The organism is Brevundimonas subvibrioides (assembly GCF_027271155.1).
Classification (GTDB): Bacteria; Pseudomonadota; Alphaproteobacteria; order Caulobacterales; family Caulobacteraceae; genus Brevundimonas; species Brevundimonas subvibrioides_D.
Genome location: NZ_CP114542.1, coordinates 2,521,572 through 2,636,914 on the forward strand (window position 1 = coordinate 2,521,572; position 115,343 = coordinate 2,636,914).

At 65.0% G+C, this 115,343-nt stretch carries 105 protein-coding genes, 1 tRNA gene and 1 pseudogene (2 of these 107 cut by a window edge); 42 read left to right on the top strand and 65 right to left on the bottom strand.

What is annotated here, in order from left to right; translation table 11 throughout:
- Positions 1-20 carry the 3' portion of a hypothetical protein gene (locus O3139_RS12735; RefSeq protein WP_269514422.1) on the top strand. It extends 472 nt beyond the left edge of the window, so only the last 20 of its 492 coding nucleotides appear in the window; its start codon lies beyond the left edge, outside the window; the stop codon is at positions 18-20.
- Between the two features lie 63 nt (positions 21-83).
- Here the strand turns inward: O3139_RS12735 and O3139_RS12740 are convergent, their stop codons facing one another.
- From O3139_RS12740 to O3139_RS12760, 5 genes are all read right to left on the bottom strand, one after another.
- On the bottom strand, positions 84-272 hold the full coding sequence (locus tag O3139_RS12740) for a CsbD family protein (RefSeq protein ID WP_269514423.1): 189 nt from the start codon (positions 270-272) through the stop codon (positions 84-86).
- Positions 273-363: 91 nt separating this feature from the next.
- Positions 364-807: an NUDIX domain-containing protein gene (locus O3139_RS12745; protein ID WP_269514424.1), complete on the bottom strand. Its 444-nt coding sequence runs from the start codon at positions 805-807 to the stop codon at positions 364-366.
- Complete coding sequence (locus O3139_RS12750; RefSeq protein WP_269514425.1) at positions 804-1,844, bottom strand: sensor histidine kinase; 1,041 nt, start codon at positions 1,842-1,844, stop codon at positions 804-806. The genes O3139_RS12745 and O3139_RS12750 overlap by 4 nt, the downstream gene beginning before the upstream one ends.
- Positions 1,841-2,242, bottom strand: coding sequence for a response regulator (locus tag O3139_RS12755; protein WP_269516487.1), 402 nt, complete (start codon positions 2,240-2,242; stop codon positions 1,841-1,843). The genes O3139_RS12750 and O3139_RS12755 overlap by 4 nt, the downstream gene beginning before the upstream one ends.
- A gap of 26 nt (positions 2,243-2,268) precedes the next feature.
- Positions 2,269-3,798: a sensor histidine kinase gene (locus O3139_RS12760; RefSeq protein ID WP_269514426.1), complete on the bottom strand. Its 1,530-nt coding sequence runs from the start codon at positions 3,796-3,798 to the stop codon at positions 2,269-2,271.
- A 91-nt stretch (positions 3,799-3,889) separates the two neighbouring features.
- Here O3139_RS12760 and O3139_RS12765 point away from each other — a divergent pair, with 91 nt between their 5' ends.
- On the top strand, positions 3,890-4,630 hold the full coding sequence (locus O3139_RS12765; protein WP_269514427.1) for a hypothetical protein: 741 nt from the start codon (positions 3,890-3,892) through the stop codon (positions 4,628-4,630).
- Here the strand turns inward: O3139_RS12765 and flhA are convergent.
- From flhA to O3139_RS12815, 10 genes are all read right to left on the bottom strand, one after another.
- A complete protein-coding gene (gene flhA, locus O3139_RS12770; protein WP_269516488.1) occupies positions 4,627-6,714 on the bottom strand; it encodes a flagellar biosynthesis protein FlhA in 2,088 nt (695 codons plus the stop codon). The two genes, O3139_RS12765 and flhA, sit on opposite strands and share 4 nt — an antisense overlap.
- Positions 6,715-6,728: 14 nt before the next feature.
- Positions 6,729-7,628, bottom strand: coding sequence for a class A beta-lactamase (gene bla, locus O3139_RS12775; protein WP_269514428.1), 900 nt, complete (start codon positions 7,626-7,628; stop codon positions 6,729-6,731).
- Between the two features lies 1 nt (position 7,629).
- Complete coding sequence (locus tag O3139_RS12780) at positions 7,630-9,027, bottom strand: sigma-54 interaction domain-containing protein (RefSeq protein WP_269514429.1); 1,398 nt, start codon at positions 9,025-9,027, stop codon at positions 7,630-7,632.
- Positions 9,028-9,065: 38 nt separating this feature from the next.
- Positions 9,066-9,398: a flagellar motor switch protein FliN gene (gene fliN, locus O3139_RS12785; RefSeq protein ID WP_269516489.1), complete on the bottom strand. Its 333-nt coding sequence runs from the start codon at positions 9,396-9,398 to the stop codon at positions 9,066-9,068.
- Positions 9,395-10,057 (bottom strand): flagellar assembly protein FlbE, encoded by a 663-nt coding sequence (locus O3139_RS12790; RefSeq protein ID WP_269514430.1) that lies wholly within the window; start codon positions 10,055-10,057, stop codon positions 9,395-9,397. Before O3139_RS12790 ends, fliN begins: the two co-directional genes overlap by 4 nt.
- Before the next feature lies 1 nt (position 10,058).
- Positions 10,059-11,090 (bottom strand): flagellar motor switch protein FliG, encoded by a 1,032-nt coding sequence (gene fliG / locus O3139_RS12795; protein ID WP_269514431.1) that lies wholly within the window; start codon positions 11,088-11,090, stop codon positions 10,059-10,061.
- Complete coding sequence (fliF, locus tag O3139_RS12800; RefSeq protein WP_269514432.1) at positions 11,090-12,724, bottom strand: flagellar basal-body MS-ring/collar protein FliF; 1,635 nt, start codon at positions 12,722-12,724, stop codon at positions 11,090-11,092. The genes fliG and fliF overlap by 1 nt, the downstream gene beginning before the upstream one ends.
- 157 nt (positions 12,725-12,881) lie before the next feature.
- Positions 12,882-13,910 (bottom strand): alpha/beta fold hydrolase, encoded by a 1,029-nt coding sequence (locus O3139_RS12805; RefSeq protein WP_269514433.1) that lies wholly within the window; start codon positions 13,908-13,910, stop codon positions 12,882-12,884.
- Positions 13,907-14,503 (bottom strand): uracil-DNA glycosylase family protein, encoded by a 597-nt coding sequence (locus O3139_RS12810; protein WP_269514434.1) that lies wholly within the window; start codon positions 14,501-14,503, stop codon positions 13,907-13,909. Before O3139_RS12810 ends, O3139_RS12805 begins: the two co-directional genes overlap by 4 nt.
- Complete coding sequence (locus O3139_RS12815) at positions 14,487-14,807, bottom strand: DUF3253 domain-containing protein (RefSeq protein WP_269514435.1); 321 nt, start codon at positions 14,805-14,807, stop codon at positions 14,487-14,489. Before O3139_RS12815 ends, O3139_RS12810 begins: the two co-directional genes overlap by 17 nt.
- A 47-nt stretch (positions 14,808-14,854) precedes the next feature.
- Here O3139_RS12815 and O3139_RS12820 point away from each other — a divergent pair, with 47 nt between their 5' ends.
- Positions 14,855-15,286, top strand: coding sequence for a PaaI family thioesterase (locus O3139_RS12820; RefSeq protein ID WP_269514436.1), 432 nt, complete (start codon positions 14,855-14,857; stop codon positions 15,284-15,286).
- Here the strand turns inward: O3139_RS12820 and O3139_RS12825 are convergent, their stop codons facing one another.
- The 3 genes from O3139_RS12825 to O3139_RS12835 all read right to left on the bottom strand — a co-directional run bounded on the left by O3139_RS12825 (position 15,287) and on the right by O3139_RS12835 (position 18,299).
- Positions 15,287-15,907, bottom strand: coding sequence for a glutathione S-transferase family protein (locus O3139_RS12825; RefSeq protein ID WP_269514437.1), 621 nt, complete (start codon positions 15,905-15,907; stop codon positions 15,287-15,289).
- A gap of 18 nt (positions 15,908-15,925) precedes the next feature.
- A complete protein-coding gene (locus tag O3139_RS12830) occupies positions 15,926-17,197 on the bottom strand; it encodes a NupC/NupG family nucleoside CNT transporter (protein WP_269514438.1) in 1,272 nt (423 codons plus the stop codon).
- Between the two features lie 223 nt (positions 17,198-17,420).
- Complete coding sequence (locus O3139_RS12835; protein ID WP_269514439.1) at positions 17,421-18,299, bottom strand: branched-chain amino acid aminotransferase; 879 nt, start codon at positions 18,297-18,299, stop codon at positions 17,421-17,423.
- 82 nt (positions 18,300-18,381) lie between these two features.
- On the opposite strand from O3139_RS12835, the gene O3139_RS12840 reads away from it, so the two are divergent.
- The 3 genes from O3139_RS12840 to O3139_RS12850 all read left to right on the top strand — a co-directional run bounded on the left by O3139_RS12840 (position 18,382) and on the right by O3139_RS12850 (position 21,026).
- Entirely contained in the window at positions 18,382-19,101 is a 720-nt protein-coding gene (locus O3139_RS12840; protein ID WP_269514440.1) for a response regulator, read from the top strand.
- Between the two features lies 1 nt (position 19,102).
- Entirely contained in the window at positions 19,103-20,446 is a 1,344-nt protein-coding gene (locus O3139_RS12845; protein WP_269514441.1) for an ATP-binding protein, read from the top strand.
- Between the two features lie 85 nt (positions 20,447-20,531).
- The gene (locus O3139_RS12850) at positions 20,532-21,026 is read left to right on the top strand and encodes a hypothetical protein (RefSeq protein ID WP_269514442.1); all 495 of its coding nucleotides are present in this window, start codon (positions 20,532-20,534) and stop codon (positions 21,024-21,026) included.
- Here the strand turns inward: O3139_RS12850 and O3139_RS12855 are convergent.
- The 3 genes from O3139_RS12855 to O3139_RS12865 form a co-directional block, all read right to left on the bottom strand.
- The gene (locus tag O3139_RS12855; RefSeq protein ID WP_269514443.1) at positions 21,003-21,755 is read right to left on the bottom strand and encodes a pyrroline-5-carboxylate reductase family protein; all 753 of its coding nucleotides are present in this window, start codon (positions 21,753-21,755) and stop codon (positions 21,003-21,005) included. The two genes, O3139_RS12850 and O3139_RS12855, sit on opposite strands and share 24 nt — an antisense overlap.
- Before the next feature lies 1 nt (position 21,756).
- A complete protein-coding gene (locus O3139_RS12860; RefSeq protein WP_209322659.1) occupies positions 21,757-22,257 on the bottom strand; it encodes a YbjN domain-containing protein in 501 nt (166 codons plus the stop codon).
- A 79-nt stretch (positions 22,258-22,336) separates the two neighbouring features.
- The gene (locus O3139_RS12865; protein ID WP_269514444.1) at positions 22,337-22,627 is read right to left on the bottom strand and encodes an accessory factor UbiK family protein; all 291 of its coding nucleotides are present in this window, start codon (positions 22,625-22,627) and stop codon (positions 22,337-22,339) included.
- Between the two features lie 175 nt (positions 22,628-22,802).
- Between O3139_RS12865 and lgt the strand changes: the two genes are divergently transcribed.
- The 4 genes from lgt to O3139_RS12885 all read left to right on the top strand — a co-directional run bounded on the left by lgt (position 22,803) and on the right by O3139_RS12885 (position 26,598).
- Positions 22,803-23,717, top strand: a complete 915-nt coding sequence (lgt, locus tag O3139_RS12870; protein ID WP_269514445.1) for a prolipoprotein diacylglyceryl transferase — start codon at positions 22,803-22,805, stop codon at positions 23,715-23,717.
- Positions 23,718-23,721: 4 nt separating this feature from the next.
- Positions 23,722-24,795: a class I SAM-dependent methyltransferase gene (locus O3139_RS12875; RefSeq protein ID WP_269514446.1), complete on the top strand. Its 1,074-nt coding sequence runs from the start codon at positions 23,722-23,724 to the stop codon at positions 24,793-24,795.
- On the top strand, positions 24,792-25,565 hold the full coding sequence (gene pgeF, locus O3139_RS12880; RefSeq protein WP_269514447.1) for a peptidoglycan editing factor PgeF: 774 nt from the start codon (positions 24,792-24,794) through the stop codon (positions 25,563-25,565). Before O3139_RS12875 ends, pgeF begins: the two co-directional genes overlap by 4 nt.
- A gap of 409 nt (positions 25,566-25,974) precedes the next feature.
- Positions 25,975-26,598, top strand: a complete 624-nt coding sequence (locus O3139_RS12885) for a hypothetical protein (RefSeq protein ID WP_269514448.1) — start codon at positions 25,975-25,977, stop codon at positions 26,596-26,598.
- 161 nt (positions 26,599-26,759) lie between these two features.
- On the opposite strand, the pseudogene O3139_RS12890 reads toward O3139_RS12885, so the two are convergent.
- The 6 genes and pseudogenes from O3139_RS12890 to O3139_RS12915 all read right to left on the bottom strand — a co-directional run.
- A pseudogene (locus tag O3139_RS12890) lies at positions 26,760-26,993 on the bottom strand (transposase); the annotation flags it as partial.
- 129 nt (positions 26,994-27,122) lie between these two features.
- A complete protein-coding gene (locus tag O3139_RS12895) occupies positions 27,123-27,380 on the bottom strand; it encodes a DUF3297 family protein (RefSeq protein WP_269514449.1) in 258 nt (85 codons plus the stop codon).
- A gap of 80 nt (positions 27,381-27,460) precedes the next feature.
- Complete coding sequence (locus O3139_RS12900) at positions 27,461-28,429, bottom strand: MotE family protein (RefSeq protein WP_269514450.1); 969 nt, start codon at positions 28,427-28,429, stop codon at positions 27,461-27,463.
- Between the two features lie 71 nt (positions 28,430-28,500).
- On the bottom strand, positions 28,501-29,181 hold the full coding sequence (locus O3139_RS12905) for a DUF6468 domain-containing protein (protein ID WP_269514451.1): 681 nt from the start codon (positions 29,179-29,181) through the stop codon (positions 28,501-28,503).
- Between the two features lies 1 nt (position 29,182).
- On the bottom strand, positions 29,183-30,271 hold the full coding sequence (fliM, locus tag O3139_RS12910) for a flagellar motor switch protein FliM (protein ID WP_269514452.1): 1,089 nt from the start codon (positions 30,269-30,271) through the stop codon (positions 29,183-29,185).
- Positions 30,272-30,337: 66 nt separating this feature from the next.
- A complete protein-coding gene (locus tag O3139_RS12915) occupies positions 30,338-31,006 on the bottom strand; it encodes a flagellar basal body-associated FliL family protein (RefSeq protein WP_269514453.1) in 669 nt (222 codons plus the stop codon).
- A 179-nt stretch (positions 31,007-31,185) separates the two neighbouring features.
- On the opposite strand from O3139_RS12915, the gene flgF reads away from it, so the two are divergent.
- The 7 genes from flgF to O3139_RS12950 all read left to right on the top strand — a co-directional run bounded on the left by flgF (position 31,186) and on the right by O3139_RS12950 (position 35,632).
- Positions 31,186-31,923, top strand: coding sequence for a flagellar basal-body rod protein FlgF (gene flgF / locus O3139_RS12920; protein ID WP_269514454.1), 738 nt, complete (start codon positions 31,186-31,188; stop codon positions 31,921-31,923).
- 60 nt (positions 31,924-31,983) lie between these two features.
- The gene (gene flgG / locus O3139_RS12925; protein WP_269514455.1) at positions 31,984-32,772 is read left to right on the top strand and encodes a flagellar basal-body rod protein FlgG; all 789 of its coding nucleotides are present in this window, start codon (positions 31,984-31,986) and stop codon (positions 32,770-32,772) included.
- Between the two features lie 4 nt (positions 32,773-32,776).
- Positions 32,777-33,397 (top strand): flagella basal body P-ring formation protein FlgA, encoded by a 621-nt coding sequence (locus O3139_RS12930; RefSeq protein ID WP_269514456.1) that lies wholly within the window; start codon positions 32,777-32,779, stop codon positions 33,395-33,397.
- 12 nt (positions 33,398-33,409) lie between these two features.
- Positions 33,410-34,135: a flagellar basal body L-ring protein FlgH gene (gene flgH, locus O3139_RS12935; RefSeq protein WP_269514457.1), complete on the top strand. Its 726-nt coding sequence runs from the start codon at positions 33,410-33,412 to the stop codon at positions 34,133-34,135.
- Between the two features lie 278 nt (positions 34,136-34,413).
- Positions 34,414-34,677, top strand: a complete 264-nt coding sequence (locus O3139_RS12940) for a hypothetical protein (protein ID WP_269514458.1) — start codon at positions 34,414-34,416, stop codon at positions 34,675-34,677.
- Positions 34,678-34,700: 23 nt separating this feature from the next.
- Positions 34,701-35,114, top strand: coding sequence for a hypothetical protein (locus tag O3139_RS12945; RefSeq protein ID WP_269514459.1), 414 nt, complete (start codon positions 34,701-34,703; stop codon positions 35,112-35,114).
- A gap of 5 nt (positions 35,115-35,119) precedes the next feature.
- Positions 35,120-35,632 carry a hypothetical protein gene (locus tag O3139_RS12950; RefSeq protein WP_269514460.1) on the top strand — a complete coding sequence of 171 codons (513 nt, stop codon included), beginning with the start codon at positions 35,120-35,122 and terminating at the stop codon, positions 35,630-35,632.
- On the opposite strand, the gene msrA is transcribed toward O3139_RS12950, so the two are convergent.
- Positions 35,633-36,277, bottom strand: coding sequence for a peptide-methionine (S)-S-oxide reductase MsrA (gene msrA / locus O3139_RS12955; protein WP_269514461.1), 645 nt, complete (start codon positions 36,275-36,277; stop codon positions 35,633-35,635).
- A gap of 164 nt (positions 36,278-36,441) precedes the next feature.
- On the opposite strand from msrA, the gene O3139_RS12960 reads away from it, so the two are divergent.
- Positions 36,442-36,531: transfer RNA gene (locus O3139_RS12960), tRNA-Ser, on the top strand.
- A gap of 373 nt (positions 36,532-36,904) precedes the next feature.
- Here the strand turns inward: O3139_RS12960 and O3139_RS12965 are convergent.
- From O3139_RS12965 to O3139_RS12980, 4 genes are all read right to left on the bottom strand, one after another.
- Positions 36,905-38,482, bottom strand: a complete 1,578-nt coding sequence (locus O3139_RS12965) for a recombinase family protein (RefSeq protein ID WP_269514462.1) — start codon at positions 38,480-38,482, stop codon at positions 36,905-36,907.
- A 2-nt stretch (positions 38,483-38,484) separates the two neighbouring features.
- On the bottom strand, positions 38,485-38,874 hold the full coding sequence (locus tag O3139_RS12970; RefSeq protein ID WP_269514463.1) for a DUF2924 domain-containing protein: 390 nt from the start codon (positions 38,872-38,874) through the stop codon (positions 38,485-38,487).
- The gene (locus O3139_RS12975; protein ID WP_269514464.1) at positions 38,871-39,350 is read right to left on the bottom strand and encodes a DUF3489 domain-containing protein; all 480 of its coding nucleotides are present in this window, start codon (positions 39,348-39,350) and stop codon (positions 38,871-38,873) included. Before O3139_RS12975 ends, O3139_RS12970 begins: the two co-directional genes overlap by 4 nt.
- Before the next feature lie 150 nt (positions 39,351-39,500).
- Positions 39,501-39,713 (bottom strand): helix-turn-helix domain-containing protein, encoded by a 213-nt coding sequence (locus O3139_RS12980; RefSeq protein ID WP_269514465.1) that lies wholly within the window; start codon positions 39,711-39,713, stop codon positions 39,501-39,503.
- Here O3139_RS12980 and O3139_RS12985 point away from each other — a divergent pair.
- Entirely contained in the window at positions 39,682-40,689 is a 1,008-nt protein-coding gene (locus tag O3139_RS12985) for a hypothetical protein (protein WP_269514466.1), read from the top strand. The two genes, O3139_RS12980 and O3139_RS12985, sit on opposite strands and share 32 nt — an antisense overlap.
- Here O3139_RS12985 and O3139_RS12990 read toward each other — a convergent pair.
- From O3139_RS12990 to O3139_RS13000, 3 genes are all read right to left on the bottom strand, one after another.
- Complete coding sequence (locus O3139_RS12990) at positions 40,682-41,164, bottom strand: DUF5681 domain-containing protein (protein ID WP_332108841.1); 483 nt, start codon at positions 41,162-41,164, stop codon at positions 40,682-40,684. The genes O3139_RS12985 and O3139_RS12990 overlap by 8 nt on opposite strands.
- Positions 41,161-42,519, bottom strand: coding sequence for a site-specific DNA-methyltransferase (locus tag O3139_RS12995; protein ID WP_269514467.1), 1,359 nt, complete (start codon positions 42,517-42,519; stop codon positions 41,161-41,163). The genes O3139_RS12990 and O3139_RS12995 overlap by 4 nt, the downstream gene beginning before the upstream one ends.
- Before the next feature lie 188 nt (positions 42,520-42,707).
- The gene (locus O3139_RS13000) at positions 42,708-42,986 is read right to left on the bottom strand and encodes a hypothetical protein (protein WP_269514468.1); all 279 of its coding nucleotides are present in this window, start codon (positions 42,984-42,986) and stop codon (positions 42,708-42,710) included.
- Between the two features lie 313 nt (positions 42,987-43,299).
- On the opposite strand from O3139_RS13000, the gene O3139_RS13005 reads away from it, so the two are divergent.
- Entirely contained in the window at positions 43,300-43,962 is a 663-nt protein-coding gene (locus O3139_RS13005; protein ID WP_269514469.1) for a hypothetical protein, read from the top strand.
- Positions 43,959-44,444 carry a hypothetical protein gene (locus tag O3139_RS13010; protein ID WP_269514470.1) on the top strand — a complete coding sequence of 162 codons (486 nt, stop codon included), beginning with the start codon at positions 43,959-43,961 and terminating at the stop codon, positions 44,442-44,444. The genes O3139_RS13005 and O3139_RS13010 overlap by 4 nt, the downstream gene beginning before the upstream one ends.
- 495 nt (positions 44,445-44,939) lie before the next feature.
- Here the strand turns inward: O3139_RS13010 and O3139_RS13015 are convergent, their stop codons facing one another.
- The 18 genes from O3139_RS13015 to O3139_RS13100 all read right to left on the bottom strand — a co-directional run bounded on the left by O3139_RS13015 (position 44,940) and on the right by O3139_RS13100 (position 64,977).
- On the bottom strand, positions 44,940-46,298 hold the full coding sequence (locus O3139_RS13015) for a hypothetical protein (RefSeq protein ID WP_269514472.1): 1,359 nt from the start codon (positions 46,296-46,298) through the stop codon (positions 44,940-44,942).
- Position 46,299: 1 nt separating this feature from the next.
- Positions 46,300-46,821 carry a hypothetical protein gene (locus O3139_RS13020; RefSeq protein ID WP_269514473.1) on the bottom strand — a complete coding sequence of 174 codons (522 nt, stop codon included), beginning with the start codon at positions 46,819-46,821 and terminating at the stop codon, positions 46,300-46,302.
- Positions 46,775-47,260 (bottom strand): DUF7665 family protein, encoded by a 486-nt coding sequence (locus O3139_RS13025; protein WP_269514474.1) that lies wholly within the window; start codon positions 47,258-47,260, stop codon positions 46,775-46,777. The genes O3139_RS13020 and O3139_RS13025 overlap by 47 nt, the downstream gene beginning before the upstream one ends.
- The gene (locus O3139_RS13030) at positions 47,261-47,755 is read right to left on the bottom strand and encodes a hypothetical protein (RefSeq protein WP_269514475.1); all 495 of its coding nucleotides are present in this window, start codon (positions 47,753-47,755) and stop codon (positions 47,261-47,263) included.
- An 86-nt stretch (positions 47,756-47,841) separates the two neighbouring features.
- Positions 47,842-51,195: an ATP-dependent helicase gene (locus tag O3139_RS13035; RefSeq protein WP_269514476.1), complete on the bottom strand. Its 3,354-nt coding sequence runs from the start codon at positions 51,193-51,195 to the stop codon at positions 47,842-47,844.
- 3 nt (positions 51,196-51,198) lie between these two features.
- Complete coding sequence (locus O3139_RS13040; RefSeq protein ID WP_269514477.1) at positions 51,199-51,813, bottom strand: hypothetical protein; 615 nt, start codon at positions 51,811-51,813, stop codon at positions 51,199-51,201.
- Positions 51,810-52,367 (bottom strand): hypothetical protein, encoded by a 558-nt coding sequence (locus tag O3139_RS13045; RefSeq protein ID WP_269514478.1) that lies wholly within the window; start codon positions 52,365-52,367, stop codon positions 51,810-51,812. The genes O3139_RS13040 and O3139_RS13045 overlap by 4 nt, the downstream gene beginning before the upstream one ends.
- Positions 52,368-52,846: 479 nt before the next feature.
- A complete protein-coding gene (locus O3139_RS13050; protein ID WP_269514479.1) occupies positions 52,847-54,208 on the bottom strand; it encodes a type II restriction endonuclease in 1,362 nt (453 codons plus the stop codon).
- Between the two features lie 76 nt (positions 54,209-54,284).
- Positions 54,285-54,737, bottom strand: coding sequence for a very short patch repair endonuclease (locus O3139_RS13055; RefSeq protein WP_269514480.1), 453 nt, complete (start codon positions 54,735-54,737; stop codon positions 54,285-54,287).
- A complete protein-coding gene (gene dcm / locus O3139_RS13060; protein WP_269514481.1) occupies positions 54,730-55,971 on the bottom strand; it encodes a DNA (cytosine-5-)-methyltransferase in 1,242 nt (413 codons plus the stop codon). The genes O3139_RS13055 and dcm overlap by 8 nt, the downstream gene beginning before the upstream one ends.
- Positions 55,972-56,027: 56 nt before the next feature.
- Entirely contained in the window at positions 56,028-56,201 is a 174-nt protein-coding gene (locus tag O3139_RS13065) for a hypothetical protein (RefSeq protein WP_269514482.1), read from the bottom strand.
- Positions 56,198-56,377, bottom strand: coding sequence for a hypothetical protein (locus tag O3139_RS13070; RefSeq protein ID WP_269514484.1), 180 nt, complete (start codon positions 56,375-56,377; stop codon positions 56,198-56,200). The genes O3139_RS13065 and O3139_RS13070 overlap by 4 nt, the downstream gene beginning before the upstream one ends.
- Before the next feature lie 234 nt (positions 56,378-56,611).
- Entirely contained in the window at positions 56,612-57,367 is a 756-nt protein-coding gene (locus O3139_RS13075; protein WP_269514485.1) for a hypothetical protein, read from the bottom strand.
- 2 nt (positions 57,368-57,369) lie between these two features.
- Entirely contained in the window at positions 57,370-58,251 is an 882-nt protein-coding gene (locus O3139_RS13080; RefSeq protein ID WP_269514486.1) for a hypothetical protein, read from the bottom strand.
- Positions 58,248-60,035: a hypothetical protein gene (locus O3139_RS13085; protein WP_269514487.1), complete on the bottom strand. Its 1,788-nt coding sequence runs from the start codon at positions 60,033-60,035 to the stop codon at positions 58,248-58,250. The genes O3139_RS13080 and O3139_RS13085 overlap by 4 nt, the downstream gene beginning before the upstream one ends.
- A gap of 104 nt (positions 60,036-60,139) precedes the next feature.
- On the bottom strand, positions 60,140-61,147 hold the full coding sequence (locus tag O3139_RS13090; protein WP_269514488.1) for a PD-(D/E)XK motif protein: 1,008 nt from the start codon (positions 61,145-61,147) through the stop codon (positions 60,140-60,142).
- Positions 61,140-63,761: a Z1 domain-containing protein gene (locus O3139_RS13095; RefSeq protein ID WP_269514489.1), complete on the bottom strand. Its 2,622-nt coding sequence runs from the start codon at positions 63,759-63,761 to the stop codon at positions 61,140-61,142. The genes O3139_RS13090 and O3139_RS13095 overlap by 8 nt, the downstream gene beginning before the upstream one ends.
- Positions 63,762-64,023: 262 nt before the next feature.
- Positions 64,024-64,977 (bottom strand): hypothetical protein, encoded by a 954-nt coding sequence (locus O3139_RS13100; protein WP_269514491.1) that lies wholly within the window; start codon positions 64,975-64,977, stop codon positions 64,024-64,026.
- 594 nt (positions 64,978-65,571) lie between these two features.
- Here O3139_RS13100 and O3139_RS13105 point away from each other — a divergent pair.
- The 12 genes from O3139_RS13105 (at position 65,572) to O3139_RS13160 (ending at position 87,184) form a co-directional block, all read left to right on the top strand.
- Positions 65,572-66,159 (top strand): hypothetical protein, encoded by a 588-nt coding sequence (locus O3139_RS13105; protein WP_269514492.1) that lies wholly within the window; start codon positions 65,572-65,574, stop codon positions 66,157-66,159.
- Positions 66,160-66,266: 107 nt separating this feature from the next.
- On the top strand, positions 66,267-67,001 hold the full coding sequence (locus tag O3139_RS13110) for a hypothetical protein (RefSeq protein WP_269514493.1): 735 nt from the start codon (positions 66,267-66,269) through the stop codon (positions 66,999-67,001).
- 322 nt (positions 67,002-67,323) lie between these two features.
- Positions 67,324-70,566 (top strand): tetratricopeptide repeat protein, encoded by a 3,243-nt coding sequence (locus O3139_RS13115; protein WP_420022357.1) that lies wholly within the window; start codon positions 67,324-67,326, stop codon positions 70,564-70,566.
- Positions 70,567-70,609: 43 nt separating this feature from the next.
- Positions 70,610-72,904, top strand: coding sequence for a caspase family protein (locus tag O3139_RS13120; protein WP_269514494.1), 2,295 nt, complete (start codon positions 70,610-70,612; stop codon positions 72,902-72,904).
- The gene (locus tag O3139_RS13125; RefSeq protein ID WP_269514495.1) at positions 72,901-77,064 is read left to right on the top strand and encodes a CHAT domain-containing protein; all 4,164 of its coding nucleotides are present in this window, start codon (positions 72,901-72,903) and stop codon (positions 77,062-77,064) included. Before O3139_RS13120 ends, O3139_RS13125 begins: the two co-directional genes overlap by 4 nt.
- A complete protein-coding gene (locus O3139_RS13130) occupies positions 77,061-78,266 on the top strand; it encodes a CHASE2 domain-containing protein (RefSeq protein ID WP_269514496.1) in 1,206 nt (401 codons plus the stop codon). Before O3139_RS13125 ends, O3139_RS13130 begins: the two co-directional genes overlap by 4 nt.
- The gene (locus tag O3139_RS13135; RefSeq protein ID WP_269514497.1) at positions 78,263-79,060 is read left to right on the top strand and encodes a hypothetical protein; all 798 of its coding nucleotides are present in this window, start codon (positions 78,263-78,265) and stop codon (positions 79,058-79,060) included. The genes O3139_RS13130 and O3139_RS13135 overlap by 4 nt, the downstream gene beginning before the upstream one ends.
- A gap of 53 nt (positions 79,061-79,113) precedes the next feature.
- Entirely contained in the window at positions 79,114-79,707 is a 594-nt protein-coding gene (locus O3139_RS13140; RefSeq protein WP_269514499.1) for a hypothetical protein, read from the top strand.
- A gap of 229 nt (positions 79,708-79,936) precedes the next feature.
- Positions 79,937-80,977, top strand: a complete 1,041-nt coding sequence (locus O3139_RS13145; protein ID WP_269514500.1) for a response regulator transcription factor — start codon at positions 79,937-79,939, stop codon at positions 80,975-80,977.
- The gene (locus O3139_RS13150; RefSeq protein ID WP_269514501.1) at positions 80,970-82,370 is read left to right on the top strand and encodes a sensor histidine kinase; all 1,401 of its coding nucleotides are present in this window, start codon (positions 80,970-80,972) and stop codon (positions 82,368-82,370) included. The genes O3139_RS13145 and O3139_RS13150 overlap by 8 nt, the downstream gene beginning before the upstream one ends.
- Positions 82,371-82,408: 38 nt before the next feature.
- The gene (locus O3139_RS13155) at positions 82,409-86,014 is read left to right on the top strand and encodes a tetratricopeptide repeat protein (RefSeq protein WP_269514502.1); all 3,606 of its coding nucleotides are present in this window, start codon (positions 82,409-82,411) and stop codon (positions 86,012-86,014) included.
- Between the two features lie 117 nt (positions 86,015-86,131).
- Positions 86,132-87,184, top strand: a complete 1,053-nt coding sequence (locus tag O3139_RS13160; RefSeq protein ID WP_269514503.1) for a hypothetical protein — start codon at positions 86,132-86,134, stop codon at positions 87,182-87,184.
- A gap of 73 nt (positions 87,185-87,257) precedes the next feature.
- Here the strand turns inward: O3139_RS13160 and O3139_RS13165 are convergent, their stop codons facing one another.
- Together O3139_RS13165 and O3139_RS13170 are read right to left on the bottom strand one after the other, a co-directional pair.
- Entirely contained in the window at positions 87,258-87,950 is a 693-nt protein-coding gene (locus tag O3139_RS13165) for an IS6 family transposase (protein ID WP_269514505.1), read from the bottom strand.
- Between the two features lie 76 nt (positions 87,951-88,026).
- Positions 88,027-88,485 carry a hypothetical protein gene (locus O3139_RS13170; RefSeq protein WP_269514506.1) on the bottom strand — a complete coding sequence of 153 codons (459 nt, stop codon included), beginning with the start codon at positions 88,483-88,485 and terminating at the stop codon, positions 88,027-88,029.
- A gap of 346 nt (positions 88,486-88,831) precedes the next feature.
- On the opposite strand from O3139_RS13170, the gene O3139_RS13175 reads away from it, so the two are divergent.
- The 4 genes from O3139_RS13175 to O3139_RS13190 all read left to right on the top strand — a co-directional run bounded on the left by O3139_RS13175 (position 88,832) and on the right by O3139_RS13190 (position 91,164).
- Positions 88,832-89,284 carry an IS6 family transposase gene (locus tag O3139_RS13175; RefSeq protein ID WP_269514507.1) on the top strand — a complete coding sequence of 151 codons (453 nt, stop codon included), beginning with the start codon at positions 88,832-88,834 and terminating at the stop codon, positions 89,282-89,284.
- Positions 89,281-89,538 carry a DDE-type integrase/transposase/recombinase gene (locus O3139_RS13180; protein ID WP_269514508.1) on the top strand — a complete coding sequence of 86 codons (258 nt, stop codon included), beginning with the start codon at positions 89,281-89,283 and terminating at the stop codon, positions 89,536-89,538. The genes O3139_RS13175 and O3139_RS13180 overlap by 4 nt, the downstream gene beginning before the upstream one ends.
- 895 nt (positions 89,539-90,433) lie before the next feature.
- The gene (locus O3139_RS13185; protein ID WP_269514064.1) at positions 90,434-90,571 is read left to right on the top strand and encodes a hypothetical protein; all 138 of its coding nucleotides are present in this window, start codon (positions 90,434-90,436) and stop codon (positions 90,569-90,571) included.
- Positions 90,572-90,819: 248 nt separating this feature from the next.
- A complete protein-coding gene (locus tag O3139_RS13190) occupies positions 90,820-91,164 on the top strand; it encodes a DDE-type integrase/transposase/recombinase (protein ID WP_269516492.1) in 345 nt (114 codons plus the stop codon).
- Positions 91,165-91,256: 92 nt separating this feature from the next.
- On the opposite strand, the gene O3139_RS13195 is transcribed toward O3139_RS13190, so the two are convergent.
- From O3139_RS13195 to O3139_RS13210, 4 genes are all read right to left on the bottom strand, one after another.
- On the bottom strand, positions 91,257-91,688 hold the full coding sequence (locus O3139_RS13195; RefSeq protein WP_269514510.1) for a hypothetical protein: 432 nt from the start codon (positions 91,686-91,688) through the stop codon (positions 91,257-91,259).
- Positions 91,682-93,730 (bottom strand): RHS repeat-associated core domain-containing protein, encoded by a 2,049-nt coding sequence (locus O3139_RS13200; RefSeq protein WP_269514511.1) that lies wholly within the window; start codon positions 93,728-93,730, stop codon positions 91,682-91,684. The genes O3139_RS13195 and O3139_RS13200 overlap by 7 nt, the downstream gene beginning before the upstream one ends.
- A 566-nt stretch (positions 93,731-94,296) precedes the next feature.
- Complete coding sequence (locus O3139_RS13205) at positions 94,297-96,189, bottom strand: hypothetical protein (RefSeq protein ID WP_269514512.1); 1,893 nt, start codon at positions 96,187-96,189, stop codon at positions 94,297-94,299.
- Positions 96,186-97,139 (bottom strand): RHS repeat domain-containing protein, encoded by a 954-nt coding sequence (locus O3139_RS13210; RefSeq protein ID WP_269514514.1) that lies wholly within the window; start codon positions 97,137-97,139, stop codon positions 96,186-96,188. The genes O3139_RS13205 and O3139_RS13210 overlap by 4 nt, the downstream gene beginning before the upstream one ends.
- A 593-nt stretch (positions 97,140-97,732) precedes the next feature.
- On the opposite strand from O3139_RS13210, the gene O3139_RS13215 reads away from it, so the two are divergent.
- Entirely contained in the window at positions 97,733-98,458 is a 726-nt protein-coding gene (locus O3139_RS13215; protein ID WP_269514516.1) for a hypothetical protein, read from the top strand.
- Positions 98,459-98,658: 200 nt separating this feature from the next.
- Here O3139_RS13215 and O3139_RS13220 read toward each other — a convergent pair whose 3' ends face one another.
- Both O3139_RS13220 and O3139_RS13225 read right to left on the bottom strand, forming a co-directional pair.
- On the bottom strand, positions 98,659-99,114 hold the full coding sequence (locus tag O3139_RS13220) for a DDE-type integrase/transposase/recombinase (RefSeq protein ID WP_269514518.1): 456 nt from the start codon (positions 99,112-99,114) through the stop codon (positions 98,659-98,661).
- Between the two features lie 112 nt (positions 99,115-99,226).
- Positions 99,227-100,669, bottom strand: a complete 1,443-nt coding sequence (locus O3139_RS13225; protein WP_269514520.1) for an aldehyde dehydrogenase family protein — start codon at positions 100,667-100,669, stop codon at positions 99,227-99,229.
- Positions 100,670-100,921: 252 nt separating this feature from the next.
- Between O3139_RS13225 and kdgD the strand changes: the two genes are divergently transcribed.
- The 3 genes from kdgD (at position 100,922) to O3139_RS13240 (ending at position 104,424) form a co-directional block, all read left to right on the top strand.
- Entirely contained in the window at positions 100,922-101,866 is a 945-nt protein-coding gene (kdgD, locus tag O3139_RS13230; RefSeq protein WP_269514522.1) for a 5-dehydro-4-deoxyglucarate dehydratase, read from the top strand.
- 69 nt (positions 101,867-101,935) lie between these two features.
- On the top strand, positions 101,936-102,838 hold the full coding sequence (locus tag O3139_RS13235) for a LysR substrate-binding domain-containing protein (RefSeq protein WP_269514523.1): 903 nt from the start codon (positions 101,936-101,938) through the stop codon (positions 102,836-102,838).
- An 11-nt stretch (positions 102,839-102,849) separates the two neighbouring features.
- Entirely contained in the window at positions 102,850-104,424 is a 1,575-nt protein-coding gene (locus tag O3139_RS13240) for a carboxylesterase/lipase family protein (protein WP_269514525.1), read from the top strand.
- Between the two features lie 9 nt (positions 104,425-104,433).
- Here the strand turns inward: O3139_RS13240 and O3139_RS13245 are convergent, their stop codons facing one another.
- Together O3139_RS13245 and O3139_RS13250 are read right to left on the bottom strand one after the other, a co-directional pair.
- Positions 104,434-106,284 carry a hypothetical protein gene (locus O3139_RS13245; protein ID WP_269514526.1) on the bottom strand — a complete coding sequence of 617 codons (1,851 nt, stop codon included), beginning with the start codon at positions 106,282-106,284 and terminating at the stop codon, positions 104,434-104,436.
- The gene (locus tag O3139_RS13250; RefSeq protein WP_269514528.1) at positions 106,284-107,627 is read right to left on the bottom strand and encodes an MFS transporter; all 1,344 of its coding nucleotides are present in this window, start codon (positions 107,625-107,627) and stop codon (positions 106,284-106,286) included. The genes O3139_RS13245 and O3139_RS13250 overlap by 1 nt, the downstream gene beginning before the upstream one ends.
- A gap of 462 nt (positions 107,628-108,089) precedes the next feature.
- Between O3139_RS13250 and O3139_RS13255 the strand changes: the two genes are divergently transcribed.
- Positions 108,090-110,888: a TonB-dependent receptor gene (locus tag O3139_RS13255; RefSeq protein ID WP_269514529.1), complete on the top strand. Its 2,799-nt coding sequence runs from the start codon at positions 108,090-108,092 to the stop codon at positions 110,886-110,888.
- Between the two features lie 158 nt (positions 110,889-111,046).
- On the opposite strand, the gene O3139_RS13260 is transcribed toward O3139_RS13255, so the two are convergent.
- Positions 111,047-112,375 (bottom strand): alpha/beta hydrolase family protein, encoded by a 1,329-nt coding sequence (locus tag O3139_RS13260; protein ID WP_269514530.1) that lies wholly within the window; start codon positions 112,373-112,375, stop codon positions 111,047-111,049.
- A 25-nt stretch (positions 112,376-112,400) separates the two neighbouring features.
- Positions 112,401-115,343 carry the 3' portion of a TonB-dependent receptor domain-containing protein gene (locus O3139_RS13265; protein ID WP_269514532.1) on the bottom strand. It continues 192 nt past the right edge of the window, so the window shows 2,943 of its 3,135 coding nt (coding positions 193-3,135); its start codon lies off the right edge, out of view; the stop codon is at positions 112,401-112,403.

Sequence of the window (115,343 nt, forward strand, 5' to 3'; positions counted from 1 at the left end):
GGCTTGGCGACAGCGACTGAGCCGGAACGCAAAAGGGCCGCTCCGGCGGAGCGACCCTCTCGTTCATGCGGGAAACGAAAGCCCTAGTTGCGCTTGTCGTTTTCGCGCAGGCTGTCCTTGACGCCACCGACGGCATTCTGGACCTTGCCCTCGACCTGCTCGGCCTTGCCTTCGGCTTTCAGCTTCTCGTCACCCGTGAGATTGCCGAAGCCCTCCTTGATCTTGCCACCGACGTTTTTGGCGGCGCCTTCAACGCGATCATGATCGGCCATGGGGAGGCTCCTGTCGTTCGGCGTCAGCCACAGCGGCGACGCTTCGGCAGACAGAGCGAACGATCCGGAAAGCCGTTCCGTATGCTGGAGCTTAGCGCCTGAGCCATTTCACCACGGCCCAGGCGTGGGCGTCGTGGCGAAGTTCCGCCAGGGCGGTCCTGGGATGCAGCCAGACCAGTTCATGGTCCGTCTCCACCTTTCGCGTCGGATCGAGGGCCAGCATTTCGGCGATCCAGAACCCGCCGACATTGTTGACGGGAACACCGTCGGACTTGCGAAAGAACTGACCCGCTTCAGCCAGACGTTCCAGTGGCCGGACTGTCATCCCGGTCTCTTCGAGGAACTCGCGGATCAAGGCCTCTGGTTCCGTCTCGTCGCCATCGACGGCACCGCCGGGCAGGTCGAGATAGGGCGTGTCTCGCGACACGCGGACACAGGCGATCTTTTCGTCGTGGAAGACCAGTCCGAAGACGGCCGGACGGAGCAGAAAGGTCGCCCCCGCATCGGCCTCGCCGAACTGCAGCGCGGGAGTCAAAGGTCGAAGGCCAGGCGCGCGCGGACGCCCTTGTGCGCCCCATCGATTTCAACGGACGAACGCAGGCCCGAGGCCATGGCGGTGATGATCTTGCCGCCCAGACCGGTTCCCTTCGGCTTGCCGTCGCCCAGACCCGGACCATCGTCCTCGACCGTCAGGATGGCGCGCCCGGCCGAGTCGGGCTCCAGGATCACCCGGATTTCGCCGGTCTGGCCCGGCGCATAGGCGTATTTGACCGCATTGGTGACAAGCTCGGTCACCACGACCCCCAGCGACACGGCCTGATCGGTCGTGACCCTCATGGCGGTGGCCTGCAGGGTGATGCAGGGCGAGCAGTCGTCGGGACCCAGGGACTTGGACAGTTCGTCGACCAGGCCCTCCAGATAGGCCTGCATGTCCACCGTCTCCATATCGCCCGACGTGTAGAGACGCCGGTGCACATGAGCGACGGCCTCGATGCGCGCCTGCGCCTCCCTCAGCGCACTACGGGCTCCCTCGTCCGCGAGGTGACGCAGTTGCAGCGACATGAAGGTCGAGACCAGCTGCAGCGAGTTGCCGACCCGGTGATTGACCTCACGCAGCATGGCTTCGGCGCGATCGCGGGCCAGCCGCACCTGTTCCTGGGCCTCTTCGTTTTCCCGCTCCAGACGGCGGCGCAGCAGCGCATCCTCCAGCGCCGAACGCAGCAGGGCGGTGAAGTCCTCGGATACGTCCTTGATCACATAGTCGGCCGCCCCGGCCCGCAGGGCGGCGACCGCGATCCGGCCTTCCTGGGCCCCCGTGACATAAACGACCGGCGGGGGTGCCGGGCGGTGCAGCAACTCGGGCAGGACGTCCAGCCCGTCGCGGCCGGGCATGTAGTGATCCAGCGCACAGACATCATAGTCGTCGGCGTCCAGCGCCGCGACGCCGGCATCGCCGTCAGCGGCGAGGGTCACGTCATAGCCGTGGCGGCCGAGTTCCTTCTGAACGAGCCGCGACAGACCACGGTCGTCGTCTATGTAGAGCAGCCGAATGAGCGGCTTGTCAGGGGTCATTCGATGTCCGGGGCCTGCATGACCGACAGGAACAGGCCCAGCTGCCGGATAGCCCCCGCGAAGCTTTCGTAATCGACCGGCTTGGTGATGTAGACATTGCAGCCCAGGTCGTAGCACCGCTGGATCTCGGTCTTGTCGTCGGTGGTGGTCAGGACGACGACCGGTGCGCGCTTCAGGCGATCGTCCTTCTTCACCTCGGCCAGGATGTCGGTCCCGCTCATGTCCGGCAGATTCAGATCCAGCAGGATCAGCATGGGACCGTTGGCACGGATTTCGTCGCTGAACAGATAGTCGAGCGCGGGCTGGCCGTGATCGAAATGGACGATCTCGTTGGAGATATTGGCCCTGCGTATGTTCTTCTCGATCAGTTTGGCATGACCGTGATCGTCCTCGACCATCACGATCTTGACAGGATTGCTGCTGGTCAAAGGGCGTCTCCGGCGGCGTCGAGGATGAGGCGTTTGGGGAATTTCAGGCGGAATGTCGAGCCTTCGCCCGGGACGGACTCGACCCTGACGTCACCGCCCAGACGGCGAACGCTGTTGCGGACGAAGGCAAGGCCGAGGCCTTCGCCCTTCTGGTCCTGGCGGCCTGCACGACGGAACAGCTCAAAGACCCGTTCATGGTCTTTTTCAGCGATCCCGCGGCCGTTGTCGGCGATGGCGTACTCGACCCATCCGCCAGGCAGATCGCGGCCGGTGACCTCGATACGACCCGGTCGACCGGGCTGCAGGTATTTCACGGCATTATCGATCAGATTGCCGAGGATCTGTTCCATCGACAGGCGATCGCTCTCGATCGGCACCATTTCGCCGACGACAACCTCCGTTTCGGTGGCCTCAAGCTGGTGGCGCACGGTGTCTGCGATCCGTGCCGTCAAATCGCCGACGTCGAGTGTTTCCGGCACCAGATTGCGCCGTCCCTCACGCGACAGCTTCAGGATGGCGTTGATCAGCCGGTCCATCTTCTCGGTGGAGGCACGGATGAACCCGACCGCCTCGGGGATGTCCTCTCGCGCGGCGGTCAGCGCATCCCGTTCCAGCAGCTCGGGTGCCACCGTCTCGACCCTGGTCATCTGCAGATCGATGGTCCTGCCGGCCTGTTCCAGCTCGGCCGTGTAGCCCATCACATTGACCAGCGGGGAGCGCAGGTCGTGACTGACGATATAGGCAAAGCGCTGCACCTCTTCATTGGAGCGGAGCAGGGCAGCCGTGCGGGCCTTCACCGTTTCCTCCAGTCCCGCGTTCACACGGTCGATCGCGGCCTGGGCATCCTTCAGCTCGGCCAGATAGCGCCGGACCAGCAGGAAGACGACGACCCCCAGCAGCAGGATCAGCAGTCCGGCGAGTCCATTGACGACGGCCGTGAAGGCGGCCGAGCCCTCCGACTGAGCCCGCCTCTCGGCGAGGCGAGTGCCCATCCGCCTGTCGAGATCGCCGAGTTCGGACTCCAGCTGCTCCATCAGGGCCTTACCGTCCCCCTGCGCGATCCGCCGGGTTGCCTGCTGGCCCTGGCCACCCTCGCTCAACCCGATGACCGCCGACATTTCGAGAATCTTGTCTCGCGAAAGGCGCGTCACGGACTCGACCGTCGCGACATCGACCGGATCGTTTCCCAACCGCTCGGCCAGGGTGTCGATCAGATAGGCATTGGCCTGCACCGCCCGGTCATACTCCATGCGGAAGCTGTACAGCCCGGTCAGGACGTAGCCGCGCTGGGCCGTCTCGGCATCCTTGAGGTTGAGCAGCAGGAGCCGGCCAGAGCGTCGGGCCTGCCAGGCCGCCTCGACCTGGTCGTTGAACGCGGCCGTACGCTGGATCATCACGAAGGTGGTGGCGTTGACGATCAACAGGAGCAGGATCGCCACCGACAGCAGCAGGACGATCGAGCGTCCCAGCGTGCGCTGTCGCAGAAGCGCGCCGACGTTCGAGACGATGTCCGAGAACGAAACCATAACCCGGTGCTTTAGCGGAGCGGTATCGCCTGTCCAGAGAAGTCGTTCGCGGCACCAGACGTGCAAGGCTAAAGCATTCGGTCAAGAAGCTGTGCCGTTCAGGGAGGTCGATTTCATGGTGTCGTGGTGGTGGTTCATCCCGACGGCTGTCGCCGTCATCGGAGCCTTGATCCTGATCAGTGGCCTGGCCGGTCTTTTCAAAGGTCGCTTCTTCGGGGGACTGTTCGGCACCCTCGCCGGCGGCATGCTGCTTGCCGTGGCATTGGGTGCAGCCCTGCTGGGCCAGAACGTCCAGACCTATTCACGCCTGGCCTATGAGCGACCGGTCGCCGGCCTGGCGGTCCGCCAGCTCGCCCCGCAGTATTTCGAGGTCACGGTGACCCAGCCTGCCAACGGCGACCTGCCGGCACGAACCGCCGTCTATCCGGTGAACGGCGACGAATGGCGGATGGAGGCGCAGGTGTTGAAGTGGAAACCGTGGGCCAGTGTCCTCGGTCTGGACAGCCAGTATCGGCTCGATCGTCTGTCAGGCCGCTATCAGGACATCGACCAGGAACGCACCGGCGCGCGCAGCGTGCATGCCCTCCATGTCGAGGAGCCCGGAACGATCGCGGGCGTCCAGACGCCGTGGTCGCTGAGCGCCTGGGACATGGCGCGCAGGTATCGTGGCTATATCGATGCCGTCGACACGCTGTACGGTTCGGCGGCCTATATGCCGATGGCCGATGGCGGGACCTATGAGGTCTGGATCACCCAGTCCGGCCTGATCGCCCGGCCAACCAACGACGCGGCGCGTGCCGGGTCGGCGGGAGGGTTCGTGCGGGTGAACTAGACGCTGCCCAGGGTCCGCAGCCGCGCCCTGGGATGAACCTCGTTCTGGCTCATGACCACGGTCTGGCCCCGGAAGCGTTCGATGATCGAGCGGACATAGGGCCGGATCTGCGGGCCGGTCAGCAGGACGGCGCTTTCGCCAGACATGGCGGCGCGTTCGAACACGTCGCGGACGGCGCGGATGAAGTCCTGAAGCCGTGACGGGGCCATGGCCAGCTGCTTTTCCTCGCCGCCCCCGACGAGGGCCTCGGCAAAGGCGCTTTCCCATTCGGGCGACAGGGTGATGATCGGCAGGGCTCCGTCCTCGCCCTTGTATTGCCAGCACAGTTGACGGGCCAGGCGGGTGCGGACGTGCTCGACCAGGGTGGTGACGGACGAGGAATGCGGCGCGGCCTCGGCCAGACCTTCGAGGATGGCCCCGAGATCGCGGATCGACACCTTCTCGCGCAGCAGCGCCTGCAGCACGCGCTGCAGGGTGGTGACGGTGACGACCGACGGCACCAGTTCGTCGACCAGCTTCTTTTCCTCGACGCCCAGTTCCTTGATCAGCTTCTGCACCTCGGCATAGCTGAGCAGATCGGCCATGTTCTCCTTGAGGATTTCGGTCAGATGGGTGGTCAGCACAGTCGCGGGATCGACGATGGTGTAGCCGCGGAACGTCGCCTCTTCGCGCAGGCTCTCGTCGATCCAGGTCGCCGGCAGGCCGAAGGCGGGTTCCTTGGTGTGCTCGCCGGGCAGTTCGACCTGACGCCCCGCCGGGTCCATGGCCATCAGCGAGCCCAGCCGCACCTCGCCGGCGCCCGCCTCCATCTCCTTGATGCGGATGGCATAGCCCTGGTTCGGCAGACGCATGTTGTCGAGGATACGCACCGACGGCATGACGAAGCCGTATTCCTGGGCCAGGGCGCGGCGCAGGGCCCGCACCTGATCGGTCAGGCGGCGACCCTCCAGGTCGTTGATCAGCGTCAGCAGGGAATAGCCCAGCTCGATCTTGACCTCGTCGATGGTCAGGGCGGTGCCGATGGGCTCCTCGACGTCGTCCTTGGGCTTGGCATTGGCGGCGTCGGTCTCGGCGGGCGGGGGCTTCAGCTTCGCCCGGCCAAGGCGCCAGGCCATGAAGCCCGCGCCGATGGCCAGGGCCGCGAACGGGATGATCGGCATGCCGGGGATCAGGGCCAGCAGACCGGCTGCGGCCGACACCATGCCGAGGCTGACGGGATTGGTGGCCAGCTGCGCGACCAGAGCCTTGTCGGCCGAGCCCTCGACACCGGCCTTGGACACGAGGAAGCCCGCGGCGATGGAGATGATGATGGCCGGGACCTGGGTGACCAGACCATCGCCGATGGTCAGCTGGATATAGGTGTTGGCCGCCTCGGCGATCGGCAGGCCATGCTGGACCGTCCCGATCAGAATACCGCCGATGGCATTGATCGCCACGATGATCAGCCCTGCGACCGCGTCGCCGCGCACGAATTTGGACGCACCGTCCATGGCCCCGAAGAAGGTCGATTCCTGCTCCAGTTCCTTGCGACGCAGCTTGGCCTGGTCCTCGGTGATCAGGCCCGAGGACAGGTCGGCATCGATGGCCATCTGCTTGCCCGGCATGGAGTCGAGGGTGAAGCGGGCGCTGACCTCGGCGATGCGGGTCGAGCCCTTGGTGATGACCACGAAGTTCACCACCAGGATGATGGCGAAGATGATGATGCCGATGATGAAGCTGCCGCCCATCATCAACTGCCCGAAGGCGTTGATGACCTGACCGGCCGCGTCGTGGCCCTCGTGGCCGTGGCTGAGCACCAGCCGGGTCGAGGCCAGGTTCAGGCCCAGCCGGAACAGGGTCGAGACCAGCAGAACCGTCGGGAAGATGGCGAAGTCCAGCGGCCGCTTCATCATCAGCGCCGTCATCAGGATCAGCACGGACGAGACCAGGCTGATGGCCAGCAGCAGGTCCAGCAGGAACTTGGGCACCGGCAGGATCAGCAGCAGGATGACGCCGATCACCCCGACGGCCATCCCTACTTCGCCACGCAGCAGCCAGCCCCGGATGTCGCCCCCGGTCGGACGGGCCATGCCGTCCTTCATCATAACGGGCGTGTCGGTCACGCGCGACCCAGGCGGGTCAGGGCAAGGCGCGTCGCCTCGGCGATCACCGCGGCGTTCCGGGCATCCGAGGTGTCGCGGCCGGCGTGGTAGTAGGCGGCGACGATGACCGGATCACCGGTCGGTGGATACAGGATGCCGATGTCGTTGGTCGGTCCGTAGCCGCCGGTTCCGGTCTTGTGCGCGACCCGCCAGCCGTCCGGCACGCCGGCCTTGAGCCGGTCGACGCCGGTGGGGGATGAGACCATCCATCCCAGCAGCATGGTCTTCGACTCCGCCGACAGGGACGAGGTCGGGTCAACGAACAGGCGATGCAGGTTGGCGGCGGACTGGCCCGGGGTGATGGTGTCCTTGTCGCCGTCCAGCCGGTTCATCTCGGGCTCGAAGCGATCGACGCGGGTCGTCTCGTCGCCGATGCCGCGGTAGAAGGCGCGCATGGCGTCGAGGCCGCCCAGCGCCTTCAGCAGCAGATTGGCGGCCGGATTGTCGGAGACCTCGACCGTGCCCTTCATCAACTGTTCGACGGTCAGGCTCCCGCCGACGGCGGGTTCGGTCACCGGGGCGTGATCGAGCATGTCGGCACGGGTGATCGGAATGGCGCGGTCGAGCCGTTCCTGACCGGCCTGGACCCGCATCAGGATCGCGGCCGCCAGATACATCTTGAACGTCGAGCAATAGACAAACCGCTCGTCGCCGCGCGCGGTCAGCTGACGGCCCGAGCCGAGGTCGTGGGCGAAGACGCCGAGGCGGCCGCCGTGCTCTGCTTCAAGAGCGGACAGGTCGAACGCTTCGGGGACGGTCGGTGCCGGCGCAGCTGCGGGCGACGCCTTTGGCGCACAGCCCATCAGGCAGAGTGCACCGAGGCCACTCAGGACGCTTCTGCGGTCCGAGACGAACATCCTAGGCCGCGCTCACGCCGTAGCCGGCGGTGGCGATGCCGGTCTGGGGGGCCATGATCTGCGTGCCCTCGTCGGCGTATTCGTTCAACTTGTTGCGCAGGGTCCGGATCGAGATGCCCAGGATGTTGGCCGCATGGGTCCGGTTGCCGAGACAATGGGTCAGGGTGTCCAGGATCAACGTCTTTTCCATCTGGGCGACGGTCTGGCCGACATAGGCGCGAGACACCGCATCGGCGGTCTGGGCGGCGCGACCGGCCAGTCCATTGTCGACCGCCCCGCCCACTGCCCCCATCAGGGGTTGTCCGTCCGGCAGGCGGATGGCCTGCGCGTCGATCTCCGACCCGATGGCCAGCAGGACCGCACGGTGCATGGCGTTTTCCAGCTCCCGCACATTCCCGGGCCAGCGGTGGGCGGCCAGCGCACGGCGTGCATCCAGCGACAGCGGCCGCACCGGCACGCCATTGGCGGCGGCGTATTTCTTGACGAAGTGGTCGGCCAGGACTGCCACGTCGCCCGGCCGCTCGCGCAGGGCGGGCAGGCGCAGGTTCACGACGTTCAGGCGGTACAGCAGGTCCTCGCGGAACGTGCCCTCGGCCACGGCCTTGGCCAGATCGCGGTTGGAGGTGGCGATGATGCGGATGTTGACCGGCACGGGCCTGGTGCCGCCGACCCTGTCGATGATCCGCTCCTGGATCGCGCGCAGCAGCTTGGCCTGAAGCCGGGCGTCCATCTCAGAGATTTCGTCCAGCAGCAGGGTTCCGCCGTCGGCCTCCTCGAACTTCCCGATCCGGCGGGCAACCGCGCCGGTGAAGGCCCCCTTCTCGTGGCCGAACAGTTCGGATTCCAGCAGATTGTCGGGGATGGCGGCACAGTTGACACTGATGAAAGGGCGTTCGGCGCGTTTGGAATGGGTATGGAGATAACGGGCCATTACCTCCTTACCGACGCCGCTTTCGCCGGTGATGAGGATAGAGGCCTCGGAGCGCGCGACCTGGTCGGCCAGCTTGATCACGGCCTGCATCGAGGGATCCGCCGAGATCAGCGGACGCTCGTCGTCGGCGACGGCGGCCAGGACGGCGGCGATCAGGTCGGCCTCGGGCGGAAGGGGGATGAACTCCTTGGCCCCCGCCCGGATGGCGGCGGCCGCCTTGTCCGCATCATTGTCGACGCCGCAGGCGACCACCGGCACGAAAATCCGTTCGGCCTCGTTGGCGGCGATCAGGGCCCCGATGTCGAGGTTGTAGTCGACCATCAGCAGGTCGGCCCCCTGCCCGCGCCGGAGCTGTTCGGTCGCCTGATCGGTGCGCTCGACGTGATTCACCTTGGCGCCGTGCGCCATGGCCATCTTCACCGCCGCCGCGAGCTGGCCCGAGAGCCGTCCAACCACCAGAAGCCGCATAGGTCTTCTCCTCTACTTCTTACGCGCGATCCGAACGCCTAGGCGTTCGAATCCTCGGTCTTGACGATTTCCGTCATGGTCACGCCGAGACGATCCTCGACGACGACGACCTCCCCGCGGGCGACCAGACGGTTGTTGACGAAGATGTCGATGGCCTCGCCGACCTTGCGGTCGAGCTCGAGCACCGAGCCACGATTGAGCTTGAGCAGCTGGGCGACCGTCATGTGGGCCTTGCCCAGCACGGCCGAGATGTTGACCGGCACATCGAAGACCGTCACCAGGTCAGAAGCGGACTTGTCCCCGGTGTCGTCGATGGTCGCCAGGGCGGTGGAGTCCGGAAACTCCTCAAGGGCAAGATCGTCGGCCATCAGTGTTGACCTCCATGGTCAAGGGATTCTGCATGTCCGGCCTCAACGGCGAGGGCGGATCGGAGCGCGGTGGCAATGCGGTCGGCGGCGGCGGCAGGGTCGAAATCAGCGCGCCCGTCGGCCCACTCCAGCTGGAAGGCCGCGACCGGCCCGTCCGGGTCGTCGCGGAAGGCCACGAGGCCAGAGAAGCCTGCATCGACGCAGACCGCCTGGATCTTGGTGCGGGCAGCCTCGTCCAGGCCGGAGGCGCGCACGACCAGCCGGGGCGAGGCATCGATCTCCTGCCCCAAGGCTTCCAGCGCAGACTGCAAGGGACCCGTCGGTAGATGATCCAGGGCGATGGCGGCGATGACCCGGGCGGCGGCCATAGCCAGGTCGGCCGCCTGTTCGCGGTGCTGGTGGGCCACCTGGTTCAGGGCCGGCGCAGCCATGGCGACGGCCTGTCCGATCGAGGACAGGGCCATGGCCGTCAGGCTCGCGGCCTCGGCCAGGGCGGCCTCGCGGGCCTCCAGCCGGGCCTGGGCGACCAGGGCCTCGACCTCGGCCGGCAGATAGGCCCGCTTGGCAGGCCGGAAAGTTGAGGTCCGCACGACGCTGCCCGCCTCGTCGAACTCGGTGTCGAAGGCGAAGGGACGGCTGCTGAGGGGGGCTGTCTCGACCATGTCAGTAGATCAACTCGTCGTCGCCGGAGGCTCCGGCCAGCATGATCTCGCCGCGCGCCGCCAGATCCTTGGCGACCTGCACCATGGACATCTGGGCCGTGTCGACGTCCTTGAGCCTGACGGGGCCCATGGATTCCATGTCCTCGCGCATGATCTTGGACGCGCGCTCGGACATATTGGTGAAGAACATCTCCCGCAGCGGCTCGGACGCGCCCTTCAGGGCCAGGCCCAGCGAGTCCTTCTCTACCGCGCGCAGCAGGGTCTGGACGCCGCCGGGGTCGAGCTTGGACAGATCCTCGAACACGAACATCAGGGCGCGGATGCGCTCGGCCGAATCGCGGTTGCGTTCCTCCAGCGCGCCGATGAACCGGGCCTCGGTCTGGCGGTCGAAGCTGTTGAAGATGTCGGCCATCATTTCGTGACTGTCGCGCTTGGAGGTCCGGGCCAGGTTCGACATGAACTCGGTGCGCAGGGTCTGTTCGATCTTGTCCAGGATTTCGCGCTGCACGGGCTCCATACGAAGCATCCGTTGAACGCACTCCAGGGCGAAGTCCTCGGGCAGGCTGGTCAGGACGCGGGCGGCGTGCTCGGGCTTCACCTTGGACAGCACCACGGCCACGGTCTGGGGGTATTCGTTCTTCAGATAGTTGGCGAGGACCGCCTCGTTCACATTGCCCAGCTTGTCCCACATGGTGCGACCGGCGGGACCGCGGATTTCCTCCATCAGCCCGTCGACGCGATCAGCCGGCATGAAGGAGGCCAGCAGACGTTGGGTCTGCTCGAAACTGCCCATGACCGCGCCGGAACCGGCCATGGACACGAACTCGACCATCAGTTCCTCGACCACGGTCGAGGACACATTGCCCAGCGACGACATGGCCTGGGAGATTTCCTTGACCTCGTCGTCGTCCAGACCCTGCCACAGGCGGGTGTGCTCCTCGCCGAGCGCAAGCAGGATCACGGCCGCCTTTTCGGGACCGGTCAGCTTGTTGACGTCATCGACGGACGCCTTGCCGGATCCCCGCCCCGCCATCAGCCTTCGTGCACCCAGCTACGGAGGATCGCGATCGACTCGTCGGGATGCTTCTCGACGTAGTCGGCGAGCTTCTTGATCGAAGAGGCCTTAACCTGGCCCTCGATGCGGGCGATATCGATGCGCTGTTCCATCTCGGTCGGAGCAGCCAGCTGCCCCATCTCTCCGCCGATCACCGAGGCCTCAAGCGGGGTGATCGGAAACTGCCCTCCACCCGCCAGCGCCATCTGCTGGCCCCCGCCGCTGCCCGAAGCGCTCTTCAGCAGCGGGCGCAGGACGAAGAAGATCAGCAGCAGCGCTGTAACCAGCAGCACCAGCAACTCGACACCGCGCATGATGTCGTTCTTGGTGAAGTTCAGCAGGGGCGATCCAGCGTCGGTTCCGCCGGCTGTAACGAGAGCATCGCGGTTGAAGCGGACGTTCGTCACCCGGACCTGGTCGCCGCGCTCCTGGTTGTAGCCCATGGCGGCCTTCACCAGATCCTCGATCTGCGTGATCTCCTCGGCCGTGCGGGGGGCGTAGGTCGGCTGACCACCCGGCTGGGCCGCCGGGGTCAGCTTGCCGTCGACGGCGACCGCGACCGACAGCTTCTTGACCTCGCCGGGTTCCTTCACCGTGGTCGTCGTGGTGTTGGAAATCTCGTAGTTGGTCGTCTCGGTGTTGGCGGTCTCGGTCGAGCCCTGGGGGGTCGTGGTCGGGGGCGCACCACCGGGGATGTTGTTGGTCGCCGTGACCCCGCCGTCGGAGACGCCGGTCGTATCCTGGGACTGGCTGCCGTTGGACGAGGTCGAGCGGACGACCTGGCCGTCGGGATCGTATTTCTGCTCCTGGGTCGTGGAGCGCGTCATGTCGATGTCGGCGGTGACCTGGACACGCGCGGCCCCGGCCCCCACGACGCCCTCGACCAGATCCTTGATCCGTTGCTGCAATTGGGCCTCGGTCGCGCCCTTGGCCTCTTCGGCGGTGGAGGAGGTGAAACCCTCGTCATCGTCGGCTGCGGCCAGGGTCTGGTTCGTCTCGTCGACGACGGTGACCTTGGTGGGCTTCAGATTGGGGACCGAAGATGCGATCACGGCGCGGATGGCGCGGACCTGATCCGTCGACAGCTTGCGCCCGCCAAGGCCGACAACGACGGAGGCCGTCGGTTCGGCCGCATCCTGCTGGAACAGTTCGCGCCTGGGCAGGGCGATGGCGACGCGGGCAGACTGGACGCCACGCATGGACATGATGGTACGGGCCAGCTCGCCCTGCAGGGCGCGCTGCTCGCTGATCTGCTGCTGGAATTCGGTCTGGCCCAGCACCGACTGGGTGTCGAACAGCTCATAGCCGACCGAGCCGGACGTCACGAGCCCCTTGCCGGCCAGCATCAGTCGCGCTTCGCCCACCTGATCGCGGTTGACCATGATGGTCGAACCGTCACCGCGCGTCGTGTATTTGATGCCCGACTGTTCCAGCGAGGCCGTGATCTCACCCGCCTCACGCAGGTCCAGATTGGAATACAGAAGCGCGTCCGGGGCCTGGCCGACGCGCAGCATCACGGCGACCAGGACGGCAGCCACGCCCGCGCCGACGCCCAGCACCATGGCGAGGCGGCCGATCCCGAATCTCTGCAACGCCTCCGTAAAGCCGCCCACGCATCCCCGCCAAACACTGTCGCGGGAGCCCAGACCCCTCCGCTAGGCAGAAAGTGCCGCCCGTGTGGTTAACGGCGGTTTAAGTGGCGCGGTGAACGTCGAGAAAGTCCCCGGTTTCGTCACCCGGGTTTCGCCGCATCGACCGGATGACGACGATTCAGACCCGGCTCTTCCGACTCGACGCCATTCTGGCGTCCAGTTGCGCAAGGACGCCCGACGCCCGCGACGGCAAGGTCTTGCCCGGATCGCGCAGGATGGCCGCGACGTCCCGGAACACGACCTCGGCCTGGAGGTCGCGGTTCAACAGGTGCCAGCCATCGGGGTAGAAGGCCGTGCGCAGCTCGGGCCGATCCCCCGCCCGAATCAGGGCGCGCCGCATGGGGCCCGGCGCGATGATCTGGTCGTGGGCTCCATACATAAGCATCGTCGGGACGCGGACCTGGCCCAGCTCGCGCGACGCGCTCTCCATCAGATCGACGAGCCCGGACAGGGTGTCGAAGCGGGTGGCGCGGATGAACAGCGGGTCGGTGCCGTTCGCAACCAGTTCAGCCAGATTGTCCGTCGCCCGGATGTGACGCACGGCCCAGTCGGGGGCCTCCACGGCCCGCGAGCCCAGAAGGCGCGCGGCGGCCCACAGGCTGGCGCGGTTCATCACGTTCTGGCTGGACCAGCCCCAGACGGCAGGGGCGAGCAGGATCGCCTGATCGGAAGCGGGCGGACGCTCCGAGGCGAAGGCCGATATGGCGACGGCCCCACCCATGCTCTCGCCGACCACCGCGATCCGGGCGTTCGGATGCCGGGCGCGGACAAGGGCAACGACGGTGCGCAGGTCCTCGACCATCACCGCCTCCCCGGCCCAGGTCCCGCGCCCCGGTGCCCGGCCGAAGCCACGCTGGTCATAGGCATAGGTGGCGATGCCCCGTTCGGCCCACCACGGCCCGGCCAGGCGCCAGGCCGCGGAATGGTCGTTCATCCCGTGCAGGGCGACGAGCACCGCCCAGGGCTCGGCTTGAGCGGGCGTCCACAGGCGATACGGCAGGCGTGCGCCGTCCCGGACGATGAAGGCATCGGGTTCGATCAGGGGACCGGTGAAGTCCGGCCCGGGCGTGAGTGGCGGCTGGACATGGGGCAAGGCGCAGGCCCCGAGCCCCAGCATCAATCCTGTCAGCACCGTCCGGCGGATCATCGGCCCAGAATGCCTCGAACCCTTTGACGAAGATACGGCACGACCTCGAGCTCGAACCACGGATTGCGCCGCAGCCAGGCGGTGTTCCGCCACGAGGGATGCGGCAACGGCAGGATGGACGGACCATAGTCCCGCCAGGCGCCAACGGTCCCGGTCATGTTGGGCTTCACGCGGTCGCCCAGCGCCCAGACCTGGGCATAGCCGCCGACCAGCAGGGTCAGCTCGATCTGCGGCAGCGCCTCCAGCAGGCGGGGCCGCCACAGCTCGGCGCAGCGGCGTGGTGGAGGATAATCACCCCCCTTCGGCGCGGTGCCGGGATAGCAGAAGGCCTGGGCTGCTACGCCGATCCGGTGATCGGCATAGAAGGTCTCATAATCCACGCCCATCCAGTTGCGCAGCCGGTCGCCCGACGGATCGGTGAACGGCAGGCCGCTTTCGTGAACGCGCCGCCCGGGTGCCTGGCCGCAGATCAGCAGGCGGGTTGCGGGAAAGACGCGAACCACCGGGCGTGGCGTGTGCGGCAGTTCACCCAGGCAAGCACGGCAGGCGCGGATATCCGAAAGGACAGCGTCCAGATCAGGCGAAGTCGTCATCGACCTCGGGCTTGGGCGGCAGGGCGGCAAGCGCGGTGGCCGTCTCGGCCTCCGTCGGCAGGCGCAGACGGGTCACGCCCCGGAAGTTCGTGGGGTCCACGACCTTGCCCTTCTTGGTGATGGTCAGGCGGCCCTGACGCATCAGGTGCAGGGCCGTCGCCCGGACCTTGGGCAGGACGCGCTGCCACTGCTCGGTCTGGATGTGCTTGGCCACGTCCGCGGGCTCGACGGACTTGCCGCCGACGCCCTTGGGGTCCGCTTTCGCCAGGGTTTCAAAAATTGCCGCTTCGATTGGATCGCTCATCGGGCCTATATGCTGCACTGCAGAAACGAAAAGAAGGCAAACTTGGCATGGTCGCCAAAGTCACGGTCACCGAAGGCGAGTTCACGGGCTGGAAAACCTACGACCTGCACGGCACGTTCGACCAGGTCGTCGGACCATTCTACTTCAGGCCGGACCCCGACGGGCGCATGCGGTGCGCCTTCCGGGCCGAGCCCAAACACATGAACGCCGGTGACCGGATGCACGGCGGCTGTCTGATGACATTCGCCGATATCGCCCTGTTCCAGACCGCCTATCAGGAGATGGAAGGCAAGAACGGCGTCACGGTGCAGCTGGATTCGACGCTGATCGACGGGGCCTATGTCGGCGAACTGATCGAGGCGACGGGTGAGGTCGTGCGGGCAGGCGGGTCGCTGATCTTCGTTCGCGGTCAGATCACGACGGGCGAGCGTACGCTGATGACCTATTCCGGCATCATCCGGAAATTCACGCCGCGCTGATCAGATCCCTGCCTTGGCCGCCGGGCGGGCGCGACAGGCGTCGAGCCAGCGGGCCAGGTGGATGAATTCTTCGGGCGGGCGGTATTTGACCATGCGGGCAAAATCCAGCCCGACCGCCCCGACGACATCCGCGATCGTGAAACGGTCCAGAGCGATGAATTCACGCTCGGCCAGATGCCGGTCCAGGGTCTTCATGAAGCGCTCGGCCGACAGCCGGTTGTAGTCGGCGACCTGGGGTTGCGGGGTGGCCTCCAGCACCGCCAGCGCCGGATGGGTCAGGCGCACGTTCAGCATGATGGGGTTGGCCAGATAGAATTCGCAGCGGCGGGTCCACATCTCGACGATGGCCTGTTCGCGAGGGTCGTGACCGAAAAGATTGGGCTCAGGATAGAGCGCCTCCAGATAGCGGCAGATGGCGACGGACTCGGAGACCACCGTGCCGTCGTCCAGTTCCAGGGCGGGCACGTGTGGCACTCCCACCCGGGCGCGGTAATCCGGCGTCTTGTGATCCCCGGACATGATGTCGATCTGGACGATCTCGACGTCCTCGATGCCCTTTTCCGCCATGACCCAGCGGACGCGCCGGGGGTTGGGGGCGCGGAAGGAATCGTACAGCTTCATCGGATCAGCCTTTGCGGTTCAGCCGAATATGGAGGCGGGCATCGCGCCCACAACCGCCGCCGTCATCAGGGTGGCCAGGAAACCGGCGAACAGCGCCTTCCAGACCATCCCCAGCACCTCTTCCCGGCGCTCGGGGATCAGGACCGACAGGCCGGTGACCGTGATGCCGACCGATCCGATGTTGGCGAAGCCGCACAGGGCATAGGTCATCAGCATGCGGGTCCGCTCGCTCATGTCGCCGACCGGGATCTTGCCCAGTTCGATGAAGGCCACGAACTCTGTGAGCGTCAATTTGGTGCCGAGGAGCCAGCCCGCCTTGCCGGCCTCCGACCAGTCCACCCCGACCAGCCAGGCGACCGGCATGAACAGCCACCCCAGCAGGCGCTGGACCGTCACATGGTCGCCGAAGATCCAGAAACCGCCCAGCATCAGGTTGACCAGAGCCACCAGGGCCACAAACACGATCAGCACTGCCGAGATGTTCAGCACCACCATCAGCCCATCGGCCGTGCCCTTGACGATGGCGTCGATGGCCGAGTCGTACTTCAGGGCCGAGCCATAGTCGGCGACCTGTCCCCCCTCGCCCGGTTTTTCGGGGATGATGATGCGGGCGAGCAGAACGCCGGCCGGGGCCGAGACGATGGATGCTACCAGGACGTGCCCTGCCGCATTGGGCAGGGTCGCGGACAGGATCGAGGCATAGGCGACCATGGTCGAACCGGCCACGGTCGCCAGGCCGACCACCATCATCAGGAAGATCTCGGACCGGGTCAGCTTGTCCAGGTAGGCGCGGATGACGATCGGGCTCTCGATCATGCCAAGGAAGATGTTGGCCGCGACCGCCAGGGCCGAGGCGCCGCCCAGACCCATGGTCTTCTGGAACAGGAAGCCGAAGCCCAGCGTCAGCCACTTCAGGATTTTCCAGTGCCACAGCAGAGCGGACAGCGCCGAGATCACCAGGATCAGCGGCAGCACGTTGAACGCGAAGGTGAACAGACCGCCCGGGTTGGTCACCGCATAGGGCTGATCGCCCCCTGCCAGATAGCCGAACACGAACTTGGTCCCCTCGGCGGTCGCCACGGCCAGACCATCGACGGCGCTGGTCACCGCCGCCAGCACGCCCTGCGATCCGGGAATGGCGAACAGCGCAAGAACCAGCAGGGCCTGGACGCCGATCGCGCCCAATGTCAGCCGCCAGGGAAACCGGCTCTTGGTCTCCGACATCAGCCAGCAGGCGGCGACGATGGCCACGAGGCCGCCCAGGCTCTGGAGGTTCAGCGTGGTGAACATGGAAGGTTCCGTCCGGCCCCCTGCCGGCCCATTCCGTTGAACCGAACCCGGCCCCTCTGGCAAGGGTGAGAGTCGTGGAGAGAAGAAAAGTGACTCTTACTTCTCCAACGGACCCTCCGGGTCGAAGGTTCGGGGTCACCTTAAGGGCCGCTGGCGTCAAGATCGGTCGCACCCGGGATCGGCGATCACGACCGCCCGTCGGAGCGAGCGGCGGCTGTCGAGGTCAGGTCTGATGCCGCACCAGCTTGCCGTAGTCGTCCATCAAGGTCAGCGAGATATCACCCGGCGTGAACGTATATTCGCCGATCGACTGGACGGGGGTCACCTCGGCGGCCGAGCCGGTCAGAAAGCACTCGGAGAAGGTCGACAGTTCCTCGGGACGGATGTGGCGAACGACCACCTCGATGCCCTTCGATTTCGCGATATCGATGACGGTCTGGCGGGTGATGCCGTTCAGGATGTGGGTCACGTCGGGGGTGTGGATCACACCGTCCTGGACGAAGAAGACATTGGCACCGGTCGCCTCTGCGACGTAGCCGCGCCAGTCCAGCATCATGGCGTCGGAGAAGCCGCGCCGCTCGGCCGCGTTCTTGGACATGGTGCAGATCATGTAGAGCCCGGCGGCCTTCGCCGTGGTGGGGGCAGTCATCGGATCGGGGCGACGCCACTTGGCCCACTCCAGCCGGATGCCCTTCTTCTTCACTTCCGGGTCGAAATAGCTGGGCCAGTCCCAGACCGCGATGGCGACGTGGACCTTGTTATTCAGGGCCGAGACGGAGGTCTGTTCCGGCCCGAGGTAGGCGACGGGGCGGACATAGGCGTCCTCCATGCCCATGCGCGCGCAGGTTTCCTTGCAGGCCGCGTCGATCTCGGCCACGCTGTATGGCAGCGCAAAATCCAGAAGTTCAGCGGAGCGGGCCAGACGCTCGGAATGCTCTGTCAGCTTGAAGATTTCCCCGCCATACATACGCTCACCCTCGAACACCGACGAGCCGTAGTGCAGAGCATGGGTCAAAACGTGCGTTTTCGCTTCCCGCCAGGGCACGAAATCACCGTCCATCCAGATCCAGCCATCACGATCGTCGAAAGGAACCAAGGCCATTGAACAACGTCTCCTGCGCAGATTGCTCGCTTAGAACGCTCGAAACGCCCGAGGTCAACGCCACGCGCGCGGGAATGTTCGCATGAGCAGCAGCCGTTCAGGGCCTGTGGCGGGCGCCGGCGTCGGACGTCACCTGCTGATCGTCGACGACGACGACCGAATTCGCGAGCTGCTGAAGGAATATCTGGCGCGCGAGGGCTATCGCGTGACGGGGGCAGCGCACGCGGCCGCCGCCCGTCGCCTGATGGAGCTGATCGAGTTCGATCTGGTGGTTCTGGACGTCATGATGCCGGGCGAATCGGGACTGGAGCTGACGACCTGGGTTCGGTCCAAGGCGCAATTGTCCAGGACGCCCGTCCTGCTTCTGACCGCGCGCGGCGAGGCGGCGGACCGGATCGACGGCCTGTCGCGCGGAGCCGACGACTATATGTCCAAGCCCTTCGATCCCAGGGAACTGGCCCTGCGCATCGATGCGATCCTGAGGCGGACGGGGGTCAAGCCGATCATGCCGCGCGAGATCCGGCTGGGCACCGCCATGTTCGACCTCGAACGGCTGGAGCTGACACGCGACGGTGCGCCGATGCGGCTGACCGAGGCCGAGGCGCAGTTGCTGAAGACCCTGGCGCTTCACGCCCACGCCCCGGTCGAGCGCATGGACCTGTCACCGGACACCGCCGACATCACCGGCCGCGCCGTGGACGTGCAGGTCACCCGGCTGCGCAGGAAGCTGGAGGCGGATCCGAAGAACCCGCGCTATCTGCAGACCGTGCGGGGTGTGGGCTATATGCTGGCCCCGGACTGAGATGCGCCTGATCCCCTTCCCCGTCGTGGCGCGCGTTCTGAAGCGCCAGTTGCCGACGACGTTGTGGGGGCGGTCGCTGCTGATCATCGTGTTGCCGATCCTGATCATGCAGGGGGCGGTGACCTGGGCCTTCTTCGACATGCACTGGCAGACCGTCACGGCGCGCCTGTCCGAAGGCCTGGCGGGCGACGTGGCCTGGGCGGCCGAGAGCTATCGCGACGACCCGACGCCCTCCAACCTGGCCGCGATCGCCGACCGGGGCGAACGGTCCATGCAGCTGTCGATCGCGCTGCGACCGGATGCGAAATTGCCAGGGGAACAACGACGCGGGCCGATCGGCGTGGTGGACCGCACCCTGGAGGCCGCTCTGGCGTCGCGCCTGGACCAGCCCTTCTGGTTCGATACGACCCGTTATCCCGCCTATGTCGACATTCAGGTACAGCAGCGCGACGGGGTCTTGCGGATCATCGCGCCGCGCGAACGGGCCGTGGCCACCCAGGCCCACATCTTCGTCCTGTGGCTGATGCTGGCGACGGTCCTGCTGATGAGCGTGGCGATCCTGTTCATCCGCAACCAGGTCCGGGCCATCGAGAGGCTGGCCGAGGCGGCAGAGGCCTTCGGGCGGGGTGAGATGTCGCCCAAGTTCAAGCCGCACGGCGCGCGCGAGGTGCGTCAGGCCGCGGTCGCCTTCCTGGCCATGCGCGACCGGATCCAGCGTCATATCGAACAGCGGACGGCGCTGCTGGCTTCTGTCAGCCACGACCTGCGCACGCCCCTGACCCGGCTGCGGCTGGAGCTGGCCCTGGCTCCCCCGTTCAAGCGTCAGAGCGCCATGAAGGGCGACCTGGACGAGATGGAGCACATGATCGACGAATACCTGGCCTTCGCAAAAGGCGAGGCCGGTGAGGCCCCGCAGCCGGTGGATGTGGCGGCCCTGCTGAAGGCGACGGGCGAGGACGTGAAGCGCGCCGGAGCCGAAGTCGAGATCACCGCCCCGACCAGTCTGACGGCATCCCTGCGGCCCCTCGCCTTCAAGCGAGCGCTGGCCAATCTGGCGGGCAATGCGGCGGCGCACGGCGAGCATGTCCGGCTGACCGCGCGCGCCCTGTCGTCCGGCGGGTTCGAGATCGCGGTCGAGGACGACGGACCCGGCATTCCCGACGACCTGCACGAGGAGGCCTTTCGCCCCTTCAGCCGGCTGGACGAAAGCCGGAACCAGAACCGCAAGGGTGTCGGCCTGGGTCTGGCCATCGCGCGCGATGTGGCGCGCGGGCACGGTGGGGACATTACACTGGCGCGCAGCGATCTGGGCGGCCTGCGGGCCCTGATCCGGCTGCCCGGCTGAGGCCCGATCACATTTGCGGGCGCAGGACTGGCCAAGGGCCTGGCCGAAGCCCATCTTCGCCGGATCAGCATTGCAGGAGATCGTCATGCGTCGCTTCGCCTTCATCGCCCCCCTTGCCCTTGTCGTCGGTATGGCCGCATCGCCGGCTCTGGCCCAGGACCCTCAGGTCAACGTCACTGTGGGCGGCGATCTGATCGACAAGGTCGAGGAACTGGGCCAGCGGGACGTGGACCGGCAGGTGGAACGGCTGACCACCGTCGTCGCGCGTGAACTGGCGCGGAGCGGCAGCCTCGAAGGGGCCCAGATCAACCTTGTCCTGACCGATCTGAAACCCAATCGTCCCACCTTCCAGCAAGCCGTCGACAAGCCCGGCCTTTCGATCATCGACAGCATCTCGATCGGCGGGGCCACGATCGAGGGCGAGGTCGTAACCGCCGATGGTCAGCGTCTGCCGGTCAGCTATTCGCGCTATTCCACGACCCTGGCCGACGTCTATGGCTACAGCACCTGGCAGGATGCGGAGCAGGCCTATGGACGCCTGGCCTCGAACCTGGCGTCAGGCCGCCTGGTTACCCGCTAGGGCCTTCGCACGGGCGATCGCCGCGTCGACGGCGTCGCGTGCGGCGGCCGTGAAATCCGAGCGGTCGAGCGCATCCAGACCGGCGCGAGTCGTCCCGCCCGGTGAAGCGATCCGCGAGACAAGGTCGTCCAGGGAGACGCCGGTGCCGGCACCGGCACCGGCCGAGCGCAGGGCACCGCGAGCAAGGCGTTGAGCGGCCTCCAGCGGCAGTCCCGCCTGCTCACCCGCCGCCGACAGCGCCTGGGTAAGGGCATAGAAGAAGGCCGGCGCGGACCCGGCCACAGCCGTTGCAGCATCCATCAACGATTCGTCATCCAGATCGACCGTGTCGGCCACCGGATCGAACAGGCGGTGCGCGAGGGCCCGGGCTGGCGCATCATCGGACCAGATGGCGGCGACGCCCTGGCCCTGTGCGACGGCGGTTGTCGGCATGACGCGGACGACCGGATGTCCCGGCAGCATCGCCGCGATATCCGCCGCGCGAACGCCGGCCATGACGGACACCAGTGTGGTGCCAGACGGCAGGCTCGCCGACAGCGGGGCCAGGGCCTCGCGCCAGGCGGCGGGTTTCACCGCGATCACCAGCGCTCGCGTGTCGGGTGGACAGACCGCTGGCACGTCGCGGGTGAGGATGGCGGGATCCGCAACTGTGCCCGTCAGCCGCCATCCTTCGGTGATGGCCGACCCGAGCCGGCCGTGACCGAGAAGGGTGACCCCGCCGACGGCCATGTCAGGCCGTGCCGACGGTCTCGAACAGGCAGGAGTCGATCGCGTCCTGGGGCTTCTTGTTGCCGCGGATCATGAAGTCAAAGGCCGGATAGTAGCGGTCCGAGGCCTCCACCGCAGCATCGATCATGGACGCGGCCTGGGCGAGGGTCGGGCGTTCGCCGTGCGGCAGGGCCAGCGAGTGGCGGAAGACGATCTCGCCGTCCTCGGCCCAGACCTCGAAATGACCCATCCAGGTGCGCTGATTGACCATGGAAACCAGTTCATAGGCCGCGTTCCGACGGGACTTGGTCGCACGCAGGTCCAGCGCGCAGCACAGCTGAAGGCAGTCTCCCTCGGGCCGCCAGGCGAACCACAGCTCATAGTCCTTCCAGTCGCCGGCCAGGGCGAATGCCAGGTCGCCGTCGTCGGTCCGGTCGAACGGCAGATTTTCGGCGTTCAGGACATGCTCGACCACATCCAGCGGATCAAAGGGGGTGTCGGTTTCGTGGCCAACAGCATCCATCAGGTAAACTCGATCTCGCGGGAGGTCGGCCGCGACTCAGCGACCTTGGGAAGACGGTAGGCGTGTTCGCGGATTCGGCTCAACCGGCTGCGTCGGGAAGACGAGTTCCGTCTGTGGACGTTCCCGTTTTCGGCGCTTTAGGCTTGGCCGTAGCCGCCTTCTGAAGCTCGGCGACCTCGGCGCGCAGCGCGGTGATCTGGGCTTTCAGCACATCGAACTCGTCGCGGCGGACCAGATCCATCTCGGCCGCGATGCGATCGGACTGGGCGCGAAAGGCCGCCTTGGCCTCATCGCCGGCCGCCTGGGCCAGGCCCATCGCGCTGGTCGACAGCTTGGCGAACTCGTCGAGGAAAGGGTTGCGGGTCTGCATGATCGTCTCCGGCCCGGGGCGGCGGGCGTCGTTAAGGGAGGGTTGCCTGATATGGTGAACGAACCCTTACCCGGCCAGCCCTGCATAAGCCCAAACGGGGCCGAAACGTGTCACGCTCGCGTGACGCATCGACCCTTGCTAAAGGGCTGCGACAGCCGTTTCAGGAGCGCCGCGCTTGCCCTTTCCCGAGTTCGACCCGGTCCTGATCCACCTCGGCCCCCTGCCGATCCGCTGGTACGCCCTGGCCTATGTGATGGGCATCGTGCTGGGCTGGGTCTATGCGGCCAGGATCCTCAAGAGCCCGCGCGTCTGGCTTCCGGGCAGACCTCCCATCAACACGGTGCAGCTGGACGATCTGGTGCTGTGGATTACGCTGGGCATCATCCTGGGCGGCCGGTTCGGCTATGCGCTGTTCTACAAGCCGGTCATGTATGCCCAGCTTGTCGGTGAGTTGTTTCCCAAATTGTTCCCACACGGCGTCACCTGGGGTGAGCGGCTGGAGCTGTTCCAGCTATGGACGGGGGGCATGTCGTTCCACGGCGGCCTGATCGGCCCCACGATCGCAGTCCTGCTGTTTGCCAGGAAGCACAAGGTCAACCCTCTGAGCCTCGGGGACATGCTTCTTCCCGTCGGAACAATCGGCCTGTGCTTTGGCCGGTTGGCCAATTTCATCAATGGCGAACTGTGGGGCCGCGTTACCGACGTGCCCTGGGCCGTCCGGTTCTGCAATGCGCGGATCGAGCAGATTTACGGGTTTTGCCCTGCGGGCAACGAACCCCGCCATCCCAGCCAGCTGTACGAGGCGGGGCTGGAGGGTATCGTGCTGTTCGGCATTCTTTGGCTGGCGGTCTGGAAATGGCGGCTGCTCAGCAAGCCGGGCTACATCACCGGCCTGTTCCTGGTCGGCTACGGACTGATCCGCGCCCTGCTGGAAAACGTCCGACAGCCGGATGTGGGGCTGGACCATCTGCCCTTTGGCCTGACCATGGGCATGATCCTGTCCATCCCGATGATCCTGATCGGCGCCTGGCTGATCCGGCGGGCGTGGATGCGGCCGCCGGCGGTGACGGCGGAGTCGGTCGAGGCCTGAGACCATGGCGCTGAAGGACAGGCTGGCCCGCGAGATCGCCCTGACCGGGCCGATGACGGTGGCCGACTATGTCACCCGGTGCCTGCACGATCCGACCGACGGCTACTACGCCACGCGACCGGCGCTGGGCGAAAGCGGCGACTTCATCACCGCGCCGCTGATCAGCCAGATGTTCGGCGAACTGATCGGCCTGTGGGCGGTCGAGACCTGGCAGAGGCTCGGGGCACCCGAACGGTTCAGACTGGTCGAGGTGGGCCCCGGCGACGGCACCTTGATGGACGATGCCCTGCGGGCGGCGCGGGTGGTGCCCGGATTCCTGGAGGCCTGCGACCTGATCCTGATCGAGCCCAGTGGGCCGCTGCGGGACGTCCAGGCCCGCAGGCTGGCGCAGGCCGACGTATCGCCGCGCTGGATCAGGACGCTGGGCCAGATCGACACCGATGCACCGGTCATCCTGATCGCCAACGAGGTGCTGGACTGCCTGCCCGCGCGTCAGTTCGTCCGCACCGAAGGTGGCTGGGCCGAGCGGCGGGTGGGGGTCAGGGACGACGGCGCTCTGACGTTCGGACTGGTTGGGATCACGGGCGGCTTCGAGCGGCCGGAGTTCGCGGTGGAGCCCGGGCAGGTGATCGAGGCGTCGGAGCAGCAGGCCGCCTTCGGGCGGGACCTGGCGGTCCTGATGGCCGAGACCTCGGGCGCGGCCCTGCTGATCGACTATGGCCGCGACCGGCCGGGCGTGGGTGACACGCTTCAGGCCCTGCGGCGGCACACGAAGGTCGATGTTCTGTCGACGCCGGGCGAGGCGGACGTCACACAGTGGGCGGACTTCCCCGGCGTTCTGGAGGCGGCGATCCGGGCCGGGGCTGACGTCACCGGCTGCATCGGTCAGGGCGACTTCCTGCGGCGGCTGGGGATCGAGGCACGGGCCGAACGGTTGGCGGCGGGACGGCCCCATGCCGCACCGATGATCGGACGCCAGCTGGCCCGGCTGACGGCCCCGGACCAGATGGGCGAGCTGTTCAAGGCGGCGGCGATCTTCTCGCCCCGCAGCCTGGGCGTGCCGGGGTTCGGGACATGAGCGCACCTGAGCCGATCACCCATCCGTTGCTGACGCAAGGCGGCATCCGCCACGGGTTCTTCACGCGGCACGGCGGGGCCTCCACCGGCCTGTATGAAGGCCTGAACACCGGCCTGGGGTCGGCGGACGATCCGGCGGCGGTGGCGGAGAACCGCAGGCGGGTGGCCGAAGCGATGGGCGGTGGGTCGGACGATCTGGCGGGCTGCTACCAGATCCATTCTGCCATCACGCGTGTCGCCGACGGCCCCTGGCGCGGGGACCGGCCCGAGGGCGACGCGGTGGTGTCACGGACGCCCGGCGTGATCTGCGCCGTCCTGACCGCCGACTGCGCGCCCGTGCTGCTGGCCGATGCCGAAGCGGGCGTCGTGGGCGCGGTTCACGCGGGCTGGAAGGGGGCGCTGGGCGGCATCGTCCATTCCGCCGTGACGGCGATGGAGGCCCTGGGGGCGCGGCCGGACCGGATCGTCGCCGTGGTCGGCCCCTGCATCGCCCAGCCGTCCTATGAGGTCGGGGCCGATTTCCAGGACCGGTTCGAACACCACGATCCGGGGTCGGGCCGGTTCTTTGCGGCCGGTGTGGCTGCGGACCGCCGCATGTTCGACCTGCCGGGTTTCGTGCTGTGGCGGCTGGAACAGGCGGGCGTCGGCGCGGCGGCCTGGACGGGCCACGACACCTGCGCCGACGAGACCCTCTTCTATTCCAACCGCCGGGCCTTCCAGCGCGGCGAGCCGGATTTCGGGCGGCTGATGTCGGCGATCTGTCTGGGGTGAGGTCTTTCGGACCAGACCGGAGAGTGAGTCACCCCGGCTGAAATGCCGTGACTCACCGTGACTCACGGCGACCCGAGTTCTTTCAAATCAATGCGTTGGCACGTCAGGCCAGAGTCACCCTGCCAGATTATCGGAAATCTGGCGCACCCCATCAGCGGCAGGAGCAGTTGCGACCTGTCAAAGACCCGGCGATCCAGATGGGTGCCGGAGCAAAGAGAGCAAGCCCTCGATGGGAATTAATTCCTACCTGTGCACTTTGCATACCGGAAGGATTATCCTATGACAGCCGATGACAGGCCGGGCCTAGAACACAAAATCGCAGACATGATCGGTGTCCGGGAGTATGCGGAGGGACACACAGTGGAGCTGCGGCAAGATGCATCGGGAAGAATGTTGGTGCGCGCCTACAATGAGGGACGGCACAACTGCGTTGAAATCGATCTCGCTGATCTCTTACACTGGGTTCGAGTTTATAGAGCTCAACCTGATTTCCGAAACGTCACCGCTTGAAGTCGTCTTGGATGAGATTTTCAAGTGTATAGCGGCTGGTCTAGTTTATCCTGCACTTCATTTGGCGCTGTCAGTGCCGGACGTATGTTCGTCTCTTGAAACTGCACACGATGAAGATGCCCGTTTCCGCATTCAGAGACGTTATGTGGCGTGGTGTGAAACCTACCTCTCCCAAGAGTTTCTTGTGTTCACTGCAAGTGATTGTTGGGCGTTAAGGGGTGGTGTTTTGCACAATGGAATGTTCGCTTCCCATCCCGGATCGCAATACGATCGAATTCTGTTCACTCTCCCGAACCCTCGCATGACACTACACGAGAACATATCCAGGAATAACGGTGGAATTATTGAGAGCGCCCTACAACTAGACGCTAAGCTATTCTGTGAGGCTATGGCGACGGCGGCTCGACGCTGGTATCTGCTGAAAAAGGATGATCCAAAAGTTGTCCAAAACCTTCCCAATTTGGTCCGCGTTCGACCTAATGGCGTTTCTCCTCATATCGTTGGCGTGCCCCTCATCGCATAGGAGTTTTGGGTGTCCGAAGCAGCCGTAGAGAAGCGTCGCGACGAGGTAATCAAGCGAATGCTCGCCACCCCGCCGCAGCCGAAGATCAGTCCCAAGAAGCGGAAGGCCTCTTCCGACGCATCCTCGCCAGACGCCAAGCCTGAAACCCAAACATAGGCTTGGTCAGTCTGTCGGTACGTCAGGCGCTTGCCGATCGATCCGATGATCGCAAGGTCCGTCCGTTCCCCGTCATTGATGCCCAGCAGGGCGCGGGTGTTGTGGCGGAAGCCAAACTCGGTGACGTATCGGTTCAGGTGTTTCTCAGAGCAGTGTTGATAGACGCCCTTCATGCCCTTCTTGAAGACACCGACGAAGCCTTCCGCCGAGTTCGTGGTCACGTCGACACGGGCATAATCGCTATGATCACTTCTCGATGCTTTAGGCACAGCGACCGATCGGGGTCGGGAGCAGCCATCTAGATCATCCCCCCAAGCGGTCGCCCCGGCCGGCACGCGGGGGCGAGGGAGCCCGGGCCCTCGCGGATCCTAGCTTTCCGCCTCGACCACGCCGCTCTGGAAATACGGCTCCACCGGGCCCTGCAGCTTGACGGTCAGGGCATTGCCCTTGCGATCGACGCGCTTGCCGACGGCCAGGCGGACCCAGCCTTCGGACACGCAGTATTCGTCGACATTGGTCTTTTCCTCGCCCTTGAACCGGATGCCCACGCCCCGCGCCAGGATGTCGGCGTCATAGTATTTGCTGGCGGGGTTGACCGAGAGGCGGTCGGGAGGCGTGTCGGACATGGCGGGGCCTTCGAGCGGCGGAGCGGAGCGGAGGCGGGTGATACCCCTCCCCGCTCCCGGTGCCAACCGTGGGGCGGCGTTTACTGCACCGACTGGCGGGGCGCGGTCGGGTTCGACGGCGGAGAGGTTGGCGTCGTCGGGGCGTAAGGCTGCGGACCGGTCGTGGCCGAGGCCTGGTTTGCGGCAGGCGCACGGGGGCTGGACCGGGTCGGTGTCGTGGGCCGACGGGTCTGGCGGGGGGTCGGGCGCGTCTGGGGCGCACGGTTCGCGGCCGGCTGGGTCGTCGGCGGCGTGGCGGCCGTGGTGTTCGAGGCCGGCGTGGTGCCGGCCGTCGTGGGTGCGGGCGGGGTCGCGGCAGCGGTCTGGGTCGGACCCGTGGTCGGCGGCGTGGCAGCGGCAGCGGCGGCGGCGCGCGCGGCCAGCTGCTGGGCCTGGAAGCGGCGGGCCAGTTTCTCGGTCAGCTCGCGGGCGGCGGGGGCGGGCATCTGGGCCAGGATGGCCGACAGGCCGCGCGGGCGCATGGCGGCGGCGATGGGCAGGCGCACGCTGTCGTCCAGGGTTTCGAAGACGGCAGCGGCCTCACGCGGGCGCATGGCGGAATAGACGGCGACAAGCCGTTCGGTCTCGGCTCTCTGGCGCTCGTCGACCTGACCCAGCAGGCCCTGGACCTCGGCCTTGATGGCGTTCAGGGCCTGGACCTTGGCGTCCAGCTTGGCCTCGGCGGCGACCATCAGTGGCAGGGTTGTGGCGAAATCGGCGTCTCGGGCGTCCAGTTCGGTGCGGCGGGCAGACAGGGACTGGATGATGCGCAGCTCTGCCGGCGAGATCCCCGCCTGCTGGGCCAGCTGTTCCGGCGACAGGGCGCAAACCGCCGGAGCAGGGCGGTTGGCGGCGGGCGCAGCGGCGGCCTCGCCCACGGCGGTGGTCGCCTCCTCGGCCCAGGCCCTGGCCCCCTCGAACAGGCCGGGGCCCGCGCCGACGGCCCGCACGGCCACGACCCCGCCGATGGCGATGGCGATGAGGGGCAGGAGGCGGGGCAGCTTGGCCATTGTCGTCGATCCAGTGGTCTCGCCCCGCACGGCGTCCGCCACCAGGTGGCGAACATCGGGGCACTAAAAATTCAGGCGGCGAAGAGGTCGTCGTCGAGGCTAGCCTTGGCGCGGTTGAGGCTTTGCTTCGCGGTTTGGTTAGCGGTCAGGGCATGCAGGATGGCCTGGACGTTCCCGGCCCCGGCGGTAGCCTTGGCGGGGGCCGCCATGCCCTGGATGCGCTCGGCAAGCGCGGCCATGCGGAAGGCGCGGTCATCGGGATCGGGCGCGCGGGTCGGGGCAGCCTTGACGGTCGCCCCTGCCTTCAGGAGTGAGGGGGTAGCGGAGCGACCGGATGGGGACGACCCGGCGATGCGCGCGCGATCGGAGTCCGGCCCGCCTTGCCTTCCCCTGCCGGTCTCCGCTTCGCTTCGACCCGCTCCCCGATCCACAAGCGAGCCTTCGTCGACCCCGTCCCGGGGAGACAGAGGCGCGCTGCGTGCGCCACTGGCGATCAGCTGTTCCAGATCGGTCTTCAACTGCCGCGCCTTCATGATACGATCGTGCAGCAGGTCGGCGTCCTCGCCGGAGGCCCGCAGGGAGGCCAGGGCACTCTCGGCCCGGCCGCAGGCGGCGTTCAATTCGGTGACGGCACCGGCAAAGGCAAGCTGGCCGGCGCGGAGCTGGGTCAGCTTCTTCTCCAGCCGCACGCCATAGGCGATGGCGGCGACCAGCAAGAGCATAAGCACGCCGTCAAGGATCATGCCGGTCATGTCAGCGCCTTCCCCGGGTGAGGCTGTTGGCCGCCTCGATACTGATGGGCGCATCGACGCGCACGGCGATGTACTGACCCTTCCGGCCCATCTTGCCGGTGGTGACAGGGATCGAGCCGCAGCGGATGGAGACGTCGGACTCCGGCGTCGCGTTCAGCATGAAGGTGTCGCCGACCTGCAGGTTCAGGACGGTGGACAGGGACGCGGATTGCTCGTCCAGCACGACGCGGACCTCGGTTTCGGTCGTCCAGAGCTCGGTGGCCAGGTGACCTTCCCAGATGTTGTCGCGGCCGAACTTCTCGCCCATGAACTGCTGCAGCAGCAATTTGCGGATCGGCTCCAGCGTCGCATAGGGCAGCAGGAGCTCGACCCGCCCGCCGCGGTCTTCCATGTCGATGCGCAGCTTCACCAGGATGGCCGCGTTCGCAGGGCGCGCGATCGCGGCAAAGCGCGGATTGGTCTCCAGCCGGTCCAGGTTGAGGTGGACCGGGGTCAGGGGCTCGAACGCCGCCTGGGCATCGGCGAGGATGACCTCGACCATCCGCTGGACCAGCACGCGCTCGATCGTGGTGTAGGGCCGGCCCTCGATGCGAAGCGCCGCCGTACCGCGACGGCCTCCCAGCAGCACATCGACGATCGAATAGATCAGGTTGGAATCGACCGTCAGCAGGCCGAAATTGTCCAGCTCCTCAGCCCGGAACACCGCCAGGATGGCCGGCAAGGGGATCGAGTTCAGATAGTCGCCGAACCGGATCGAGGAGATGTTGTCGAGGCTGACCTCGACGTTGTCGGAGGTGAAGTTGCGAAGGCTGGTCGTCATCAACCGCACCAGGCGGTCGAAGACGATTTCCAGCATCGGCAGCCGCTCGTAGCTGACGAGGGCGGAGTTGATGATGGCGCGGATGCCGGTGCGTTCGGTCCCATCCTCGTCGCCCATATCGAAGCCGAGCAGGCTGTCGATCTCGTCCTGGTTCAGGACGCGTTCGGTCGCACCGCCCAGGCGGTCGTCCGCGAAGCTCTCGGAGTCGGCGAAGGGTTCGGCCGCAGCGACGGGACCCGGCTCGGTGTCGGCAACGCCCGTGTCAGACATCAGGCGCACCTGTGCCGGGTGGTGATGCGCTTATCCGGAAACTGCTGACACGTTTCGGCATCATGCCTATTGAACCAGCATTTCTTCGATCAGCACGGCGTCAACGCGCGACGGCGCGGCGATCAGATTCACCCGGCGCAGGATCTCGGCGCGCAGCTGATACGTCCCCTGCGAGCCCGCCAGATCTTCGGGTCGCAGTTCGCGCAGGAAGCCCTGGAACATGTCCTGCATGCGGGGCATCTGGCCCTGCAGGGTCTCGGCCAGTTCGGCGTCGTGCATCTCCAGCGTCAGGGTCAGCTTCAGGAAGGTCGGCTTGCCGTCCGGCGACTGAATGTTCACGACCATGTCGGGCAGGGTGTAGAAGGTGATGCCGTCCGGGCCCTCGGAGATCTTGCCCAGCGACGGATCGGCCTCGTCACCCTCGCCTTCCTTCTTCTCGCCGTGACCGCCCTTCTTTTCTTCCTTCTTCTCGGCCCCGTGGCCGCCCTTGGCCTCCTTTTCGCCGTGCTCTCCCCCGGCGGCCGCGGGCTTGGGCTGGAGCATGAAATACGCCCCCGCTCCGCCGCCACCCAGGACCAGCAGGGCCACGGGCGCGATGATGAAGAGCAGCGGCAGTTTCTTCTTCTTGGGCGCGTCGTCGCCGTCCTGCGCGTCGGCACCGTGGGCGACGGCCAGCTTGGTGGCATCATCGGCGTCGGCCGGTGCCTTGTCCTTCTTCTTGCCAAACTTGAACATCGGCGCGTCCCGGAAAATCCCAATGTCCGAGATGCGGCGCGTTTGGTTAACGCGAGGTGTAAATCCGGCAAGATTTGCCGGGTGCGGAACGACGCCCCCCCGCCGAAAGCCCCACGACCGCTGGATTAACCCTGTTGGCACGGTCGTTGCGAGGACCCGTTCGAAGGAGCCTCGCCGCCGTGGAAAATGCCGCCTACATCGGACTGTCCCGCCAGATGACGCTGCGCCGCGAGCTCGACATCGCGGCCAACAACATCGCCAATGCGGAGACGACGGGCTTCAAGGTCGAGCAGTTGCTGCTCGGTACCGAGATCGGCCAGCGGGCCCGCAACGACGCCGTGCGCCCGGGCGTCAGCTTCGTTCTGGACAAGGGCGTGGGCCGCGACTTCGGCCAGGGTGCCCTGAACGAGACCGGCCGGACGCTGGATTTCGCGATCGACGGCGAAGGGGCCTTCTTCAAGATCCAGGACGGGGCAGGCGAGGCCTATACCCGCGACGGGGCCTTCACGGTCGATCCGACGGGACAGCTGGTGACCAAGTCGGGCCTACCGGTGCTGGGCGACGGCGGGCCGATCGTCGTCGATCCGGCCAGGGGAGCCCTGACCGTGGCCGAGGACGGCACGATCAGCCAGGACGGCCAGCTCCTCGGCACGCTGACCCTGGCCCGGTTCGACGATCTGGCGGTGCTGTCCAAGGACGGCGACGGCCTCTACCGCAATGCCTCCAATGCCCCCGCGCTCGACGCGACGGGCGTGCAGGTGCGCCAGGGGATGCTGGAGGGATCCAACGTCAACACCCTGATCGAGATCACCAATCTGATCGAGATCAACCGCGCCTACGAACGCGCGACCAAGATGATCGAGAATGTCCAGGACCTGTCCCGCCGCTCGGTCGAGCGGCTGGGCCGGTCATCATGATGGCGTTCCTCAAGCCGCGAGGCGCCGCGCGCCAAGCGACCGGGACAATGGAGTAGAATAATGCGCGCTCTCAGAACCGCTGCCTCGGGCATGTCCGCCCAGCAGCTGAACGTGGAGGTCATCTCCAACAACATCGCCAACATGAACACGGTGGGCTACAAGCGTCAGCGCGCCGAGTTCCAGGACCTGATCTATCAGAACGTCGAACGGATGGGCGCGCAGTCGTCCAGCCAGGGCACGATCGTCCCCACGGGCATCCAGGTCGGTCTGGGCGTCAAGGCGGGCAGCGTCTACCGGATCACAGAGCAGGGCACGCCGACCCAGACCGGCAACGACTACGATATCGCGATCGACGGAAAAGGCTATTTCCAGGTCACCATGCCCTCGGGCGAGATCGGCTATACCCGCGCCGGCAATTTCTCGCTGAGCGCCGAAGGCCAGCTGGTGACCGAGGACGGATATGCCGTCGAACCGGCCATCTCCATCCCGCAGGACGCGATCGACGTCAGCATCTCCAAGAGCGGCCAGGTTCAGGTCACCACGGCCGGATCGCCGGAGCCCACCGTCGTCGGGCAGCTGGAGCTGGCCAACTTCTTCAACGAAGCCGGGCTTGAGGCGATCGGCGACAACCTGCTGCTGGAAACGGCCGCCTCCGGACCGGCGACCCCTGGCACACCGGGCGACGCCGGCTTCGGGCAACTTCTGCAGGGTTACACCGAGGCGTCGAACGTCGACGCCGTAACCGAGATCAGCGCCCTGATCGTCGCCCAGCGGGCCTATGAGATGAACTCCAAGGTCATCACCACCGCCGACGAGATGATGAGCGTCTCGGCCCAGGTGAAGAGCTAGGATCATGCGGGCTCTTTCCCTGATCGCCGCGCTCGGCCTGCTGGCCTCCCCTGCCCTCGCCGGGCCGGTCACCCTGAAGGCCAATCCGGTCGACGACGACGGCCGCGTCACCCTGGGCGACGTGTTCGACGGGGCCGGACCGGCCGCCAATTTCGTTCTGGCCAGCCGGGCGGGGCCGTCCGTCGTGTTCGAGGCGTCCCAGCTCCAGGCCATCGCCTCCCGCAACGGGCTGCAATGGGCCAATCCGAACGGCCTGCGTCGCGTGGTGGTCCGCCAGGCCTCGCTGGCCCCGGCCACGGGCGGCAATATCGTGACGGCTGCGACGGCCGGCCCTTCGGCCGTCACCCCGCCCGCGCCCACCGTCGCGGCCCCCCTGCAGCGCCAGGCCCGCGCGGCCCGCGTGATCGCCCGCAACGACATGGTCGAGGTCGCCTATGCCGTCGGCGGCGTGACGCTGACGGTCACCGGACGCGCCACCCGCGACGCCGCCCCCGGCGAGAGCGTGCCGATCCTGAACGTCGTTTCCGGCCGCACGATCGATGCCGTCGCCATCGGCCCGGGCCGCGCCATCACGGGCCCGGAGGCCCAGGCCGCCCGTGACCAGCTCCAGTTCGCCTCGCGCTAGAAAGATCCCGACATGCGTAAGTCCATCCTCGCCCTCGCCCTTGCCTCGCTGACCCTGGGAGCCTGCTCCACGGTGGTCGAGACGGTCCAGGGGCCGCAGCTGGCCCCCATCGGCTACCCGGCCCAGCTGGTGCCGGTGAGCCAGGCCTATACGACGGTCCCGGAACCGCGCTCGGCCAGCGCCAACTCGCTGTGGCGGGCCGGCGCGCGGGCCTTCTTCGGCGACCAGCGCGCGCGCCAGATCGGTGACATCCTGACTGTCAACATCGACATCGACGATCAGGCGCAGACATCGAACACCACGAGCCGCAGCCGGACCAACGATATCGCGGGCGGCGTGACCAACTTCCTCGGGCTGGAGAACAGCCTGGGCCGCGCCTTTCCCGGCGGTTTTACTCCACAGAATCTGGTCGGCCTCGAAGGGTCGTCGAACGCCAACGGCACCGGCTCGGTCAGCCGGTCGGAGAAGGTCAGCCTGACCATCGCCGCGGTGGTCACGGACATCCTTTCCAACGGCAACCTGGTGATCCAGGGTCGGCAGGAAGTGCGCACCAACCGCGAGGTCCGCGAACTGACCGTCGCCGGCATCGTCCGGCCCGAGGACATCTCCTCGGCCAACACCATCGCCCACACCCAGATCGCCGAAGCCCGCATCAGCTACGGCGGCCGCGGTGACATCAGCCGCGTCCAGGCGACACCGGCGGCGCAGGGCCTGGTCGAGCGGTTCAGTCCCTTTTGAGCGGGGGCGCTAACGCTCGCGACGCGGTCGCTCGCTGCATGAGCGCATTCTGGCTAGAGGCGCTAACGCTCGCGACGCGGTCGCTCGCTGCATGAGCGCATTCTGGCTAGAGGCGCTAACGCTCGCGACGCGGTCGCTCGCTGCATGAGCGCATTCTGGCTAGAGGCGCTAACGCTCGCGACGCGGTCGCTCGCTGCATGAGCGCGGGGTTGGCCAGATTTCGGGCGTGAACCGTTAACGGGGACCCGCGTTGGACGATCAGACGCAAGGTTCCCGCCATGTTCAAGATTCTGATCCCCGCAGTCTGCGCCCGAGGCCTCCTCGCCGTCGCGGCCCGGTCGCGATCGGCTGATGCCCGTTGGGAGGACGCTGTTCAGGCCGCACCGGTGATGAGCTGGAGCCTTCAGCATGAAGGCGATCTGGCCAGCAGAGGCCGGATGGCCGTGCTTGGCGACGCGGGATCTTTCCAGCTGATGGCCACGGCCGATGAACGTCGCGCAGTGGGTGATTTTCTGTCCTATTGTTCGATGGGTCGCGCCTGACGGCCCGTCGACGGGACGGATCCTTGACCCTTCTGGCCATCATCGCAGCGACCGCTGCCCTTCAGGGCGGCTGGACCTGGACGCTCTATGAGGGCGAGGGGCCTCTGGTGCTCGCGAACGAGGTTCCCGACACGGCGCAACTGCGGACGACCTTCCAGTGCGCGCCCGGGTCCGGCGTGGCCCGTGTCGATCTGTATGGCGGACCGGGCGGATCGGGGTTCGCCACCCTTACCTCCGGCGGTGCCTCCGCCACCGCCGAAACGACGCGCGTCAGCGATCGGCAATCTGTCGTGCTCCGAACGGACCATCCGGTGTTCGGCGCGTTCATGGTGACCGGCACGCTCGACGTGGCGGTCGGCGAGCGGCATCAGACCGTGGAGGTCCCGGCCACCCACCGGGGCAGGTTGAGACGGTTCGCGGAGCTTTGCGCAGGATGACCCCCATGCCCCTTCACCCGTTCGCCTGGCTATCGATACTGGGGACCCTCGTCCTGACCTCGGCCTGTGCCAGCGTCGAACCCGTCAGCAAGGCTCCAGCGCGTGCGGCCATTGCCGCGCCGCAACCGGTCGCAGGCTACGACTGGCACCTGACGACCGACGAAGGCTTCGCCCGGCTGGCCTATGGCATCGCCGAAAGCGACGATCTCAGGCTGGGACTGGACTGCGCGGCCGGGTCGTCGCGCGTCGATATCACGGCCACGGCGCCGATGGGCGCGCGGACGCTTTTGCTGGAATCCGGGGGCGAAACCGAACGGTTCGCTGCCGAGGGCGAGCCGTCGCAGCTTTCGGACGACGATCTTCTGACGGCCTCGGCCGCGGCCGAAATCCCTGTGTTCCAGAGCTTTCGCCGCCTGGGCTGGATCGCGCAGTGGACCGGCAGCGACAGCCGCGAGACCTATGTGGCCCACCCGGAATCCCGGGCGGACATCGAGCGGTTCTTCGCCCTCTGCGACTGATCAGGCCTCGACGCCGACCCCGATCGGACAGACGACGCCCGTGCCGCCGATGCCGCAATAGCCGTTCGGGTTCTTGGCCAGATAGCCCTGGTGATAGCCCTCGGCGAAATAGAAGGGCCCGGCCCGGGTGATCTCGGTCGTGATCGTGCCGCGACCGGCGTTCGTCAGGGCCGACTGATAGGCGTCGCGCGACGCCTCGGCCCGGGCCTTCTGCTCCTCGTCCAGATAGTAGATCGCCGAGCGGTAGGTCGAGCCGATGTCGTTGCCCTGGCGCATGCCCTGGGTCGGGTCGTGGCCTTCCCAGAAGGTCTTCAGCAGTTCGGCATAGGTGATTCTGGCCGGATCGAACACGACCTGGACGACCTCAGTCTGGCCGGTCAGGCCGGTGCAGGTTTCCTCATAGGTCGGATTGGGCGTGATGCCGCCGGAATAGCCCACCGCCGTCACCCAGACCCCCGGCAGCGTCCAGAACTTGCGCTCCACGCCCCAGAAGCAACCCATGCCGAAGATCGCGGTCTGGAACCCTTCCGGATGCGGCCCCTTCAGCGGGCGGCCCAGCACGAAATGGACCTCGTCGGTCGGCAGCGGCGTGGCACGGCCCGGCAGGGCGGTGTCGGGCGTCGGCAGGGTGGTCTTGGCGCTCATGGTCGAAAACATCCGCGAGAAAAAGGACATGGCAGCCATATGGGTACCCGGCCCGGTCTTGCCCAGAGGTCGGGGGCCAGACGACGCTTGCCGGACGCGTCCGCCTGTTCTATCAGCCTGCCCTCCCCGGGCGACCTCCGGGGAGGTTTGCCGTGTGGTCAAACGGACAGGTGGCGGAGTGGTCGATCGCGCACGCTTGGAAAGCGTGTGTAGGTGAAAGCCTACCGAGGGTTCGAATCCCTCTCTGTCCGCCACCGTCCCCGCCCAGCGGTCTCATCTTAGCCTTCAGCGCCAAAGCCTCCGGAATTCCGGGCCCTTTTCGGCCCGTTCCTGAACCGCTTTCGGTAGAAATCCCGCCTTCTTGCCTGTTTCGCCCTCAATCCTTTGGGCGCGACTCTGCGCGTCTACGGCCGTACACCGTTTGGGTGCCTGTTTTCCTGTTATCCCGCATTTCGAGGACGTTTCGGGGAGGCGGATTTGCGCCAAAGCTCGCAAACCCCGACGTGGCCCGGCTTCGCCCTCCGTTGATCGTCAACCCACCGCGATCAGGAACAGGCGATAACAGGCCCTGCCGCGCAGCTTATCAGGACCTACGAAGGCGAGGATCAGGGCCTGCAGACTGTCCGGTCAGACGGAGAAGCCGAGGGCCTTGCGCTGCGCATCCCATGAGACCGGGATGTCCACATCGCGCAGGGACTGCAGCGTCAGGCCCACGGGCTGACGTCCGTCCATGATCGCCTGCTGAATGTCGGGGGCGAGGAAGGCCAGCCGGACCAGATGGCGGATGTAGGGATCGTTGACGCCGGTCGCGTCACGCCAGAGCGGCGTACGACTTGCCGTATGGATTCCCGCCTTCGCCAGCTCGGCATGGGCGCGGCGTAGACCCGCGACGAGGGTGCGATCGACGCGCCGACGATCCTGATGGGCACCCCGCTCGAGCCAGGCGCGCCCGCCGCGACGTTGCAGCGCCACGGGCACGATCAGCCGTATGACGCCTGCGTCGTCGGGCGGCGGCAGATCGTGGATCGCCCGGGCCTGGGCCGACAGGCTGAGAATCAGCACGATCCGTTCCGGATGCAGCCGCACCTCCGTGACCAGATCTCGCAGCGCCGCCCAGTCCGCCAGCGGCTGACAGATCAGCTCACGCAGCGTGTTGGCGACCGCCTGCTCCACGGCCGGCGCGGCGACCCGTCGAAGGCTGTCGTCATTCGCGTCGGCGAGCTGTCCTTGCTGCACCTTCGCCTTCACGTAGTAGCGGTAGATGCCGTCGCCCTTTCGGGCGGTTACCGGGCTCATCGGCTGGCCCGCCGCATCGCGGATCAGGCCGGTGAGCAGCGCGGGCGAGCGCCGGACTCTCTGCTGGCGCGGGGTGGTGTTGGCGTCGAGCAGGGTCTGGACGCGATCAAACAGGTCGCGGTCGAGGATCGGCGGATGCAGGCCGGGCCAGACCTTCTCCTTGTGCACGATCTCGCCGACGTAGACCCGGTTGCGCAGCATGCCGAACACCGCGCCGCGCGGAAACGGCGTCCCGCCGGTCGTATTGCCCGCGCCCGAAGTGCGCCTGCGCGACAGGACGCCGGCCGCCTTCATCTCGCGGCACAGGACGTGGACCGAGCCCAGCTCGAGATAGCGTTCGAAAATCCAGCGGACGGTGCGGGCCTCCTCCGACTCGATCGTCAGGGTCCTCTCGTGCGGGAGGTAGCCAAAGGGGGCGTTGCCGCCCATCCACATTCCTTTGGCCTTTGAAGCCGCGATCTTGTCGCGGATACGCTCGCCGGTGACCTCGCGCTCGAACTGGGCGAAGGACAGGAGGACATTGAGCGTCAACCGGCCCATCGAGGTCGTGGTGTTGAAGGCCTGGGTCACCGAGACGAACGAGACGCTGGACCGGTCGAAGCGATCGACGATGCGGGCGAAGTCCGGCAGCGACCGGGTCAGGCGGTCGACCTTGTAGACCACCACCACATCCACCTTGCCCGCGTCGATGTCCGCCAGCAGGCGGACCAGACCGGGCCGCTCCATGTTGCCGCCGGAGAAGCCACCATCGTCGTAGCGGGCCGGCAGCAACTGCCACCCCTCCCCGGCCTGCGACTTCACATAGGCCTCGCAAGCCTCGCGCTGGGCGTCGAGCGAGTTGAAACTCTGGTCGAGCCCCTCCTCTGAGCTCTTCCGCGTATAGATCGCACAGCGTAGCCGGGGTGCCACGGTCAGTCCTGCCGCAGGCCGAAGAACTTCGGCCCGTTGCGCTGAGTGCCGCTGATGGCGGTGGCGATGCCCGACAGGCTCTTCCAGCGTCGGCCGGCGTAGAGGTAGCCGCCTTCCACCTTCTCCACCTCATGACGCTGACCCTGCCACTCCCGGACAATGCGGGCCCCGTCATCGACCTCGCCGCCCCGCGCCGCCTGTCCGCGAAGCTGGCGACGCAACGTCTGGTCGATGCCGCCGAAGGCCGAGGTCTGGATCAGCCACGCAAGGCTGCGGCGCACCAGTTCGACCGATCGCAGGCTCGGAGGCGCGCCAAAGCGCGTCCTCCATTCCTGCCGCAGCTCCTGCAGGCTCATCGTCTCCAGCGCCCCGGCCGCCTCGTCGGGGCTCACGAGGCGGCCCCGGTCAGGCGGTAGAGGCGACCGCCCTCGCCGGCCTCCGAGGTCGCGGCCAGGCCATGGGTCTTCTTCAGGGCCCCGGCCATGAAGCCCCGCACCGAGTGCGGTAGCCAGGCGGTGGCGTCCGAGATCTGCGCCACCGTCACGCCGTCGGGCCGGCCAAGCATCTCGATCACGGTCGCCGCCTTGGTGCCGGGCTTGGGTACTCGACCGCTAACGGGCGGCGACGCTTCCACCGAGACGTCCGGTGCCTGGGAGTCTCCGGGCGGCACCGGCTGCGGCGTCAGGCCAATGGCGGTGCGCCCCTCTTGCGTGAGGCTCCAGAGATCGCTCTCCCCGGTCAGGAGGCCTCGCCGGGCCAAGATGACGGCGGTCGCACGGGCGCGGGGCGCGATCTCGAAAGGCTCATCCCCGGTCTCGGCGATGCGGCGCAGAAGAATGCCCTGGGCGGTTGAGAGCTTGTCGGTCATTGGGTGGCTCCGATTAGCGGCGGGATGGCCGCACGACCCGAAGCCCCGGTCGCGAGACGCCGTGGGCGGGCCCGGCGTTCTCCGCCGGGCGCGTCCTCATCACGCTCTGGTCGCGAGCGAAGTCCAGTCCAAATCAGAGAGCCGGCGAGCCTAAGTCGGGGGATCGAGAAGATGTCCGGCTGGCGTATCCAAGGCCTGCGCAATCCGCTCAAGGACGGTGATGGTCGGGTTGCGAACAAGTCGCTCAATACCACTCACATAGGTACGGTCCACGCCTGCGGCGTCGGCTAGCACCTCCTGCGACCAGCCTTTGGCCTTCCGTAGGCGCTTCATGTTAGCGGCGAGCCGCCTGCGGACTTCCATCGCCGCAATCGTCGGCGAGGATGACCATCGGGCCACGGACTATGATACCCATTTTCCGCTGGACTTCATCGATGCCCAGAGCGACCACCCGGATATGTTCGACGCCTGGTCCAGTCACGCCTCGGTTCTCCGCGAGAAGGTCTTTGAGCACATCTTCCTCGGTGACCTGACGCGAGCCCTGCTTCGCTCGGGCCGCCGGTGCGAGGTGCTGCGGGCGGAGTTCGACGGCTCGGGCTTCGACCTTGCCCTGGAGGCGGACGGGGTCCTGCGCCACATCCAGCTCAAGGCGATGCGTGCGGACGGCAAGCGCGCCGACGTCGATATCCACACCGCCCTGGCGGCCAAGCCCAGCGGGTGTGTGATCTGGATGCTGGTTGATCCTGCCACTTTCACCACTACGGCTTGGCGCTGGTTCGGAGGAGCGCCGGGCGAGCCTCTCCCGTCACTAGGGGACAAGAACGTCCGGCACGCCAAGGCCAACAGTCAGGGCAAGAAGGCCGAACGGCCAGATCTGCGGAAGGTGGGTCGGGGCCGGTTCGAGACCGTCACAACAATGGACATGCTGATCGAGCGGCTGTTCGGCGATGCCCACGCCCGGGAAGTCCTGAGATTGAAAGCTCATCTGGCGCGACAGCCAGCGCTGCCCTCCTCGGCACCAGCATGGATGCGGCTGGTGCAGCAGGGGATGTTCGACGCCCTGCCCGAACAGGTCGATGCAGATGAATCGGTCGATCTGGCTCACCTGGTGGACGGCTATGCGCTCGCGGGGCTTGAGACGCCCGACGCCATCCAGATGGCTTTGGCCGGACGGCGGCCCGAGAGTTTCGACGACCTCGGGCCTGCAGCGCTCTGGGCGGCGATGTTTGTCGAACACCGCCGCCTCAGATTTGGCCAGGAGGAGAGCAAAGACGATCTGCGCTGGTTCGAAGACGCCTACGCCCGGCTACGACGCATTATGATCAACCCGATCAGGTGAAGTTGCGCACCTTCCGCTCCTCCCACAGCCTGTTCTTCTCGGCCATGCGACGGTCCCATTCTTCCTGGGAGACCACCAGAACGCCCGTCCTCTGCTTTTCGGCCTTCTTTTCATAGGCATCCACCAAGGCCTCAAGCCTGGCCATCTCGCGGAACTGGAACTGCACGAGTGCGTTCGTGTCGCCGTAGACGCCGGCTGCGCTGTCCACATGCTGCAGAAGCAGCTTCTGCGACGGCGCATGGCCGGCCAGAGCTTTCTGCGCCACCGCCATCAGGACGCCGCGATAAACGGTCGTCGTCTCCCTCTCGCCGTTCCGGTTGGTGATCGTGATCGGCGTCTCGGCGACCTCGAATGCAGCCAGTCGATTGACCATCGGCAGACGGTGTCGTTCGGGCTCCTTTCGCGGGCGGCCGAGCGGGTTACCGGACTGCCCCTTCCGGAACCGTCCGTCGCGCCTTTCCTCTTCTTCCATCATGCCGGCTCCATCTCGAGGGCAGCGTCGGCACGGGCTTCCATCTCTGCCGCACGGCGCGCGCCAAGCTCAGCGAAGGTCTCGCCCGTCTCCGCGAGCACCGCCGACTTTCCGGTCAGCGCTTCCCATCGGCCGATCGTCACCTCGCAGTACGTCGGCTCATATTCGATGAGCCTTGCCCTGCGGCGCGTCTTCTCCGCCGCGATCAGCGTCGAGCCAGAGCCGCCGAAACAGTCGAGCACCACCTCGCCCCGCTTCGAGGCATCCTTGATCGCGTCCATCACTAGCGACACGGGCTTCACCGTCGGGTGCAGCTCGAGCTCCGACCCCTTCCCGGTCTTCCTCACGCCGCGGCAGTTCCAGACGTTCGTCCTGAAACGGCCGTGCTTCCCCAGTTCGACGGTGTTCAGGTGCGCGGCCTGACCCACCTTCCACACGAAGACCAGCTCATGCTGGCTCCGGTAGAAGGACCCCATCCCGGCCGTATCCTTGGCCCAGACACATACGTTCAGCAGACCCGAATAGGCGGTCCGTCCGGCCGCCATCATCTCCTCGACATGGCGCCAGTCCATGCATTGATAGTGGACGGCCCCGTCGATGGAGACCCCGGCGGCGTTACGGAAGGCAGCGGCGAGGAATTCAGTGAACTGCGCCGGCGTCATTTCTCCCGACGCCATCGCGAACTCAGCGTGCTTCACCTTTCCCAGACCGCCGACGAAGCCGTCGATCGGGACATTGTAAGGCGGATCCGAGAACACCAACCTGGCCCGGTCATCGCTCATCACCCTGAAGAAGTCCTTCGGCTCACGAGCGTCGCCGCACAGCAGCCTGTGATCGCCGAGCGTCCACAAATCGCCCCGCTCCACCGTCGCCGTCGCGCGCTTCTTCTCCGGCGCGGCGTCGAGCGCGGTGTCCTTCGCCGATCCGCCGTCGAGCAGCACCTCCATCTCTCCCGTCGAGAAGCCCGTCACCTCCAGATCGAAGTCAACCAGCAGCTCCAGTTCGCCGAGTTCGAGCTTTAGTAGATCGTCGTCCCAGCCCGACTTCTCCGCCAGACGGTTATCGGCCAAGGCATAGGCGCGCAGATCGGCGTCCGAGAGGTGCGACAGCGCCAGCGTCGGCACCTCGGCCATCCCCAGCGACTTCGCAGCCTCAACCCGGCCATGGCCCGCGACGATCCGCCCGCTCGCGTCCGTCAGGACCGGGTTGGTGAACCCGAACTGACGGATCGAGGCGGCGATCTGCGCCAGTTGCTTCTGCGAGTGCCTCCGGGCGTTGCGCTGCGCCGGCTTCAGTTCGCCGGGCGGCCTCATCACCACCTGCGGCGCCCACGCGTGGATGTTCGGGTGTTCCGTCATCTCAGTCTCCCTGGTCTCGCCAGGGAACCGGATTGGCCCCTGCCGCAAGACGCACCTCGCCGTAAAAGCGAAGTGCTCCGGGGAGCCGGTGCCTGTGTGGGGACGCCAAGGCGGTTGTGGCCATATCTCGCGGACGGAATCAACCCTCGTTCGGCCGGACCGTCGGCCCGCCCGAACGAGGGTCGATCTCAGGCTCGCAGCATCCTGGCCGAGATGACATCCAGTCCGGTGCCACTGTCGGTGCCGATATACTCGACCATCCATGCCTGCTTTCCTGCGGCGGGCGGGCCGGCGAGCCAGAATGCGCCCTCCATCACCAGGCAGCCGACGCAGAGGGTAGTGCGTCCCTTCGTCTTTCCGGCCAGCCAGGCCAGCACCCTTTCCCTGATCATTTGCGACCTCTCTTCGGAGGGGGCACCCGAAAGGGACGGTACGGGCAGGAGATTGAAGTCGTCGATATTCAGCATGCGTGACCTTGAATCTGGCCCTCGGGCCATTGATGATCGCGAGTTCTCCTCGCGGCCCTGACCGCATCCCGCAGTCATTCCACGCTATCTGCAGGGTCTGCATCGCGCCGACGCCAAAGGCACCGCCCTGCCCTTCACATCAGGCAGCCGCCATACAGCACATCGAAATCGATCGGAGGACCAACGTTTCTCATGGCCGGTAAGCGCCAAGACCGGACGTTGATGCCCTGCCGAGAAGTCGACCTTCGCATTCAAGCGGCGTAATGTTCTGGGGCTTAGGTCGAAGGCCGATTGCAAAGCCTGAGAGGACGCAGTGCGCACACCATCGGATTGGATCGAACTTGGCCGGCGAGGGGCTTTTACCACAACGCAGGTTGCAGTGCTGCTGGACGTTGAGCCGACCAAAGTGGCGTCTTGGCTATCTGGACGTCCGCCGCTCATTGAGACTGATCTGCCGTCAGTCGCAGGCCGGATTGCCTTGTCATTCGACGGGCTGATCGAAGCGCGTGCCGTCAACTACCTCCTCTCTGAAGGCATTCCGCGTCGTCGACTTGGAAAGGCAATGGACGCGATGCGTCTGCGGTGGGCTGATCCACATCCGCTAGCGCGCGAGCGGACCCTCACTACAGACGGCTCTGCTGTGCTTGAACTGAACGGCGACCGCATCATCGATCTGCTCACTGACGCCTATCTACATCCGGAGATCCTTCGGCCGGCGCTGGCTGGACGTGTTGTTTTCAAGAGCGGGCGGGCTGCATGGCTTGAGCCCTTTCCGGACGAGATGCCTTTAGTTCGCATTGACCCGTCCCGGGCGTTCGGCCGGCCTGTTGTGGTGGAGGAGACCACATCGGTACCCACAGAGACGCTGGCCAACTCAGCGTTTGTGGACGGAACGGCCGAGGCTGCAGATTGGTTTGGCGTGACAGGCCAGGCGGTGGATCAAGCTGTCGCTTTTGAACGGCGTATCGCAGCTTGACGCTTATCCGCTTCGACGAATGCATAAATCCTCGCATCGTCGATGCAATACGAGCGATCCGAGTTCCGCCCGAAATCGAGTTAGAGACCCCGCAAGAACTGGCTCAACGGGGCCAGCCAGATGTCGGATGGATTGAAGAGTTTGGGGCCCGCGGCGGACGCTTGGTCGTTTCCGGCGACGGAAACATGCGCCGGGTCCAGCTTGAGCGAGCGGCACTTGAGGCCTCCGGGCTGATCGCGGTGTTCCCCCATATGAAATGGTACGGCGGCTTGGGTCGGTGGGGGCAAGCAGCATTCTTCATGGCTTGGTGCCCCAGCATTGTGCGGCTGGCGCAGGAGGCAGAACCCGGCGCTCATTTCCGCATTCCACCCTCGTTGTCGGGCGAGTTTGCTAGCTTGGAACGCCTCAAGTCACTCGCAGAAATCGAGTCGGATAGAGAAGAGAAGGCTGTCCGTCGCGCGGCAGCAAGACCGGACCGCTAAGCCTAGCGACTGAACAGCGCCAGTTGCAGACATTGACGTGGCGCCCGAACCCGGACGCTCCTACGTCCGATTGGCGGTAGCTTTGATATCGTCGGCCTTAGTGCGCGCGGATCGTATAGCGCAATCAATCGGGGATATCGGGCTCATCCCCCCACAGGCCAGAGCCACCTCGATTGCTCGCCCCACTACCCGCCTTATTGGCGGCGGCAAACGGTGACTTAGTGGAGGCGCTATGGGTCGAACGATAAACGAGCCTGTCGCTGACTATAGTCCCAACATAATGGCCATCGGGGCCGTAAACCCTGTCGCCGTGAATCCGTCCTACGACTTGGCCCGAACGGCTGTACACTTTGTCGCCAGACACCTGCAGCGGCCGGCCGTCCTTCGTGTGCAATCCCATTGATTTCTCCAACGGCCGAGTCCGGTCTTCAGCAGCCTCTTCGCTTGTCCGGCTAAGCCTTTCTATTGGTGTAAGGGGCCATCTACCCGCGCACCTTATTTCGAGACCACCACATATCCATGCTCGTAGGTTCCGCCGACCGCTACCCCTCCTTCAACATCATCGAGGCAAGTCAGGGCTCCTGCCAAAACGTCCATCGCAAGTCCGCCGTGCAGGCGACGCAAAAGCTCCGAAATCACCAGCACACCCGCAAAGATGCCCACGAAGGGGACGCCAACCGTCCTTGAGGCCAATTGCGCGAGGCCACACGCGTCTAGGCCTCTCTCCTTCAGCGCGGCATAGGCCGGCATGTGAGAGACATTCGGTCCGCCCGCCATCACCGTCGACGGCCAAATCGCCTTGGCGGTCCGCGCGCCGGGGAACACATGCATCGCAACATTGCGGAAGCTCTGCGGGCCCGCACCCAACCCCGATTCGACGACTAGACCGAACCCACCATCTTCGAGGGCCGCGCGGGCGATGGGGTTGTCCACCCCGCACAGGGCGACGCCCGGCTCATGCTGTTGGCGGCGAGTCCAGTGGCCGTAACGTCGCTCTTCAAGAAAGGTGGCGAAACCACGATCCTCCAACCAGGCCGCGACCATGCGCGTCTTCATCTGGCCCAGCATGTCCAGACGGGTTAGCACGGACGTGCTGTCATTCGATTCCACCAGCCGATCATCATCCTGCAGAACCAGCTCGAGCCCGCCGCGAGGATAAGGCAGCGTAGCGAGGAGCCAGGCATAGGCCTGTCCGAGATTGCCGAGGCCGATCAGCCAGAGCTTTGACGGCAGGAAGCTCAGGTCAGGCTCGCCAAGGTCGCCGATCGTCCAGTCCGAACCGGGTTGCCACAGCGAGAACCCCGCCGCTCGCTTGCCCGCCATCGGGTGGTCGCCCGCATGGTAGGCGAAGACTTCCGCGGCGCAGATCGCCGCCGCCAGCGCCGGGGCCAGCGGCACTTGCTCGTCATCGGCAAGGCGCCAACCTTCGTCAGACGGAACCACCCCTCCGCGCCATCCCTCCCAGGTCATGCACCACACCGGCGAGCCCGAGGCGGTCACGTCAGCCGTGCCGATCATCGCAACCGGGCAGCGTGGTTTGGCCATCTCGGAGACATGCCCTCCGAGGTCAAGCACGGCGTCAGCCAGCGAGGGTTGGAGCGACAGCGGCACGAGGACGGGCACGTCCAGCGGGCCGACTACATGAACGCCGCCAAGAAACGTCCGGCGGGCTAGGTTGACCAGGGTTAGCAGCGCGATCTGCGCGGCGGGGCTGCTGCGAATCTCCGGGCCGACGGCGATAGTCAGGCCGAAGCTTTCCAGCAGGCCCATCGCCTCCTCGGCGGTCTGCGCCCGGCCGTTGTCCATGAAGTATTTGGCAGTTCGGTTGAAGCGCGAGTGAAGCGGCTCGGTCATGTCAGCTCCAAGGGCCGGTGTAGAGGAAGCCGGGGCTGGTCTTGGGAGAGCGGTCGCTCCACCGGTGGCTGCCCTGGTATTCGTAGATGCCGACTTCGCCCCACGGGATCGGCGCGATGGCAAAGTTGGGCAGGATGATTCCGACGTGGCCGGCGCGGGCCACCATCGGATTGGTCCGGTCGGCCTCGCTTTGGAAGGCGCGGCCGCCATGGGTGTGGATGTCGGCCACCACGGTCAGCTGGTGTTCGCGGCAGAGCGCCCACAGTTTGGCGAAGGCGGGCGCATGCAGAATGCAGACCCCACTGTCGTAAGCTTCAGGTTCGAGCTCGTCATAGAAAACGACGCGGGTCACTTCGCGCCGCCCGCCCCGCAGCTGGCCGAGCAGGAACACCCCGGCTTCGTGCTGGCGTTCCCCCCGCCGGTCGAGTTCGGCGACGACCGCGTCCCACAGCACAGAGGGACAGCTGAGGCGGTGGTCAGGCGCGACGAGCGCCCGAATAGTCGCTTTGATGGAAGAGATCATAAAGCTGCTCCAGGTAGCAGATGATGCCGCGGCCGGGTTGCCAGAGGCGGCTCGGATGGTCGTTGCGCCAGGCGTCGTGGCCCTCGATCGAGAGCCGGTCGCAGGGCAGGTAGAGGCAGACACCGAGCTTCCAGTCGGGGCGGAAGATGGACGGGATGATCGTCTTCCCGGTGGGCCAGCGGTCGAACGCCAGCGGGCTGTTGGCCGCCACATCCCAGGGCTGGGCGGTGACGGGCGTCTGCCGATAGCCGGAGCACTCGTAGCGGAAGGCATATTCTTCCGGTCCGACTTCCCGGGCTTCGGCGGCGACCGCGATGAAGACGTAGGGCCAGTCGGTGGCCACGTGGCGCCAGCGCCCCTCCACCTCGCCGCACCGGAATTCTGGCGCGGCGAGGTCTTGGTCGAGGAGCAGCCGGTCGGGAGAGACCGCGATGTTCATCTAGCCCTCGACGCGCTTTTCGGGAACAAGGTCGAAGCAGACCGAGCAGACCGGTGCCGCGGTCAGCTGGCGCAGGGGCGTGTCCGTGGCCGGGCGGTCCGTCGAGCCGCAGAGCTGGAGCACGTGCTCGGCAGCGTCGTTGGCGTCGAGCCCGAACGTCTTGACCGCCCAGGCCTTCACCTTCTTGACGCGAGCGCCGGGCGCGAAGGTCTGGTCGGCCGTCTTTTCGAGGTAGTTCACCGTCACCTTGATCTTGCGGCACTTGGTGACGTGGATCCGGCAGCCCCGCTTGATCGGCAGGAGCAGCTCGCCCTTCTTAGGCTTGCGCTTCAGCGGCTCGTCTTCTTCATCGAGGAAGACGAAGCTGTCGTCGCCGAGCTCGACGCCGAGCTTGGCGAGGATCTCGAAGAGCTGCTCGTAGGTGGGTTCCGCCGGCAGGGTCGCCTCAACGAGGCTGTCCGAGCCCTGGACTTGGATGAAAACGATGGTGGTCATGTCGGTGTCCTTTCCGTCCGCCTGAATGGCGTTCTGAAAAGGAAGCGACGTCAGGCCGAGAAAACCGGAAGCCGGTCAGGCCGAGATCATGCCCCGCAGATGAAATAGCAGGGGCAACCGGGGCATCGTTGCGGATCGGGCTTCGGGTGGAATTCCCCCCGCTCGATCCCGGTAATGGCGTCGGTATATTCGCCAAGAAGCTTGTCGTCTTTCCCCGCCTCCATCGGCGCCGCTTCGTTGGTCGCGGGGTAGTAGGCTTCCACCGACACGCGACACCCGGGGTAACGCTGAGCGGCTCCGCGCCGAAGGAGCGCATAGATGCGGTTCTCCGCCTCTGACTTGGATTTGCGACCGGTACGGACCCGTTGAACACGCACACTTCCGTCGGCGACCAGCACCACCCGGTCCGGCTCGTATGTCACCACTCGTCCTTCGAGCTGAACGGACCAGGGCTCGCGGTCATACTCGCCCGCCTCGGTGGCAATGAGCCTTGCAATGGAGACCACCATGCTGTCCGCCGCGGACCGGTAGTAGCCATTGAAGCCATGATGCACTGGCCCGTGCATCTCCCATTGCCTTGCGAGTTCTGCGCGAGCCTGCTCCGGGCTTGCTGGCGCTCCGTCGCGTGCCTGTTGCTCAAGCCACGCCATGGTCCGGTAGACGCAGCGATGGAAACGCAGGTAAGGCGAGGCCTCGCGGCCACCCCGTAATCCATCGACCACTTCGTACTGGTAGCGGGCGGGGCATCGTAGATAAATGTCGAGTTCGCGCTCAGCGTAGCTATCTTGCCGTCCACGCGGCGCCCACACGGGAGCCGGTTGGACCTGGGGAGCGGGTCCAGCGAACCGCGTGACCATTACGTGGCGTGCGACCGTATCGAGGAACTTGGAAGCGCTGGCATTGACCTGTGTGTACCGTTGGGCGCGACTGAGGCAGAGATAGTCGCGTGCGCGCGACAAGCCGACGAAGAAAAGACATTCCTCTTCGGCGTCGTGATCCTCCTTCTGCATCACCAGTTTAGCCAGCGACGCCGGAGGCGGGCACCGCGCCCATTGGCGGTTGCTGGGCATATAGCGTGTAGCTAGCGCGGGAAGATGGACACCCCGGAATTCCAGCCCCTTGCTTCCGTGGATGGTCATGACGCGGACGGCGTCGAAGTCGGAGGCCTCCGAGACGACGGCCCGGTATCGGCTATCCTGGTTTAACGCCTCGATCCGGCGGATGCGCTCGAGAAAGGCTTTACGGCCAGGATCGCGCAGGGCGGACCCGCCGTGCAGGTCGCGTTGCTCGCTGCACACTTTTAGGAGCTGATAAATGGCGATCAGTTGTTGCTGCGCTTTCGGGTGGTTAGATTCGAGCAGCGGACGAAGGTAATCGCTCCGCTCGAACAACCAGCTCGTCACGAGTGTCCAAGGTGAGGTCGCCGAACCAAACCCGGCCAATTGCCCAGCGAGTTTTGACAACCCGGTTTTGCCCGCTTCGCTAATCCCTTCCATCTCGGTCAGCCGATGGAGGGCGTCGAAGATCGTGGCATCGTTTTCCTCGGCCCACTGAATAACAACGAGGGCGTCGGCTTTGCTCGCACCGTACTCAGGTAGCTGGGCGAGCCGCACCAAGCCAATCCCACCGAACTCGGCGTCGATGGCAACGAGCGAAAGAAGGTCGCGAATATCGTCGCGCTCGAACAAGTCGCCGAGATAGAGCAGCGGCACGTTCAGCTGTTCCAGCACGCCAGTGATGCGCGAGAGCGTGAGGTGGCTGCGGGCGAGGATGACCTGGTCCCGATAGGCGATGCCGGCGGCGCGTAAGGCTTCGATCTGATCGCGTATAGCTGCGGCTTCCTCGGCGACGGTGTCGGCGACGGTGAGCGTCACCTCGCCGAGTTCACCGCGATGCGCATTCCAATTTGCGGCTGCGCCGGGATCGGCCGCCATGTGCCTTGAGAATGCGGAGAAGGCGCGCACGACCGGCCCGCCTGAACGGTAGTTACTTGTGAGCGAGAGCTTGGCGCCGCGGAAATCGGTTTGGAAACGTCCGACGTTGGCGGGCTCCGCACCGCGGAACCGGTAAATCGACTGGCGTTGATCGCCGACCACCCAGACATCCTGGCAGGCACCCGCGAGTACCTGCAGGAGGCGCGCGCTGGCGAGGTTCACGTCTTGATACTCGTCGACCAGGATATGTTGGAAACGCTCACGATACTCGTTGCGAATATCGTCGTGGTCGGTAACGAGCTGCACCGCGAGCATCACGAGATCGCCGAAATCCATGGCGTCCGCTTCGCGCAGCAGCTCCTGATAGATTTTGTAGATGTGCCCGACTTCGACGGCTTTCTCGGCCGCTTCATCGCCGGGGTTCAATGCCAACGCAGCTTCCGCTTCCGCCAGATATTGCTCGGGCGAGAGTAGCTCGTCTTTGCAGCGCGAGATCGCGCCGAGCACGTGGACCAGCTCGAAGGCCGGCTCATAGAGGTTCTGGTAGTGCCGCAACGGCAGGCGCGTGAGATTGTCCTCGAGCAAGGCCAACTGGGTCGTCTGATCAAGGATTTTGACGTTCGCGGTGCGGCCGACGCGGCTCGGCCATTTCGTGACGAGCTCCAACCCGAACTGGTGGAACGTCCCGACCCACATCTCGATGGATTCATCGGGATGCGAGACTGACAGCCGCTCGCGCATTTCCTCCGCAGCCTTGTTGGAGAAGGTGAGTGCGAGGAATGTACCGGGGAGCGCGCCGGCCCGGAGTACGTGCCCGATCCGGTGTACCAGGGTGCGCGTTTTCCCGGTGCCTGGGCCTGCATCGAGCAAGAGCGGCCCGCCGGACCAAGTGGCAGCTTTCTGCTGGCTGTCATCCAACGCGACAGCTGGGCCCGGCTGTGCAGCTGGCGGAGCCATGAGCGGAGGAAGTAGTAGGGCGCGGATCGCCTGGTTCAGCACTAACCCATAGGGAAGGCCGAGCTCTTCAGCGATCTCTGAAGGACGGCGGCGCTGTCCGACCAGCCGGCTACGCAGCCAATCGGCCGGACAGAGAAATTCACCGGCGAACACATCCGCCTGAATTTCCTTCCGCTCGCGCGGCGAGTGACCTTCGACCACGCCAGCGCCGCTGTCGATGATGTCGCCGCCGAGCTGGGATTGAACGCTGCGAACTTCCGTTGTTGCGTCGTGGTGCAGTTGCGAGTGCCCGATCTCGTGCGCGATGACGACGACTTCGTCCTTAGGATCCTGACCGCGCACCACATAAACAAGTCCATCGTCTCGGATGAACATGCCGTAGACCCCGTCGCCAAAACGCTCGCCCGGATCGCAAGGCTTCAGCTCCAAGTCGCCTTCCTTGATCGCCGCATCAACGAGCGCCCGGCCGCGGCGATCGCCGTTCGCTCGCGCCAGGGCGAGTCCATGACAACGCCTGGCTTTCAGCCGGATGTCACGCCAGGCGTCCATCGCTTATGCGTCCTCAAGCCAGTACGATATCCGCTCGGGCGACATCGTACTTTTGCGAACGATTTCCGCGTAGCTCGACTGCACCACGGTCGGCGTTTTGGACGCCTTCGCATGTCCCACTTGGGGATGGTCGACAGCGTAGTTCACTGCCCAATCAAACTGCGCGGCGGTCACTCGGAGTTTGTCGAGCAGGGCTTGGGTAAGCCGCGATCCGACAGGCGGTTTCATCCATCCGTTGAAGAGTGCGGCAATCACATCGCGGCCGATATCCAGCGATTTGCTTAGCTCAGGCTTGGTAAGGCCCACGGCACCGAGGAGTTGATCGAAGGTCGCTTGCTTCCCGCCGCTCGACTGCGATGCCATCTCGGCACGATAAATCGCGTTGAGGGTCCGGCTGTGGGCGCGGCTCAGCATCTGCTCGCTGATTTCTTCTTCCACCGCATCGCCGGTGCCGGCTCCCCACTCGCGCATGAGACCCGCGTGATCGCGAATGTCGTCAGCGAATTCCGGATAGCGCTTGGTCCAACGGATGATGTCATCCACCGTCGGCGACGCGCAGTCGCGATAGAATGCGAAAAGGACCTCGTCTCGCCGCGTGGCTTTGGTTTGGTCCGTCATAGCTCAGCTCCCAAGATCGTTTTGAGTTCTTCCTTTGCTTCCTTCACCCAGGTCTCCGCCGTTTTTGTGGAGACCCCGAGTGCTCGGGCAATCGAGTGGCCGTTAGTCCCGCCACGCTGGGCACCATCCATGTACAGACGGATTGCGAGTGCCTTGCGCGGGTCCTTCATTTTTCTGAGGACGCTCTCGACATAGGCCTCGCCCTCCTGAACGGCGGGCACCGCGCAACGCGATAGGACGCCCTCATCCCCGCCGGCTGCGTCGTCGCGGCGCTTATCCTCTCGCATCTCACGCCTGATCTCGTCGTGCGCCCGAAATTTAAGGCGAGCGAAGAAGGCTTCCCGCATGCCGGCCCCGTCCGCCGATGTGGGATCCAGTACGGCTTCGATCAGCTGGCCGTGCACTTCCTCGATGATCTTCCACCCGCGGTCACGCCGGTTGGTTCCAACCACGCTCCTGAGGGTCCTGAGTATGCGACGGTTAAGCTCATCCATAAGTGCGCCAACCACATGTCGGTGCGCGGTGAGATCGATCTGTTGGACGGCTGCAACCATGCTCTCGCTCCGAATAGCCGGAAGCGATTGGTCTCGAATGGCCAGCCGCCAAGCCTCAAGGTCGTTGGGATCAGGTCCCTCGTCTTGTGTTTCCATTTCTCACCCTCAATCGATCGTCGACGCACTCCTTCAGCAGAGCGAAGCTGGTTGAAAAAAACCGGAAGCACTTCGATAGATTTTTGGCGAAGCCCCCACCGCAGCCAGAACTCTACAGTTACAGAGCGCACTTTGGGGGAGAATTCGTGGAGCGCGTCAACCCGCGGTCGCGCCAAGGCAGAATGGCACCCTTTGCCGGGCAACCTGCGGTGGGTTTTTGGATCCGGGATGCCGGTCTGACATCCAGCGTGGAATGCCGTTACGCCGCTAAGGAGGAATCACTCGTTTCGTGAACCTTCCGCTGAAGAGACATTCCGGAGGCCTGCTATGAGTCACGTCCAGAAGTTGGCTCGTGGAAACGACGTCAAACCATACCGGCAGCACTACGCCCAAGCGGGCATCCGGGCATCTCGCAATTCACCTCCGAAGAACGACGCAAAATCCACCACGTTGGCGTGGCGGACGTACTCGGTGGACTTCGACGACTTCAGGCTCTCGGGCACGACGAGGGTGATGTTCATCGAGGCCATGTCCTCGATGGCGTTGGCCGCGATCGTTTCATCGACGGTGGCCAAGAACAGGTCTCTGCCGCCCATTTCCCGCTCCACCTGCTTCCACCGTTCGCGCAGCGTCGTCTTGGCGCTGAGGATCAGTCCCCTCGCCGGCCCTTTCAGGTCGGCCCGAAGGTGTTTCAGCGATGGCAGCACGAAATCCGGGCGCTTTTTCGCGTCCATGACGACCTGTTTTGCGAACGGGATCTTGCCCGCAATCAGCATCGCCTCAATCTGGTGCTCGAACGAGTAGCCAGCTCGGGATTTCCGCTGCTGGCTGGCAGAAAGCATGATGCGGTCGATCTCGCCGACGCTGTCGACCATCCGCCGGACGACCGATCGCATGTCCATATCGGCGGGCTGATCCCCGAACACGGCCCGCACCAGTTCGACCGCGCGTTCCTTGCGCTGGTAGTCCCGAAACAGGTCCCATTCGATGACGCGGCTGATCTCGCGGATGGCGTCGCCGGGGGCGTCCAGCGCAAACGGATCGAGCGTGGCCATGCCGCGACCCTCCAAGAAGGCTGTGCGCGCGAGTTCGGCCAGCACCGCGGTGGTCGGCATGGCAGCACGGTCGCCGGCGAAGCGGGCGATATCACCAGCCAGCCAGGCCGTGGCAACCTCCTCGGCGAAGTCCATGATCAGGTCGCGCTCCTGCGCGACGACCGCAGCGGGCTCGAGGACGCCGACCGTAAAGTCGGCGCCGAGGCCCAGGGTCTCGGTCAGGACGCCGGCGGCGTCAGAGCCGGAGTCGATCGTCAGACACAGGTATGCCGGGTCCTCGACACCGGGCTTTGGCGCCATGACCAGCCATGACGCCGGGCCCAGATCGCCGAACGCGGCCTTTGGCACGCCGGTCATGTGGGTCTCGGCGCCCTTGCTCGTGTAGTTCACAAGCCGGGTTTTCCTCCGCTCATCGACCTGGGGCCACTCGGTCAGAAAGAAGACCTCGCGGATCTCGTCGGCCCCCTCTGCGTCCCGCGCCTTCACAGTCAGTGGCGGGAAGAAGCCGCCATCGCGCTGGGCGGGCGGGATATAGACGCCGGCCTGATGCTTGTTGGCCAGACGGGCCCAGTCCCGGTCGTTGTTCGACAGCTTCTTGACCAGAACCTGGGGGGCACGGGCCAGCAGGTCCGCCAGCATGGCGCCGGTCGCATCATCCCGGTCAAACAGGTCGGGCTGTGGCGGCATCATGTCTCCGGGTCGGTCGAGCAGTGATAAGCGTACGGCGAGACGCGCGCCAGCAGCATGGGCCTCCGGATCGACGCCGTCAGCCGCCCCGGATTTCCAAAGCGGGCTCGGTTCCCCGTAGCCACGCCTCGCACCCGTCCAGCACGGCTTCCAGCGGCAGCCTGGTCCGGCCCTTCAGGGCGCATTCCCAGACCACGCCGACCCGCCATCCGGCGGCCTCCAGCGCGGCCGTCGAGCGCGAGTCGACGACCTGGTTGCGGGCGATCTTGGCCCGCCAGAACTCCGGCCGTGTCGAGGGCATCCGGAACAGGTGACAGTCGTGGCCGTGCCAGAAGCAGCCGTGTGCGAACAGCACCGCACGCCGCGCCGGGAAGACCAGATCCGGCTTTCCGGGGAGATCTTTCGCGTGCAGCCGGTACCGCAGGCCGCGCGCATGCAGGCCGTGACGCAGGATCATTTCCGGCTTTGTGTTTTTGCCCCGGATGCCGGACATCATCCGGCTGCGGGTTGCGGCGTCGACGACGTCAGGCAACCTCGCGCTCAGGCTCCTGCCGGGCGAGGGCTGTCATCAGATGCGGCTCCATGTGTTTCGCGATCGCCTCGATGACCGGCACCACCACGGCGTTGCCGAACTGCCGATAGGCCTGGGTGTCGGAGACGCGGATTTTCATGGGCGGTCGGCCGGGCTGGTCGAAACCCATGAGACGAGCGCACTCCCGCGGTGTCAGCCGGCGCGGGATCTTTCCCTTGCCCTGATCGATCAGGATCTCCGAGCCGTCCTTGTGGTAGCGGGCCGACAGGGTGCGGGCGACGTCCTGTGGCCCCACCAGACCGAAGCCAAAGCCATTGCCCTTCAGGCGGTGTTTCTCAGCGTAGTTTTGCAGGTAGGTCCAGAGGTGCTGACTGAGGGTGTACTTCGCGGCCGCCGGTCCCTGTGAGCCCTCGCTGTAATCCTCCATAGGCGGCGTCTCGTAGCCGTTGGCGCCATGGAGGATCGAGGCGAGGGTCGGCTTCTCGTCAGGGATTGGCAAATCTAGCATCGAGAAGGTGGTCGGATCGCGGAAGCCCACGATGAAGATCCGCTCCCGGTGCTGCGGCGTCCAGGCGCGGCCGTCCACCGTGCGATAGCTGATGTGGTAGCCGAGCCGCTCCTGCAGGACCTCCTTGATGACCTCGAAGGTACGGCCCTTGTCGTGGCTGGTCAGGTTCTTCACGTTCTCCAGCAGGAAGGCCGCCGGACGGTGGTGGGCGATGATCCGCGCCACGTCGAAGAACAGGGTCCCTTGCGTCTCGTCGGCGAAGCCATGGGCCCGGTTCAGGGAGTTCTTCTTCGACACGCCGGCTAGGGAGAAGGGCTGACACGGAAAGCCTGCCAGCAGGACATCAAACTCGGGGATGTCGGCTTCGGCGACATTGCGGATGTCGCCGGCGATCGGATGCGGATCGTGAGGGAAGTTGGCCTGGTAGGTGATCTGGGAAAACTTGTCCCATTCGCTGGTGAACACACACCGGCCGCCGATGCTCTCGAACCCGCGGCGCAGGCCGCCGATGCCCGCGAACAGGTCGATGAACCGGAAGGCGGCGGGCTTGGAAAGGTCTTCGGGCGGCGTCGGGGTGTGGGCGCGCAGCACCTCCAGCACGGCCTTCCTCGGTTTCGCCTCCCCGCGCTCCCAGCGGTAGCCCGTGCGCTCGTCATACCCTGCCAGTTCAGCGGCCTCGGCGACTGAAAGACCGGCCTGGAGGCGGAGGGTGTGGAAGTCTGACAAGAATCACCTCTGGGTCGATTTCCGACACCGTGGCGTCATTCGACACAAAGAACAAGTCAAGAACCTTGAGGCCGCGCGACACGGCTGGAGAGCACCTCGTCGATCGCCCGGAGCCGGTCGCGGATCACAACCAAGCGGTCGTAGCTGACTTCGCGATCGTAGGTTTCCTGCGCCAGCCGGTAAGCCTCGCGGCGGAGCCGCGCGCGTGTTTTCTGGTCTTCGGTCCTCATGCCGCAAGCGCCTTACGGCCCTCGGCGGTGATGGAAATTCTATCGTTCTGGACGATCAGCAGCTCCCGTTCGATCAGCGTCGTGACCGCCAGCTCGATTTCCAGCGGCGGCGGCATGCTAGGGCCGACATCGGCACTGGCGGCCAGTTCGAGTATTTCCCGGTGAATGTGCAGCATGGGTGCCTCCGTTCAGGGGCATCAAGAGCCCCACCAAGGCGAGCCCGGACTGGCCGGGCGTAGTGACACTCACGCTCTGTCTCTCGGGGAAGTCCAGTCGAGCACTGCATTCACCCTGCAAAAGACTCTTATGCGATCCTGGGTTTGATCAGGAATTACGCACCTCGATCGTCCGTGGAGAAAGCTTCCCTACCCTGAAATTCCTCGGCCCTTCTGACCTCCGGTGCGAATCTTTCACCCTGAGCCCGTGCGCCGGACTGTTGCTTCTGCATCCACAAAGACAGCATCCACAACTTCGCGCAGATCCTCGGGCGTCAGCGCGCCGAGCGCGACGATCTCATTTCGCATGCGTATCCTGATGACCGCCGAACGCATGACTGGCTGCATAGCGGCGCGCCCGTAGCGTGAGGCGGCAGCCAGCCAGCCCTCCGCCAGCGCACAGGAGAGTGTCCGACTCGCCGCGATGGCGGGCCGCTCCAGTATTGCGACAAAGGCGTCTTCGGTCAGGCCCTCGACCAACCCCCACCGATCGCTATGACCGTCTCCCCGGTCAAGTACCGTGCCGCGCATCCACAAGCGCTGGAAGGTGTTTCGCACCCCGCCGTGATGACGATCTGGTGCCTCTCCATATCGCCACACGGTAATCGGCCGGAACAGATAGGCCGCTATAAAGGCCCAGACGTCATCGCGATGCGCTTCGCCTGACTGGAAGATCGGCAACTGCGCCAGATGCCGGGCGCAGGCAGCGTCGAACGTCGCTCGTGCCGCGACCGTCGTGGCGTTCGGGTAGCCCGCCTCGCGAGCGACCTTTTCCACACCCTCCTTGAGGGCGATGAGGTCTGCGCCGTGCAGCCGGCTTCCGCCTACCGCCCCGTAGGTGATGGCGTCAGGCAGGTCGATGACCCCCGCCGTGCTGGCGGGCCCGGGCGGGGCAGACAGCAGCTGGTCCACGGCGGCGGCGCTCAGGCGAGGAAGAAGCGTGATCGGCATCGTCAGAGCCTTACGCTGGCGAGTATGGCAGACCGGAACTCCCCGGGCCGGTTCTCGAGGGCGGCCTTCGCTGCGGCGACGTCCGGAAAGGCCTGCCCCAGCCAGTGCGCCACCCGTCCCGCAACGGAAGCCGGTTCAGCGCTGTGGAAATCATCGTCCCATCCTGCCCTCAGCGCGGCTTCGCACATCTGGGACACGACATCTCCCATGATGGCCTGAAGGGTCAATCCGTCCCCTTCCTGAACGCGGTCCACGAAATCTTCCTCGTCGATGTTCAGATAGAGGCGTGCAGCTCCGTGGAAGTCGCGCCCCGGACTGGCGGGGCTCCACGAGAGCATCCAGAGCGCGGCTTCGTGGGGGCGACCGGCGAAAACGGCGGAGAAACTGATGACTTCCATGGGGAAGCGTGGATCATCACCCTCGATCCGGGTGACGCATCGCTCATCCCACAGCCGGGACGCTGCTCGGCTGGGTGCGAGTGGATCGAGTGGCTCCACAGCGGAAACCAGCAGGACGGAGGTCCTCAGGCTAAGCTGAACCGAGAGGCGGGAGGGATCAACGCGGATGGCGATCGCGCAGGGCTCTCCGGGCTTTAGCGGCAGGCGGGTCTGCAGTACGACTTCCCGGGGGAGGTCACCCGGCCCTGTGCCGGCCTCGATGAGGACCTCCAGCGCGTAGGGCTCGTCACCGAGCCCTAATTCGGCTGAGGCCTTCAGGTGGTCGAACGTAATGACCCGTTCCACACTGACGGCGCTGGCGTAATCCCAATCAGGCGTGATTTCCCCGAGCGGGGCCGGCGACTGGTCACCCACGGTGATCATCCATGGCCGGGCGACGATCGCCGCATCCAGTCGGTTGAAGGGTGCCGCGGTCCGGCGGCTCATGCGGGGTCCGCAGCAAGAAGGGATGCCCTGAGACCGACGGCGCAGTCATCCGGCACGGAGACGCGAATTGTGAGTTCGCCTTCGAAGTCGCCTATGTCCATCAGCGGCTGGACCTGGAAGCTGGCATCGCCGTCCCCCTCGACCTCGATGACGGCAGGCGGGTTGACGACATCCAGCCCCGCAGCCGCAACGTCGCCGCCGTCCATCGATATGGTGGGGGTGAGATCAAGCAGGGTGTGGGCGCCGCGGCCCGACACGGTCAGGGTGAACAAGGCGGTGCGCTCGCCCTTGAACATCTCCAGCCGCTCAAACGTCGGCTGGCTGACGTGACGACGTCCTGGCGTGCCGCCGCCCCCGCCACCTCTCCCGCCGCCCCGGGACGGCCCGCCGGCGCCAACGCCTGCAAGGAAGGCGCCGAGCATGCCGGCGACGGCCGCGACCGACCCCGTCGATCCTTCGCTTCCTCCCGAGGCCGCCCCGGGAGCAGCGACCTCGGTAACCGCCTCCTTCAGTCGGACCAGCGCCATTTTCACCCAGGTTCGCGCCGGACCCTTGGGCAGGGCGGATGGGTCCCAGACGTCGTGGGCGGCGGGCTCGGAGCTTGCAAAAGCCTCCTCGACCTCCTTCTCGTCGCTGGTCACGAAGACTCCGGCCCATTCGGTCCGTTCGTCCGGAAGCACAGGCCCTTCCATGTAACAGACAACCATTTCCGCCGGACGCATGAGAGCGATGCACGACGACCGTTTCGGCAGGAGACCCTCGGCACGGAACGCTGGCAGGCGATCGGCGCGCACACCCCGGCTGATCGCCAGGCGTCCGAGGAAAGTCTGGGGCCGGTAGCTTCTGATCTCGCGGCCCTTCCCGGCCCGGATCTCGTTCATGGCCCGCGCGAACAGATCGAGCGGCGGGCAGTGTTCGGGGCGGGGCGTCTCAAGGGTAACACCCTCGATCTCCACGGTCAGGGTGACACGCCGGTCGTCCGGCGTTGTCTCGAGCATGCGCGGCCAGAAGTTCCAGAGGGCACGCTCAAGGATGTGAACGCCGATGTCCGACGCGTCAGACGACACAGTACTGCCATCCCCTCCGTCCTCGTCCACGGCATCGAGCCGTAGGTCGGGGTCGAGGATCAGGATCGAGGTCCCCGTTGCGCCTGGGTCGTCTCTCGGCGCGGCGCCCAGCGCCTGCGATAGCGCCCGAGCGGCGTCGCCGGTCGCCGGCTCGCCGACCTTTCCAGCGTCATCGCCCTCTCCACGAACACCCCACCAGTGTCGTCCTGTATAGCGGCTGATAAACCCGTCGCCCTCATCGCGGTCACCGGATTCACCGAGATGACACCCCATCAGTCGACGGGAGTCCGCCCCCGGCGCCGGATCATGGGCAAGGGTGTCGATGAGGATCGTGGAACACCGGCTCGTCCGGTAGAGAGACGCCTTGCCGAAGCCATAGGTGCCGCCACCGAGGTCGGTGTTCCTGCGGGTGCCGACATTGCGCATAAAGTCGATGAAGTCAGTGCGCTCAATGCCGGCCGGAATTCGGTCCGCGCGGGTGGGGCCGCCAAGGCCCGTCGTCCCGAAGTCGCAGATCTCCAGCACGCGCGGCGCATTTGAACCGAGGAAGGCCGTGAGCGCGGCTGCGGAACTGGCGATGAAGGGCAGCTCGGCGAGCACCTGATCACGCAGGACCGCGACCTGATCAGGCGTAAGAGTGCGCAGGCGGATCAGGATCCGCGGCCCCGTCCCGAGCTTGGCTGCGTCACAGCTGTTCTGGATAGCTTCGCGCAGCACCAGCTGCAGCCCGTCCAGACGGGGAGCTCCGAGAAGCCGTTCAAACCCCCCGTCACCCATATTGCCGGTCGGCGCGTATGGTTCGGAATACAGACCAAGACGCGTCACGGCAGGGAGGCCGCGAGCCGCGCTTCCTGCGCCTGCATCTCCGCTTCATCAGCCCTGAAGGCCTCCGCTACGGCCGGATCCAGCTCATACGACAGGCCTTGAATTCCAGCTGGCATGGCCCCCGCCTTAAACGCGGAGGCGACAATCCTCGGGAAGCCCGGCTCTACTGTCCAGGCGTCGATGCCTTCGCAGTTGAACGACATACGGTTCCAGTCTTTATCATCCGGATCATGGCACCCGAGGGCAGCGAGCCCGCTGCGCAGTCCAGCTGAACGTCCGGAGTGTTGTTCTATGTCGGCCACGAGCGAGGATACCGTTGCTCCGCCCTGTGTGCGCTCCAGCGCGACGCGCCAGAGCTGCAGGGTTCCGCCGGCCGGCGCCTCCAGTTGGTCGGCGGACGAAATCGTGACCCGGCCCGCAGAGCGGCTGGCGGATTTGACCTCGATGGCATGCGATCCGCCACGGAAGTCATGGCGCTCGGGAACAGGTCCGAACCAGAGGGCGGGCGCACCCGAATGACGCGCGGCGAGCCGTCGCATAACAACAAGCTCGGCGATGAGGCCGCGGATGATACGATCATCAACCGCCTCGGTATCGTGGCTGGCGAACAGGGCGCCCAGATCAGTGATCGCTGTGACCAGCGCATCTTTTGCGGGCTCCCCACTGATGACGCGGGTCAGAACGGCCTCCACCAGATCCGCGAAGGCCCGGTCGAGCCGCGGATCAAGGCAGGTCACGACCAGATACGCACGACGCTGTCCGTCGCCTGTCAGTAATGCGGCGCCGACCTCCAACGCAGGTGGCGTGTCAAGGGATGGCCGCCGCGTGCCCGCCGCCACGGGAAGGAGCAACTGGGACCGGCCCTGTTCATCGAGCGCAAGCGCTGCCGCGCCATGTCCGGTGTCGATGGTCAAGGTGCTTACGGGCAGCCCGTCTGGTGTGGCGACACCGCCGCTGCGCAGGGAGGTCCAGCGGGTATGGATTTCGGTGACCAGACTAGACAACGGCAGGCTCTTCCAGACCCGCGGCGTCGACGGCGTCCATATCTTCCTGCTCCATCGCCTCGAGTTCCTCGGCCGACGGCGGCGCCAGTTCGACGCTGACGAGGTCGCCGCCGTGATCTTTTGAGAGGGGCATCACAAGCCCCAGGCCGATGACGTCGTGAACGGCGTCCATGGCGACGCGCGCCTTGCTTCCCGCCTTCGCCGGAGAAGCCCGGTCGATCGGGTAGAGAAGGAGAAGCGGGCGCTCACCAAGCGCTTCGCGACGCTCCGTCTTGAGCTCCTCCCAGTCGCCGTCCCCGGTGTCCCCGGGAACATCGAAGGCAATGTCGGCGCGCGACATGAGGCCCTTGATGTCGGCCAAGGCGTCAAGGCCGGAGAGCCGGGAGCGCCTGACCATGCTCACCGGGCCCAGATCCCCGAGCGGCTCGGCCGACGAAGCTCCGTCGGGCGAGGTGACGACCCCGATATTCCAGTGTTGAAGAGCCGGATGATCCTGCTCCAGGAACTGAAGAAGAAGTCCGGTATCGAGGTCCTGATGGGTCGCATCGATGCTATAGTCCCGGATGAACCGGATCACGGCGCTGCGCGGAACGTCGCGGAACAGCGGGCGGGTAAAGCTCGTATCGCGGCTGCCTTCCGCGCCTGCGGCCTCGACCAGCCGGCTGGCGGCCTTCCAGTTGGCTTCGAGCAGCTCGGCGTTTTTGCGGGCAAAACGGATGGTCTGGAGATGCCTGCCCCAGTAGCCGATGCTGACACGACGCGCGTGTCGCATCTTGTTCCTCGCGACGATGGCCATTCCCGGAATTCTCCGGATGCGAACGGCAAAGTCCATCGGGGTCACCATGGGCTGGCGACTATAGCTGCCGATGTCCTCCCGGATCTCTGCCTCAACAGCAGCAAGAGACTGGAAGCGCACGCGCAGCGCTTCCGGCATCCAGAGGCGCGGCAGGTCCTCATAGCCGTTCCGGTAGCCAAACCACCGCCCCATCTGAAGCAGGGTGTCGTACTGGTTGGACGTACGCAGGAAATAACTGACGCAAAGGCCTTCAAGCGTCAGTCCCCGCGCCAGGATGCTGCCCCCGACCACGATGTAGGTGACGGGCCCGGAGTTGTAGTCGATACGGTCGTCGCTGGCGCCGTTTTCGACCGGCACGTGCAGGGCTTCCAGGACCGCGGGCACGAAACCGCTGATCTCGCTGAACATCTCGCTGCCGCTAGGCCGGGCTACGCGCCCGGCCTCCTCGTTCCATACCTGTTCCAGCGCCGTGCAGATCGCGCCCGTCCCGTTCACCAACGCCTTGCGGTTCTCATCCAGCCAGCCCTCGATCAGTGCGGCGACTCTTTCATGCATGATGATCGCCGACGATGTGTGGACCAGCATCGACATGTGTTCCTGCTCCTGGCCTCTCGCCCGTCGGGCGGCGCAGGACGCAATGAAGTACAGGATCGCCTTCTCGAGGCTTGCGGTCATCTCAACCACAAAGGTGGCCTGTGCCTTCTGGCTAGGCGCCTGCAGTTTGGCCTCTTCGTCGGCCGTCACCTCGCGGACGACATCCATGCCTTCCTCATCCGGCTGCGGGTTTTCGGGATCGGCAGGCGTGCGGCCGAACAGCTTTTGGGTCCCGAAATAACCTTCGGGCAGCGGCAGGGCAGTAATAAAATCTCTAGGATAGAGATCATCCAGTGTGTCGGTCTGGTCGGCGTAGGGATTGATCAGGACGTTGGCGAAGGGCGTGGCGGTGTAGCCGACGTAGGACACCGAGGGCAGCGCCTTCAGGATCAGGCGGATCTGTTCATTGATCCGCGACATGTCCATCTCCTTGGAGGCGGAGTTCACCGTGGCCTGGTCGCATTCGTCATCAATCAGAAGAACCTTCAGCCGGCGCATGTCGGAGGCCGGGGTTTTGTCAATCACCTTCAGCAGGCGTTCCAGCGGTGCGACGTTCTTCTTCATCACAGCGATCTGGGCCCGGTCCATACCCATCAGGTGGCCCTGCGCCGGGATCTGAAACTCGCCCTTGATGTCTGTGGTCGTCAGCAGATGCCAGAGCGAGGGATGGCGTTTGACAATGTCCGCTTCGAGCCGGCGCTGGGTCTGCTGGCGCAGTTTGTCGGTCAGGCCGGCGAAGACGAGGATCAGACTGTAGCCGCGATCGACGGCCTTCGAAATGACTGCCGTCATATTGGCCGTCTTGCCGGACTGAACGTAGCCGACGACCAGACCGCGCGACGAGAAAGTCTGCTGTCGAGGATTTTCCAACAGCGATACGACCTCGCTGGACGCCCCGTCGATGACATCGACCGTCTCCTCGTCCCAGCCCTTTGCGCCGGTCAGATAGGTCTTCAGCGCGCTCCAATGATGATCGCCCGGCTGGGGTCCGTGGTACCACTCCGGCCGCTCGCGCAGTATCGAGTTGCGGCGAAGAATAGTGATCCGGAATTCTTGCTTCAGCAGCTCTGCCGCTTCCGCGAGATCCGCCCATGCTGGCGAGTCAGGCGGCAGCAGCCCCTCTAGGCTTCGGCGCACTGATAGTGCGGCCGCGTCTATGTCTCCCGTTCCCGGCAAAGCGTCGCGGACAAGTTTCAGAAATTGAAGGGCTTGGGCAGACGGCAAGGCGACGTACTCCTTGGAAGCATGGTTCCGATTGAACCGATTCGGGACGCTGAAGAGAGGACGAGAAACCGACCGCGGTCAACGCGCACCGGTTGCGCGGTGCCCCAAGAGCCAGACCACCCTACGGCGTGCGGCCTCAGTAGATCCTGAATTCTGACCATTCCGGGCATTTCGGGTTCATATCCATCACTCTTGCCGGGGACCAATCTGACGTTGATCGCGCAATCAGGATGACACCCTTCTTTTCCCGCGGAACAAGCGTCTACAGATCCAGATCAGTCACGAAGCGACGAGACTTGATCGGATCGATCCGATCGGCTTCGCTCAGCCCCCATACTACCCATTGCTCCAATCCGTCCGGCACCGTGGCAGCGCCAGTTGCGTATGCGGCGGTCACAGCCGCCACATACCGCCTTATCCGAGCGGCGCGTTCCAGTGCGTCTGCCCCGTCGATCAGCGCATCGATGCGCGCGGCGGCGGCGGCCTCCTCGCGCTTGATCCGGTCGAGTTCTGCCTTTTCTGCAGCAAGCCGGGCTTCTTGAAGCCGGCGCTGGTAGTCTTCACAGTGCCACTTGTATGACATCAAGGCCAATGCCCGTTGATCCTCCTCGACCTGAAGAAGGATGCTCTGAACGATGTAAGTCGCTTGACGCTCCAGCGGCGCCTTGTCTTCTCGCCAAGAGCGTTTTGGCGCCTCGCGACCACCGTGATCGACAATGTCAAACCGCAGACGCTCGCGCTCCCCTTTTGGAGCTTGGTGCCTGCTTGAGAAGTAGCCGACGGGCGACGCACCTTCCACTGTCAGGTTGATGCAGGTCCACCTCCCTCCCACGCTCACACTGAACTGTTCTCCAGCATGCGCACTGCCGCTCACCTTGCAACCGAGGCGCTGGAGTTCATTGAGGATGCTGGAGAGAACACGCAATCGACGCTGCTGGATCGCGCTGACAAACTTCTGGCTGTCGTAAGGCGGGTATGGGCCCTTCGCTGCAGGTCGACTCTCATCCTGCTTCAGCAGCCTAGCGACGATCGGATGGGGGCGGTCAAGACTCACCGCGACTTTGACATGCTCGACGGCAGCGCGGATTTCTCCCTGGACCTGGGCCAGGTTGCGAAAAACGGGCGGACCAACAAGGGCGGGATCGGAGCGCTCGTCGATATCAGCGTCATCCGTAACGCGAGAAGTCAGATCAAGCGCTGGAAAATAGTTGGCCATAACAAACGGCAAGGCCGGAAGGGGAACTATCCGGGCGACTTTCCCGGCCTCCTTTTTGGCCCACCAGCCCCTCGGCGGTACCGGTACATGCGCGACCCGGCAGCGTTTTGCCAACGCAACATCGGAGATCCCCATCGACGCCGCCAAGGTGCGCATCGGCTGAGACCAGACCTGCTCGTAAAGCTCCTCCCGTATCATAGCCGCGTCCTTAGGCCCACCTCTGCTGCGCGGGATTGCATACGCTCAATACCGACACGGCGGGATAATCTTCAAAAGGCCGCGAGTACTCACTTAATGACCTTATCCCGGGTTAGGCGAACGGGCCAGCGGGCTTATTTGGCGTTTTTGTCAGGATAAGACATGGGCCCCCTGCCCCTCCGCGCCTAACGGCCATTCCCCGAAATGGTGCCCTGAGTTATCCGAATCCCTGCGTCCTCTCGGCCAGGTCGTGACGCCGGCGGGCGTCGAGACGCTGCAGAAGACGCAGCCTCACGCCGCAGCGTCATGACATTTTTTGTCACTGCCGATGGCGGGTCCGGGTGCTTCTCTCGCTGAGCAAGGCGGGTCGTCGCCCGAACCCTCAGGAGGCTTTCGATGAACAGGTTCATTCTCGCGGGGCTGTCTCTGGCCATCGCCGCTTCGCCGCCCCAGACGATGGCCCAGGCCCGACTGACGCCCGCAGCGGCCATGGAGGAAATCGTCTCGATCGACGCACGGAACTGGGTCTGGAACCGCTATGACCGGGGCAGTATGCGCGATGTGCAGATCGACCAGACCTCTCCCGACGGCCGGGTCCTCGTTTTTTACGGGAACTATACCTACAACGGTGGTTCCGGCGGCTGGGCGAGGGCCCGCTATGTGGATGGTCAGTTCTCCTGCATCGAGTTCTGGGATTATGCAGGCAGCTGCCGTGCCTTGGGCCAGACGCCCTCACAAGCGGTCGCAGCAGGCCTGTTTACCCTCGCCGTGGTCGGGGTCGCCGGCGCGGCGATCGCCGGATCGGGCTCCTCGGGGTCAGCAGCCCAGGACCGTGGCTATAGACCCGAAGACGATCCCCGAAATTACAACCGCCCCGACAACAACCGCCCGGCACCCTCCAGCCCCGCGTCCGCCCCGGCCCGGCAAACCCCGATTGGCGGCGAGGGCGGTCTGTATGGCTGCGCGTCTCCGCCCTGCTGGTAGAGCATCGGCGAACCGTCGGCCTGACGATGACGAACACTGTCATTTGATCGTCGCGCATGGGGGCTTAGGGTTGCACAGGGTCAAGCTTGACCATGGGGAGTTAAGGCATGCGGATGAAGCGGGTGGGTGCCATTCTGGCGGCGGGGGTTTCGACACTGGTACTGGCGACGGGCCCCGCCTTGGCCCAGGACCGATCGGGCCAGAATTCAGCGGCGGTCGAGGCTCAGGCCGTTGCGGGCGGATCGGGCGTCGCTCGCTTCGACGCCGCTATGCGCCTTGCCGAGATCGGCCGCGAAGCCCGCGATCCGGTCCTGCTGGTCGCCGCCGCCCGGGCCGTGGCCCTGGTCGGACGCACGCCGGGCACGGATGAGGGCCAGACGGGGGAGGCTCCCGCCGGGACCAAGCCTCGCCCGGCCCAGGGCGCGACCCGCGCCGAGACCCCGGCCCAGGACCTGGTCGCTCAACTGTTGGGTGAGGCCCGTCTGTTGGCCCCGGCCGGAGACGAGACCGTCGCGGCCCTGATCGCCGAGACCGAACAGAGCGCCAGCCGCGGCACGGTGGCCGGCCCCCACACCCACGACGTCCGGCTGCTGGCCAACCGCTACTACGACACGATCGAGACCTTCACGGCAGGCCGCCTGGCCGAGGCCGCGATCGCGGGCGACGGCGACACCGACGTGGACCTGGAGGTCTATGACCAGAACGGCAATCTGTTGTGCAGCTCGCTTTCGTCCGACGACACGGAATACTGCGGCTGGACGCCCGCCTGGACCGGTCAGTTCCGGATCCGCATCACCAATCTGGGCTGGGTCTATAACGACGTGCGCCTCGCCGTGAACTGAGGGCCTGAGGAAGGCACGATTGGGTGCCGTCGACGGGTCGTCCGCGCGGCGGGGCGGGGAGGCGTGGTATCATTTCCGCCGCCCGAGACGACCTGTCTTTCATGGTGTTCGCACAGCGAGGATTCTGCCGATGACATCGCAACCTTCATCTCGCGCTCGGTCATTCAGGCCCCTGATTATTGCGGCGGTGTCTGTATTCGCGTTGCAGACCGGGAGCGTCTGCGCCCAAGCCGGGCCAGAGCCTGCCGGCGCAGGCACTGAGGTGTCCCGGGCAGACCGGCAAATCTCGCCAGACCGGCCGATCCCGCCGCCAATCAGGGCGATGACGCCGGACGAAAAGGCGGAGTACGACACTTGGGTCGTTGAAGCAGATCAAGCTACTAACGACCGACGTTTCGACGATGCGCGGGTCATCTTTGAACGCGTCCTCGCGCGCGAGGAGCAGACATTCGGTCCCAACCACCCTAAGGTGGCCGAAACATTGAGTATTCTCGGTTTAGCGCTATACAACATGCAGCGCTATCCTGAGGCTGAACGTCTTGTTCGACGCGCGCTCACGATCAATGAAATCGTGTTCGGGGATTATAGTCGTATCGCGGCAATGAGTTCTAATAGTCTTGCGGTTATTGTTTCTCTTCAAAACCAGTACGACGAAGCCCAAATCTTATTCGAACGTGCTTTGATTATTCTCAATTCGGAGGCTGATCCTGACACTGCAAACATAGCGGTAATAATTAATAACTTGGGCCGAAATCTCCAAGCGATGGGAAGAAATGATGAAGCCCAAACCATGCTTGAACATGCACTGTTACTTAGACAGGGCACCCTTGATGAAAATGATCAAGAAATTGCTACCAGCTTCAACAACTTAGCCGGTATCCTAGAAACTCAGTATAAATATCGCGAAGCCCAATTACTGTATGAGCGCGCGCTAGAGATGCGCGTTTCTTTGCTGGGAACCAGTCATCCTGACACGATAATCAGCCTTCACAATCTCACTTCAAATCTCAATTCACAAGGAAAATATAGCGAGGCATTGAACGTCATTCTAGGAATTCAAGGCACAAACGACCTTACAAGCGCGTTGAACGATCCCGCAACTGCGGACAGGCTTAACGATTTCGGTTTCAGCTTGAACGCCTTGGGCCGCTACTACGAGGCCCAGCCATTTTACGAACGTGCCCTCATGATCAGGGAGGCCACACTCCCGCGAGACCATCCAGACATCGCCACCGGCCTCAACAACCTAGCAAGCAATCTATACGACCAAGGTCGATACGACGAGGCCCAGCCTCTCTATGAACGGGCCTTAGCGATACAGGAGGCTGTCCTCAGACCCAACCATCCCGACACCGCCACCAGCCTTAGCAACCTCGCCGTCAACCTCAACGCCCAGCACCTCTATACCGAGGCCCAACCCCTCCTCGAGCGAGCGCTCAGGATCAACGAAGCAGCCTTAGGACGAGACCATTTTACAACAGCAGCCCGCCTCGACAATCTGGCCTCAAACCTCGATGCCCAAGGTCGATACACCCAAGCCCAACCCCTCCACGAGCGCGCTCGAAGGATCGTTGAGGACACAGTTGGACCAGACCATCCAGAAGCCGCCCTCAGCCTAAACAACCAAGCCTACAATCAATACTTCCAAAGCCACTACGCCGAGGCCCGGCTCCTTTTCGAGCGAGCGCTCGTGATCAGGCAAGCCGCCCTCGGACCGCACCATCCCGACACCGCCTTTTCGGCGGAGAACACAGCGATCTCGGCTTTGGGGTCCGGTATGGCCTTGGCCGCGCTCACACCCGCCCGTCAGGCCCTGGAGATCCGACGAACCCTGGCGCTGCGGGAGGGTGGCAACCGAGATGAGGCCTCCCAGGTTCGTCTCGCCGATGCGACGGGTAACGCCGCCGTGGTCTTCACCCGCGCGGCCTGGTCGGTGGATCGGTCGGGCGCGGGCGATGACGCCCTGAGGGCCGAGGCCTTCCAGGCCGTGCAGTGGCAGGAGGGGTCCTCGGCCGGCCGCGCCCAGGTGCGGGCGGCGGCGCGCCGGGCGCTCAGCCCGGCAGGGCAGGCCTTGGCGCGGGAGTGGGAGACGGCACTCGAGGAGCGTGCCGGTCTGGACCGCCAGTTCTCCGCCGCCGCCGGCGGAACCGATGAAGCGGCCCGGACCCGGCAGGCCGATCTGGTCCGCCGGCGCGATACGCTGGACGCCCGGATCACAGATCTGACGACGCAGCTTGAGCGGGATTACCCGCAGTACCTCGAACTGCTCAACCCCTCGTCCCTGTCTGTGGCGGACCTCCAGCCCCTGCTGCATGAGAGCGAGGCCCTGGTGCTGGTCTCGCCGGGGGATGCACGCATGCCCGAGGGTCAGCGTCGGGGGATCGTGTTCGTGGTGACCCGCGAGGGCTTCGACTGGGCCGAGGTGGGCATGGAGCCGGATGACCTTGAGGCCCGCATCGGGGTTCTGCGGGACGAGCTCAAGCCAGACGGCGGGCGCGGGCCCGACAGCGGCGGCAGTGCGACCGTCGGCCAGGGCGGCCGGGGCTTCGACCGCAGCCGGGCCTATGAGCTCTATCAGGCCCTGTTCGGTGATGAACGGATCGCCGCCCTGCTGGCCGACAAGGAGGACTGGATCCTGAGCCCCCAGGGGTCCTTGCTGTCCCTGCCCTTCGCCGCCCTGCCCATGGCCGAGCCCGTGGGCGACGACGCCGATCCCCGGGCCCTGATCGACACCCCCTGGCTGGGCACTACCCGGGCCCTCAGCGTCCTGCCCAACCTGTCCACCCTGCGTCAGGTCCGGGGTGAGGACCGGCGGGAGGCCCCGAGCGCGCCCGACCCCTTCCGCGGCTTCGGCTTCGCCACCTACAATGCCGGCCGCACCATCCAGCCCGAGGAGGGCCGCTTCCTCACCCGGGCCCAGTTGCGCGCCAATAGGGTCCGCACCCTCGATCCCCTGGACAGCACAGGCGACGAACTGTTCGCCATCGCCGCGGCCCTGGACGCCGACCCGGCCACAACCCTCGACTTCACGACGGACGCCACCGAGGCCCGGGTCCAGGCCCTGAGCGCCGACGGTACCCTGGCCCGCGCCCGGGTCATTGTCTTCGCCACCCACGGCCTGATCCCGCCCGAGCTCGGCCTCGATCAGGCGGCCCTGGCCTTCAGCCCACCCGGTCAGCCCGAGGGTGACGACGACGGCCTGCTCACCGCCGCCGAGGCTGCGGGCCTTCGGCTCAATGCCGACTGGGTCATCCTCTCGGCCTGCAACACCGCCTCCAGCAATGCGCAGGCCGGGTCCGAAGCCCTCGCCGGCCTCGCCCGCGCCTTCTTCTTCGCCGGTGCCCGATCCCTGCTCGTCTCCCACTGGAAGGTCGGGGACACCGACGCCACCGCCCTCACCACCTCCACTGTCAGGCTGCAGCAGGGTCAGGGCCTCTCGCGCACCCGCGCCCTCCAGCGCTCCATGCAGGACCTCCTGAACACGCCAGGCACTGCGGATCGTCCATTCCCCAATGCGCATCCCACTCATTGGGCGCCATTCATCCTCGTGGGGGCAGAGCGATGACGGGGACGGTGGGCCGAGCGGTGGCCGTACGTCGTTCCAGCTCATGACGACCCTGCAGGCCCGCGCTCTGGCTTCAGCCGTGGTCGGCATTTGGGCGCTCATCATGGCGTCCATGCCCGCTGCGGCCCAGACCGCCGACCCAGCCAACCGACACGCCCTGCTGGTCGCCGTCAGCGGCTATCCCGGACTGAGATCGGACGGCCGCTCCAGGGCGCTGGCCGGTACGCCCAATGACGTCGCCCTGCTTTACCGCACCCTGATCGAGTCCGATGTCCCGGCAGGCAACATCCGCGTCCTCGCTGACATCATCGGGCCCGACGCCGGTCCCGCGCCGCCGGTTTCCGCAGGGGACCCCACCCGCGCGGCCATCCTGGCCGAGCTCGACGACCTGATCGACCGGGCCAAGCCCGGCGAAGAGGTCATGATCTATCTCGCCGGCCACGGCTCCTTTGTCCCCGAAACGGCCAAAACCGACGGGCCGGGCGAGCCGGACGGGAATGACGAAATCTTCCTGCCGCTGGACATCGGCGTCTGGAACACGGCCGGTGCCCAAGTGGACAACCAGATCCTGGACGACGAATTCGGCGAGCGGGTCTCCCGGCTGGTCGATCAAGGCACCTTCGTCTGGTTCGTGCTGGACGCCTGCCATTCCGGAACCGGCGTGCGGAGCGGTGATACCGACATCGTCACGCGCGACATTGCCCCCACAGATCTGGGCGTGCCGACGGTACCGGCCCCGGCCGGGACGCGGTCGCCTCGCGCCGACGATCGGCGGATCGCCGGGTTCGACCTGACGCGGTCGCGCCCGGGCGGCGGATTGGTCGCCTTCTATGCGGTCCAGCCGGAACAACTGGCCCTTGAGCGCCCCTTGCCGCTAGAGCTCCCCGCCGATGAACGCCGTCAGCACGGCCTGATGACCTGGTCGCTGGTCCAGGCCATCCGTTCGGGCCGCAGCGAGACCTATGGCGATCTGGCCCAGACCATCATGGCCGAATACTGGGAGAACGGCGGCGGCGTCCGGACGCCGCTGTTCGAAGGGGATCTGGGACGACGAACTTTCCTCGGCGGCGAGGGCGAGCGCAGCTGGCGGCTGGAAAACATCGACGGCGCGCTCAGCGTCCGCGCCGGTCTCCTCGACGATGTCGGAGAGGGCGCGATCTTCGCCGTCGGTCGCCGCACGGTCGGTTCGGGCGAGGCACCGATCTTCTACGGCCGGGTCACCCGATCCCGCCTGGAGCGGGCCGATCTGGAGATCCTGCGCGATCCGGCCTTTCCCGACCGGCTGGACGAGGTCCTGGCGGCCCGCGGGCTGCGGAGAGATCAGCTGGAGGCCTGGCTGGCGAACACGGCCCCGGCTCTGGAGGCGCGGCTGGTCCAGAGGGTGCCGTCCTTTGTCCTGCGTGTCGCAGTCTCTCCAGGCACCGCGTCGGGACGCCCGGGCGAGGCGGTGGCAGCGATCCGCGACACGGCGTCCGGAGATCTCCCCCTCGCAATCGACTGGGTTCAGGAGACAGGGCCCGCCGATCTTCGCCTGATGGTCGCGGAGGATCGCCTGTGGTTCGTCCCTGACACAACTGCCCTCCAGACGACCGGTCCCGCCCAGCCCTATTCCATGCCGGTGGAGGACGTGACGCCCGAGACCCTGATCCGCGCCTTGCGGGCCGTCGCCCGCACCCGCAACCTGATCGGCGTGGCCTCGGCCTATCGGGACTCCCCGATCTCGCGGGCGCTCGCGGTCACCGTGGCCATCGCCCCGGCCCTGCCCCGCATCGAAGAGCGATGCCAGCCGCACGTCCCCTCTCGCCAGATTCCCGCCGAGGCGGTCATAATGTCCGATGCTGCCGCGGCCTCCGCCACTCTGATCCGCCCGGCGGACTGTGAGCGGGTCTATCTGACCGTGCGCAACACCGGCGACCAGACGCTGGACATCACCCCTCTGTACCTGGACGCCTGGAACCAGACGACCTTCCTCAGCGGCTATCCGCGCGGTCGGTATGAGGGTCTGCGCCTGCCGGCAGGGGCCGAGGCGGTGGTGTCGTATACCGAGGTCGCGCCGCCTCCGGGTGCGCGAGGCGCGATCGGGACGGGCCGGATCGTTCTGCTCGCCGTGGAGGCCCGCCCCGGAGCATCGATCGCGGCCGACTTCCGGGATCTGGCCGGGGGACTTCCATCCGCGTCGCGCAACGCAGGACCGCGAACGGGCTTTGCAGCCCTGCTGGAGGCGGCTACGCTCGGTTACGGGACGGTGCGGAGCGGTCCGATGGACCTCACCGAGCGCGGCGGCGCGCGGGTGGTCCTCTTCGAGACGTTTGCGACGGTTGGGGGACCGGGGCGATGACCGACAGACGAACGAATGCACCGTCCGGCCACCCGCTGAGGGTGATCGCGGCCGCATCGGTATCGGCGATTGCTTTGGCGCTGCACGCTGGAGGCGCGCTCGCGCAGGTCGATCAAAGGTTCGCGGATCCCGTGGCACAAGCGACGCCCGCCCAGCCAGTGATCCCGCCGGCCATCCGGCCGATGACGGCCGAAGAGAAGACGCAATACGAAGCCTGGGTGGCGGAGGCACTGGCAGCGACGAACGAACGCCGCTTCGACGAGGCGCAACGTCTCTTGACCCTGATCCTCGACATCGAGCAGAGGACCTTAGGACCTGATCACCCGGAGGCTGCGGGAATCTTGGGCTGGATGGCCAACAACCTGAACGCCCAGGGCCAGTACCGTGAGGCATGGCCTCTCTACGAACGCGCCCTCAGGATCACCGAGGCCGCACTCGGACCCGACCATCCAACTACCGCGAACCGCCTCAACAACCTGGCACTCAACCTCAACGCCCAGGGCCGGTATGCCGAGGCTCGGCCCCTCCATGAGCGCGCCCTCAGGATCAGGGAGGCCGCACTCGGACCCGACCATCCCGATACCGCGCAAAGCCTCAACAACCTGGCCTTAAACCTTGGCGCCCAGGGCCAGTACGCCGAGGCCCGCCCCCTCTATGAGCGCGCTCTCAGGATCACCGAGGTCGCCTTGGGACCCGACCATCCCGACACCGCCGACGGCCTCAACAACCTGGCCGCAAACCTCAACGACCAGGGCCTCTATGCAGAGGCCCAGCCCCTCAATGAGCGCGCCCTCCGGATCAGGGAGGCCAGACTCGGCCCCGACCATCCCGACACCGCGCAAAGCCTCAATAACCTCGCCAATAACCTCAGCGCCCGGGGCCAGTACGGCGAGGCCCGGCCCCTCCTTGAGCGCGTCCTCAGTATCACCGAGGCCACACTCGGACCGGATCATCCCGACACCGCGACCAGCCTCAACAACCTGGCCGCAAACCTCAACGCCCAGGGCCAGTACGCCGAGGCCCGGCGCCTACTTGAGCGCGCCCTCAGGATCAACGAGGCAGCCTTCGGACCGGACCATCCAAGCACCGCGATAAGTCTCCACAACCTGGCCTCCAATCTCAACGCCCGGGGCCTCTATGCCGATGCCCAGCCCCTCTACGAACGCGCCCTTAGGATCCGGGAGGCCGCCCTCGGACCCGACCATCCAGACACAGCCGGCATCCTCGATAACCTCTCTCAAAACCTCAAAGCCCAGGGCCTCTATGCCGAGGCCCGGCCCCTCCTTGAGCGCGCTCTGAGGATCAAGGAGACCGCGCTGGGAGTCGACCATCCGGACACCGCCACCAGCCTCAACAACCTGGCCTTCAACCTCAACGCCCTGGGCCTTTATGTCGAGGCCCAGCCCCTCTTTGAGCGCGCCCTCAGGATCAGGGAGGCCGCACTCGGACCGGACCATCCCGACACCGCCGACGGCCTCAGCAACCTGGCCGCAAACCTCGACGACCGGGGCCTCTATGCAGACGCCCAGCCCCTCCATGAGCGCGCCCTCAGGATCCGGGAAGCCGCCCTCGGACCCGACCATCCAGACACAGCCGCCAGCCTCAGCAACCTGGCCCTCAATCTCGACGCCCAAGGCCTCTATACCGAGGCCCAGCCTCTCTATGAGCGCGCCCTCAGGATCGCAGCGTCCAGACTTGGACCAGACCATCCCGACATCGCCAGAGGCCTCAACAACCTGGCCTACAACCTCAACGCCCGGGGCCGGTACGGCGAGGCCCGGCCACTATTCGAGCGCGCCCTCAGGATCACCGAGGCCGCGCTGGGACCCGACCATCCCGACACCGCGACCAGCCTCAACAACCTGGCCGCAAACCTCAACGCCCAGGGCCAGTTCGCCGAGGCCCGGCGCCTACTTGAGCGCGCCCTCAGGATCAACGAGGCCGCGCTGGGTCCCGAACATCCGCGCACCGCACTTGGCCTGAACAACCTCGCCTTCAACCTCAACGCCCAGGGCCTCTATGCCGATGCCCAGCCCCTCTACGAGCGTGCCCTCACGATCAACGAGACCGCACTCGGACCCGACCATCCCGACACCGCGCGCAGCCTGAACAACCTGGCTGAAAACATCAGAGCTCAGGGCCGCTACACCGAGGCCCAGCCCCGCTTTAACCGCGCCATTGGCATCTGGGAGGCCGCGCTGGGACCCGACCATCCAACCACCGCCCTCGGCCTGAACAACCTGGCCGTCAACCTTATCGCCCAGGGCCTCTATGCAGAGGCTCGCCCCCTGAATGAGCGCGGCCTCAGGATCACCGAGGCCGCGCTGGGACCCAGCCATCCTACGACTGCCGGAACGGCGGAGAACACAGCCCTTGCTGCCTTGGGGTCCGGCGCGGCCTCCGACGCCCTGACCCCGGCGCGGCAGGCCCTGGAGATTCGCCGCACCGTGGCGCTGCGGGAGGGTGGCAACCGAGATGAGGCCTCCCAAGTCCGTCTCGCCGGTGCGACGGGAACCGCCGCCGTGATTTTCACCCGTGCGGCCTGGTCGGTGGATCGGTCGGGCGCGGGCGATGACGCCCTGAGGGCCGAGGCCTTCCAGGCCGTGCAGTGGCAGGAGGGGTCCTCGGCCGGCCGCGCCCAGGTGCGGGCGGCGGCGCGCCGGGCGCTCAGCCCGGCAGGGCAGGCCTTGGCGCGGGAGTGGGAGACGGCACTCGAGGAGCGTGCCGGTCTGGACCGCCAGTTCTCCGCCGCCGCCGGCGGAACCGATGAAGCGGCCCGGACCCGGCAGGCCGATCTGGTCCGCCGGCGCGATACGCTGGACGCCCGGATCACAGATCTGACGACGCAGCTTGAGCGGGATTACCCGCAGTACCTCGAACTGCTCAACCCCTCGTCCCTGTCTGTGGCGGACCTCCAGCCCCTGCTGCATGAGAGCGAGGCCCTGGTGCTGGTCTCGCCGGGGGATGCACGCATGCCCGAGGGTCAGCGTCGGGGGATCGTGTTCGTGGTGACCCGCGAGGGCTTCGACTGGGCCGAGGTGGGCATGGAGCCGGATGACCTTGAGGCCCGCATCGGGGTTCTGCGGGACGAGCTCAAGCCAGACGGCGGGCGCGGGCCCGACAGCGGCGGCAGTGCGACCGTCGGCCAGGGCGGCCGGGGCTTCGACCGCAGCCGGGCCTATGAGCTCTATCAGGCCCTGTTCGGTGATGAACGGATCGCCGCCCTGCTGGCCGACAAGGAGGACTGGATCCTGAGCCCCCAGGGGTCCTTGCTGTCCCTGCCCTTCGCCGCCCTGCCCATGGCCGAGCCCGTGGGCGACGACGCCGATCCCCGGGCCCTGATCGACACCCCCTGGCTGGGCACTACCCGGGCCCTCAGCGTCCTGCCCAACCTGTCCACCCTGCGTCAGGTCCGGGGTGAGGACCGGCGGGAGGCCCCGAGCGCGCCCGACCCCTTCCGCGGCTTCGGCTTCGCCACCTACAATGCCGGCCGCACCATCCAGCCCGAGGAGGGCCGCTTCCTCACCCGGGCCCAGTTGCGCGCCAATAGGGTCCGCACCCTCGATCCCCTGGACAGCACAGGCGACGAACTGTTCGCCATCGCTGCGGCATTGGGCGACGAGAAAGGCGAGACCCTCTCCTTCCAGACCGATGCCACGGAGGCCCGGGTCAAGGCCCTGAGCGACGACGGCACCCTGGCCCGCGCCCGGGTCATTGCCTTCGCCACCCACGGCCTGATCCCGCCCGAGCTCGGCCTCGATCAGGCGGCCCTGGCCTTCAGCCCGCCCGGTCGGCCCGAAGGCGACGACGACGGCCTGCTCACCGCCGCCGAGGCCGCAGGCCTTCGGCTCAATGCCGACTGGGTCATCCTCTCAGCCTGCAACACCGCCTCCAGCGACCAGGACGCCGGCTCCGAAGCCCTCGCCGGCCTCGCCCGCGCCTTCTTCTTCGCCGGTGCCCGCTCCCTGCTCGTCTCCCACTGGAAGGTCGGAGACACCGACGCCACCGCCCTCACCACCTCCGCCGTCAGGCTGCAGCAGCAGGACCCCGCCCTCTCCAGGGCCCGGGCCATGCAGCAGTCCATGCAGGACCTCATGCAGAACCCGAACACGGCTCACCCCACACACTGGGCTCCCTTCATCCTCGTCGGGGCAGAATGAAACTGCCGACTCCGAAAACCATGATTGAGGTCGCGAAGGTCGCGGCGACCGGGGTGCTCGCGGGTGGCTTCGCCATCCTTGCGATCAACTTGCTACCCCAATTTGTGAAGATCGAACATTCGATCACCGACCTGAGGACAGTCGCTTTCTCGGACAGGGCTCCCCAGACGAGCTTGGACGTGGCCATCGTCGGTATCGACGAGAAAAGCCTTGAAGGCGTGCCCTATCTGTCGCCGCTCGACCGGGGCTATCTCTCGGATGTGGTGACCGAAATCGCCGGGGCCGAACCCCGGGTCATTGTTCTGGACATCCTGTTCGACCGGACCACCGAGCCCAAAAAGGATGAGGCTCTCGAGCAGACGCTTCGGAACCTTCAGGTGCCCGTCGTTCTGATACGTTCGGGAGATCCTTTGGATCCGGCGTTCCAGAACCGCTTCCTCGCGTCCACATACAGACCGATCGGCGGTCCGCTGGTATCGGCTACTGTTGATGACGTGGTACGCCATATTCCGGTTTCGCCCGATGGAACCTGCAGCCTCTCAGAAGCAGCCAAGCTGGTACGTGACAATCCGGGCCTCAGGACGCTGCCCCACTGCGACCGCGAGCGGCCCATCCGGATAGACTGGCTGCTGGAGCCTCCGGGTCAGGAGACCTTTACCTATATTCGAAGCTCCGAGCTGACAGGACCGGACGTCATGCCGCTCCAGCTTGCCCGGCTTCGCGGCAAGGTCGTTATCATCGGGGGTGTGTTTGATCTCATTGATCGACACAAGACCCCGCTCTCGGTCCTGCATGGTGACACCGCCGGTGTTCCAGGCACGCAGTCGAGCCTGAGCAACGGTGCGACATCCCCCGGCGTCCTGGTCCATGCCCAGGCCATGCAGCAACTCTTCGATGGCCGGGTGCGCCATGAACTGGGTGTGATCGGTGAAGCGATCCTCCTGCTGTTCTGCGGGCTCTCGGGTGCGATCCTCGGATCATTCTCGGAGATGCGCAAACGCAGGGGGATCGTCTTGTTCGTTGTCACGATCTCGCTGATTGTGATTGATATAACCCTGTTCAAGTTCGCTCGCTTCGTCCTTCCAGGCGATGCGGCGGGGTTCGCCGTATTTCTGGGTTTCCTGTTCAACAGCATGCGTCTCAATTATCGCATCGGCGGCCTTCCCAGTGCCGGAAAGACGCTAGGAGAAACAATCCTATGAAGTCACCAAAACTGCTGATTACGGCGGCGTTGACGGTGGTCACGCTTGCAACCGCGACGGAAGCCTCGGCGCGCCAACAGACAAATCCCGATGGATCAATAACATGGGTCACAGACGGTCGAACGGTCCGGCCCATTCGCTTGATGGGGCCAAACGCAGTCATCACTCTGGGGTCCAACCAGACGCTTATGTTCATTGGCGCTGATCGCAGCGAAGCCGCGTACGCGGGACCGTTCAGAGGGACGTTGGCTCAGGCAAGAGCGCGCGAAGGCCAAAGCCAGAGCTTCGTGGGACGCGCCTTGGCCTTTCTGCAACAGACCCGAAACTCCTTCCGAAACGGCGGTGTTCGCAGCTTCTCGGATTCATCGGATGTGTCTGTGGAAGGCGCGACCATCACTTCGCTCGACCAGATCCCTCCCATCGTCGTGCTCGGATCTCAGGCCTTGGGTCCCCAGTGCGTTGCGAGAGGGCAACAGCCGCAGCTTTCGAGGGCTTCCAGTTCGCGACGGGAAACCATAGAGATCACGGTCGCCAACGAAAGCCACACCGTTGTGTTCGAGCCTGGCGAAGCACATGCGGTCTGGCCTCTCGCACGACCGGAGGCGGCTGGCGGACAAGCCGCGGTAGTGACGCCCGGCCGGCCATATTCAGCGACCAGTTTCGCTGTCGTGACCATAGACTCCATCTCGGGAGACGACCTGTTGCCGGTCCTGACCGATGCGGGCTGCCTCGAACAGGCGCAGTCGGTCATGGACTATATCTGGAAAACCCAGACCGAGATCCTGACCGAGTGATGTCGTCCGCCCTGCTCATCGTCTTGGCTCTGTTCGCTTCGAGTCCGGCTCCTGTGAGCATCCAGGACGGGCAGACGTCGATCCCCACAGCGGTCCAGCGGCTCGAGCGCGCCGAAGATGTCGCGGACTGGGCGCGTGCAGAGCGTGACCCCCTGGCCATGGTGGTGGCCGCCCGAATGAGCCGGGGGGTTGGGATCGATGACCCCCTCGCCCCCGAACGTCTGCTCGCCGAGGCTCGCCTGATGGCTCGGGGCGATGCCACTGTTCTGGCCGTCGTGGCCGAGGAGGAGGCGGCAGAGGACAGGGGAGTCTGCGTCGGCCCCACCCGCAGCGAGGGTCTCCTGTCCCCCGGACAAAGACAGTCCGTCCGGCTTCGGGTCGCAGGCGGCGAGATCGCGGACGCGGCCCTGCGGCTTCCGGCCGGGGCACCCGGCGGAGCCGACCTCGACCTGATTGTCACCGACATGCAGGGCCGGCGCATTGCCGCCCTGACAGGCCCAGATTCGGGGGTTGCGGGGCGGGCGGCCTATGTCCAGTGGAGGCCGGATTACCCGTCGGACGTCGACGTCTCTGTGCTGAACGTCAGCCGCGTCTCGACAACCTATCGACTGACGCTCGCCCCGTCCCAGGGCGGGCGGTGTCGCTAGGCCCGATCCGCGATCGGGGCCTCGCGCCGTCTGCGTCTCGATCCGAACCTGCACGCGCGGCTCCCCGTCATCCTTCCTGCAGGCGCGACGATGACAGACAATGTCACCCGCCCTCCAACAGGGGTTGATAGACAGCCCTCGTGAAACAGACGTCGCTCCACCGTGAACCTTGGCGAAGCCTTTGCGGCACGCGGGTGGATGTCGTCACCCTGACCAGGACATCCCGGCCTTGACCCCCGGTTCCAGGATCCGGCTGGTCTCGGCCCAGACTGCGATTATCGCCCTCGTCCGCAAGGCGCTGCAGGGATCGGCCTGTGAACTGGCCGTGGAACGCGATGAAGCGACGTCACAGCTGGCCGACGTCGATCTGGTGATTGCCGATGCCCGGGCATGGCCCGAGGCTCAGACGGTCGCCTGGATGACCGCAACGACCGGCCCGCGCCTCGTCATCGTCGACGATCTCAGCAGCCCCAACCGGGCGGTCCTGAGAACGCTTAGAGAGGCAGAAGTCGTCTTCTCCGACGTCCAGGCAACGGAGCTTCGCACACGGGTGGAAGCCCTGCTTCAGAGGACGTCCGGGCCAAGCCTTCTCCTGGTAGAGGACGAACCCCGGCTCGCCGATCAGATCGCCACCCTGATCGGGTCCGCCGGCTATGGTGTGTCCGTCGTCGGTACGATCGCGGCGGCGGCCGAGGCCGTAGCGGCTCGCCCCTTCGACATCCTCGTGCTCGATCGGGGGCTGCCGGACGGCGACGGGCTACTGTTCCTCAAGCGGCTGAGGGCAGAGGGGACATCGACGCCCGCGCTGATCCTGAGCGCCTGGGGCGAGACCGTCCAGCGGATCGACGGTCTGCGGGGCGGAGCCAACGATTACATGGTCAAACCCTTCGAGCCCGATGAGCTTCTGGCGAGGATCGAGGTCCTGGTCCGTCCGGTGCTGGAGAGCGACCTTCAGCGGATTGGAGCGCTGGAGCTGCAACGTAACGACCGGATCGCCCGCTGGAAGGGCCGGCGGATCGACCTTACGGACACCGAATTTCGCCTCCTGGCCTATATGGCCGGCCGGCCGGGGCTCGTCCTCCCGGCATCGATGCTTCGGTCCGACGTGTGGGACATCCGCCGCCAGCACACCGAGACCAATATCGTCGCGGCCGGCATCCGCCGCCTCCGACGCAAGCTGGAGGAGGCCGGCACGCCCGAGGCCATCTCGACGCACAGCCAGGGATACCGGTTCGACCTCCAACTCCTGCTGGCGGCCGGCGATGGCTGACTTCGTCGCTCATCGCATGACCCGCTGGCTCCGCGCGTTCGGCCTGCCGCTTCTGTTCGTGGCCGCCGCAGTGCCCGCAGCGGCGTTTTCCAACGGACTGCTGTCGGCAGCCCGGTCTGCGGCCATCGATTCCCTCGACGCCCGGCTGGACGGCCTGGTCGCAGTGCTTCGCTATGGGGATCTGCCCTTTCTGCGGCTGGAGATTGATCGTCAGGAACAATCCCTGCCAGCCGAAGGTCGTATCGCTGCCCTTGCCGACGGAGGCATGGTGCTCGGCGACTTTGGCTCCTTGCAGGACCGGGAGAGGCTCGGCCGGATTTCGGCGGATGGTCCTTCGATCATCGAACTCTCGACCGGACCAGTGCTCGCGCGCCGACTGGATCTCGGACAAACACCGATCGTCGGCCTTGAAGAGGTTCGCGACCTCTCGCTCTATGTGGCGGATCCCTTTCCCGGCCCGGCCGAACAGGCCACACGTCTGGCGGTCACGCTCGGCTGGTCCGGTTTCGCCGCAGCGGTTCTGGTCTCCATCGGCCTGCAACTCTGGTACCGGCGTCAGTACCGCACGCGCCTAGACCGTTTGAACCAAAGGCTGCGGACCATCGGCCAGGGTGACCTATCGGACCTCGAGCCCGAGCCCGACGCCCCCGGGGAACTGGCCGAACTCCGAACCCATATCAATCTGATGCTGGGCGACCTCAGGGACCTCGTCTTCGGTCTGAATGCCTTTGTGGAGACAGTGGCGCATGAGTTGCGTACCCCCCTGACCCGGATGCGGCTCTCGGCGGATCAACTCCTGAAGGACACGACGGCGGACAGACTGCAGGAGGTGGAAAGGCTGAAGGGCGACGTCATCGATCTGTCCCGCCTGTTCGAAAGCCTGGTCGATCTGGCCAAGGCCCGGGCCGGTCGGTTCGACCGGTCGGCCTTCGTTCCCGTCGATCTTTCGCGGCTGCTGAGTGAGATACGCGAGGATCAGGAGGAAGACCTGGCTCTGGTCGGCCATCCCCTGGTCACCGACATCGCAGCCGACATCCGGGTTCTGGGCGACGCCTCCCTGATCCGTCGACTGGTCGAAAACCTGCTGGACAACGCCCGGAAATTTTCCGACCCGGGCGGGTCCGTGTCCCTCCTGCTGGTTTCGGACGACGACCGGTTCCGGTTGGCGGTCCAGAACCCCGGGCCGCCGTTTCCCCAAACACTTGTCACAAAATCGGGGGAAGCTTTGCCGATCAAGAGGTCGGGCCAGGGGCTTGGTCTCGGTCTCGGTCTCGGCATCGTCCGCGCCATCGCCCTGAAGCACGGATGGGCGCTCCGGGTGTCATACGTAGATGGCATGGCTGTCGTCGAACTCCAAGGCAAACTCAAGACTGAGGTCATCGCAATCCCATGAATGAGAGAGGCGAAACTGCTAACAGAACAGCGAAAGCTATGGCGATCCTGAACCTCATGCTTGCCGCCCTTGCCCCAAGCGAGGGGTTGGCCCTGTCGGTTCGTGAAAATGAAATAGCTTCGTCTCTCCAGTCGTCGATTGTGCCGACGGTCCCCCCAGCGATCCGGGACATGACGACACCGGAACACGCGGAGTACGTCGCTTGGCTGGCAGAGGCTGATTCAGCCCTTGGCGAGAGTCGTTTCGAGGATGCCAAGGCCATTCTTGAACGGGTCCTCGACCGGGAGGAGCAGACGTTCGGTCCCGACCACCCGCTGGTCGCAGTCACTGTTAGCAAACTCGCCGCCAGCCTATACTTCGAAGGTCGCTACGGCGATGCCCTGCCCTACAATGAGCGCGCCCTCAAGATCTACGAAAGCTGGGAAAGGCCGGAAGGTGGTGCCACCGCCATTAGCCGCAGCAACCTTGCCATAAACCTCGACGCCCAGGGACGTTATGGCCAAGCCCAACCCCTGCATGAGAGCGCTCTCACGTTTTTCTCTGCGGTGTTGGGGCCAAACCATCCCCTGACCGCCAGCGGGCTTTTGGCTCTCGCCAACAATCTCAATGAGCAACGCCAATACGCCTTGGCCCAATCCCTTTATGAGCGCGCTCTCGGGATAATGGAGGCTGAGTTTGGGTCGGAAGCTTTAGTCACCGGCACCAGCCTCAACGTCCTCGCCAATAACCTCTACGACCAGCGCCAATATGACTTCGCACAATCCCTCTATGAGCGCGCTTTAAACATCGTTTCTGAGGTGACGGGACCAAATAGTCCAGAAACCGCGAATGTACTTTACAATTTGGCCCAAAATCTCGACGGCCTTGGTCGACATGTAGACGCTCAAACCTTCTATGAGCGCGCGCTCAGGATCAACGAGACCGTGTCAGGGCTGAACCATCCTAAAACAGCGAGTAGCCTAAACGGCCTCGCCCTCAACCTTTACGCCCAAGGCCGCTACGCCGAGGCCCAGCTCCTCTTGGAACGCGCACTCAGCATCAACAAGGCCACCCTCGGACCGGAGCATCCCGACACCACCGAGGTCACCTACAACCTCGCTGAAAACCTCAGAGTGCAGGGATTATATGTGCAGGCCCAGCCACTCTTTGAGCGCGCGCTCGAGATCAATGAGACCATGTTGGGGCTGAACCACCCCAAAACAGCAAGTAGCCTAAGCGGCCTCGCCCTCAACCTTTACGGCCAAGGCCTATATGGCGAGGCCCAGCCACTCTTCGAATGCGCACTCAGGATAGATGAAACAATATTGGGACCAGACGATCCGGACACCGCCAACAGCCTTAGCAACCTAGCAACCAACTTCCATGCCCAAGGTCAATACGACGAGGCCCAGCCCCTCTATGAACGGGCCTTAGCGATACGGGAGGCTGTCCTCAGACCCAACCATCCCGACACCGCCACCAGCCTTAGCAACCTGGCAGGCAACTTCTCCAGCCAAGGCCAATACGGCCTAGCACAACCCCTCTTTGAAAGAGCCCTCAGAATCAGAGAGGCCGCGCTGGGACCCAACCATCCCGACACCGCCGAAAGCCTCTCGCGTTTCGCCCTCAACCTCAGAGACCGAAGTCGACTTGCCGAGGCCCACCCCATCCTCGAGCGCGCTCTCCGGATCAACGAGACCGTGTTGGGCCGAGACCATCCCTATACCGTCGATAGCCTGAATAGCCTCGCTTTCAACCTCTACGGCCAAGGCCGCTACGCCGAGGCCCAACCGCTCTCCGAGCGCGCCCTCAGGATCAGCGAGACCTCCCTCGGGCCCGACCATCCGACGACTGCACTTTCGGCGGAGAACACAGCGATCTCGGCTTTGGGGTCCGGTATGGCCTTGGCCGCGCTCACACCCGCCCGTCAGGCCCTGGAGATCCGACGAACCCTGGCGCTGCGGGAGGGTGGCAACCGAGATGAGGCCTCCCAGGTTCGTCTCGCCGATGCGACGGGTAACGCCGCCGTGGTCTTCACCCGCGCGGCCTGGTCGGTGGATCGGTCGGGCGCGGGCGATGACGCCCTGAGGGCCGAGGCCTTCCAGGCCGTGCAGTGGCAGGAGGGGTCCTCGGCCGGCCGCGCCCAGGTGCGGGCGGCGGCGCGCCGGGCGCTCAGCCCGGCAGGGCAGGCCTTGGCGCGGGAGTGGGAGACGGCACTCGAGGAGCGTGCCGGTCTGGACCGCCAGTTCTCCGCCGCCGCCGGCGGAACCGATGAAGCGGCCCGGACCCGGCAGGCCGATCTGGTCCGCCGGCGCGATACGCTGGACGCCCGGATCACAGATCTGACGACGCAGCTTGAGCGGGATTACCCGCAGTACCTCGAACTGCTCAACCCCTCGTCCCTGTCTGTGGCGGACCTCCAGCCCCTGCTGCATGAGAGCGAGGCCCTGGTGCTGGTCTCGCCGGGGGATGCACGCATGCCCGAGGGTCAGCGTCGGGGGATCGTGTTCGTGGTGACCCGCGAGGGCTTCGACTGGGCCGAGGTGGGCATGGAGCCGGATGACCTTGAGGCCCGCATCGGGGTTCTGCGGGACGAGCTCAAGCCAGACGGCGGGCGCGGGCCCGACAGCGGCGGCAGTGCGACCGTCGGCCAGGGCGGCCGGGGCTTCGACCGCAGCCGGGCCTATGAGCTCTATCAGGCCCTGTTCGGTGATGAACGGATCGCCGCCCTGCTGGCCGACAAGGAGGACTGGATCCTGAGCCCCCAGGGGTCCTTGCTGTCCCTGCCCTTCGCCGCCCTGCCCATGGCCGAGCCCGTGGGCGACGACGCCGATCCCCGGGCCCTGATCGACACCCCCTGGCTGGGCACTACCCGGGCCCTCAGCGTCCTGCCCAACCTGTCCACCCTGCGTCAGGTCCGGGGTGAGGACCGGCGGGAGGCCCCGAGCGCGCCCGACCCCTTCCGCGGCTTCGGCTTCGCCACCTACAATGCCGGCCGCACCATCCAGCCCGAGGAGGGCCGCTTCCTCACCCGGGCCCAGTTGCGCGCCAATAGGGTCCGCACCCTCGATCCCCTGGACAGCACAGGCGACGAACTGTTCGCCATCGCCGCGGCCCTGGACGCCGACCCGGCCACAACCCTCGACTTCACGACGGACGCCACCGAGGCCCGGGTCCAGGCCCTGAGCGCCGACGGTACCCTGGCCCGCGCCCGGGTCATTGTCTTCGCCACCCACGGCCTGATCCCGCCCGAGCTCGGCCTCGATCAGGCGGCCCTGGCCTTCAGCCCACCCGGTCAGCCCGAGGGTGACGACGACGGCCTGCTCACCGCCGCCGAGGCTGCGGGCCTTCGGCTCAATGCCGACTGGGTCATCCTCTCGGCCTGCAACACCGCCTCCAGCAATGCGCAGGCCGGGTCCGAAGCCCTCGCCGGCCTCGCCCGCGCCTTCTTCTTCGCCGGTGCCCGATCCCTGCTCGTCTCCCACTGGAAGGTCGGGGACACCGACGCCACCGCCCTCACCACCTCCACTGTCAGGCTGCAGCAGCAAGACCCCGCCCTCTCCAGGGCCCGGGCCATGCAGCAGTCCATGCAGGGCCTCATGCAGAACCCGAACACGGCTCACCCCACACACTGGGCTCCCTTCATCCTCGTCGGGGCAGAATGATGAGAAGGATGACGGACACTGTCATCCTAACGCGATCCAGCATTGTTAGCTTGGACATCAACGGCCGTTCGCCGAGGCGGTAGCCGAGATCAGACGGTCTGGTTCAAGGGGTAAGACATGAAGGTGGTTGGCCGCGTTTTCGGATTCCTGTTCCAGGCCTTGATGTTCCTGGTCTCGCTCGGCATCCTGGCCGGCTTCGGCCTGGTCCTGCTGGGTGGGCTGGACGATCCCTTTCTGGAGATGAGACGCGGGTACTGGACCCTGGTCACGGCGGCGGGGGTAATCTTGGCGCTGGTCGTCAATCCGGTCATCTGGCGTTTGCTGAAGGGGCGCGTGCCGACCTTGTTGTTCCTGGCCCTCGGTCTCGGGCTGCCTGTCGGACTCTTCACCCTGGCTGCGTGGACGCCCTACGGCCTTTATCTGCGCTCGGGCTTGGACGGGAATGGGGAAGAAACTGATCTCGCGGTGGACGCCGAGGCGGGCTCATCCCAAGTGCCCGCGATCTCCTCAACGTTGCGACTGGCGGCAGAAAGGGGGGATCCTGAAGCTCAACTCGAGCTTGCCCAGCAGCTCGTCAAAACAGAAGGCGCTTCCACCGATGAAGGTCTCGCCAGTCTGCGCGACGCTGCATCCGCCGGCAGCGCGGATGCCCAGGCGCTCCTGGCGGTCCTGCAGATGGGACAATCGTTCGAGGGACGTGTCGTCTTGCAGCGCAACGACCCCGAAGCCTGCAACACCATGCTGGCCCTTCAGTCGCCCCCATTCACCGGACAGGAGATCGATGCTGGCTGGGAGCGCATTCTCGAGGATGCATCCCGCTATCGAGGCTGGCGCCGAGCCGATGAGCCTGGCGAGCCCCTGAGGTGCGAACGGGCCAGCTTGAATCCGAAAACCGATACCCTGATCTTCGTGGAAGAGAATACGAGTTCCATTCCGGCCCGGTTCAACGCCTTCACGAACCTGAAAGCTGAAATGTCATGCACTGTTACCGCCGACCTCAGGTTGGACAACTGCACGGTCTTGACTGCGTGGCCTGCGGGCCAAGGCGTCGATCGGTGGGGACTGGACGGAGCGTCGCGCGTTCGCCTGGCCCCCAAGGACATCTACGGGTACCCCGTTGCGGGACGTGAAATCATCTTCACGATCACACCAGAGGACGAGACTAGCTGACGCACAAGAGACGGGTCTGACGGGCCTGTCAGGTAACTTCCCCAAGTCGAAAAGCCCCCTACCCTGGGCTCGATCAGGCCACGGCGGCCGCCATAGCAGCATCGGCTTCGGCCTGGAAACGCCGAAGGGTTGGTCTGCTGATCAGGTGGCGCTGGACATTGAAGGTGATGTAGAACGCCGCGTGGGTGGTGAAAAATCTCTGGGCTGAAGCCTTGGACTTGAACCGCTGCTGCTGCCGCTCCCTTCGTCGGATCGGACGGTGGGAGTTCTCCGCCCGATTGTTCTCCCGAAGCCGACCCGGCCAGTGCAAATGCCTGAGATCCAGCTGATCCAGAGCCGCGCCGTATGAGGCCAGGTCGTCGGTCGTGATCGTCTGCGGCTCGGTCGGCTGGTTGTGTAGCAGGCGTCGGAGAAGCCTCAGCGCGGCCTCCGTATCCCCCCGGCGCTGGACCAGGAGGTCCAGGATCTCGCCTTCATCATCGACCGCGCGCCACGGATACATCCGCCTGCCGCCGATCCAGCAGACCATCTCGTCCAGGTACCAGCGTGGGGACGGCGGGCCGCGCCGCTTTTTAAATCGCCTGGCGATCAGCGGTCCGAACGTGATCGTCCAGCACCGGATCGTCTCGTAGCTCACGTCGATCCCGCGTTGCGCCAGGAGCGCCTCGACGTTACGAAAACAAAGACTGAAGCGGAAGGACAGCAAGACGGCGTGACGGATCACATCGGCCGGAAAACGGTGGCGCTTGAACGAAATCGGCTTCACGAAATATCATCCCCGTCAGTGGCTTATACCACACATACCGGAGACCTTTATCGTTCGCCTGACAGTACCCTCACGGCTATCTTTGTCCGTAACTTGGATCTTCCGGGAGCGGTGGCATTTCCCTAAGACAGCCAATACGGCCTCGTTCAGCATGAGAAAGCTGCGGAACCATTCTATAGTAGATTTCCACGAATGGCCTTATCTCTTCAAATGAATCTAATTCATGGAGCCGCTTGGAGCGCTCCGCCCAACTGGCATAGGCCATCACATATAATGTACTGAGGCCATCTTCGGTCGGATTTTTCATTGAATATTCGGTTGAATATGCCATTGCGGCAGCACATAAGTCGGAATACTCAATGGAGTCTATCGGTGGGAAAAGGCCGTCCTGTAGGTCTTCCAGCGACACCGAAGCCTGCGCCATCGCGCCAGTGGCGGAGACGAGAAGGGCGCCGGCTACCAAGCCGCCCGCAATGCGGACTTTTCGCGTAAAACGCTCAAGTACTCGCGTGGTCATCGTTTCAGCAACGGGCATGACAGACCTCCCGGTTCCGGAGCAAGACAGAATTCGGATTGGGCGTATTCAATAAGAACTCGCGCCTTATACGAGGTGGTGGAGAGTGTGGCAAGTTCGCCTGGGGCAACAGGTGCCAGCTCGGCGGGCTGTCACGTAGCAGCCAGAGCGCGCGACCGACTCGGTACGCCACGTTGAGCGGGTCCCCACCCGTCGGGTCTGTCAGGGCAACCGAGCAAAGTTGAAACGTCCCCTACCCCGCCCAGTTTCAGACAATCGCAGCCACCCAAGCGGCATCGGCTTCGGCCCGGAGGTCTTGTCAGGCCAAAGAGGTTGCGCCCGTGATCGGGTCGGATAGCGTGGCCAGATGGCCAAGTCCGACAACCCGTTTCGATGGTTCGATAGCTCATCCGAAGTGATCCGAACGGTCGTCATGATGTACGTCCGCTTCCCGCTATCGCTGCGTCAGGTCGAGGACCTTCTTGCGGAACGCGGCATCGACATCTGCGACGAGACGGTGCGGCTGTGGTGGAACCGGTTCGGCCCGATGTTCGCCGGCGAAATCCGCAGGAAGCGGGTTCAGGCGATGCGCTCCTTCACCCATTGGCGCTGGCATCTCGATGAAGTCTTCGTTCGGATTAACGGCGAGCGTCACTACCTCTGGCGCGCCGTCGATCACGAAGGGGAGATCCTGGAATCATTTGTCACCAAGACACGCGATAAGGCTTCAGCACTGAAATTCATCAGGAAAGCTATGCGTCGGCACGGCTCGCCGAAGGCCACCGTCACTGATGGCCTGAAGTCTTGTCGGGCCGCTTGAAGGATCTGAAGGCGACCCGAAAACAGGAAATGGGTCGCTGGCTCAACAACCGCGTCGAGAATTCACATCTCCCGTTTCGACGACGAGAACGTGCCATGCAGCGCTTTCGCCAGATGAAGACCTTGCAGAAATTCAGCGGCGTCCACGCCGCCTTCCACAACCACTTCAACCTGGAGCGCCACCTCATCAGCAGGCCCGATTTCAAAGCCCAACGCTCGGCGGCATTAGCCGAGTGGAAGTCGCTCGCCATCTGATGATCACCTCACCTGCCCTCGCTCCGCCCGCTGGAGACAAGTTCTCATTGGACTGACACCACCGCCACACACCCCCGGCACCGTGCTCTGATCTGACGCCGGTCATGCAAGGCCCCGTAACGCCGGGGCTATTCGCCGCCAAACGCCCGCACAGGTAGCCATTCGATGCGGACGGGAGCGGGGTCATGACCGGCCCGGGCCGCCCGGTGGCACTGACAGGTAACGAGGCGGCGTCGAGACGCCCCTCCCCCATCTCGATCCAGGCAGCGGCGCTTGCACCGTTGGCCCTGCCCGCCCCGGAGACTCCGCCGGCCCCGGACGATCCCTGTGCGGGGGCCCCGGTCAGGCGCTGAGAATCCGGTCCGCGTGGCGTCGGCGTGTCAATCGCTTCGTGGCGTTTCGATACCGGGAACAATGTACCCCAGGCCGCGACGGCTAAAACGTGCTGCCATGGCAACAGGTTATGACGACCTTTTGATCCCGGCCTCAACGAGTCCCGACCCGCACAGTTGGACTCGAAAAAACCGGGTCCACCGCGTGCAATCCGGCCTGAAGCCTTTGCCGTTCAACGGCTTGGGGTTGGACTCGAGACGGGCGCGAGTCTCACGGAGTCCACGCGCCAGGAACGGAACAGAGCCCGGCCGGGCCTTACCGGGCCCCGCCAACCTGCCCTCGATACAAGGGAAGGCCGGGCCGGGGATTCAAGGGGCCCGGGCGGGGATGCGCGATTTTTTCGGCGGCGCGAGGATGCGGGTGCTGTCCGCATCGGCACCGACGCCGTCGGCGGGGCTGGCGTCCGTCTGCGGGCCTGAGGGCCCTGTCATCCCCTCCAGGCGCTCGACCGAACCTCGCGCCGGGCGGCCGTTGGGGTCTCGTCAGCCGCATGGAGGCCCCCTTGTTCTACGCCCTGTCCCCCATCATCGCTCTTGTCTTCGTCGCCACCCTCGCGCCGGGTACCGGCATCGCAAGGTGGCTGGAGAAAACCCCGCGCGATCGCCACCGGGCGCAGCGACAGGTCGACCTCAAGCCCTGATCACGCCGGCCAGTGCCGACGACACCCGCTCGGGCCACCACGGCCAAGCCTGTCAGACAATGCCGGCGCAAAGCGTATCCTGCCCTCGTCCGTCACAGCCGTAAAACAGGCAACTCAGGGCAAGCCGTTGGGGGCGCAAAGATCGATGGCGAAGCAAGAGGTTACGGCACCCCTTTTGTCTTGCTCCAACCCTTACACCGTTCGCTATCTGCCTCAGTGTACCGCTCAGCGTTGGCAGAGAGCTACTGATCGAAAGCCCATTCCGATCCAACTACCGCGATCGAACCTCCGGCACTGAAGTCGAAACTGATGGCCTGAAGTCTTATCGGGCCGCCTTTAAGGATCTGACGGCGACCCGAAAACAGGAAATGGGTCGCCGGCTCAACAACCGCGTCGAGAATTCACACCTCCCGTTTCGACGACGAGAACGTGCCATGCAGCGCTTTCGCCAGATGAAGACCCTGCAGAAATTCAGCGGCGTCCACGCCGCCTCCCACAATCACTTCAACCTGGAGCGCCACCTCATCAGCAGGCCCGATTTCAAAGCCCAACGCTCGGCCGCATTGGCCGAGTGGAAGTCGCTCGCCATCTGATGATCACCTCACCTGCCCTCGCTCCGCCCGCTGGAGACAAGTTCTCATTGGACTGACACCACCCGGCGTGAATCCCTGAATTTCGATTGCTTCTAGTCCAATACAGCGAAGATTTGACCGGAAAGCACAAAAAAGCGGTCGGTGCTTGATTGTTCTAAATCATTAACTCCGGCCGAAATAAGAGTTCCCGGATCGGGATCTAAAGAGATATAATATCTTCCGTTCTTTAGATGCAGGAACTTTAGGTCCGATACATTGAGAAATACATCATCGCTATTATAATCTATACTAAAGCTCTCTACTTTAAGGAATAAGAGTTTTATTTTGTTAAAATCGGAGCCTGTTCTGGCTTGAAAGGAGAATTGTACGATAGGTAATCCATTTTCTGACGTCACTAAAACTTCAGTTAATGTAGAATCTCGGAGCGTGTTAATTGTTGACAGCAACTCGATAACATCATTGCCATCTATCGCGCGTTCTTGGTCGAACAAAACGTCGGCAGGGCTCGTAATCATCTTCACCATCTCCTGGTTCCGGTACCTGGTCTCATCGGTGTCGGTTCCTCGACAGAATTCTGACCCGTGAGATCACCGGGCCTATCCGGTGCGCGCGCACCACCACGCCGTGGCGGCGTACCCGGTGGGGCTTGGGGTCGCGGCTCCCAATCGTGAACATGGGGCTCGTCTCCTGGCGAAGGATGGCCTGGGTGCCCGTCATTCCATTCCTGTTCCACCCAACCATCCTCACCATACTTCTTCTGTGTAGTACCTGGCCCATTGGTCGCTATGGTTCCTGGCTCACCTCTATCTGGCACATGATTTGGACGCGCTTCATTCCGCGATATCGTTGGCTGACTGACCCAGATGATTGGTGCACCAGGGCCCCCAGTTAGCCAACGCCACCCTTCTCCGATCGCATGGCCTAGATTTCGCACACAGTCGGTCTGGCGGCAGGTTTCGACAGCGGCGACGGACCCTGCGTAAGCAGCAAGAAGTACGGTTCCCTCGACCACGCAACCGTCCCAGAAACACTTCCCGCTCGGATCGGTGTGGTTCACCGGATCGTTTGCGACATAGGCATACAGATTGATCTGATCCGCGTAGCCGATCGGATCCGTCTGCAGGAACCGGCCCAGGGTTGGGGAGTAGATGCGGGCCTTGTAGTGGTATATGCCCAGCTCGGGCAGCCAGGCCTGACCGGTGTACTGGAAGCGGCCGGTGTTGGTGGCGTTGGGGATGCCGTATTCGTCATAGGCGTTGACGTTTGTGACGGTGCCCGCGGCATTGGTGCGGGCCACGATCGAGCCCTGATGGTCGGCATAGAGGTATTGCGGCGCGGTGGTGCCGGTGCCCTCATAGACCACCAGCGGCGTGTCCGAGCCGTCGGCGTGGACATAGCGGCGCAGCAGGGTGTTCGAGGCGTTGTACTCGGCAATCAGCTTGTCGCCGTCATAGGTGTAGCGCGTCGCGCCATAGGTGTTGCTGGAGCTCTGGAACAGTCGACCCAGCGGATCCCAGACCAGGGTCGCGCCGTTGGGCCCGCTGATCAGCCGGTTCTCCACGTCATAGACATAGGTCCCCCCCACCCCGTCCGAGGTCAGGTTGCCGTTGGCGTCATAGGTGAAGCTGGCCGGGCCAGCCGTGGTGTACTGGTTCAGGCCATTGACCGCATAGGTCCGGCTGACGTTGGCCAGGCCGGTGAAGCGATAGGCGTCGTTGGACTGGCTGCGGCTGACCACCTGGCTGGCCGGGTTGTAGGCAAAGCCCGTGGTGATGTCCTGGGCCGTGCCTGCTGGATCGTGGATCAGCGAGGTCAGGCGCGAGGCCCCGTCGTAGCCATAGCTGGTCGGCGATCCCCAGTTGGCGCCATTCGCACGGTACAGGGCCGAGGTCCGGCCCAGAGTGTCATACCGCGGATCGAAGATCCTGGTCACGCCGTTGAGGGTCGTGGAATCGATCCGGCCCAGGCCGTCGCGGGTGTAGGTGACGTACTGAAGGTCCGGGTACGTCGTGCGGGTCAAAGCCCCGCTGGCATCGTAGAGATGGCCGATGGTGCGGCTGGCCCCGGCCATGGTCGTGGTCGACGACCTCAACCGGCCCAGGCCGTCCCAGTCGTTGGTGACCCCCTCGCCGGTCGCGCTGTCGAACCGGGCATAGGTCTGAAGACCCCTGAGGTCGTAGCCATAGTAGACGTCGCGCGTCGCCGAGGCCGGGAGCCCGCTCCCGTCCGGCACGATCTTGGTCGTCATCCGGTTCAGGGCATCATAGGTAAAGGTCAGGGTGCGGCCGTCGCGCTTTCTCAAGGACGTCCGGTTGCCGTTGGCGTCGTAGCCATAAAGCTCACGATCATTGACATTTGAGGGCGCGGCCGTTTCGGAGGCGCGCTGCGCATTTGCACCATTGAAGCCCGCCGGAAGGCCCGTCTGGGGCATCTCAATCTGCTTAAGACGCCCGAAGCCGTCATACCGGAACGTCGTTCGATTGCCGTTGGCGTCGATGAGTTGACCGGGCTTGCCAAGGGCGAAATAGCTTTGGGTTTGCGTGCTCTGGACAAGCGGGGTACCCACGCCCGAACGCACTTGAATGATGCGACCGAGAGCATCGTATTCGTTCTGGGAAATCCGGTCCGCGCCAAAACTGCCTGGATTCCCCTGATCGCAGGCTGAAGTAGGGAGCGATGCATATACCGAAGGGTTCATCCTCCGAGCCGTACAGTTCAACCGCCCCAAGCTGTCGTAACTGTATTGAGTGACGCCCAGGACTGTAGTGCCGCTCAGCCTCGTTTCAGAAAGACGCCGCCCCCTGTTGTCATAGGCGTATTCGAGGCGCTCAGAGACGGTGAACCCCGACCAGGCCGATGGCGGCACGCTCGCTGCCTGCCACGCTGCGAGATAACCGGTCTCGACCCGCGTCAGTTGACCTTGGCCATCGTAGGTGCTGCGGGAAGCCAGATACGGCAAGCCGGCCACGATTGGGTTTGGGCTGATGGTGCCGATCGGGCGTCGGGCAGAATCGTATCGTATACTCGACGTATAGTTTTGCAGAGGCGTCTGAGCCAATGCGCCACTACTGAAGAGGGCTACTGCAACCCCAAGCCACGAAAGCGTCTTCGCAATATACGGACGGTGCCAGCTCATGAGCATACCGCCAAACCGGCCATCGGCGAGGTTTCGCTAATCCGATTTCCATCTTCATCGTACCCGTAGCAGGTCCGAAGACGTAAACCGGCCGCGTCCTCGACCTTGCCGCGCAGCAAGAGATTGTTCACGCCACTGTTTGATCCATAGTCGTATTCGGTGACCTGCTCATCTCCCGCAATGGCGCATCCAGTCGCAGGCGCGGCTGCTGGAGACCCCGTCCGGCACATCCGCTCGCGAACGAGAAGCCAGACCGGCGTGGGCGCGCTTACCACCACCCCGCCACCGTCCAGGTACCGCGCACATCGCTGCTCATATTCATACCTCACCTGCCGAAGCACACCGTTCACGGCCGGTCCGGTTGATGTCAGAACACCGCCATGCGCCGCGTCATAGGTGAACTCGGTGCGGTTGCCGTTGCGATCCTCGACCCAGAGAGGCTTGTTGCATCGCCGACGTTCCGGTTCAGGACATGTTTCGGGATAGCCCGCCCTTTCATAGGCAATCGGGTCAGTCGATCCTGTTCTGGGGGTGAACTCGGTCTGCGTGACGTTTCCTCGCGCATCGTAGGAATACCTCGCAGTCCAGCCCTCAGGTGACATGAACATGCTGATCCTGTTTTCCGCTCCACCCGAGAACGTAAAGGTCCCTTCAGGCCCGGTAAAATGTGTTTGCACATAGGTCGGCTCAGATCGTGCGGTACGGATGATCCCCGTAGGCCCGGTGGAGTTCCGGATCAAAATATAGGGATTCGGCGTCACCATTCCGTAAGTCCATGTATTGCCGTCACTTACCGCGCTCAGCACAAAGTTTTGCACAGTATAGGTATCTGGTGGAGCACCGACCTGCGGCCACTTGTAGACAGTGCAATCGAATGTGTAGACGGGACACTGTCGATACGAAAATGTGTCCGTCGAACTCCCCGGCAGCTTGATTGACGTTATCCGGAATGGTGCCGGAGGATTGGAATAACGAATCATTGTGAAGCGGGTCTGCTGTCCTCCGGAGTCTGTTACCGTGTAAACATCGGCTGCTTGGCTCGTTTCATAGACGTGACTGGCTTGAGGCCAGGCTCGACCCACAAAACTACATTCAGAAACTGAATCACCGCACGCAAGGAAAGCAGCATTATAACCCACAACTCTTCTCAAATCTGTCCAAGAGGTGCTTACCCCTGCAGTGGGGGCATACTTGTATTGCAGCCTCCAACCAAGATTATTTGATACATTATGGACACGACAATAATTCTGAGGGGATTTTTCGAACGATATCGTAACAACTTTTCCATCTGGATAAACAATCTCACGCGCGGGAGCCCAGACTTGCCCCGCGAAGCATGACGACATTTTAATCACAATCCCGCTTTTAGTCGTCAGGACGAAATCATTGCTGCCTTGAGAGACTAGCGTTGATCCGTCGCCGGATACATTTGAATAAATGCCATTGGACACCGAAAAGCAGCTCGAGCCTTCAATATGGGTAACCTGCTGGCGCGTAGGTCCCCACTCTGGATCGCTCTGGCATGTTCCGACAGGAGACCACACCATTCCTTTGATCCACCCGTCTTGTAGCGGCGGAATAGCCCCACCGATGGACGAAAAGGAATGGGACAGGCCACCCCCTGCCGGGCCGATGCTCACGTCGGTATTCTCGTACACGACCGACGTGGACAGGACATCGACGTAGGCCTCATCGATAGTGCGATAGCTAGGGAATGCAGGTGGCTCAATCTGCGCGTTTGCCACGCGGCCTGGCCCCAGAACAATCAAGACCGCTATTGCGGCGGCGACCCAACGCTGCACCTTGATCGCAAACATGCCATCCTCAGTAAAATCAGACGCCTGATGGGCCAGGATAAACCCGCCTAAGGCTTGCCACATTCTGTTCATCGGTAGCCCACCCAGTTGAGGACGACATTGGCGTTGCGGTGGAAGTAGGTTCGGTATTCGAGGGCGTGGCCGGCCCGGGCGGGGTCGAGCGCGAAGGGGATCTCGAACAGCTGGAACTGACTGGCCTGCTTCCAGTCCTGACGCTTCAGGGTCCGCGTGCCCAGGGACTGCCCCGCGCTGGCGTCCCAGATGTCGATCGTGACGATCGGTGAGGTATCGGGGCTGGTGTTGTCGTTGATGCGCATCCGCCAGATCGCAGTGCGCGCGCCAACCGGGGCGGCCGCATAGGGCCCGTAGGTCATGTGCCCCGCCGGGTCCGTAACGCTGGCAGCCCACCCGTCAGCGGCCGCGCGACCGACGACGTGATAGATCGAACTGTCCGTCCCGGACCAGGCCGAACCGGCACGGCGGTACCCGAGAGCGTCTACCCCGACCGTCGCCCGTCCCGTGGACCAGGTCCGGAACTCCAGCTGGTGCCCGCTCGACGCAGCCACGAGCGCGAAGGGCACGTCCAGATACTGATAGGTGTCGCTGGCCGTGAATGCGCGGCGATCAAAGCCCGCGGACCCGAGGCTGACCCCGGCGGTGGCGTCCCAGATGTCCAGCGCCACCACATCGCCCGTGTCGGGGTAGGTGTGGCTGTCGACCTTGATGCGCCAGCTGGCGATGTTCAGACCCGTCGGCGTCGCGGGCGTATAGGGGCCGTAGGTCATGAAGCCCGAACCGAGCCCGGCCGAGGCCTCCCAGCCTCCCGGAATCCCGTAGCCGATGACGTGGGGAAGGCTTTCTGCCTGCCAGACGGCCTCCATCTGATTGAGCGTGGTGACCGTGGTCCGGTTGCCCGCAGCATCGTAGCGATAGGCGGTGTTGGTCTGGGACGAGCGATCGACGGCGATCAGCCGACCAAGGCTGTCATATCCATACTGCTCGACCGCCTGCGCCAAACCCACCCCAGGCAGACTGCCAAGGACCCATGCGGCAAGCACAGCCCGGACCGGAACCCGGGGCCTCACAGACCCGCTCCGTCGCCCGGGCACCACCCCCTCAGGGGGAAACGGAACTCAAGCCCCAACCAGCGCATGCTAAGCCCCCCGTTCGAGAACGAGGGTTGGCCAATCCCGCCAACGCGTCAAGCGCGATTCCGGCGGTCGGGCCGTCTCTCTCATCGACGGGCCGCCGCGTGGGCGTTTTAAACCTGGTAGTTGTCGTCAAGCCGACCCGGCTGATCCAGATGCCTCAGATCCAGCCGATCCAGAGCTGCCCCATATGACGCCAGCCCGTCGGTGGTGAGAGTCTGTGCCTCGACCGGCTGATTGAAAAAGAGATGCCTGAGCCGCTTCAAGGCGGCCTTTCCAAGATTCCGTCGCCGCAGAAGCGATGGACCCGACCGTCTACCTTGACGTGCCCCGGGGAATGAACAACCCTCGACAGGCTTTCAGTTTGGTTTGGTGCCGGGTCTGTTGATCGGATGCGTCGTCTCTGGCGAATGGGTGGCCAGTAGGCAAGGGAACGGTCTTGAAGCTTCGAGAGGAGTGACGTTGACTTGGCAGAACTCTCCCCGGCTTTGGCTGCGGCAGCCCCAGCGACGCAACCATTTATGAACAGATACACGCGCCCGCATGACGTTCAGGGCGACTCCGGATTCACTTTACTCAGTACATTACCAACTCAGCACGCACATACAGTCAAGCACATGCAATGGCGTCCGGTCCGATCTCTTCCGCAAGCAGCATTCGCCGCCGCTCTTGTTCTGGCCCCGTCAGCGCATGCCCAACAGATTACCTTTTATGCCTACGATAGCCTGGGACGACTGACCAACGCCGGAGCAAATAGCGCCGACACCCGCTACTACATCCTGGACAATGCCGGCAACCGGGCGAAAATCCGATGCTGCGACGCCATCGGCGGATGGCAGGTCAAGGATGACGGGTTCGATCCCTACTTCTATCTCCAGACTTATCCTGACATTGCTACGGCAGGAATCGATCCCTATCAGCACTGGCTGCAATGGGGCGCGAGCGAGAACCGTTGGCCAAACAGATATTTTAATACGGCCTGGTACCGCGCCACCTATGGTGTGCCAGCGGGGGTGAACCCGCTCACCGAGTATCACACCTCAGGATGGCAAGCCGGCAGAAATCCCTCACCCGAATTCTCCACCAGTCGGTACAGATCCACGTACCCCGACATATTGAACGCCAACGTCGATCCGCTTCAGCACTATTTGCGATGGGGCTATGGCGAGGGCCGATCGGCGTTCCCAGCATAGCAAGACTGACAACGCGGCTCGATCCGTCAGAACTCCTCTGAAAGCTATATTGACGCTAACGAGAAATCGGCTTCACGGAACACCACGGCCTGCAGTGGAGAAAAGTTAGCGTTGGACTGACAGCACCGCCACACACCCCCGGCACCTGGGTCTGTCAGGGCAGCTGAGCCAAGTTGAAACGTCCCCTACCCTGCCCAGTTTCAGACAACCGCAGCCGCCCGAGCGGCATCGGCTTCGGCCCGGAAAAGCCGAAGGGTTGGTCTGCTGATCAGATGGCGCTGGACGTTGAAGGTGTTGTAGATCGCCGCGTGGGTGGTGAGGAATCTCCGGGCTGAGGCCTGGGATTTGAACCGCTGCTGCTGTCGCTCTCGTCGTCGGATCGGCAGATGGGAGTTCTCTGCCCGATTGTTCTCCCGAAGCCGGCCGGGTCGATGCAGATGACTCAGATCCACGACATCGAGCGCCGCGCCATAGGAGGCCAGGCCGTCAGTCGTGATCGTCCAGCACCGGATCGTCTCATAGCTGACGTCGATACCCCGTTGCGCGAGCAGTTCCTCGACGTCACGAAAACTGAGGCTGAAACGAAAGTACAGCCAGACGGCATGGCGGATAACACCTGCCGGAAACCGGTGACGCTTGAACGAAATCGCCTTCACGGAACATGATCCCCGTCAGTGGCTTGCGCCAAAAAAACCGGAGACCTTTTATCGTCCGCCTGACAGCACCATTTCGGCAACCCAGAGATGAGAGAAAATTCTCTGCAAGCGCTCAGCTCCAGGAGTAGCTGGTCTTGGTCTGGGTGTAGAACTCGACGGCGGCGAAGCCCTGTTCACGTGAGCCGTAGCTGGAGGCTTTCGAGCCCCCGAACGGCACGTGATAGTCGACCCCGGCGGTGGCGAGATTGACCATGGTCATGCCGGCGCGGGCACGGCGCTGGAAGTCGCGGGCGTGCTTCAGGCTGGTGGTGACGATGCCGGCCGAGAGGCCGAATTCGGTGCCGTTGGCGACGGCGAGGGCCTCTTCGTAGTCCCTGACCCGGATCGTCGAGGCGACGGGGCCGAAGACCTCTTCGGTGTTGATCCGCATGGTGGGATCGGTGTCGGCGATCAGGGTCGGCTGGACGTACCAGCCGGGGGTGGGGAGGCTCAGCCGCTCGCCGCCGGTGACGATGCGGCCGCCCGCCGCGCGGGCAATGTCGATGTATCGGTAGCTGGTCTCCATCTGCGCCTCCGACACCGCCGGACCCATCTGGGTGTCCGGGTCCAGCGCGTCGCCGACCCGCAGGGCCGCGACCCTCTCGGCCAGCAGAGCCACGAACCGGTCGTGGATGGCATCGGTGACGATCAGGCGGCTGGAGGCCGTGCAGCGCTGACCCGTGGCGAAGAACGATCCGTCCAGCGCGATGGCGACCGCGCGTTCCAGATCGGCATCGTCCAGCACGATCAGCGGATTCTTGCCGCCCATCTCCAGCTGCACCCGTGCCTGACGCTTGATGGCCCCGAGCGCCACGCCCGCGCCCACGCTCTGCGACCCCGTGAAAGACAGGCCGTCGACGTCGGGATGATCGACGATGGCCTGGCCGACGCCGCCGCGACCGATCACGAGGTTGAACACGCCCGCCGGGACGCCAGCCTCGACGAGGATATCGGCGAGCGCCGAGGCCGTCGCCGGCGTCGGTCCCGCCGGTTTCATCACCACCGTATTGCCGAACGCCAGGGCGGGTGCCGCCTTCCAGGCCGGGATGGCGATGGGAAAGTTCCAGGGCGTGATCAGGCCATAGACGCCGACCGCCTGACGATAGGTCTGGATCTCGACCCCCGGGCGGACGCTGTCCAGGTTCTGGCCGTGACGACGCAGGGCCTCGCCGGCGAAATACTTCAGGATGCGCCCGGCGCGGACGGTCTCGCCGATGCCTTCGGCCAGGGTCTTGCCTTCCTCGCGAGACAGCAGGCGCCCCAGCTGCTCGCGTCGCTCCATGACAAGGGCCCCCGCACGGTCCAGCACATCGGAGCGGACTTCGGGCGAGGCCTCCGACCAGGCCGGGAAGGCAGCCCTGGCGGCGGCCACGGCGGCGTCGACCTCGGCCTGACCGCCATCGGGGGTGCGGGCGACGATCTCGTTTGTGTTCGATGGATTGTGGCTCTCGCCCGGCCGGGCCACCTCCGCACGCTCGCCGTCGATCAGGTGGCAGAGGTTCAGGGTCTCGGTCATGGGGCGGTCCTGCTACTATCGGAGCGGTTTAAGGCCTGATCCATGCCTTACGAACACCGAAACTGGCATCGATCGCGTCTGAAATCGCATCGATACAGAGCTGAAACGCGCTAGCTGAAGTCGATCAAGCCAAATTGCGTATCGGTCGATAGCCCATTTGGCTTAGACCCGCATCGAACCCCCCGATACCCTTCAGGCGAGGCGCAGCAATGGCGCTGGGCGGCCCTGCCGTCGAACAGTGAAGGGAACTCCATGTCCAGAATGACGCCTGCGGAAATGGCCGCAACGATCGGTGGTGGCCTGCTGTCGTTCCCTGTGACCCATTTCGACGCCCGGCATCAGTTCGTGGAAAAGGATTATCGCGAGCATTGCGCATGGATGCTGCAGTACGAACTGGCCGGCCTGTTTGCAGCGGGTGGTACGGGCGAGTTCTTCTCCCTGACGCCCGCAGAGGTGGTCACCGTCGTCAAGGCAGCGGTTGAGGAAACAGCGGGCAAGACGCCGGTCGTGGCCGGCTGCGGATATGGCACAGCCATCGCGGTCGATCTGGCGAAGTCCGCCGAGGCCAGTGGGGCTGACGGCATCCTGCTGCTGCCGCCCTATCTGATGGTGCCCGGGCAGGAAGGCCTGGCAGCTCACGTCGAGGCAGTCTGCAAGGCCACCCATCTGGGCGTCATCGTCTACAACCGCGATAACGCCGTGCTGAACGAGGACACCCTCGAAGGGCTGTGCGATCGCAATCCGAACCTCGTGGGGTTCAAGGACGGCGTGGGCGACATCGAGCTGATGATGAAGGTCTTCGCGCGGATGGGTGACCGGTTGACCTATGTCGGAGGCCTGCCGACGGCCGAGACCTTCGCCCCAGCCTATCTGGAAATGGGCGTCACGACCTATTCGTCAGCGATCTTCAACTTCATGCCGGAGTTCGCGTTGGACTTCTACAAGGCGGTCCGCGCGCGGGATCACGCGACGATCATGGCTGGCCTGCGCGATTTCGTGCTGCCGTACATCGCCCTTCGCAACAAGGGGAAAGGCTATGCGGTGTCGATCGTCAAGGCGGGTATGACCGCCATCGGACGGACCGCCGGGCCGGTCCGGACCCCGCTGGTCGATTTGTCGGACGTCGAGCTGGCCGAGCTGTCTTCGCTGATCGCACGCGTTCTGCCGGCGGCACCGAAGCTGGCGGCGAACGGCTAGGCAGTGTGGCCTGTCCGGCCCGGCCCGGAGCGCCTAGCATCGTCCGCCTGAAAGAAGGCGGGACGGGTCATGTTTGAGTTGAGCCAGCTTCGGTGCTTCGTCGCCGTCGCCGAGGAACTGCATTTTGGTCGGGCCGCACAGCGGCTGAACATGACGCAGCCGCCACTGAGCCGTCAGGTGCAGTTGCTTGAGCGGATCCTCGGCGTCGTTCTGCTGGACCGGACGAGTCGCTCGGTACGGCTAACGCCCGCTGGGCGCTCGTTCTTGATTGAGGCCAAACGCATCCTGAGGCTGGCCGAGAGCGCGGCTCTGGCGACACGGCGCATCGGCAAGGGGGACGCGGGCCGGGTGGCCATCGGCTTCACGGCGGCCTCGGGCTACAGCTTCCTGCCCAGCCTCGTGGATCTGGCGCGGACCAGACTGCCCAATGTCGACCTGACCCTGAGGGAGCTGGTGTCCGGCGAGCAGGTCGAGGCCCTGCTGACGGGCCGGATCGATCTCGGGCTGGTGCGGCCGCCTCTGACCCGGCCGGAGTTCGACAAGGTGAGGGTGCTGACCGAGCCCCTGGTCGCGGCCCTGCCGGGCGGCGATCCCCGGCTGGAGAAAGACCGGCTGACCCTGGCCGATTTCGATGCCCTGCCCATGATCACCTATGCGCCCGAGGGTGCCGGCTATTTCCATGCCATGCTGACGGCCATGTTCGACGAGGCCGGGGTGTCGCCGAACTACGTCCAGTACATGGCCCAGATCCACTCGATCCTGGCCCTGGTCCACGCCCGGATCGGGGCGGCGGCGGTGCCCGAGGCTGCCACCAAACTGCATTTCGAGGGGGTGGCGTTCCGCCCGCTGGAGACCTTCCCCCCGCGCCCGGTTGAGCTGTTTGTGGCCTGGCGCAAGGACAACGACAACCCGAGCCTGAAGCCGTTGCTGGACCTTATCTCGGCCCAGGTAGCGGACTTGCCGGCCGGCTAGGAGAACCACCGATGCCCACCCGCCGCAGCGTCGTTGCCGGATCGGTTGCTCTGGCGACGCTCTTGCCCGGAGGCGTTCACGCAGAGGGGTCAGCGCCGGTGGCCATGACACGGCACGGACCGGTGAGGGGGTTCCTCGATCGCGACATCAGGGTCTTCAAGGGCATCCGCTACGGAGCCGATTCGGCGCCAAGGCGGTTCCAGCCGGCAGTGGTCCCCGAGCGTTGGACGGATGTGCTGGAGACTACAGCCTATGGCGCTGCCAGCCCGCAGAAATCCGAAGAGGCGAACCAGTCGGAGGATTGTCTATTCTTGAACGTCTGGACCCCGGCGCTGGCCGATGTGGGCCATTCTGGTCGAGCGGGCCGACCCGTCATGGTCTATGTCCACGGCGGAGCCCACGCCAACGGGTCGGGTTCGAGCCCACTGTATGACGGCGTCGCCCTGTGTCGGCGAGGGGACGTGGTCGTGGTGACCCTGAACCACCGGCTGAACGTCTTCGGCTACAACGGGCTGGGGCAGTTGACGAGCGACTTCGCCCGGTCAGGCAGCGTGGGCAACCTCGACATCATGCTGGCGCTGGAATGGGTCCGGGACAGTATCGCGGCCTTCGGTGGCGACCCGGAGAATGTCACCGTCTTCGGCCAGTCAGGGGGCGGGGCCAAGCTGGTGACCCTGATGGCCATGCCGTCGGCGGCGGGCCTGTTTCACAAGGTCATCACCATGAGCGGCCAACATGTAACGGCCATGGGGCCGCAGCATGCCGAACTCAGGATGCGGGCTTTCCTCGATCATCTGGGCCTGACGCCGGAGCGGGCCGGGGAGCTGGCGACCCTGCCCATGGGACGGCTGGTCGAGGCTCTTGCGATGGACGATCCGATCGAGAAGGGTGGCATCTATTTCTGGTCTGTGATGGACCACGACACCTTGCCGAGGCATCCGTTCGTTCCCGATGCGCCGAGAGAGAGCGCGCATATTCCGATGATCATCGGCAATACCCACGACGAGGCACGGGCCTTCACGGCAAGCGATGGGCGGAACTTCAGCCTGACCTGGGACACGGTAGCGGCCAAGCTTGCGCCCGAGTTCGTCGTCGACCTCAACGCGCAATATGTCGTAGAATGGTACAGGGCGAGGTTCCCCCAGATGTCGCCGGTCGACGTCTTCTTCGCCGCCGCGACCTGCGGCCGGTCACGTCCGGGGCATCTGATTCAGGCACAGGAGCGGGCACGCCTCGGGGACAGGACCTGGATGTACCAACTGGATTTTGGTTCGCCGGTCGAACCGCGTTTGGGGGCCTACCATGCGTTCGACATCGCCCTGGCCTTCGACAACTGCCACCAACCCACGTCGAAGACAGGGACCGGGCCCGAGGCTCTGGAGGTCGCGCGGCGGATGAGCGAGACCTTCATCGCCTTCGCTCGCACCGGCGATCCCAACAATGCCGCTATCCCGACGTGGGCGCCCTATGATCTGGAACGGCGGCCGACGATGATCTTCGACGTCGAGACTCGGCCGATGGACGATCCTCGCGCAGACGAGCGGCGTCTGTTCCAGGTCGCACCTTTCCTGAAGCCGGGGACCTGACCCGGCGCGTCAGCGATCCCAGGGGAAGCGAAGCGTCGGTGGATTGGCGTAGCGGTCCATCGTGAGGATGAGGCGTGCCCCGCAACCTGGCGCGAGGGCGAGGGTCAAGGTCGCGGCATTCACGGCCTGAGACGAGTCGCCGACTGTGACGGAGCGGATCTGGTGCTCGCCGTAGCCCCCCCCCTGAATGGTGACTTTCCGCGATCGGGTGACGTTGAGGTTGACGAGGGTGACGGCGGTCTCGTCGTCGGTCATGCGGTCGACGAGGGCGGCGACATCCTCGGGCACGCCGGCACGGCGGGTGTCGGGATCGAAGTAGCGCAGGCGGGCGTACAACGGTGAGCCGCCGGCGTTGGCTGTCGTGGGAGACCAGCCCGGGCGGCTGATGTGGATGGCGCCCATCATGGTCTGCATCAGGGCCGTGACGCGCGCCGGATTGATGTCGAGGCAGGCGTCGGCGAGGCGGGTGTCGGGCGTCGTTGTATCCTGGCGCTGGAGCTCGGCGCGGGCGGCGACCTGGGTCAGGCCGTCGCGCAGGGCGGTCTCGGGCCAGTCGGGGTTGCGACCCTCGAGGAAGGCGACCCAGGGATGGTCCGGGGCGCGGGCGCGGTCGGACGCCTTCATCGAGAACCACCAGATGTCGAGGCTGTTGGTCTGGTGCAGGCCGGTCTTCCAGCCGTACCAGCCGTCGGGGCCGTACATGGTCGGGGTCTGGACCTGGCCGTCGACGGTGCGTTTCGCAGCGTTGAGGCGGTCGGCCTGTTTCCGCCAGGTGTCGAGATACTTGTCGTCGCCGGTCAGCAGATAGGCATTGAAGAAGCCGAGGATGGTGCGCAGCACGCGGCTGCGGTCCTCGCGCAGGCCGGTGACGGGATTGACCGGGGAGAAGCCCCAGCCGTAGGTCCCGCCCCACCAGTTTCCGTCCGCGGCCGAACCGATGACGCCGTCGAGCCCTACATTGGACGGTAGCAGGTCGTCGTTCTGTTTCGCCCGCTCGGCCCAGGCGTCGACATAGCCGATGAGCCAGTCGCGATACTTCGGCTCGTGGTCGATCATGAAGGCGTTGAGCGCCAGGGTCGTAGCGAACAGGTTCAGCGGATGGTCGCCAACCACGTCGGTGTATTCGTCGTAGTGATGCAGGGTCTCATCGTAGGTGTCCTCGCCGTGCTCCATGAAGAAGCCTGAGGTGTCGAACGGGTCGCCGGCCCAGTCCAGGGCCGTGGCCTTTCGCAGCATCGGGCCGCGCGAACCGTTCATCAGGCTCTTGATGATCTTGTGCTCGGGATCGTAGTTCGGAGCGTCGGGGGCCTCGCCCATGTAGAGGGCGCTGAACCGGCGGGCGCGGTCGTGGAAGCGGGGATTGTTCGGGTCCGACAGGCCCTGGACGTGGAACAGCGTCATCTCCTCGGCATGGTGCTGCCAATCGAGCTGGACGTTGAATTCCTTGTAGAACATGCCCTCGCGGGCGATCTCGACCTCGGTGGTCTTCGCCGCTGTGAACTGGCGCAGGTGGCCTTCCCAGCCCTGGGTGTACATCGTCTTGACGATCTCGGCGCCGCCCAGGGCATGGAGCAGGGGCCAGTCGTTGAAGTTCTCGATAGCGTCGTCGGGGCCGTCGTTGGCGCCCCAGCGCTCGAAGCAGAGGAAGTAGCCACGCTCGTCGAAATAGCGGGCGTAGAAGGCCTGACAGGCCTCGGCGTTGGCACGCAGAAGCTCGCGCTGAAGCAGGGCCCAGGCCGGCGGGGACATGGGGGTGGAGACGGTCAGGCGGGACGTCGCCGCCCTGGCACAGGGCACGGCGGCGAGGGCGAGCGCCCCTACGGCCGCGCCGCCGAGCACCGACCTGCGGCTGGAAGCCATCAGGCGGCGCTCACCGGCTTCAGCGTCAACCGCTCGATCTTGCCGACGATCAGGAAATAGGCGGCGACCACGAGAATGCAGTGAAGCCCCACGAACCACAGGGCACCGTCGAAGGAGCCGGTGGCGGCGACGATGTAGCCGATGACGATCGGGGTCACGATGCCGGCCGAGTTGCCGAAGGTGTTGAAGATGCCGCCTGTGACGCCGACCAGTTCCCTGGGCGAGGTGTCGGAGACCACGGCCCAGCCAAGCGAGGCGATGCCCTTGCCGAAGAAGGCGACGGCCATGACGACCACGATCAGCCACTCCTGCTGGATGTAGACGCAGGCGATGATGGTCGAGGCCAGGATCATGCCGATCAGGAGCGGCGTCTTGCGGGCCAGGGTCAGGGAGCCGGTGCGCTTCAGTATGGCGTCCGAAATGACGCCGCCCAGCACGCCGCCAACGAAGCCGCAGAGCGCCGGGGCGGCGGCCGCGAACCCGGCCTCCAGGATGTTCAGACCGCGCTCCTTGACCAGATAGATCGGGAACCAGGTGACGAAGAAATAGGTCAGGACGTTGATGCCGTACTGGCCGATGAAGACGCCGATCAGCATGCGGCTGGACAGGACCTGTCTGACGTTGGGCCAGGTGAAGGCGGAGGCCTTGACGACCTTGTCCTCCATACGGATCAGGCCGCCGCCGGCCTCGATATAGTCGAGCTCGGCCTGGTTCACCGACGGGTGCTCAACGGGGCTGTGAATCAGCTTCCAGAAGACGACGGCAGCGAGAAGGCCAAGTCCACCCATGACGAAGAAGACCGAGTGCCAGTCGTAGGTGTGCACCAGCCAGCCCATCAGGGGGGCGAAGACGACCAGGGAGAAATACTGGGCCGAGTTGAAGACGGCCGAGGCGAAGCCGCGCTCGGAGCCCGGGAACCAGGCGGCGACAAGGCGGGCGTTGCCGGGGAAGGAGGGGCTCTCGGCCAGGCCCACGGCGAAGCGCATCGCGAACAGGCCGGCGAAGATCGCGCCTCCGGTCAGGAAGCCGGAGAAGCCCTGGACCAGCGTGAAAAAGGACCAGGTAGCGATGGCAATGGCATAGATCAGCTTGGTGCCGAACCGGTCCAGAAGGGCCCCACCCGGAATCTGGCCCAGAACATAGGCCCACGCGAAGGCCGAAAGGATGTAGCCCATCTGGATCGGGTTCAGGCCCAAGTCGATTGATGCGGCATCCCCCGCGATCGAGAATGTTGAGCGGTCCGCATAGTTGATGGTGGTCAACAGGAAGACCAGCAGCAGGATCAGAAAGCGGACGTGGGTTCGTTTGCCGCCGGTCGGCCTGGTTACGGGGGCGTCGGTCATGGTCGCGGCTCCTCCTTCGATGTGGCGGGAAGCGGCTGGACGGATGACGGAGCCGAAGCCCGACGCCTGAACGATTGCGTTTCCCGAGGTGCCGTGGGGCACCGACCGCCGCCTCTGGGGGCGTTTTAATCCGGCCGACGTTAGAAGCCGCCCGGCGACCGGTCCAAGCCAATACCGCTATCGACCAATCCAGAAGGCGCATTGATGCGCGAGAAATGTAAGCTAATCGCTATGGATTAAACGCCGAGGAAGAGGCTCATCTATGCGCCAAACGCCAATCCGGGGCTGGATTGGTTCACGTCCTGCATCGGTTCATGCCCGATTGGGATTGGCCTACGGCGGTCGCCCAACCCTATTGTCCGTTCGAAATTCAGCTGTCCTGCGGGCCGTCTGGATCACAGGCGCTTTTCGCGTCGGCCAATAACGATCCGCGACAGCGGGCGACATGGGGAGGTATCGACGATGCGCACGACGCAGCAATTTCACGTTTCACTTCGCGCCGGAGCCTCGGCCCTGGTGCTCGCTTTCGCCGCCGCAGGGACCGCCCACGCCCAGACGTTGCCTGCACCTACCGACCGGCAGGACGATGAAACCCAGGTCGATGAGATCGTCGTCACCGGCTTTCGCGCCAGCCTGCAGAGCGCGATCAGCGCCAAGCGAAACGAGAGCGGCGTCGTCGACGTCATCAGAGCGGAAGACATCGCCGACTTCCCCGACCTGAACCTCGCAGAGTCGCTGCAACGCGTTCCCGGCGTAGCGATCTCCCGTTCGAACGGCGAAGGCCGCCAGATCTCGGTGCGCGGACTGGGCTCGGAATACACCCGCGTCCGCGTCAACGGCATGGAGGCCATCGCCACCACCGGTGGCACGGTCAACTCGGGCGGCACCAACCGCACGCGCGGCTTCGACTTTAACATGTTCGCGTCCGAACTGTTCAACAGCCTGACGGTGCGCAAGACCGCCTCGGCCGATGTCGAGGAAGGTTCGCTGGGCGCTACCGTCGATCTTCAAACCGCTCGCCCCTTTGACTATCGTGATCCGACGCTCGTGATGGGCGTGCAGGGCAGCTACAATGACCTCGCACGCGAAGTGCAGCCTCGCTTGACCCTTCTGGCATCACACCAGTGGCTGGAGGGCCGCCTGGGTGCCCTGGTCTCCGTCGCCTACGAGAAGCGCCACATCCTGGAAGAAGGCGCCAACATCACGCGCTGGACCTTCGGCGGTGCCAACGGTGGCTTCAACACCGCCTCGACCCTGAGCGGCTATACGATCAGCCAGATCAACGACACGAATACCGCGACGGCCCTGTATCACCCGCGCATCCCGGCCTACGTCCAGTACGACCACAACAGCGAGCGGCTTGGCGTTACCGGATCGTTCCAGTTCCGTCCGGACGACCAGACGACCCTGACGCTCGACGTCCTCTATTCGGACGTCCAGTCGACCCGAGATGAATCCCAGATCCAGGCCATCGGCCTTAGCCGCGGGGGTGCCGGCAAGCCCCAGACCATCATCCGTTCGGGCGTGGTCGAGGGCCGCAACATCGTTCAGGCCAATCTGGACGCAGTCGATGTTCGCACCCAATCGGCCCACGACGAGCTGGAGACCGAGTTTCAGCAGTACACCTTCAGCGCCAACCGCAACTGGACCGATCGTTTCCGCACTGGCTTCTTGGCGGGCTATTCGCGTTCGAACTTCTCGAACCCCGTCTCGACGATCGTGACCTTCGATCGCCAGAACACAAACGGCTTTTCCTACGATTTCCGCAGCCGGGCACCCGCGATCAACTGGGGCTTCGACGTCACGGATCCGGCCAACTGGTCGATGGTCAATGGCACCTCGGAAGTCCGGATTCGCCCGAATGAAGTGATCAATACCTTTTCGACCGCCAAGGCGTTCGGCGAGTTCGACGCCAACGACAACATCACGTTGAAGTTCGGCGTCGATTTCCGTCGCTTCCACTTCGACTCCGAGGGTCAATACCGGACCACCGAGACTGTAGTTCAAACGCTGAGCGCCGCCGAACTGGCTGCCGTTTCGAGGGTGTTTTCGGGCTTCGGCCGCAACCTCGGCCAGCCCTCGGGCAACGCCACGAGTTGGCTGGCACCCGACCTGGCCAAATTCATCGCGACCTACAATATCTACTCGAACACGGGCATCTACGCCTTGACCGGGCTGAATAACTCATCGGCGCGCGGCCAGTACATCACGGTCGATGAGAAGGACATGGGAGCCTACTTCCAGGCCGACTTCAACTTCGACGCCCTTGGTCTCTCCTGGCGTGGCGATGTCGGCGGGCGCTACGTCCTCACCGAGCAGTATTCCGACGGCTTTGCCGCAGTCGGAACCTCGATCGAACTGGCCCGGGCGCGCCGCGACTACGACATGTTCCTGCCCTCGGCCAACCTGGCCGTCGACCTTACCGACACCGTGATCGCGCGCCTGTCGGCCGCCCAGACAATCGCCCGCCCGTCGATCTCTACCCTGACCCCCGGCGGTGACGTCGGCATCCAGGGGGCGAACCGGAGCTTCTCGTCGGGCAACCCGAACATCGCCCCGACCAAGTCCGACAACGTCGACTTGTCGCTGGAATGGTATCCGGATCGCGACAGCCTGTTCGCGGTCGGTATTTTCTACAAGAAATTCAATACGTTCGTTCAAACCTTGCGCCAGGACATTCCATTCAACCAACTGAACCTGCCCAATAGCCTACTGACCGGTACGACAGCCCTGCCGACCGACCTTTTCGTGGTGACCCAGCCGGTCAATTCTCCCGGCGGTACGCTGAAAGGCTTCGAGCTCAACGCCCAGAAGCGTCTCGATTTCCTGCCGGGGTGGCTTGAGAACTTTGGTGTCCAGGCCAACTACACATTCGTGGACTCCAACATCGAGTACCTGACATCGGCCGTGCCAGGTGCTCCGACCATCAATGAGACCTTGGTCGGTCTATCAAAGAATGCGGCCAACTTGACCCTGTATTATGAGACCGATCGATTCGCGATCCGCGGGTCGGCGGCCTATCGTCAAGGCTATCTGACCCAGGTCCCAGGCAACGACGGCAACACCGTTCATGGCACTAACGAGACGCTGAACTTCGACGCCCAGGCCTCCTACAACATTACTGACGCGCTGAAGGTCAGCATCGAAGGGATCAACCTGACCGACGAATTCAACGACCAGTACGTCGACGCTTCGAACCGCCTGAACGTCTATAGCCACACCGGCCGCCAGGTCTTCGCCGGACTCCGCTACACATTCTAGGTCTCGCAGGCTCTCTCCCAAGGCAAGCGATCTCAGGGCCGGCTCTCGCAAGAGGGCCGGCTCATTTTTGCGGACGCATGCCGTGTCCGGCCTAGTCTGTGACGTGATGGAGTGGACGACCTCCACCCAACCAGCTGTTCTGGCGGTGCGGAGACCGTTTAGCGTTGGACTGACAACACCCCTTCCAGCCGCGGGCTGAAGCCGGGATCAATAAGGCATGGTTCGGCATGGCGTTCGACGAACATCTCGCATAGTGCCAGGACATTCGATGCCGAGGGCTTTTCTCCGGTGTCCAGCCAATGAGTCATGGCGGCCAGTATTGCTGCGTATTGTGGAGCGCTCAGACGACTGTGTAGCGCCTCAGTCGTGAACACCTGGCTCAGGAGGTCGGATCGACCGGCCATGGCCACCGTGCGGGCGTAGATGGCTTCGTGGGACACCGACACGGTCGGATCATGGCGCGCATGGAGCGTCAGGGTCGGCAGGACGATGTTGCCGGTCAGGTCGGCGTCATAGGCGAGCGCCGCGACTGCGGCAGGGTCAGCCTCGAACCGATCCACTCCCTGGTTCAGGGCGACGTCGTCGTCCGCCCCCACATAGGTCGTGCCGGCGTTGGAAAAGGGGTTGGCACCGCCCAGCCGATTCCAGACCAGGTCCTGGAACAGATTGGTAGCCCAGGCCAGATGAGCCACAAGGTTGTCGGCGGTCACGCCGGTCACCGACAGGATGTTGCGTAACGCCGTTGCCTGCGCTGGCGTGCGGGCCTCGGGAGCGAGGCTGAGCCCGGTGCATGCCTCGACCCGGGCCGACAGGTCTGCTCGTGACATGGAAGCCCCCTCGGGCAATCCCTGCCAGACCGGATACTGTGTTTCGTCCGGGCGCGGATGATTGTGGCAGTAGAACTGATAGACGGCGCGCAGATCGGCACGAAACGTATAGCCCCGCGTACCGCCGGCCAGCAGTCCGCTGGTCAGGATGACGCCGTCGTAGTTTCGGCTGCCGTCCGCTGCGACGGCATACAGTTCGGCCGCCTTCGCCGCGACATTGCCGCCCCAGGACTGGCCATGAAGGATTGTGCGCCGAGGCTTGCCGAAATGGTCCCACACGATCTGACGAAGGTCGTCGGTGTCCCGCGCCGCCATTCGCACGCCATACCCACCCCGACGATAGGTGGATCCGGCCCAGGCATAACCTGCACGCACCATCATGGAGAACCGGTCCAGATCCTCGACCGGATCGTCGCGCTGGGGCTCGCCTGTTCGCGGGCCGCCATGGGCGTGGACGATCAGGGTGCCGTTCCAGTCCCGGGGATAGGCGACCCAGTACCAGGCACCGTCGCTCGACCGGCCGGACGAGCAACTCGTCCCCTCCGGCAGACTGGAAGGACAGGTGGCCGGCTCCGGATCAACCGCCTGGGCGGAGGCGGGTGTGAACACACCCGCCCCTGTCAGGCCCGCGGCGGCCAGGATCGAAAGGACGACACGCATCGTTCCCGGCCGTCGCGACATGGACTCAGAACTCCTTGGCCAGGCTGGCGTACCAGTAGCGGCCATAGGGGCGATAGAGAGAGCCGAGATAGCCGGATGAGGCCAGGGGCGGGGCTTCGTTGGTGATGTTGCGCACCCCCCAGCGAATGCGGCTGTTGGAAACGATGCCTGCGTCGTCTTCCCACTCATACTGGCCGTACAGATTGCCGGTGACCTGGCTCTCGACCTCCCAGGCGTTGCCGGCGGCGTCGAGGAAGCCCGTTTCGTCAACAGCCGAAATGTACTGGGTGAAGGCCCCGAACTGCCAGGGGCCCTGGCTCCAGGTCAGAGAGCCCGACAAACGCCATTCAGGCCGACCGTTCTGGGCCAGCAAGTCGCTGGAGTCCGGCAGTGGCGTGGCCGCATTGATGATCCCTGCCGTGCGAGCCGCATAGAGCTCGTCGACCGCAGGACCAGCCTCGCGGCCGAACTTGATCAGTTTGGCCGCATCGACATTGACCCGGAAATCACCCCACGGTGTACCGCGCAGACGCCAGTTGAAGCCGATGTCCAGACCTTCCACGTCCTGGGGCAGCAGGTTCACGAACCGGTCGCTGATCGAGACGATCTGACCTGCCGGCGTGATGCCGGTGCCGGCGAACAGGGCAATGTCGTCGGCGTTGACCGGCGCGCGCGTCACGAGCGGATTGGACCGTCCCTGCACCCGTTCGGCGTAGTCCAGCACGACCGCGTTCGGGCCGCCGAACAGGCCGACGATCTTCTCCTGCTGGATCCGCCAGCGATCGACGGTGAAGGTAAAGCTGCCCCATTCGGCCGGCAGGAACTGCGGCTGGAAGACGACGCCGTAGGACTGGTTCTTGCTCTCTTCCGGCTCGAGGTCCGGGTTGCCCGAGACGAGCAGCGACGCGCCGATCGACCGCGAACAGGCTCCGAAGGTAGCGATCCTCCGGGCCCGCAGGTCAGCCTCGCATCGGATATAGTCCGGATTGGTCGAGAGGCGGCCGTAGGTGGCGGTGTTGACCTGTTCCAGGTTCGGCGCGCGGAAGCCCTCTGAGTAGGAGCCCCGCAGGCGCAGGCCATCGAAAATGTCCCAGGCGGCAGCGATCTTGGGCTTGGCCACGTCGCCGAAGTCCGAATAGTGCTCTGCGCGCCCGGCGATCTGGACCTCCAGATTATGGACCAGCGGGATGTTCATCCCGGGCGAAACGACCGGCACGGCGAACTCGATATAGGCCGAGGTCACGGTCCGCTCGCCGTGCGTATCCGGGTTCTGGCTGACGGCGATGACGTTCGACTGCTGGACCGCGCCGGTGACGGAATCCCGGAACGGGTTCGTGCCGTCCAGATTGGCGTCCCGGTTGTCGTTCTGGGTTTCTTTCCGGGCCTCGAAGCCGAAGGCGACGCCGATGTCGCCAGCGGGCAATCTGAACAGATCCGCGCGCGAGACCTTGAAGTCGTACATCGTCAGGGTCGTGCGCGATTCCCGTTTCAGGCGGAAGGTGATGGCATCCAGGGCCGCCTGCGAACTGGGCGAACAGTCGCCGAAGCTCGGCTGGTTCACGCAACCCCCGCTGAACGGATTGTAGGCGTCGGGGGTGGACAGGGCGAGCGAGGCCTGCAGCGCGGTCGTGTTGACCGCGTCAGACTCATCAACAGCCTCGGCCTCCGAATAGACCAGCGCCGTCTCCCAGTTAAAGCCGCGCCATTCGCCGCGCAGACCTGCCAGGGCCCGGGCCTGGTAGTTGGTGACGTCGACGTGCTGATAGCCGGCATCGACGAAACGGTACTGGTTCAGGGTAATGGCCAGCCCCTGGACGGGAACATTGGTCAGGCCCGTGATGCGGTTGGGGTTCGCTCGGCCGTCGGCGAAGGTCACCGGGCCGAAGGGGTTCCAGTAGTTGGTTGTCGGGATGGTCAGGGTGTTCAGGTTGATCACTGGCGGCTGAATCCGCTGGGTGTCGGCGGTGTAGTAGCCCAGTTCACCGAAGGCCGTGATGCTGTCGGTCAGATCATAGTGACCGGTCAGGAACAGGTTCAACCGCTGGGTGTCCGGCAGAATGGTCGTGCCCGGTGCGGTATCGAACCGCAGGTCGCGCTGGACCCCGTTGAAGGTCAGGGCACCCGAGCCGAGGCAGATATCGCCATTGGGCACCAGGCATCCGGTCAGGGCAGTAGGCTGGATGTGGAAGGCACCGGCCGCGGTCGTCAGGGCGGTGGTGCCGCGACGGATCGCCGTCGTCGCCCCGACCACCGCCAGATTGGCCCAGGCTCCCCGCGTGTTGCGAGCGTCGGGCGTCAGGCTGGACGCGAAGTCCGGATCATTGGCGAACAGGAAACGCAGGTTGTCAGTGGCTGTGAACTGCTGGTCCTCGGCGCGCAGGGCCGTGCGATCCGTGTAGTCGATGAAGGCCGAGATGTTGCCGCGCTCGAAGTCCTTGCCGGCGAAGATGCCGATGTTGAACTCGCGCAGGTGGGTACCCTCTGCCCCGCCGTACTGGGTGTTGATCTTCAGTCCGTCGAAGTCGTCCTGAAGCACGGTGTTGACCACGCCGGCCACGGCGTCGGCACCGTAGATCGCAGCCGCCCCGTCCAGCAGAACCTCCAGCCGCTCCAGACCCGTCACCGGGATGGCGTTGGAGTTGTAGGACAGCACCGGCACTGTGCCGGTGTCGGAGGTGCCCTGGCTTGTCGGGTGCTGCACGATCCGGCGGCCGTTCAGCAGTACCAGGGTATTGCCGACGCCGAGCGAGCGCAGGTTGACCGAGTTCACATCACCGCGCGCCGCATTCGAGGTCTGGGGGTTGTTGGCCGCACTGAACAGCACGTCACCCATCTGGGGGATCGAGCGCAGCAGGTCATCGCCGTTGACGGCACCGGTCGCCAGGATCTGTTCCTCGCTGAGCACCGTGACCGGCAGGGCGGCGGTGACGTCGGCACCCCGGATCTGGGAGCCGACGACCACGATGTC

Bases quoted from the DNA above. Each gene is read 5' to 3' on its own strand.
- O3139_RS12940 (WP_269514458.1), top strand. From the start codon at position 34,414: ATGTTCAAGATTCTGATCCCCGCAGTCTGCGCCCGAGGCCTCCTCGCC.
- O3139_RS13080 (WP_269514486.1), bottom strand. From the start codon at position 58,251: ATGAGCCGCCGGACCGCGGCACCCTTCAACCGACTGGATGCGGCGATC.
- O3139_RS13105 (WP_269514492.1), top strand. From the start codon at position 65,572: ATGAACAGGTTCATTCTCGCGGGGCTGTCTCTGGCCATCGCCGCTTCG.
- O3139_RS12930 (WP_269514456.1), top strand. From the start codon at position 32,777: ATGCGGGCTCTTTCCCTGATCGCCGCGCTCGGCCTGCTGGCCTCCCCT.
- O3139_RS12860 (WP_209322659.1), bottom strand. From the start codon at position 22,257: ATGGATGCTGTTGGCCACGAAACCGACACCCCCTTTGATCCGCTGGAT.
- O3139_RS12915 (WP_269514453.1), bottom strand. From the start codon at position 31,006: ATGTTCAAGTTTGGCAAGAAGAAGGACAAGGCACCGGCCGACGCCGAT.
- O3139_RS13045 (WP_269514478.1), bottom strand. From the start codon at position 52,367: ATGGTTGCAGCCGTCCAACAGATCGATCTCACCGCGCACCGACATGTG.
- msrA (WP_269514461.1), bottom strand. From the start codon at position 36,277: ATGAGCGCCAAGACCACCCTGCCGACGCCCGACACCGCCCTGCCGGGC.
- O3139_RS12740 (WP_269514423.1), bottom strand. From the start codon at position 272: ATGGCCGATCATGATCGCGTTGAAGGCGCCGCCAAAAACGTCGGTGGC.
- O3139_RS13065 (WP_269514482.1), bottom strand. From the start codon at position 56,201: ATGAGGACCGAAGACCAGAAAACACGCGCGCGGCTCCGCCGCGAGGCT.
- O3139_RS13000 (WP_269514468.1), bottom strand. From the start codon at position 42,986: ATGCTGAATATCGACGACTTCAATCTCCTGCCCGTACCGTCCCTTTCG.
- O3139_RS12990 (WP_332108841.1), bottom strand. From the start codon at position 41,164: ATGATGGAAGAAGAGGAAAGGCGCGACGGACGGTTCCGGAAGGGGCAG.
- O3139_RS13170 (WP_269514506.1), bottom strand. From the start codon at position 88,485: ATGCCCGTTGCTGAAACGATGACCACGCGAGTACTTGAGCGTTTTACG.
- O3139_RS13150 (WP_269514501.1), top strand. From the start codon at position 80,970: ATGGCTGACTTCGTCGCTCATCGCATGACCCGCTGGCTCCGCGCGTTC.
- O3139_RS12760 (WP_269514426.1), bottom strand. From the start codon at position 3,798: ATGGTTTCGTTCTCGGACATCGTCTCGAACGTCGGCGCGCTTCTGCGA.
- O3139_RS12780 (WP_269514429.1), bottom strand. From the start codon at position 9,027: ATGCGGCTTCTGGTGGTTGGACGGCTCTCGGGCCAGCTCGCGGCGGCG.
- O3139_RS13260 (WP_269514530.1), bottom strand. From the start codon at position 112,375: ATGCGTGTCGTCCTTTCGATCCTGGCCGCCGCGGGCCTGACAGGGGCG.
- O3139_RS13235 (WP_269514523.1), top strand. From the start codon at position 101,936: ATGTTTGAGTTGAGCCAGCTTCGGTGCTTCGTCGCCGTCGCCGAGGAA.
- O3139_RS12855 (WP_269514443.1), bottom strand. From the start codon at position 21,755: ATGGCCGTCGGCGGGGTCACCCTTCTCGGTCACGGCCGGCTCGGGTCG.
- O3139_RS12810 (WP_269514434.1), bottom strand. From the start codon at position 14,503: ATGACGACTTCGCCTGATCTGGACGCTGTCCTTTCGGATATCCGCGCC.
- O3139_RS12985 (WP_269514466.1), top strand. From the start codon at position 39,682: ATGTTAGCGGCGAGCCGCCTGCGGACTTCCATCGCCGCAATCGTCGGC.
- O3139_RS13130 (WP_269514496.1), top strand. From the start codon at position 77,061: ATGAAACTGCCGACTCCGAAAACCATGATTGAGGTCGCGAAGGTCGCG.
- O3139_RS12950 (WP_269514460.1), top strand. From the start codon at position 35,120: ATGCCCCTTCACCCGTTCGCCTGGCTATCGATACTGGGGACCCTCGTC.
- O3139_RS12830 (WP_269514438.1), bottom strand. From the start codon at position 17,197: ATGTTCACCACGCTGAACCTCCAGAGCCTGGGCGGCCTCGTGGCCATC.
- flgG (WP_269514455.1), top strand. From the start codon at position 31,984: ATGCGCGCTCTCAGAACCGCTGCCTCGGGCATGTCCGCCCAGCAGCTG.
- O3139_RS12905 (WP_269514451.1), bottom strand. From the start codon at position 29,181: ATGACCGGCATGATCCTTGACGGCGTGCTTATGCTCTTGCTGGTCGCC.
- O3139_RS12750 (WP_269514425.1), bottom strand. From the start codon at position 1,844: ATGACCCCTGACAAGCCGCTCATTCGGCTGCTCTACATAGACGACGAC.
- O3139_RS13225 (WP_269514520.1), bottom strand. From the start codon at position 100,669: ATGACCGAGACCCTGAACCTCTGCCACCTGATCGACGGCGAGCGTGCG.
- O3139_RS13100 (WP_269514491.1), bottom strand. From the start codon at position 64,977: ATGGCCAACTATTTTCCAGCGCTTGATCTGACTTCTCGCGTTACGGAT.
- O3139_RS13245 (WP_269514526.1), bottom strand. From the start codon at position 106,284: ATGGCTTCCAGCCGCAGGTCGGTGCTCGGCGGCGCGGCCGTAGGGGCG.
- flgH (WP_269514457.1), top strand. From the start codon at position 33,410: ATGCGTAAGTCCATCCTCGCCCTCGCCCTTGCCTCGCTGACCCTGGGA.
- O3139_RS12845 (WP_269514441.1), top strand. From the start codon at position 19,103: ATGCGCCTGATCCCCTTCCCCGTCGTGGCGCGCGTTCTGAAGCGCCAG.
- O3139_RS13205 (WP_269514512.1), bottom strand. From the start codon at position 96,189: ATGAACAGAATGTGGCAAGCCTTAGGCGGGTTTATCCTGGCCCATCAG.
- O3139_RS13050 (WP_269514479.1), bottom strand. From the start codon at position 54,208: ATGATGCCGCCACAGCCCGACCTGTTTGACCGGGATGATGCGACCGGC.
- O3139_RS12835 (WP_269514439.1), bottom strand. From the start codon at position 18,299: ATGGCCTTGGTTCCTTTCGACGATCGTGATGGCTGGATCTGGATGGAC.
- O3139_RS12885 (WP_269514448.1), top strand. From the start codon at position 25,975: ATGAGGGACGGCACAACTGCGTTGAAATCGATCTCGCTGATCTCTTAC.
- O3139_RS13160 (WP_269514503.1), top strand. From the start codon at position 86,132: ATGAAGGTGGTTGGCCGCGTTTTCGGATTCCTGTTCCAGGCCTTGATG.
- O3139_RS13020 (WP_269514473.1), bottom strand. From the start codon at position 46,821: ATGATCTCTTCCATCAAAGCGACTATTCGGGCGCTCGTCGCGCCTGAC.
- O3139_RS13120 (WP_269514494.1), top strand. From the start codon at position 70,610: ATGACGACCCTGCAGGCCCGCGCTCTGGCTTCAGCCGTGGTCGGCATT.
- O3139_RS12815 (WP_269514435.1), bottom strand. From the start codon at position 14,807: ATGAGCGATCCAATCGAAGCGGCAATTTTTGAAACCCTGGCGAAAGCG.
- O3139_RS12805 (WP_269514433.1), bottom strand. From the start codon at position 13,910: ATGATCCGCCGGACGGTGCTGACAGGATTGATGCTGGGGCTCGGGGCC.
- O3139_RS13255 (WP_269514529.1), top strand. From the start codon at position 108,090: ATGCGCACGACGCAGCAATTTCACGTTTCACTTCGCGCCGGAGCCTCG.
- O3139_RS12820 (WP_269514436.1), top strand. From the start codon at position 14,855: ATGGTCGCCAAAGTCACGGTCACCGAAGGCGAGTTCACGGGCTGGAAA.
- fliG (WP_269514431.1), bottom strand. From the start codon at position 11,090: ATGGCGGGGCGGGGATCCGGCAAGGCGTCCGTCGATGACGTCAACAAG.
- O3139_RS13115 (WP_420022357.1), top strand. From the start codon at position 67,324: ATGACGCCGGACGAAAAGGCGGAGTACGACACTTGGGTCGTTGAAGCA.
- O3139_RS12850 (WP_269514442.1), top strand. From the start codon at position 20,532: ATGCGTCGCTTCGCCTTCATCGCCCCCCTTGCCCTTGTCGTCGGTATG.
- fliM (WP_269514452.1), bottom strand. From the start codon at position 30,271: ATGTCTGACACGGGCGTTGCCGACACCGAGCCGGGTCCCGTCGCTGCG.
- pgeF (WP_269514447.1), top strand. From the start codon at position 24,792: ATGAGCGCACCTGAGCCGATCACCCATCCGTTGCTGACGCAAGGCGGC.
- O3139_RS13070 (WP_269514484.1), bottom strand. From the start codon at position 56,377: ATGCTGCACATTCACCGGGAAATACTCGAACTGGCCGCCAGTGCCGAT.
- O3139_RS12900 (WP_269514450.1), bottom strand. From the start codon at position 28,429: ATGGCCAAGCTGCCCCGCCTCCTGCCCCTCATCGCCATCGCCATCGGC.
- kdgD (WP_269514522.1), top strand. From the start codon at position 100,922: ATGTCCAGAATGACGCCTGCGGAAATGGCCGCAACGATCGGTGGTGGC.
- O3139_RS12975 (WP_269514464.1), bottom strand. From the start codon at position 39,350: ATGACCGACAAGCTCTCAACCGCCCAGGGCATTCTTCTGCGCCGCATC.
- O3139_RS12875 (WP_269514446.1), top strand. From the start codon at position 23,722: ATGGCGCTGAAGGACAGGCTGGCCCGCGAGATCGCCCTGACCGGGCCG.
- O3139_RS12980 (WP_269514465.1), bottom strand. From the start codon at position 39,713: ATGGAAGTCCGCAGGCGGCTCGCCGCTAACATGAAGCGCCTACGGAAG.
- O3139_RS13155 (WP_269514502.1), top strand. From the start codon at position 82,409: ATGGCGATCCTGAACCTCATGCTTGCCGCCCTTGCCCCAAGCGAGGGG.
- O3139_RS13175 (WP_269514507.1), top strand. From the start codon at position 88,832: ATGGCCAAGTCCGACAACCCGTTTCGATGGTTCGATAGCTCATCCGAA.
- O3139_RS13250 (WP_269514528.1), bottom strand. From the start codon at position 107,627: ATGACCGACGCCCCCGTAACCAGGCCGACCGGCGGCAAACGAACCCAC.
- O3139_RS12895 (WP_269514449.1), bottom strand. From the start codon at position 27,380: ATGTCCGACACGCCTCCCGACCGCCTCTCGGTCAACCCCGCCAGCAAA.
- O3139_RS12755 (WP_269516487.1), bottom strand. From the start codon at position 2,242: ATGGTCGAGGACGATCACGGTCATGCCAAACTGATCGAGAAGAACATA.
- O3139_RS13110 (WP_269514493.1), top strand. From the start codon at position 66,267: ATGCGGATGAAGCGGGTGGGTGCCATTCTGGCGGCGGGGGTTTCGACA.
- O3139_RS12790 (WP_269514430.1), bottom strand. From the start codon at position 10,057: ATGGTCGAGACAGCCCCCCTCAGCAGCCGTCCCTTCGCCTTCGACACC.
- O3139_RS12995 (WP_269514467.1), bottom strand. From the start codon at position 42,519: ATGACGGAACACCCGAACATCCACGCGTGGGCGCCGCAGGTGGTGATG.
- O3139_RS12840 (WP_269514440.1), top strand. From the start codon at position 18,382: ATGAGCAGCAGCCGTTCAGGGCCTGTGGCGGGCGCCGGCGTCGGACGT.
- flhA (WP_269516488.1), bottom strand. From the start codon at position 6,714: ATGATGAAGGACGGCATGGCCCGTCCGACCGGGGGCGACATCCGGGGC.
- O3139_RS13195 (WP_269514510.1), bottom strand. From the start codon at position 91,688: ATGGTGAAGATGATTACGAGCCCTGCCGACGTTTTGTTCGACCAAGAA.
- O3139_RS13075 (WP_269514485.1), bottom strand. From the start codon at position 57,367: ATGCCGATCACGCTTCTTCCTCGCCTGAGCGCCGCCGCCGTGGACCAG.
- O3139_RS13125 (WP_269514495.1), top strand. From the start codon at position 72,901: ATGACCGACAGACGAACGAATGCACCGTCCGGCCACCCGCTGAGGGTG.
- O3139_RS13030 (WP_269514475.1), bottom strand. From the start codon at position 47,755: ATGACCACCATCGTTTTCATCCAAGTCCAGGGCTCGGACAGCCTCGTT.
- O3139_RS12825 (WP_269514437.1), bottom strand. From the start codon at position 15,907: ATGAAGCTGTACGATTCCTTCCGCGCCCCCAACCCCCGGCGCGTCCGC.
- O3139_RS13240 (WP_269514525.1), top strand. From the start codon at position 102,850: ATGCCCACCCGCCGCAGCGTCGTTGCCGGATCGGTTGCTCTGGCGACG.
- O3139_RS13015 (WP_269514472.1), bottom strand. From the start codon at position 46,298: ATGACCGAGCCGCTTCACTCGCGCTTCAACCGAACTGCCAAATACTTC.
- bla (WP_269514428.1), bottom strand. From the start codon at position 7,628: ATGTTCGTCTCGGACCGCAGAAGCGTCCTGAGTGGCCTCGGTGCACTC.
- O3139_RS13025 (WP_269514474.1), bottom strand. From the start codon at position 47,260: ATGAACATCGCGGTCTCTCCCGACCGGCTGCTCCTCGACCAAGACCTC.
- O3139_RS13135 (WP_269514497.1), top strand. From the start codon at position 78,263: ATGAAGTCACCAAAACTGCTGATTACGGCGGCGTTGACGGTGGTCACG.
- O3139_RS13035 (WP_269514476.1), bottom strand. From the start codon at position 51,195: ATGGACGCCTGGCGTGACATCCGGCTGAAAGCCAGGCGTTGTCATGGA.
- O3139_RS12865 (WP_269514444.1), bottom strand. From the start codon at position 22,627: ATGCAGACCCGCAACCCTTTCCTCGACGAGTTCGCCAAGCTGTCGACC.
- O3139_RS13040 (WP_269514477.1), bottom strand. From the start codon at position 51,813: ATGACGGACCAAACCAAAGCCACGCGGCGAGACGAGGTCCTTTTCGCA.